Origin of the sequence: Massilia sp. IC2-278 (genome assembly GCF_020708045.1) — a bacterium.
GTDB lineage: Bacteria > Pseudomonadota > Gammaproteobacteria > Burkholderiales > Burkholderiaceae_D > Telluria.
This window is the reverse complement of the sequence record NZ_JAJFES010000003.1, coordinates 227,434-342,776: the sequence shown is the minus strand read 5'-3', so window position 1 is coordinate 342,776 and position 115,343 is coordinate 227,434. Positions and strand designations below refer to the sequence as shown.

90 protein-coding genes, 5 tRNA genes and 1 pseudogene (2 of these 96 only partly in view) are annotated in these 115,343 nt (G+C 66.6%); 52 read left to right on the top strand and 44 right to left on the bottom strand.

Annotated elements, in window-relative coordinates; genetic code table 11:
• From rnc to LK540_RS09165, 13 genes are all read left to right on the top strand, one after another.
• Nucleotides 1-468: the 3' portion of a ribonuclease III gene (rnc, locus tag LK540_RS09225; protein ID WP_229436929.1), read on the top strand. 363 nt of this gene lie to the left of the window's left edge; the window shows 468 of its 831 coding nt (coding positions 364-831); its start codon lies off the left edge, out of view; the stop codon is at nucleotides 466-468.
• Nucleotide 469: 1 nt separating this feature from the next.
• A complete protein-coding gene (gene era, locus LK540_RS09220; RefSeq protein ID WP_229436927.1) occupies nucleotides 470-1,402 on the top strand; it encodes a GTPase Era in 933 nt (310 codons plus the stop codon).
• A gap of 24 nt (nucleotides 1,403-1,426) precedes the next feature.
• The gene (gene recO / locus LK540_RS09215) at nucleotides 1,427-2,344 is read left to right on the top strand and encodes a DNA repair protein RecO (RefSeq protein ID WP_374041345.1); all 918 of its coding nucleotides are present in this window, start codon (nucleotides 1,427-1,429) and stop codon (nucleotides 2,342-2,344) included.
• Nucleotides 2,345-2,356: 12 nt separating this feature from the next.
• The gene (locus LK540_RS09210; protein WP_229436925.1) at nucleotides 2,357-3,127 is read left to right on the top strand and encodes a pyridoxine 5'-phosphate synthase; all 771 of its coding nucleotides are present in this window, start codon (nucleotides 2,357-2,359) and stop codon (nucleotides 3,125-3,127) included.
• A complete protein-coding gene (gene acpS / locus LK540_RS09205; RefSeq protein WP_229436923.1) occupies nucleotides 3,124-3,576 on the top strand; it encodes a holo-ACP synthase in 453 nt (150 codons plus the stop codon). Before LK540_RS09210 ends, acpS begins: the two co-directional genes overlap by 4 nt.
• Before the next feature lie 262 nt (nucleotides 3,577-3,838).
• Nucleotides 3,839-5,731: an excinuclease ABC subunit UvrC gene (gene uvrC, locus LK540_RS09200; protein WP_267498743.1), complete on the top strand. Its 1,893-nt coding sequence runs from the start codon at nucleotides 3,839-3,841 to the stop codon at nucleotides 5,729-5,731.
• 375 nt (nucleotides 5,732-6,106) lie between these two features.
• Complete coding sequence (pgsA, locus tag LK540_RS09195; RefSeq protein WP_229436921.1) at nucleotides 6,107-6,685, top strand: CDP-diacylglycerol--glycerol-3-phosphate 3-phosphatidyltransferase; 579 nt, start codon at nucleotides 6,107-6,109, stop codon at nucleotides 6,683-6,685.
• Between the two features lie 89 nt (nucleotides 6,686-6,774).
• Nucleotides 6,775-6,850: transfer RNA gene (locus LK540_RS09190), tRNA-Gly, on the top strand.
• 88 nt (nucleotides 6,851-6,938) lie between these two features.
• Nucleotides 6,939-7,014, top strand: a tRNA-Gly gene (locus tag LK540_RS09185).
• Nucleotides 7,015-7,063: 49 nt separating this feature from the next.
• Nucleotides 7,064-7,139, top strand: a tRNA-Gly gene (locus LK540_RS09180).
• 30 nt (nucleotides 7,140-7,169) lie between these two features.
• A tRNA-Gly gene (locus LK540_RS09175) sits at nucleotides 7,170-7,245 on the top strand.
• 77 nt (nucleotides 7,246-7,322) lie between these two features.
• A tRNA-Cys gene (locus LK540_RS09170) sits at nucleotides 7,323-7,396 on the top strand.
• Between the two features lie 345 nt (nucleotides 7,397-7,741).
• Nucleotides 7,742-10,573 carry a TonB-dependent receptor gene (locus tag LK540_RS09165; protein WP_229436919.1) on the top strand — a complete coding sequence of 944 codons (2,832 nt, stop codon included), beginning with the start codon at nucleotides 7,742-7,744 and terminating at the stop codon, nucleotides 10,571-10,573.
• A gap of 248 nt (nucleotides 10,574-10,821) precedes the next feature.
• Here the strand turns inward: LK540_RS09165 and LK540_RS09160 are convergent, their stop codons facing one another.
• Together LK540_RS09160 and LK540_RS25330 are read right to left on the bottom strand one after the other, a co-directional pair.
• Nucleotides 10,822-11,388 carry a PEP-CTERM sorting domain-containing protein gene (locus LK540_RS09160; RefSeq protein ID WP_229436917.1) on the bottom strand — a complete coding sequence of 189 codons (567 nt, stop codon included), beginning with the start codon at nucleotides 11,386-11,388 and terminating at the stop codon, nucleotides 10,822-10,824.
• A gap of 27 nt (nucleotides 11,389-11,415) precedes the next feature.
• Nucleotides 11,416-13,758: a family 43 glycosylhydrolase gene (locus tag LK540_RS25330; protein ID WP_307729164.1), complete on the bottom strand. Its 2,343-nt coding sequence runs from the start codon at nucleotides 13,756-13,758 to the stop codon at nucleotides 11,416-11,418.
• A gap of 373 nt (nucleotides 13,759-14,131) precedes the next feature.
• Between LK540_RS25330 and LK540_RS09145 the strand changes: the two genes are divergently transcribed.
• The 18 genes from LK540_RS09145 (at nucleotide 14,132) to LK540_RS09060 (ending at nucleotide 37,001) form a co-directional block, all read left to right on the top strand.
• Nucleotides 14,132-15,493, top strand: a complete 1,362-nt coding sequence (locus tag LK540_RS09145) for an MFS transporter (protein WP_229436915.1) — start codon at nucleotides 14,132-14,134, stop codon at nucleotides 15,491-15,493.
• Nucleotides 15,494-15,504: 11 nt separating this feature from the next.
• A complete protein-coding gene (locus tag LK540_RS09140) occupies nucleotides 15,505-16,503 on the top strand; it encodes a glycoside hydrolase family 43 protein (protein WP_267498731.1) in 999 nt (332 codons plus the stop codon).
• A gap of 8 nt (nucleotides 16,504-16,511) precedes the next feature.
• A complete protein-coding gene (locus LK540_RS09135) occupies nucleotides 16,512-17,582 on the top strand; it encodes an aldose epimerase family protein (protein ID WP_229436913.1) in 1,071 nt (356 codons plus the stop codon).
• Nucleotides 17,579-18,460 (top strand): SMP-30/gluconolactonase/LRE family protein, encoded by an 882-nt coding sequence (locus LK540_RS09130; protein WP_229436912.1) that lies wholly within the window; start codon nucleotides 17,579-17,581, stop codon nucleotides 18,458-18,460. The genes LK540_RS09135 and LK540_RS09130 overlap by 4 nt, the downstream gene beginning before the upstream one ends.
• A gap of 165 nt (nucleotides 18,461-18,625) precedes the next feature.
• Nucleotides 18,626-20,368: an IlvD/Edd family dehydratase gene (locus LK540_RS09125; RefSeq protein ID WP_229436910.1), complete on the top strand. Its 1,743-nt coding sequence runs from the start codon at nucleotides 18,626-18,628 to the stop codon at nucleotides 20,366-20,368.
• 74 nt (nucleotides 20,369-20,442) lie between these two features.
• Entirely contained in the window at nucleotides 20,443-21,435 is a 993-nt protein-coding gene (araD1, locus tag LK540_RS09120) for an AraD1 family protein (RefSeq protein ID WP_229436908.1), read from the top strand.
• Nucleotides 21,432-23,003 carry an aldehyde dehydrogenase (NADP(+)) gene (locus LK540_RS09115; RefSeq protein WP_229436906.1) on the top strand — a complete coding sequence of 524 codons (1,572 nt, stop codon included), beginning with the start codon at nucleotides 21,432-21,434 and terminating at the stop codon, nucleotides 23,001-23,003. Before araD1 ends, LK540_RS09115 begins: the two co-directional genes overlap by 4 nt.
• Nucleotides 23,004-23,037: 34 nt before the next feature.
• Complete coding sequence (locus LK540_RS09110) at nucleotides 23,038-23,829, top strand: SDR family NAD(P)-dependent oxidoreductase (protein ID WP_229436904.1); 792 nt, start codon at nucleotides 23,038-23,040, stop codon at nucleotides 23,827-23,829.
• 131 nt (nucleotides 23,830-23,960) lie between these two features.
• Nucleotides 23,961-25,502 carry an alpha-N-arabinofuranosidase gene (locus tag LK540_RS09105; protein ID WP_374041344.1) on the top strand — a complete coding sequence of 514 codons (1,542 nt, stop codon included), beginning with the start codon at nucleotides 23,961-23,963 and terminating at the stop codon, nucleotides 25,500-25,502.
• 68 nt (nucleotides 25,503-25,570) lie between these two features.
• Nucleotides 25,571-26,602 (top strand): arabinan endo-1,5-alpha-L-arabinosidase, encoded by a 1,032-nt coding sequence (locus LK540_RS09100; protein WP_229436902.1) that lies wholly within the window; start codon nucleotides 25,571-25,573, stop codon nucleotides 26,600-26,602.
• Nucleotides 26,599-28,944, top strand: coding sequence for a glycoside hydrolase family 127 protein (locus LK540_RS09095; RefSeq protein ID WP_229436900.1), 2,346 nt, complete (start codon nucleotides 26,599-26,601; stop codon nucleotides 28,942-28,944). Before LK540_RS09100 ends, LK540_RS09095 begins: the two co-directional genes overlap by 4 nt.
• 148 nt (nucleotides 28,945-29,092) lie before the next feature.
• Nucleotides 29,093-30,055: an ABC transporter substrate-binding protein gene (locus LK540_RS09090; RefSeq protein ID WP_229436899.1), complete on the top strand. Its 963-nt coding sequence runs from the start codon at nucleotides 29,093-29,095 to the stop codon at nucleotides 30,053-30,055.
• A 7-nt stretch (nucleotides 30,056-30,062) separates the two neighbouring features.
• Nucleotides 30,063-31,586 carry a sugar ABC transporter ATP-binding protein gene (locus LK540_RS09085; RefSeq protein ID WP_229436897.1) on the top strand — a complete coding sequence of 508 codons (1,524 nt, stop codon included), beginning with the start codon at nucleotides 30,063-30,065 and terminating at the stop codon, nucleotides 31,584-31,586.
• Nucleotides 31,583-32,647, top strand: a complete 1,065-nt coding sequence (locus LK540_RS09080; RefSeq protein WP_229436895.1) for an ABC transporter permease — start codon at nucleotides 31,583-31,585, stop codon at nucleotides 32,645-32,647. The genes LK540_RS09085 and LK540_RS09080 overlap by 4 nt, the downstream gene beginning before the upstream one ends.
• A complete protein-coding gene (gene yjfF / locus LK540_RS09075; RefSeq protein ID WP_229436893.1) occupies nucleotides 32,644-33,621 on the top strand; it encodes a galactofuranose ABC transporter, permease protein YjfF in 978 nt (325 codons plus the stop codon). The genes LK540_RS09080 and yjfF overlap by 4 nt, the downstream gene beginning before the upstream one ends.
• 29 nt (nucleotides 33,622-33,650) lie before the next feature.
• Nucleotides 33,651-34,610, top strand: a complete 960-nt coding sequence (locus LK540_RS09070) for a glycoside hydrolase family 43 protein (RefSeq protein WP_374041343.1) — start codon at nucleotides 33,651-33,653, stop codon at nucleotides 34,608-34,610.
• 56 nt (nucleotides 34,611-34,666) lie between these two features.
• Complete coding sequence (locus LK540_RS09065) at nucleotides 34,667-35,608, top strand: LysR family transcriptional regulator (protein WP_229436891.1); 942 nt, start codon at nucleotides 34,667-34,669, stop codon at nucleotides 35,606-35,608.
• A 136-nt stretch (nucleotides 35,609-35,744) separates the two neighbouring features.
• Nucleotides 35,745-37,001 (top strand): hypothetical protein, encoded by a 1,257-nt coding sequence (locus tag LK540_RS09060; protein ID WP_229436889.1) that lies wholly within the window; start codon nucleotides 35,745-35,747, stop codon nucleotides 36,999-37,001.
• Between the two features lie 81 nt (nucleotides 37,002-37,082).
• On the opposite strand, the gene LK540_RS09055 is transcribed toward LK540_RS09060, so the two are convergent.
• On the bottom strand, nucleotides 37,083-37,550 hold the full coding sequence (locus LK540_RS09055; RefSeq protein ID WP_229436887.1) for an Lrp/AsnC family transcriptional regulator: 468 nt from the start codon (nucleotides 37,548-37,550) through the stop codon (nucleotides 37,083-37,085).
• Nucleotides 37,551-37,667: 117 nt separating this feature from the next.
• Here LK540_RS09055 and LK540_RS09050 point away from each other — a divergent pair, with 117 nt between their 5' ends.
• Entirely contained in the window at nucleotides 37,668-41,195 is a 3,528-nt protein-coding gene (locus tag LK540_RS09050; protein WP_229436885.1) for an indolepyruvate ferredoxin oxidoreductase family protein, read from the top strand.
• Nucleotides 41,196-41,265: 70 nt separating this feature from the next.
• On the opposite strand, the gene LK540_RS09045 is transcribed toward LK540_RS09050, so the two are convergent.
• From LK540_RS09045 to LK540_RS09030, 4 genes are read right to left on the bottom strand one after another with little or no spacing between them, the layout of a single operon-like run.
• Nucleotides 41,266-42,483, bottom strand: a complete 1,218-nt coding sequence (locus tag LK540_RS09045; RefSeq protein ID WP_229436883.1) for a sterol desaturase family protein — start codon at nucleotides 42,481-42,483, stop codon at nucleotides 41,266-41,268.
• A 49-nt stretch (nucleotides 42,484-42,532) separates the two neighbouring features.
• Entirely contained in the window at nucleotides 42,533-43,819 is a 1,287-nt protein-coding gene (locus LK540_RS09040; protein ID WP_229436881.1) for an adenylosuccinate synthetase, read from the bottom strand.
• A gap of 19 nt (nucleotides 43,820-43,838) precedes the next feature.
• Nucleotides 43,839-44,753: a hypothetical protein gene (locus LK540_RS09035; RefSeq protein ID WP_229436879.1), complete on the bottom strand. Its 915-nt coding sequence runs from the start codon at nucleotides 44,751-44,753 to the stop codon at nucleotides 43,839-43,841.
• A gap of 29 nt (nucleotides 44,754-44,782) precedes the next feature.
• Nucleotides 44,783-45,838 carry a DnaJ domain-containing protein gene (locus LK540_RS09030; RefSeq protein WP_229436877.1) on the bottom strand — a complete coding sequence of 352 codons (1,056 nt, stop codon included), beginning with the start codon at nucleotides 45,836-45,838 and terminating at the stop codon, nucleotides 44,783-44,785.
• 143 nt (nucleotides 45,839-45,981) lie between these two features.
• Between LK540_RS09030 and LK540_RS09025 the strand changes: the two genes are divergently transcribed.
• Nucleotides 45,982-46,650 carry an NUDIX domain-containing protein gene (locus tag LK540_RS09025; protein ID WP_229436875.1) on the top strand — a complete coding sequence of 223 codons (669 nt, stop codon included), beginning with the start codon at nucleotides 45,982-45,984 and terminating at the stop codon, nucleotides 46,648-46,650.
• A gap of 21 nt (nucleotides 46,651-46,671) precedes the next feature.
• Here the strand turns inward: LK540_RS09025 and LK540_RS09020 are convergent, their stop codons facing one another.
• From LK540_RS09020 to LK540_RS09000, 5 genes are all read right to left on the bottom strand, one after another.
• Nucleotides 46,672-48,108 (bottom strand): ABC transporter ATP-binding protein, encoded by a 1,437-nt coding sequence (locus LK540_RS09020; protein WP_229436873.1) that lies wholly within the window; start codon nucleotides 48,106-48,108, stop codon nucleotides 46,672-46,674.
• Entirely contained in the window at nucleotides 48,105-48,938 is an 834-nt protein-coding gene (locus LK540_RS09015; protein ID WP_229436871.1) for an ABC transporter permease, read from the bottom strand. Before LK540_RS09015 ends, LK540_RS09020 begins: the two co-directional genes overlap by 4 nt.
• Nucleotides 48,939-48,946: 8 nt before the next feature.
• Entirely contained in the window at nucleotides 48,947-49,924 is a 978-nt protein-coding gene (locus LK540_RS09010) for an ABC transporter permease (protein ID WP_374041348.1), read from the bottom strand.
• Nucleotides 49,921-51,513, bottom strand: a complete 1,593-nt coding sequence (locus LK540_RS09005) for an ABC transporter substrate-binding protein (RefSeq protein WP_229436867.1) — start codon at nucleotides 51,511-51,513, stop codon at nucleotides 49,921-49,923. The genes LK540_RS09010 and LK540_RS09005 overlap by 4 nt, the downstream gene beginning before the upstream one ends.
• Before the next feature lie 158 nt (nucleotides 51,514-51,671).
• Complete coding sequence (locus LK540_RS09000; protein ID WP_229436865.1) at nucleotides 51,672-54,413, bottom strand: TonB-dependent receptor; 2,742 nt, start codon at nucleotides 54,411-54,413, stop codon at nucleotides 51,672-51,674.
• Between the two features lie 327 nt (nucleotides 54,414-54,740).
• Here LK540_RS09000 and LK540_RS08995 point away from each other — a divergent pair, with 327 nt between their 5' ends.
• The 3 genes and pseudogenes from LK540_RS08995 (at nucleotide 54,741) to LK540_RS08985 (ending at nucleotide 57,254) form a co-directional block, all read left to right on the top strand.
• Nucleotides 54,741-55,007 (top strand): hypothetical protein, encoded by a 267-nt coding sequence (locus LK540_RS08995; protein ID WP_229436863.1) that lies wholly within the window; start codon nucleotides 54,741-54,743, stop codon nucleotides 55,005-55,007.
• Between the two features lie 103 nt (nucleotides 55,008-55,110).
• A pseudogene (locus LK540_RS08990) lies at nucleotides 55,111-56,250 on the top strand (glutathione-independent formaldehyde dehydrogenase).
• A gap of 83 nt (nucleotides 56,251-56,333) precedes the next feature.
• Nucleotides 56,334-57,254 carry a LysR family transcriptional regulator gene (locus LK540_RS08985; RefSeq protein WP_229436861.1) on the top strand — a complete coding sequence of 307 codons (921 nt, stop codon included), beginning with the start codon at nucleotides 56,334-56,336 and terminating at the stop codon, nucleotides 57,252-57,254.
• A gap of 238 nt (nucleotides 57,255-57,492) precedes the next feature.
• Here LK540_RS08985 and LK540_RS08980 read toward each other — a convergent pair whose 3' ends face one another.
• The 11 genes from LK540_RS08980 to LK540_RS08930 form a co-directional block, all read right to left on the bottom strand.
• Entirely contained in the window at nucleotides 57,493-58,944 is a 1,452-nt protein-coding gene (locus tag LK540_RS08980; protein WP_229436859.1) for an aldehyde dehydrogenase family protein, read from the bottom strand.
• Nucleotides 58,945-58,952: 8 nt separating this feature from the next.
• On the bottom strand, nucleotides 58,953-59,759 hold the full coding sequence (locus LK540_RS08975) for an enoyl-CoA hydratase/isomerase family protein (RefSeq protein WP_229436858.1): 807 nt from the start codon (nucleotides 59,757-59,759) through the stop codon (nucleotides 58,953-58,955).
• 16 nt (nucleotides 59,760-59,775) lie between these two features.
• Complete coding sequence (locus LK540_RS08970; RefSeq protein ID WP_229436857.1) at nucleotides 59,776-60,375, bottom strand: UbiX family flavin prenyltransferase; 600 nt, start codon at nucleotides 60,373-60,375, stop codon at nucleotides 59,776-59,778.
• Nucleotides 60,372-61,832, bottom strand: coding sequence for a UbiD family decarboxylase (locus tag LK540_RS08965; protein ID WP_374041342.1), 1,461 nt, complete (start codon nucleotides 61,830-61,832; stop codon nucleotides 60,372-60,374). Before LK540_RS08965 ends, LK540_RS08970 begins: the two co-directional genes overlap by 4 nt.
• Nucleotides 61,829-63,376, bottom strand: coding sequence for an AMP-binding protein (locus LK540_RS08960; RefSeq protein ID WP_229436856.1), 1,548 nt, complete (start codon nucleotides 63,374-63,376; stop codon nucleotides 61,829-61,831). Before LK540_RS08960 ends, LK540_RS08965 begins: the two co-directional genes overlap by 4 nt.
• Before the next feature lie 42 nt (nucleotides 63,377-63,418).
• Entirely contained in the window at nucleotides 63,419-63,997 is a 579-nt protein-coding gene (locus LK540_RS08955; RefSeq protein ID WP_229436855.1) for a (2Fe-2S)-binding protein, read from the bottom strand.
• Nucleotides 63,994-64,812, bottom strand: a complete 819-nt coding sequence (locus tag LK540_RS08950) for a xanthine dehydrogenase family protein subunit M (protein WP_229436854.1) — start codon at nucleotides 64,810-64,812, stop codon at nucleotides 63,994-63,996. Before LK540_RS08950 ends, LK540_RS08955 begins: the two co-directional genes overlap by 4 nt.
• The gene (locus LK540_RS08945; RefSeq protein ID WP_229437132.1) at nucleotides 64,809-67,904 is read right to left on the bottom strand and encodes a molybdopterin cofactor-binding domain-containing protein; all 3,096 of its coding nucleotides are present in this window, start codon (nucleotides 67,902-67,904) and stop codon (nucleotides 64,809-64,811) included. The genes LK540_RS08950 and LK540_RS08945 overlap by 4 nt, the downstream gene beginning before the upstream one ends.
• 174 nt (nucleotides 67,905-68,078) lie before the next feature.
• The gene (locus LK540_RS08940; protein WP_229436853.1) at nucleotides 68,079-69,431 is read right to left on the bottom strand and encodes an MFS transporter; all 1,353 of its coding nucleotides are present in this window, start codon (nucleotides 69,429-69,431) and stop codon (nucleotides 68,079-68,081) included.
• A gap of 87 nt (nucleotides 69,432-69,518) precedes the next feature.
• Entirely contained in the window at nucleotides 69,519-71,261 is a 1,743-nt protein-coding gene (locus LK540_RS08935; protein WP_229436852.1) for a GMC family oxidoreductase N-terminal domain-containing protein, read from the bottom strand.
• Between the two features lie 170 nt (nucleotides 71,262-71,431).
• Nucleotides 71,432-72,229, bottom strand: a complete 798-nt coding sequence (locus LK540_RS08930; protein ID WP_229436850.1) for an alpha/beta fold hydrolase — start codon at nucleotides 72,227-72,229, stop codon at nucleotides 71,432-71,434.
• 199 nt (nucleotides 72,230-72,428) lie between these two features.
• On the opposite strand from LK540_RS08930, the gene LK540_RS08925 reads away from it, so the two are divergent.
• The 9 genes from LK540_RS08925 to LK540_RS08885 all read left to right on the top strand — a co-directional run bounded on the left by LK540_RS08925 (nucleotide 72,429) and on the right by LK540_RS08885 (nucleotide 81,299).
• On the top strand, nucleotides 72,429-73,862 hold the full coding sequence (locus tag LK540_RS08925; RefSeq protein WP_229436849.1) for an efflux transporter outer membrane subunit: 1,434 nt from the start codon (nucleotides 72,429-72,431) through the stop codon (nucleotides 73,860-73,862).
• Nucleotides 73,863-73,882: 20 nt separating this feature from the next.
• Nucleotides 73,883-74,125, top strand: a complete 243-nt coding sequence (locus tag LK540_RS08920; protein WP_229436848.1) for a hypothetical protein — start codon at nucleotides 73,883-73,885, stop codon at nucleotides 74,123-74,125.
• Entirely contained in the window at nucleotides 74,122-75,699 is a 1,578-nt protein-coding gene (locus LK540_RS08915) for an MFS transporter (protein ID WP_229436847.1), read from the top strand. Before LK540_RS08920 ends, LK540_RS08915 begins: the two co-directional genes overlap by 4 nt.
• Before the next feature lie 27 nt (nucleotides 75,700-75,726).
• A complete protein-coding gene (locus LK540_RS08910) occupies nucleotides 75,727-76,761 on the top strand; it encodes an HlyD family secretion protein (protein WP_229436846.1) in 1,035 nt (344 codons plus the stop codon).
• Between the two features lie 23 nt (nucleotides 76,762-76,784).
• Nucleotides 76,785-77,417 (top strand): TetR/AcrR family transcriptional regulator, encoded by a 633-nt coding sequence (locus LK540_RS08905; protein ID WP_229436845.1) that lies wholly within the window; start codon nucleotides 76,785-76,787, stop codon nucleotides 77,415-77,417.
• Between the two features lie 26 nt (nucleotides 77,418-77,443).
• Nucleotides 77,444-77,773 carry a YnfA family protein gene (locus LK540_RS08900; RefSeq protein ID WP_229436844.1) on the top strand — a complete coding sequence of 110 codons (330 nt, stop codon included), beginning with the start codon at nucleotides 77,444-77,446 and terminating at the stop codon, nucleotides 77,771-77,773.
• A gap of 101 nt (nucleotides 77,774-77,874) precedes the next feature.
• A complete protein-coding gene (locus LK540_RS08895; RefSeq protein WP_229436843.1) occupies nucleotides 77,875-78,492 on the top strand; it encodes a PEP-CTERM sorting domain-containing protein in 618 nt (205 codons plus the stop codon).
• 206 nt (nucleotides 78,493-78,698) lie between these two features.
• Entirely contained in the window at nucleotides 78,699-80,813 is a 2,115-nt protein-coding gene (locus LK540_RS08890) for a TonB-dependent receptor domain-containing protein (protein ID WP_229436841.1), read from the top strand.
• 75 nt (nucleotides 80,814-80,888) lie between these two features.
• Nucleotides 80,889-81,299 carry a MerC domain-containing protein gene (locus LK540_RS08885; RefSeq protein ID WP_229436840.1) on the top strand — a complete coding sequence of 137 codons (411 nt, stop codon included), beginning with the start codon at nucleotides 80,889-80,891 and terminating at the stop codon, nucleotides 81,297-81,299.
• Nucleotides 81,300-81,326: 27 nt separating this feature from the next.
• Here the strand turns inward: LK540_RS08885 and LK540_RS08880 are convergent, their stop codons facing one another.
• The 6 genes from LK540_RS08880 to LK540_RS08855 form a co-directional block, all read right to left on the bottom strand.
• A complete protein-coding gene (locus LK540_RS08880; protein ID WP_229436839.1) occupies nucleotides 81,327-81,695 on the bottom strand; it encodes a Fur family transcriptional regulator in 369 nt (122 codons plus the stop codon).
• An 87-nt stretch (nucleotides 81,696-81,782) separates the two neighbouring features.
• The gene (locus LK540_RS08875; protein ID WP_229436838.1) at nucleotides 81,783-83,204 is read right to left on the bottom strand and encodes a hypothetical protein; all 1,422 of its coding nucleotides are present in this window, start codon (nucleotides 83,202-83,204) and stop codon (nucleotides 81,783-81,785) included.
• A 54-nt stretch (nucleotides 83,205-83,258) separates the two neighbouring features.
• Nucleotides 83,259-84,050 carry a transglycosylase SLT domain-containing protein gene (locus tag LK540_RS08870; protein WP_229436837.1) on the bottom strand — a complete coding sequence of 264 codons (792 nt, stop codon included), beginning with the start codon at nucleotides 84,048-84,050 and terminating at the stop codon, nucleotides 83,259-83,261.
• 57 nt (nucleotides 84,051-84,107) lie between these two features.
• Complete coding sequence (locus LK540_RS08865) at nucleotides 84,108-86,234, bottom strand: acyltransferase family protein (protein ID WP_229436836.1); 2,127 nt, start codon at nucleotides 86,232-86,234, stop codon at nucleotides 84,108-84,110.
• A 27-nt stretch (nucleotides 86,235-86,261) separates the two neighbouring features.
• Nucleotides 86,262-87,500, bottom strand: coding sequence for a GDSL-type esterase/lipase family protein (locus LK540_RS08860; RefSeq protein WP_229436835.1), 1,239 nt, complete (start codon nucleotides 87,498-87,500; stop codon nucleotides 86,262-86,264).
• 198 nt (nucleotides 87,501-87,698) lie between these two features.
• Nucleotides 87,699-88,250, bottom strand: a complete 552-nt coding sequence (locus LK540_RS08855; RefSeq protein ID WP_229436834.1) for a hypothetical protein — start codon at nucleotides 88,248-88,250, stop codon at nucleotides 87,699-87,701.
• Nucleotides 88,251-88,332: 82 nt separating this feature from the next.
• Here LK540_RS08855 and LK540_RS08850 point away from each other — a divergent pair, with 82 nt between their 5' ends.
• Nucleotides 88,333-88,683, top strand: a complete 351-nt coding sequence (locus LK540_RS08850) for a winged helix-turn-helix domain-containing protein (protein WP_229436832.1) — start codon at nucleotides 88,333-88,335, stop codon at nucleotides 88,681-88,683.
• 285 nt (nucleotides 88,684-88,968) lie between these two features.
• On the opposite strand, the gene LK540_RS08845 is transcribed toward LK540_RS08850, so the two are convergent.
• Nucleotides 88,969-89,400, bottom strand: a complete 432-nt coding sequence (locus LK540_RS08845; RefSeq protein WP_229436831.1) for a hypothetical protein — start codon at nucleotides 89,398-89,400, stop codon at nucleotides 88,969-88,971.
• Between the two features lie 138 nt (nucleotides 89,401-89,538).
• Nucleotides 89,539-89,934: an energy transducer TonB gene (locus LK540_RS08840; protein WP_229436829.1), complete on the bottom strand. Its 396-nt coding sequence runs from the start codon at nucleotides 89,932-89,934 to the stop codon at nucleotides 89,539-89,541.
• A gap of 418 nt (nucleotides 89,935-90,352) precedes the next feature.
• On the opposite strand from LK540_RS08840, the gene LK540_RS08835 reads away from it, so the two are divergent.
• Together LK540_RS08835 and LK540_RS08830 are read left to right on the top strand one after the other, a co-directional pair.
• Nucleotides 90,353-91,090, top strand: coding sequence for a LemA family protein (locus LK540_RS08835; protein ID WP_229436828.1), 738 nt, complete (start codon nucleotides 90,353-90,355; stop codon nucleotides 91,088-91,090).
• Nucleotides 91,087-92,826 (top strand): MAG1210 family protein, encoded by a 1,740-nt coding sequence (locus tag LK540_RS08830; RefSeq protein WP_229436826.1) that lies wholly within the window; start codon nucleotides 91,087-91,089, stop codon nucleotides 92,824-92,826. The genes LK540_RS08835 and LK540_RS08830 overlap by 4 nt, the downstream gene beginning before the upstream one ends.
• Nucleotides 92,827-92,900: 74 nt before the next feature.
• Here LK540_RS08830 and LK540_RS08825 read toward each other — a convergent pair whose 3' ends face one another.
• The 13 genes from LK540_RS08825 to LK540_RS08765 all read right to left on the bottom strand — a co-directional run bounded on the left by LK540_RS08825 (nucleotide 92,901) and on the right by LK540_RS08765 (nucleotide 111,860).
• Nucleotides 92,901-93,806: a diguanylate cyclase gene (locus tag LK540_RS08825; protein WP_229436824.1), complete on the bottom strand. Its 906-nt coding sequence runs from the start codon at nucleotides 93,804-93,806 to the stop codon at nucleotides 92,901-92,903.
• Nucleotides 93,803-97,288, bottom strand: coding sequence for a hybrid sensor histidine kinase/response regulator (locus LK540_RS08820; protein WP_229436822.1), 3,486 nt, complete (start codon nucleotides 97,286-97,288; stop codon nucleotides 93,803-93,805). Before LK540_RS08820 ends, LK540_RS08825 begins: the two co-directional genes overlap by 4 nt.
• A gap of 2 nt (nucleotides 97,289-97,290) precedes the next feature.
• Nucleotides 97,291-98,679, bottom strand: a complete 1,389-nt coding sequence (locus LK540_RS08815) for an oxygenase MpaB family protein (protein ID WP_229436820.1) — start codon at nucleotides 98,677-98,679, stop codon at nucleotides 97,291-97,293.
• Nucleotides 98,680-98,687: 8 nt separating this feature from the next.
• Nucleotides 98,688-99,554 carry a carotenoid biosynthesis protein gene (locus tag LK540_RS08810; protein WP_229436819.1) on the bottom strand — a complete coding sequence of 289 codons (867 nt, stop codon included), beginning with the start codon at nucleotides 99,552-99,554 and terminating at the stop codon, nucleotides 98,688-98,690.
• A 36-nt stretch (nucleotides 99,555-99,590) separates the two neighbouring features.
• The gene (locus LK540_RS08805; RefSeq protein WP_229436818.1) at nucleotides 99,591-101,831 is read right to left on the bottom strand and encodes a TonB-dependent receptor; all 2,241 of its coding nucleotides are present in this window, start codon (nucleotides 101,829-101,831) and stop codon (nucleotides 99,591-99,593) included.
• A 231-nt stretch (nucleotides 101,832-102,062) separates the two neighbouring features.
• Nucleotides 102,063-102,770, bottom strand: coding sequence for a hypothetical protein (locus LK540_RS08800; protein WP_229436817.1), 708 nt, complete (start codon nucleotides 102,768-102,770; stop codon nucleotides 102,063-102,065).
• Nucleotides 102,771-103,041: 271 nt separating this feature from the next.
• Complete coding sequence (locus tag LK540_RS08795) at nucleotides 103,042-104,685, bottom strand: acetate kinase (RefSeq protein WP_229436816.1); 1,644 nt, start codon at nucleotides 104,683-104,685, stop codon at nucleotides 103,042-103,044.
• Between the two features lie 25 nt (nucleotides 104,686-104,710).
• On the bottom strand, nucleotides 104,711-105,208 hold the full coding sequence (locus tag LK540_RS08790) for a hypothetical protein (RefSeq protein WP_229436815.1): 498 nt from the start codon (nucleotides 105,206-105,208) through the stop codon (nucleotides 104,711-104,713).
• Nucleotides 105,209-105,219: 11 nt separating this feature from the next.
• The gene (locus LK540_RS08785) at nucleotides 105,220-105,906 is read right to left on the bottom strand and encodes a C39 family peptidase (protein WP_229436814.1); all 687 of its coding nucleotides are present in this window, start codon (nucleotides 105,904-105,906) and stop codon (nucleotides 105,220-105,222) included.
• The gene (locus LK540_RS08780; RefSeq protein WP_229436813.1) at nucleotides 105,903-106,349 is read right to left on the bottom strand and encodes a hypothetical protein; all 447 of its coding nucleotides are present in this window, start codon (nucleotides 106,347-106,349) and stop codon (nucleotides 105,903-105,905) included. The genes LK540_RS08785 and LK540_RS08780 overlap by 4 nt, the downstream gene beginning before the upstream one ends.
• Before the next feature lie 97 nt (nucleotides 106,350-106,446).
• Nucleotides 106,447-108,630, bottom strand: coding sequence for a hypothetical protein (locus tag LK540_RS08775; RefSeq protein ID WP_229436812.1), 2,184 nt, complete (start codon nucleotides 108,628-108,630; stop codon nucleotides 106,447-106,449).
• 490 nt (nucleotides 108,631-109,120) lie between these two features.
• Entirely contained in the window at nucleotides 109,121-110,443 is a 1,323-nt protein-coding gene (locus LK540_RS08770; protein WP_267498728.1) for a sigma-54 dependent transcriptional regulator, read from the bottom strand.
• A 181-nt stretch (nucleotides 110,444-110,624) separates the two neighbouring features.
• Entirely contained in the window at nucleotides 110,625-111,860 is a 1,236-nt protein-coding gene (locus LK540_RS08765) for a metal-dependent hydrolase (RefSeq protein WP_229436810.1), read from the bottom strand.
• A 264-nt stretch (nucleotides 111,861-112,124) separates the two neighbouring features.
• On the opposite strand from LK540_RS08765, the gene LK540_RS08760 reads away from it, so the two are divergent.
• The 4 genes from LK540_RS08760 to LK540_RS08745 form a co-directional block, all read left to right on the top strand.
• On the top strand, nucleotides 112,125-112,838 hold the full coding sequence (locus LK540_RS08760) for a hypothetical protein (protein ID WP_229436809.1): 714 nt from the start codon (nucleotides 112,125-112,127) through the stop codon (nucleotides 112,836-112,838).
• 260 nt (nucleotides 112,839-113,098) lie between these two features.
• Nucleotides 113,099-114,553 carry an oxygen-independent coproporphyrinogen III oxidase gene (hemN, locus tag LK540_RS08755; RefSeq protein ID WP_229436808.1) on the top strand — a complete coding sequence of 485 codons (1,455 nt, stop codon included), beginning with the start codon at nucleotides 113,099-113,101 and terminating at the stop codon, nucleotides 114,551-114,553.
• A gap of 4 nt (nucleotides 114,554-114,557) precedes the next feature.
• The gene (locus LK540_RS08750; protein ID WP_229436807.1) at nucleotides 114,558-115,304 is read left to right on the top strand and encodes a sulfite exporter TauE/SafE family protein; all 747 of its coding nucleotides are present in this window, start codon (nucleotides 114,558-114,560) and stop codon (nucleotides 115,302-115,304) included.
• Nucleotides 115,301-115,343, top strand: partial view of a heavy metal translocating P-type ATPase gene (locus LK540_RS08745; protein ID WP_229436806.1) — the 5' end (the start) only. Its footprint extends 2,468 nt past the window's final position; 43 of the gene's 2,511 nt are visible here — the first part of the coding sequence; the start codon lies at nucleotides 115,301-115,303; the stop codon falls past the right edge of the window. Before LK540_RS08750 ends, LK540_RS08745 begins: the two co-directional genes overlap by 4 nt.

Genomic DNA, 115,343 nt, shown 5'->3' with positions numbered 1-115,343 from the left:
CTCGACGCCGGCTTCGAGGCCGCACGCGGCGTGATCCGCGCCTTTTATATTCCCCTGCTCGACACGGTCGACCCGCGCACCCTGGGCAAGGACGCCAAGACCCTGCTGCAGGAATTCCTGCAGAGCCGCAAGATTTCGCTGCCGACCTATAACGTCATCGCCACCCATGGCGCCGCCCACAGCCAGGAATTCGAGATCGAATGCCTGGTGCCGAAACTCGGCATCCAGGTCTTCGGCCGCGGCGGCAGCCGCCGCGCCGGCGAACAGGCTGCCGCCCGCCTGGCGCTCGAAGCGGCCGAACTGGCGCTGCGCAAGACGCCCGCCGCTTCGCGCAAGGCCAAGCCGCGCGTGGCCCAACTGAAGCTGGCCGGCATCGCCACCGTCCAGAGCCATGACACGGACAACAACGCCGGCAACAACGCTGGCGACGGCACTGCCGACGGCGCAAACACCCAACAAGCATCCTGATATGAACACCGACCTCCCACATGACGACGCCGGCAGCAACGACGGCACGCCCGAAAACTTCCGCTGTGGCTACATCGCCATTGTCGGCCGCCCGAACGTCGGCAAGTCGACCCTGATGAACGTGCTGATCGGCGCGAAAGTGTCGATTACCTCGCGCAAGGCGCAAACCACGCGCCACCGCATCACCGGTATCCAGACCCACGACGACGCCCAGTTTATCTACGTCGATACGCCGGGTTTCCAGACGCGTCATGCGAATGCACTGAACAAAACCCTGAACAAGACTGTCTCGAACACGCTGACGGCGTCGGACGTGGTGTTGTTCCTGGTCGAGGCCGGCACTTTCGGTCCGGCCGACCAGCAAGTGCTGGATTTGCTGCCGAAGAACGTGCCGGTGATCCTGGTGATCAACAAGTCGGACCGCATGAAGGACAAGGCCACGCTGATGCCGTTCGCGCAGAAGGTTGCCGCCTTGCGCGACTTCACCGCCATCGTGCCGGTGTCGGCCAAGCTGCGCTTTCAGGTCGACGCGCTGGAGCGCGAAATCCGCTCGCACCTGCCGCAGAATCCGCCGATCTTCGGGCCGGACGACATCACCGACCGCAGCGAGAAATTCCTGGCTGCCGAGATCGTGCGCGAGAAAGTGTTCCGCCTGCTGGGCGATGAATTGCCGTACACCAGCACCGTGGTGATCGAGCAGTTCATCCAGGAAGGCAACCTGCGCCGCATCTTTGCCGCCATCCTGGTCGAGCGCGATACCCATAAATCGATGATCATCGGTAACAAGGGTGCGCGCCTGAAAGAGATCTCGACCCAGTCGCGCCTGGACATGGAGAAGCTGTTCGACGGCCCCGTGTACCTGGAGATCTGGGTCAAGGTCAAATCCGGCTGGGCCGACAACGAAGCCGGCCTGCGCGCCTACGGCTACGAGTAAGCCTTTACGGTTCGCCTCCCACGCATGACGAGCCTCGACAACCACGATCCCGACCACGCTGCAGCGGCGCCCGATGTGCCGGAGGCGCCGGCAGCGTCCCCGGCCCTCAACGACATGCCGGTGGCGGAACTGCGCATCACCGAGATGCAGCCGCCCGTCCTGGGAGTCGCAGAAGCGAGCCCGGCCTATGCGCCGCCCCCGGCCGCACGCCGCAGCCGCACCCCGATCCGCGAAACGCGGGTCAACGGCCAGCCCGCCTTTGTGCTGCACAGCTATCCCTACAAGGAAACCAGCCTCATCGTCGATCTGTTCACGCGCGACCATGGCCGCATCGCGGTCGTGGCCAAGGGCGCGAAGCGGCCGCTGTCGAAGCTGCGCGGGGTGCTGCAGACCTTCCAGCCTTTGTCGGTGTCGTGGAGCGGCAAGTCTGAGCTGCGCACCCTGATCGACGCCGAGTGGGTGGGCGGCATGCTGCCGATCGAGCGCACCGCCTTGCTGTGCGGCTTCTACCTGAACGAACTGCTGGTGAAACTGCTGGCGCGCGACGATGCGCACCGGGCCCTGTTCGACCACTACGTGTCCACCCTCAACGAACTGGCGCACGACGAACCTGCACAAATCGTCTTGCGAAAATTCGAAAGGGCCTTACTTAAGGAAACAGGCGTCGCTGCCAACCTCGGCCGCTCGACCACCACGCGCGAGGCGGTCGACCCCGGCGAGCGCTACGTGGTCGACCCGGAACGCGGTGCGCGCGAAGCCCTGATGTCCGATGTCTGGCCCGTGGTGTCCGGCAAGACCCTGCTGGACATGGAGCGCGAGGATTACGCCGACCCGGTGACGCAGAGCCAGAGCAAGCAGCTGATGCGTTTCCTGCTGGCCCACCATTTGAATGGCGCGCCGCTGAATACCCGGCAGATTTTGATTGACCTGATGCAGTTATAAGAAAAGAACATCATGAGCTTCCTCCAACCCGTCGGCCCCGTCATTGACCTGGGCGTGAACATCGACCACATCGCCACCGTGCGCAATGCGCGCGGCACCGTCTACCCGGACCCGCTGCGCGCCGCGCTGCTGGCCGAACAGGCCGGCGCCGACCTGATCACGCTGCACCTGCGCGAAGACCGCCGCCACATCAAGGATGCCGACGTGCTCGCCATCCGTCCGCAGCTGGCCACGCGCATGAACCTGGAAGCCGCCGTGACCCGCGAGATGATCGATTTCGCCTGCCAGGTGCGTCCGCAAGACGTCTGCCTGGTGCCCGAGCGGCGCGAGGAAGTCACGACCGAGGGCGGGCTGGACGTGATCCGCTATTTCAACGAGGTCGAGGCGGCCGTCAAGCAGCTGAAAGGCGAGGGCATCCGCGTGTCGCTGTTCATCGATGCCGATGCGCAGCAGATCGAAGCCGCCGCGAAGACCGGCGCCACCGTGATCGAGCTGCATACCGGGCGCTATGCGGAGGCCGAAGGCGCCGAAGCGGCGAGCGAGCTGGAGCGCATCAAGGTCGGCGTCGCCGCCGGCGTGAAGCACGGGCTGGTGGTGAATGCCGGCCACGGCCTGCACTACACCAATGTGCAGCCGGTGGCGGCCATCAAGGACATCGCCGAACTGAATATTGGCCACGCCATCGTTGCCCACGCCCTGTTTGCCGGCTGGGAAAACGCAGTGCGCGAGATGAAGGCGATCATGGTCGCGGCCCGCCTCGGCGTATCCCTGGGGGCACAATGATCTACGGCATCGGCACCGACATCGTCCAGATTTCGCGTGTCGAGGCGGCGCTCGCACGCAATGGCGACCGCTTCGCCGAAAAGATCCTCGGACCCCAGGAACTCGAGAAATACCACGCGCGCCGCGCCCGCAGCGAAGTGCGTGGCCTGCGTTTCCTGGCCACGCGCTTCTCGGCCAAGGAAGCGTTTTCAAAGGCCATCGGCCTGGGCATGCGCATGCCCATGACCTGGCGCTCGGCCCAGATGCTGAACGACCCGAGCGGCAAGCCGGTCATCGTGTGCAGCGGCGCCCTGGCCGAATTCATGCAGCAGAATCAACTGAGCGCCCAGGTGACGATCAGCGACGAGGCCGACTACGGCGTCGCCTTCGTGATCGTGACCCGCGACGAGCGAACCCCAACCGAACAGCGAGCAAGCGATACCAGTGACCAAGGAAGTGCCATCCCCTGACCAGCCGGTGACGCCGGCGCATGCGCAGCCAACCGGGCAACCGGCGCAGCAACCCGGTGAGCAGACAACTCAGCAGCCCGGTGAGCAATCGTTCCAGCAGCCCGCCGAACACCAGGTTGCCGAAGCGCCAGTGGCCTACGTGGCGGCGAACGGCGCCGCCTTGCCCGTGCGCCATCCTGTCGAGGACAAGCCGAAACGCACCCGCGCCGCCAAGGCCGACGCCGCGCCGGCCGCACGCCCGCGCCCGGATTCGCGCCAGGCCATGAAGGAAGAGCTGAGCGCCACCCTGAAAGATGACGCCGCCGGCCCCGTGCAACCGAGCGTGAGTGCGCGTGAGCACGTATTGGCAACGGTTGCCAAGCTGCCCGACCTGCCCGGCGTGTACCGCTACTTCGACGCCAACCAGAACGTGCTGTACGTCGGCAAGGCGCGCAACCTCAAGAAGCGCGTGTCGAGCTATTTCCAGAAAAACCTGTCGAGCCCGCGCATCGCGATGATGGTCTCGCAGATCGCCAATCTGGAAACGACGATCACGCACAGCGAAGCCGAAGCCCTGATCCTGGAAAACAACCTGATCAAGGCGCTCAAGCCGCGCTACAACATCCTGTTCCGCGACGACAAATCCTATCCGTACCTGAAGATCACGCACGGCGACTTCCCGCGCATGGCCTACTACCGCGGCACCCTCGATCGCAAGAACCAGTACTTCGGCCCTTTCCCGAGCGCCTGGGCGGTGAAGGAGTCGATGCAGATCCTGCAAAAGGTCTTCATGCTGCGCACCTGCGAGGACAGCGTGTTCACCAACCGTACGCGCCCCTGCCTGCTGCACCAGATCGGCCGTTGCAGCGGGCCCTGCGTGAACCTCATCGACAAGGATGAGTACAAGGTAGACGTCGAGAACGCCGCCAAGTTCCTGCGCGGGCGCCAGAACGAAGTCATGGATGACCTGCAGCAAAAGATGCAGGGCTTCGCCGAAAAGCTGATGTTCGAGCAGGCGGCCGGCGTGCGCAACCAGATCCAGTCGCTCTCGCGCGTGCTGCACCAGCAGAGCATGGAAACGACCGGCGACGCCGATGTCGACGTGATCGCCGTGGTGGTGCAGGGCGGGCGCGCCTGCGTCAACCTGGCGATGGTGCGCGGCGGCCGCCACCTGGGCGACCGCGCCTATTTCCCGACCCAGGTGAACGAGGCGATTGCCGAGCAGTCGATCGAGTGCGAAGTGCTGGCCGCTTTCCTGGTCCAGCACTACACCGGCAGCTTCATTCCGGGCACGCTGATCCTGAACATCGAGTTCGACCAGCCGGAACTGATGGTGGCGCTGACCGAGCAGTGCGGACACCGCATCAACCTGATCTTCCAGCCCCAAGGCCAGCGCCGCCAGTGGCTTGAGCTCGCTCAAAAGGGCGCCGAGATCTCCCTGGCCCGTCTGCTGTCTGAACAAGGGTCGCAGCAATCGCGTACGCGCGCGCTGGCCGAGACCTTGTCGCTGGACGCGGCCGATCTCGAATCCCTGCGCATCGAATGCTTCGACATCAGCCACACGGCAGGCGAGGCGACGCAGGCATCGTGCGTGGTGTTCCACCATCACGCGATGCAGAACGCGGAGTACCGGCGCTACAACATCAACGGTATTACGCCGGGCGACGATTACGCGGCCATGCGCCAGGTGCTGACGCGCCGCTACGAAAAGGTCGCGAGCGGCGACGGCGTCATGCCCGACGTGGTGCTGGTCGACGGCGGCAAGGGCCAGGTGGAAATGGCGCGCCAGGTATTCACCGAGCTCGGGCTGGATATCGGCCTGATCGTCGGCGTGGCGAAAGGGGAGGGGCGCCGCGTGGGGCTGGAAACCCTGATCTTCGCCGATGGCCGCGCGGCCCAGGAGCTGGGCAAGGAATCGGCGGCGCTGATGCTCGTCGCCCTGATCCGCGACGAGGCGCACCGTTTTGCGATTACCGGCATGCGCGCCAAGCGTGCCAAGGCGCGCCAGGCCTCGCGCCTCGAGGAGATTGAAGGTATTGGCGCCAAGCGCCGCCAGCGCCTGCTGGCCCGCTTCGGCGGCCTGCGCGGCGTGATCGACGCGAGCGTGGAAGACCTGTGCCAGGTCGAGGGTATCTCGACGGCGCTGGCGGAAGAGATCTACCGCCAACTGCACTGATTCGGCAGCGTGCCGCCAACGATGAACGACATCGTTGGCGGCAAACCCGTAGGGTGGGGTCATTGATGCCGGGGGCACCATGCCTGATGATTCGTGACCGTTCGCGAAGCTCGTAGGGTGGACTCCCGAGTCCACGCGGTACGGCGGCTGATCATTCGTGACTGTTCGCGTAGCGGCGAGACGCTCGGCAACCCATTCAAACATACGGGTCGCGTTCGGATTCTCGATCGATCACCTGTGGCACCGCGTGGACTCGGGAGTCCACCCTACAAAGGCAAGCCCCGTCCCGTACCGCTGAGCTCACCTAGTCCAATTTGCAATACCCATGTAGACTAGCGGCGCCCCCTTTTTAACGGTAAGCCAGTTCACGCCCTCATGCCTTTCAACATCCCGATTCTCCTGACCTGGTTACGTGTCGCCCTGATTCCCCTCGTTGTCGGCGTTTTCTACCTGCCCGATCACTGGCTCACGCGCCCCGAGCAAAACCTTGCCGCCACGCTCATTTTCATCATCGCCGCCGTCACCGACTGGTTCGACGGCTTCCTGGCGCGCCGCTGGAACGAAACCTCGGCCTTCGGCGCCTTCCTCGATCCGGTCGCCGACAAGCTGATGGTCGCCGGCGCGCTGCTGGTGCTGATCCAGCTCGACCGCGTGAACGCCATCATCGCCTTCATCATCATCGGCCGCGAGATCACCATCTCGGCGCTGCGCGAATGGATGGCCGAAATCGGCGCGCGCAAGTCGGTGGCGGTGAGCTCGATCGGCAAGGTGAAAACGGCCGCGCAGATGGCCGCGATCCCGATGCTGCTGTTCCACGAGCACCTGCTGGGCATCGACATGTACTACTGGGGCCAGGTCTTCCTGTGGATCGCCGGCCTGCTTACCGTGTGGTCGATGTTCTACTATCTGCGCCGTGCGTGGCCGCTGATTAAGGAAAAAAGCGGGAATGAGTAAGATTAATTCTCTGTCATCCTTGACGTACGGATCAGATCATCTATAATGCTTGCCTGTTGCGAACGACATTGCAGCAAACGAAAGACAAAGCGGGAGTAGCTCAGTTGGTAGAGCGCAACCTTGCCAAGGTTGAGGTCGAGAGTTCGAGACTCTTCTCCCGCTCCAAAGTTTGCAAGAAGTCGGATGTAATACGGTAGTAACAAGTTGTCTTGGAAGTTGAAACAATTTCTGCGATAATGCGTGTCTCCAGAATGCGGGAGTAGCTCAGTTGGTAGAGCGCAACCTTGCCAAGGTTGAGGTCGAGAGTTCGAGACTCTTCTCCCGCTCCATTCAGGAATACCGGTAGTAATTTGTAAAGCAGTTGGCAGTACACTCCGTGCGGGAGTAGCTCAGTTGGTAGAGCGCAACCTTGCCAAGGTTGAGGTCGAGAGTTCGAGACTCTTCTCCCGCTCCAGTAAGCGAGTGTCATTAGTAGGGCTCCTATGCGGGAGTAGCTCAGTTGGTAGAGCGCAACCTTGCCAAGGTTGAGGTCGAGAGTTCGAGACTCTTCTCCCGCTCCAGAATTCAGGAAGACAAGCTCTTCCCTTGTTGATGCGGCTCATAACCGTTCGCATCGCTCAAGCGCACTATATCCTCTGGCGAGGTAGCAAAGCGGTTATGCAGCGGCCTGCAAAGCCGTCTAGACGGGTTCGACTCCCGTCCTCGCCTCCACATTACATCCGAACGGGCCTCATTACTGAGGCCCGTTTTGTTTTGTATTTCAGTTTGACCACTCCCACATCGCTTAGACCATCGGCACCGGACCGCACAGGTCAACGCCGCCATGCTGCCGGGACAGAGGTAGCCGGCCCGGCCCTGGGTTTTGTTGCCCGGGACGCTGAGCTGATACCGAAACCGGTATTGGAAACCCAGAAAAAATCATTAGCTCGATCAGTGTTGGATCTCTAACATGATCTACAGCAATGCCAATTTAAAAAGAAAATTTCACATAATTAAAAATACAGGAGACGTATGAAATCGCAAGCATCAGCACGTCCATTAGCCTTGAAGCGGACCGTGACTGCGCTGATGGGCGCAGGTCTGCTCAGCAGCGCCTCGGTGTGGGCGCAGACGACCGCCGAGACGACCGCCGAGACGAAGGAGCCGGGTGACATGCAGACCGTGGTCGTCACCGGCGTCAAGGCATCGCTCATCAAGAGCCTGGCGCTCAAGCGCAACAACGACCAGGTCGTGGAATCGGTCGTTGCCGAAGACATCGGCAAGCTGCCCGATAACAATGTCGTCGAAGCGCTGCAGCGCGTGACGGGGATCCAGGTCACGAACCGCGCCGGCGGCGAGGTCGGCACCTTGTCGATCCGTGGCCTGCCCGACGTCCAGACCACCTGGAACGGCCGGAACATCTTCACCGCGTCCGGCACCCAGGTCGCGCTGCAGGACATCCCCTCGACCCTGGTGCGCCAGATCGACGTCTACAAGACGCGCGATGCCAGCCAGCTGGAAACCGGGATTGCCGGCCAGATCGACGTCAAGTCGCTGCGGCCTTTCGATTTCAAGGGGCCGAAAGTGTCGCTGTCGGCGCGTGAAACCTATCTCGATCCTGCCGAAAAATGGAATCCGCAGCTCAGCGCCATGTTTAGCAACCGCTGGGAAACCGGCATCGGCGAAGTCGGCGCACTGGTCAACCTGGCGGCTGCCCAGACGAAATACCGCAATGAAAGCGTGACGCCGGGCGCCATGGTCCCGTTCACCAGCGCGAACCCGGCCGAAGTTCCGGCAGGTTATATCCCCTTGCAGCGCATCACCGACAACAATATCTGGGCGCCCGGTACCCGTACCGGCCTGCCGACGGCAGCGGGTTCGACGCTGAATTTCAATGGCCAGGCATATCCGTATTACCTGGCGCGCGACGCCGTCTTCCAGAGCGACGTCCAGGGTGAACGCAAGCGTCCTGCCGCCACGGTCGCCTTGCAGTGGAAGCCGAACAGCGATGCGGTCTATACCTTCGAATCGATGTACAACGGTTATCGCGACAAGGCCTTCAATCAGCTGCTGTTCAGCTTTGTCGACTGGTGGGGCGACCTCGGAAGCAACCCTGCAGGGACGATCACGACCTTCCCGGGAACGAACGTCATCAAGAGCCGCACCGTCAATAACGTCTATGGCTTCAACAGCGGCGACTACACCACGTCGAAAACGGATTCCTTCGTGTATGCCCTGAACGGCAAGTGGAATATCGGCAGTCGCCTGAAGCTGGACGGCGATTTGTCTTACCAGACAAGCAAGTTCGACACGCAATTCACCGCCACCCGGATTGATCGCGTCGCACCTTCCATCGACGTCGACTTCAATGACGGCAACGGCGATACGGCGTTCCGTTTCAATAACAATGCCGACCTGGTCGACCCGACCAAGTGGAACGTGGCGGAGTTCTACGATAACGCCAACCGCAACAAGGGCAGCGCCGCGACGGCCAGCCTGTCGGGCGTCTTCGATGCCGCCTGGGGCGCGCTGGAAACGCTCCAGTTCGGTGCGCGCCACGACGTGCGCAAGGCGTCGGAGGCGAACCGGACGCAATCGGCCTTCCTGGGCCGTAACCTCGCCACGCTCGGTCCGGAGTATGCCCACATCAATTCGAACTTCGGCACCGACATCTCGGACGTTCCGCGCTCATGGCTGGAACCGAATGCCTATTATATTCGCGACAATATCGACGACTGGCGCAGGCTCTACAACTCGGTCAACAGCAACTTCCTGACCACGGATCAACTGCGCCTGCAGAAGACCTTCGAGGTCGAGGAAAAGACGAGCAATCTCTACCTGATGGGGAATTTCCAGAGCGAGCTGTTCGGCAATCGCCTGCGCGCGAATGTCGGCGTGCGCTACACCAAGGTCGATACGGACATGACCTTCTACCAGGTCGATGCCACCACCAGGGCGGTCACGCCGTCCGGCGCCAGCAAGTCGACCAGCAAGTTGCTGCCCAGCCTGACGCTGACCTACGATCCGACCAAGGACGTCGTAGTGCGCTTCAACTTCGGTAAGACCCTGCGCCGCCCGAACTTTGGCGACCTGAATCCTGTCCTGCAACTCGCCGACGACGTGTCGCGGGTGGGCTACGGCTCGGGCACCGGCGGCAATCCGGACCTGAAGCCGACGCTCTCCAAGAACTTCGACCTGACAGGGGAGTGGTATTTCCAGAAAGACAGCGCACTCTACGGCACGCTGTTCAAGCGCAAGATCGACGGCCTGGTCGTGCCCCTGCGCCGCAGGGTTCACGTCGACCCGGCGGACGACCCATTCCGCAACTCGACCTCGGGCGGCGACCATACGAACGGCTATGATTACGTCATCAACTCGCCGGTCAACGCTTCCGACGGCACGATCAAAGGCGTCGAGCTCGGCTTGATCTATTTCCCGAAATGGCTGCCGGGGCCACTGGAAGGGTTGGGCGTCCAGGCCAGTTATACCCGACTCAGCTCGTCGCAGAACGTGCCCGAGGCGAATAATGCCGGCGAGATCATCGCCCAGCTCGAAACGCCGTTCTTCGGGGTGTCCGACCGTTCGTATAACGCCACCCTGGCTTACGAAAAGGGTCCGGTCAGCGCGCGCCTGTCGTATGTCTGGCGCTCGGCCTTCCTGGCCGCCAACGAAGCCGCCCTGTTTGCAAATCCGATCGGTATCTGGCGTCAACCGGAAAAGAGCGTGGACATGCAAATCTCGTACAAGGTCAATGACAGGATGTCGGTCGATATCGGCGCCATCAACCTGACGAACGAGATGCAGCGGCAGTACTACCACTTCGGCGAGGCGGGTAACCAGCAGATCACCAACTTCGGCACGGTCCAGGTCGGTCGTTCGGTCTCGGCCGCCTTGCGCTGGAAGATGTAAGTCCTGGGTCGGTCGACCCGTTAGCCGGAAAGGGCGTTGCTCGGTCGATGACCGGCAACGCCCTTTTGTTATTGTCGCTGTCACCGTTTGCTGTGGATGGGTTTGATCAGGGAAGACTGCATGGCCGAGCCGCTATTCCCGCTGGCGCGGTTCGACACAGTAAAGGCCGGTCTGGTCAAAAAAATGGCCCCTCGACGGGGCCATTCCTGTTTCACGATCTCTTTACAGCAAAGCCTAAACCTGCCCGATCACGCTGCCGGAACGGATGCGAGCGGCCTGCGCCTGCGCACCAGCGCCATCCCCGCCAGCGCCGCGCCGAGCAGCGACAGCGAAGCGGGTTCCGGAACGGTGAATTCATCCATGGCCCATTGCGTCCCGCTGCTGTTATAGATCAGCAGGGTATCGATACCTGACCAGCCAAGGCCGATCCACAGCGGGGTGGCGGTGTCGATCACGTACGATGCGGGGCTGGCATACACCAGCACCCCGTCGCGCCAGCCCTCGAAGGCGAGTTCCTGCTCGAGCCAGGCCGAGGTGAAAAACGCGCCGACGAAGTCGAATCCGCCCGCCCTGGAGATCGCGGCGGTGCCGCCGCCGAGGTTGAACGCCGTGTTCGCAAACGAGACCGTGCCCGCGGCATAGCCGCTGCCGGGATAGGCATCGGCGCGGATCGCGCCCAGCCCGCTCCAGTCGAAACCCGCGTAACCATTGGCGATCGGCTCGGTTTCGATGCCCGGCAGGTCATCGAAGCCGATCACGCCGGCGGAGGCGCCCGCCGAGGCAAGCATCAAAAGGGAAAAAACCAGGTTCTTCATGTTCGTATCCTGTAGTCGTAAAGTTGATCAGCGCGCCAGGGCGAGCACGTCGGCGTCGCTCAGGGCCGTGCCATAGATGCGCAGCTCGTCCATGGAGCCCTTGTAAGGCGTATCCCACCAATTCACGCCGAGGGCGAATACGCCGTTCGTGGTGGTGAACACGTTCGGGAAGTTGGCGCCGCTAAAGCGCCTGACCCCATCCACGTAGACATTCACGGCGCCATTGCGGACCGTGACAGCCAGGTGCGACCAGCGGCCCACCGGGATGGTCATGCCCAGTCCCGCGTCATACCAGGCGGTGCCGGACCACAGCATCGAGGCGCCGCCCACGGCGTCGTGCCCCTTCGGCAGCAGGCTGATCCAGGACTCAGGCGTCCTGGCGCCGAAGAAGGTGGTCGTGAACGGCGTCAGCTGCGCGGGCTTGAGCCAGAGGGCAACCGTGTAGTTGTTGCTGGATATCAGCCCGTTCGGCAGGCGGATGCCGCTGGCGCCGTTGAAGACGGCGGCATTGCCCCTGACGCCCGCTTCGAAACCGATGCTGCCGCCCGCGCTGTCGATCCGGCTGCCGACCACCGTGCCCGGCCCGAACAGGCCGCTGCTGTCGAGCAGGCTGCCCTCGAAGGCGTAATGCGCCAGCAGGCCGCCGGCCTTGCGCACCGTGACCGTGAAGGTCTTGATAATGCTGGCCGTGCCCTTGCCGATGCGCGCGGTCAGGGTCACGGTGACGTCATTCGCGGCCGGGGTGACGATACCGGTGTGGCTGACGACCGCGGGGTTGGACGAGGTCCAGGTGATGACGGCGCCGCGCGCTCCCGAGGTCGGCAGGTTCAGGTTGGCGCTCACCGCCGCGGTGTTACCCAGGCTGAGCTCCGCATGGACCGCGTTCACCACCTGCGCATCGGTGCGCGGGACCAGGCGGCTGCCGAACACCGCCACGCCTTCGCGCGAGAGGGCGGAAAACGTCATGGCGTAGTTCTGCGACGTTTCATTCCACTGATTGATAAAAACGCCCTTGAACGGCGATGCGGCGCCCGCCACCGCCAGCTCGACCTGGTTGGCCCCGGCCAGGCGCCAGGTCCCGGTCACCGCCCCGGTGATCCTGCCGTCGGTGCCGAGCGTGATCGCTTGCGATTTCTTGAGCGCGGCCGAGATGTCCTTGCCGTGATTGACGTACAGGTAGTCGCCAACGACAAACTCGCGGCGCACGGCCGCCGCCTTTTCCTTCGCATAGCGGTAGGGCGCGACGACCGGCCAGCCGTCGGCATTCATGAACATCTGGTGCACGCGGACCTCGTGCTGCTCGCCGCGCTCGGGAAAGCGCGCATGGAAGAGCAGGAAGTACTGGCCGGTGGCGGCGTCGTAATAGGCCGAATTGTGGCCGGGTGACACGTAGCCGGTGCCGATGCCGGTGCCCGGTTCGCCCAGCTTGCGCTCGAACAGGAAGTTCCCCATCAGCTTGACGCCGTGCGGTGCGATCGACGCGTCGTCGAACAGCGGCCGGGCCGGATCCGAGCGGACCTCGGCCATGTCCTTGCCCTGGGCGTCCAGGTAAGGGCCGTCCGGGCGGAGCGAGCGCGCCACGCGCATGTTGTAGCCGCCGTTGGCGTCCAGGCCGCCGAAGGAGGTGAACAGGTAGTAGTAGGAGGTCTCCGGGCTGTACAGCACGTAGGCGCCTTCGATGCGGCTGTGGTTGCCGCCCATCAGGCGCTTGCCATAGCCCTGGCCCGCCAGCGGCATGCCATTGCTGGGGTTCATCTGCATGATGAAGATGCCGCCCGAATACGAGCCGTAGACCATCCACAGGCGTCCGGCGTTGTCGGAAAACACATGCGGATCGACCGTGTTCGGATGCCGCATCGCGTCGTAGACCGTGCCGTCGTGGCTGGCCTGGCCCCACATGCCGGAGCGCAGGATGATGCCCTTGTCGACGTACGGACCCTCGACGCGGTCGGCCACCGCGATCCCGAGCGCCGAGCGCGGAGAGTCGCCCTTGCAGGCGTTGTAGTACATGTAGAACCTGCCGTCGGCAAGCTGCTTCACGTCCGCAGCCCACAAGGTGTCCGACTGCGCCCAGCTGAAGGTCTCGGCCAGTTCGGTGAGCACGTTGGCCGAGCCATTCAGGAACAGGGGATTGGTGGCGCTGACGCCGCTGGCGATCTGCTGCCAGTTCATCAGGTCGGTGCTCCTGGCGGCGGCGAGGTGCGAGCCGAACACATACCAGCCGTCGTTCGTCCTGATCACCGATGGATCGTGGACCGAGGCGTTGCGGAAGGTGATCGGGGTGAATCCGGCCTGGGCGGCCGCATTCGGGGAGAGCAGGGACGAGGCCAGGAGCACTCCCAGCCCCCATAGCGCAAGGGTGTCTTTCATTGCATGTCTCCGTGATTATCGTGGTCGTGGCCGGACGCGGGACGGTCCGGCTGAGCCTGTGGCAGGCATGCACAGCGTGATGCGTTTCTTGTGTTTTTTCCAATCACATAAAACCATGGGCCGATATCCGTATCGGCATCGGCATTGGCAATTGCATCGGCGCCGATACGCAAAACGATATTGAATTACCCAAAAAATTGATTGGATTGATCTCGGTCGAGGGCCTATTATCGAATTCAATTGTATTAAAGCAAGCCGTGACACAACGGCAACCATGACAGCGTCACAGGAGACATATGAAACGCACCCCAACCGGCTGCGCTGCGGCCAGCCCTCGCCCATCCGGCGCCGACTCGTCCTGATGGGAGGCGCCATGCGCACACAACACACACAACACCTCTCCACCCTCGAAAAAGCGGGTTTCGGCGCCGGCGACATGGCGCTCAACGTGGTGATCTCGTCGATGATGCTGATCATCACCTTCTTCTACACCGACATCTACGGCATCCGCACCGCCGATCTGGCGGCCCTGTTCGTGGCCGTCAAGGTGATCGGCGCCGTCGCCGACCTGGCGATGGGGCAGGTGACCGATGCCGTCCTCACGCGCTGGGGGCGCTACCGGCCCTGGCTGCTGCTGCTCGCCGTGCCCTACGGCCTGAGCGTCTTCCTGGTCTTCACCACGCCCGACTGGACCTACGACGCCAAGCTGCTCTGGGCCTACTCGACCTACATCCTGATGACGCTGATGACGGCGGGCGTCGGCATCCCCTACATCTCGCTGATCAGCGGCCTGACGTCCAACCCGCAGGAGCGCCTGTCGGCCAACGGCTACCGCCTGTTCTTCGCCAAGATCGGCGCCTTCATGGTGACCATCATCGTTCCGCTGCTGGCCAGCTGGTGGGATGCCGGCAACCCGGCCACCGGCTACCAGGCCGCGATGGCGGTGATGGCCGCGATGGGCGTGCTGCTGTTCCTGCTGTGCTTTTTCACCACCACCGAGCGCGTCATCCACAAGGTCGAGAAGCAGCCGCTGATCGAGCAGGTGCGCGTGTTGATGCAAAACGACCAGTGGCTGATCCTGTGCGCCGTGTGCCTGACCGGCACCATCGGCTACGTGATCCGCGGCTCGGTCGCGATCTACTACGCCAAGTACTACCTCGGCGGCAGCACCGCCACCGTCTCGGCCTTCCTGTCGACCGGGGTGGCGGCGGCGATCCTGGCAATGGTGGTGTCCACCTGGACCACCAAGTTCTACTGCAAGGTCAAGCTGTTCCGCAACTCGCAGATCCTGGTTGCCGTCATCAGCCTGATGATCTACTTCCTGGTGCAGCCGGGCGACTTCGTGCTGGCCTTTGTCCTGTACTTCATCCTGTCCCTGGTGGTGGATTTGCACGCCCCGGTGTTCTGGTCGGCGATCGCCGAAACCATCGACTATGGCCAGGTCAAGACCGGCAAGCGGGTGTCGGGCTTCGCCTTTGGCGGCATCTCGGTCTGCCAGAAGGCCGGCATGGCGATCGCGGGCGGCATGGTCGGCATCCTGCTCGACTACTTCCACTACCAGCCGAACCAGGAGCAGTCGGCGCTGGCGCTGCAGGGCATTGCCCTGATGCTGTCGGTGATCCCCGGCTTCTTCCATTTCCTGATGGGCGTCCTGATGTTCAAGTACCGCATCAGCGACCAGTATTACGACAGCGTCAAGGCCGACATGGCTACCCGCGGCTACGCCGCCGGCTAACGGAGAACACGATGAAGCAAGCAGCAGCAGCAGCAGCAACGGCAGCAGCAACGGCAGCAATCCAGGAAACCGTCCTCGCGCCCCTGATCGAACAGCGCGCCGACCCTTATATCTACAGGCATAACGACGGCTACTATTACTTCACGGCCTCGGTCCCGCAGTACGACCGCATCGAACTGCGCCGCGCGACCAGCATCGCCGGACTGGCCGGCGCGCAGACAATCGACGTCTGGACCAAGCCCGACACCGGACCGTATTGCGAACTGGTGTGGGCGCCGGAAATCCACTTCAACGAGGGCGCCTGGTACATCTACTTCGCCGCAGCCCCGAGCCGCGAAATCAAGGACAAGCTGTTCCAGCACCGCATGTACGCGATCCGCAACCGCAACCCGAACCCGCTCGAAGGGGAGTGGGAATTCATGGGCCAGGTCGACACCGGCATCGACAGCTTCTGCCTGGACGCCACCACCTTCACCCACAAGGGCCGCCTGTACTACCTGTGGGCGCAGAAGGACGCCGCCATCGAGGGCAACTCGAACCTCTACATCGCGCCGATGAAGACGCCGTGGCAGATCGAGGGCAGGCCGGTCATGCTGAGCAAACCCGAATTCGATTGGGAGACGCGCGGCTTCTGGGTCAACGAAGGCCCGTCCGTCGTGCGCCACGGTGGCAAAATCTTCATCAGCTATTCCGCCAGCGCCACCGACGAGAACTACGCGATGGGGCTGCTGTGGGCCGACGAGGATGCCGACCTGCTCGATCCGTCCGCGTGGACCAAGTCGCGCGAGCCGGTGCTGCGCACCTGCTACGAGCACGGTATCTATGGTCCGGGCCACAACAGCTTTACCTATGCCGAAGACGGCGAGACCGTCATGCTGGTGTACCACGCGCGCACCTATACCGAGATCGTCGGCGATCCGCTCTGGAACCCCGACCGCCACACCTTCGTGAAGCCCCTGCGCTGGGACGAGCAGGGCATGCCGGTGTTCGGCCGGCCATCCACCCTGTGAGGACACCGGTGCCCAACCCCATCACGCACGCACCGTTCGGCCGGCTGGCGGACGGCGCCGCCGTCACCTGCTTCACCCTGGGCAATGCCAAGGGCCTGACGGCGAAGATCCTCGATTTCGGCGGCATCGTCACCGAGCTGCACGCGCCCGACCGCGACGGCCGCCCGGGCGACGTGGTGCTGGGGTTCGACACCCTGGATGCCTACGCGGGCGACAGCCCTTATTTCGGCGCCTTGATCGGCCGCTACGGCAACCGCATCGCCGGCAGCCGATTCACGCTGGACGGCCAGGACTACGTGCTGCCCGCGAACGACGGCGGACACCACCTGCATGGCGGGCCTGGCGGCTTCCACAAGGTGCTGTGGCAGGCCAGGGTGGAAGGCGAGAGCCTGGTGCTGGCCTACCGCAGCGCCGACGGCGAACAGGGCTACCCCGGCAACCTCGATGTCGAGGCAAGCTATTCGCTCAACGACGACAACGAGCTGGTGCTGCGCCTGCGCGCCGTCACCGACAAGCCGACCCCGGTCAACCTCACCCAGCACAGCTACTTCAACCTGTGCGGCGAGGGGCATATCCTGGATCACCTGCTGACCATCGACGCCGACGCCTTCGTGCCGGTCGATGCCGGAGCCATCCCGCTGGGGATGCTGTCTCCGGTGACCGGCACGCCCTTCGACTTCCGCACGCCGCGCCCCATCGGCGAGCGCGTCGGCCAGCCGGACAAGCAGCTGCGCCACGGCCGCGGCTACGACCACAATTTCGTGCTCAACAAGCCCGACGGCATGGCGCGGGGGCAGGCCATGCGGCGCGCCGCCCACGTGCTCGACCCCGGCTCGGGGCGGGTGCTGGAGCTGTTCACCACCGAGCCCGGCCTGCAGTTCTATAGCGGCAACTTCCTCGACGGTTCGCTCGCCGGCAAGGGCCGCAGTCATGGCCACCGCAGCGGCTTCTGCCTCGAGCCGCAGCATTTTCCGGATTCGCCGAACCGGCCGCGCTTTCCCAATGTGATCCTGCGCCCGGGCCAGGTGTACGAGTCCGAATCGCGCTGGCGCTTCTCGGTGCAGGGCGCGAACGAATGATGCAAGCCTTCCTCGACAACCGGCACGAACTGGGCGAATGCGTGCTGTGGTGCGAGCGCACCGGGCGCCTGCTGTGGACCGACATCCCCGCCTGCCGATTGTGGGCCTACTCGCCGGCGACCGGCCGCAGCATGCACTGGCCGATGCCGGAGCGGCTCTGCTGCTTTGCCCTGACGGCAAGCGACGACTGCCTGCTGCTGGGCCTGGCCTCGGGCCTGGCCTTCTTCCGTTTTTCCAGCGGGGCGGTGGAACGCATCGCCGACGTCGAGCCGGAGATTCCCTTCACGCGGCTGAACGACGGGCGCTGCGACCGCCAGGGCCGCTTCGTGTTCGGCATGTTCAACCAGGAAGACGGGCCGAAGCGGCCGCTGGGCGGCTTCTACCGCCTGGGCACCGACCTGAGGCTCGAGCGCCTGCCCATCGGGAACGCGGCGATCGCCAACAGCATCTGCTTCAGCCCGGACGGGCGGCGCATGTACTACGCCGACTCGGCCACGCGCGCGATCCATTGCCGCGACTACGGTGCCGATGGCAGCATCGGCGCCGCGCGGGTCTTCGTTGGCGCCGAGGCGGCCCCGGGCGAACCGGACGGCTCCTGCATCGATGCCGACGGCTACCTGTGGAGCACGCGCTGGGGCGCGGGACAGATCATGCGCTTCGCGCCTGACGGCAGCCTTGAGCGCGTACTGGCGCTCGATGCGCCGCAGCCGAGCTGCCCCGCCTTCGGCGGCGCCGGGCTCGACACCCTGTATGCGACCAGCGCCTTCCTCGACATGGACAGCGGCGCGCGCGCACGCGCGCCCTTGTCGGGGGCACTGTTCCGGCAAGCGCTGGATGTGCGCGGGCTGCCGGAATCGCGGTTCCTGGGTGCAGTCTGACCAGCGTTCCGATAACCATTCCGATATCAATATTGCGAAATAATTGATTGGAAAGTTATCTGGCGGGATTCTAGACTTCCCTCATTGCTGAACAACAAGCGCTGCACGACATACCGAGAGGAGGCCCACAGCCTTCCGCAGCGGCCAACGAGACGAGGAGAATGCATGTCCGAGACGAAGAAAAAGACCACGCTGCGCTCGGCGGCGTGGTTCGGGACCCAGGACAAGAACGGCTTCATGTACCGGAGCTGGATGAAGAACCAGGGCATCCCCGACCATGAATTCCAGGGCAAGCCGATCATCGGCATCTGCAACACCTGGTCCGAACTGACCCCTTGCAACGCCCACTTCCGCAAGCTGGCCGAACACGTCAAGCGCGGCATCCTGGAGGCGGGCGGCTTCCCGGTCGAGTTCCCGGTGTTCTCGAACGGCGAATCGAACCTGCGCCCGACCGCCATGCTGACCCGTAACCTGGCGAGCATGGATGTCGAAGAATCCATCCGCGGCAATCCGATGGACGCCGTGGTGCTGCTGGTCGGCTGCGACAAGACCACGCCGGCGCTGCTGATGGGCGCGGCCAGCGTCGACCTGCCGACCATCGTCGTCACCGGCGGCCCCATGCTCAACGGTAAGCTGAACGGCAAGGACATCGGCTCCGGCACTGCCGTCTGGCAGCTGCACGAAGAGGCCAAGGCCGGGAAGATCACGATGCACGACTTCCTGTCCGCCGAGGCCGGCCACTCGCGCTCGGCCGGCACCTGCAACACCATGGGCACCGCCTCCACGATGGCCTGCATGGCCGAGTCGCTGGGCACCTCGCTGCCGCACAATGCCGCGATTCCGGCGGTCGATGCGCGGCGCTACGTGCTAGCCCATATGTCGGGCATCCGCATCGTCGAGATGGTGCACGAAGACCTGCGCCTCTCGAAGATCCTCAAGCGCGAGAACTTCGAGAACGCGATCCGCGTGAACGCCGCCATCGGCGGTTCGACGAATGCCGTGATCCACCTGAAGGCAATCGCCGGCCGCGTCGGCATACCGCTCGAACTCGAAGACTGGACGGCGATCGGCAAGGGCACCCCGACCATCGTCGACCTGCTGCCGTCGGGCCGCTACCTGATGGAAGAGTTCTACTATGCCGGCGGCCTGCCGGGCGTGATCCGCCGCCTGGGCGAGGGCGGCCTGCTGCGCCACAAGGATGCGCTCACCGTCAACGGCAAGACCCTGTGGGACAACTGCCAGGACGCGCCGATCTACAACGACGAGGTGATCCGCCAGCTCGATACCCCGCTGATCGAGGACGGCGGCATCCGCATCCTGCGCGGCAACCTGGCGCCGCGCGGCGCCGTGCTCAAGCCCTCGGCCGCCTCGCCGCACCTGATGCAGCACCGCGGCCGCGCCGTCGTGTTCGAGGACTTCGATCACTACAAGCAGCGCATCAACGACCCCGAGCTGGACGTGGACGCCAACTCCATCCTGGTGATGAAGAACTGCGGCCCGAAAGGCTACCCGGGCATGGCGGAAGTGGGCAACATGGGCCTGCCGCCCAAGCTGCTGGCCCAGGGCATCACCGACATGGTGCGCATCTCGGATGCGCGCATGAGCGGCACCGCCTACGGCACCGTGGTGCTGCACGTGGCGCCGGAAGCGATGGCCGGCGGCCCGCTCGGCATCGTGCGCGACGGCGACTGGATCCAGCTCGACTGCGCCGGCGGCGGCCTGAACATCGAACTGTCGGACGACGAGATCCGCCAGCGCCTGGCCGATCGCGCCGAGAGCAGCAAGCCGGTCCAGCATAGCGGCTACCAGCGGCTCTACCTCGACCACGTGCTGCAGGCCGACGAAGGCTGCGACTTCGACTTCCTGGTCGGCTGCCGCGGTTCGGCGGTGCCCAAGCACTCGCACTGACGCCGCGCTTCTGCCACCTTGCGGCCGCCCTGCGGCCGCCTCATCGCATTCATAACGACATCGGAGACCGGGCCATGCTGCTCGTACAATTCATCACCGAATCCCGGGAGCGCCGCATCGGCATCCTGCACGACAACACCATCCGCGTCGTGGGCGGCTACGCCACGACCCGCGAACTCGCGCGCGCCGCCATCGCCGCCGGCACCGGCCTGGCGCAACTGGCCGACAGCGCCGCCACCAGCGAGCATGTCGACTACGAGGACGTGGCGCGCGCCGGCCGCATCCTGCCCCCGCTCGATCACACGGACCCTGCCCACTGCTACGTCACCGGCACCGGCCTGACCCACCTGGGCAGCGCCGATACCCGCGACACCATGCACAAGAAGATCGGCGGCGACGTCGACACGCTGAGCGACTCGATGAAGATGTTCCGCATGGGCGTCGAAGGCGGCAAGCCGTCCGCGGGCACGGCCGGCGTGCAGCCGGAATGGTTCTACAAGGGCGACGGCTCGATCGTGCGCGCCACCGGCCAGGACATCGAGATGCCCGACTTCGCGCTCGACGGCGGCGAAGAGCCGGAGATCGCGGGCCTGTATCTGATCGGCGACGACGGCCGGCCTTACCGCCTCGGCTACGCCATCGGCAACGAGTTCTCCGACCACGTCACCGAGCGCCAGAACTACCTCTACCTGGCCCACTCGAAACTGCGCAACTGCGGCCTGGGCCCGGCGCTGCTGGTGGGCGAGCTCCCCGGCCACGTGGCGGGCACCTCGCGCATCGTCGGCAAGGAAGGCCAGGTGCGCTGGGAAAAGGCCTTCGTCAGCGGCGAGCAGAACATGTCGCACACCATCGGGAACCTCGAGCACCACCATTTCAAGTACGGCCTGTTCAATCGTCCGGGCGACGTGCACATCCATTTCTTCGGCACCGCCACCCTGAGCTTCGCCGACAGCATCGAGGTCGCGCCCGGCGAGACCTTCGAAGTGGAATCGCCGCAATTCGGCCCGGCCCTGCGCAACTGCCTGGCCGTGCACACGACCGTTTTTGCCAAAGTGGAGGCGCTATGACCATCAGCGGCGAAGCCATCATCGGCGGCGCGCACGAGCGCGGCACCGCGGGATCGTTCAAGGCCTGGGACCCGACCCGGCGCGACTACCTGGAACCCGCCTTCCACATGGTCGACGCGGACCAGATCGACCGCGCCTGCCGGCTGGCGGGCGAGGCCTTCGACGTCTTCCGCGCCACCTCGGACGAAGAGCGCGCACGCTTCCTGGACACCGTGGCCGAACAGATCATGCTGCTGGGAGAAGAGCTGATCGAACGCGCGATGCTGGAGACCGGCCTGCCGCGCCTGCGCCTGGAAGGCGAGCGCGGACGCACCTGCGGCCAGCTGCGCATGTTCGCCGAGCTCCTGCGCGAAGGCTCCTGGCGCGACGCGCGCCTGGACACGCCGCTGCCCGAGCGCACGCCGCCGCGTCCCGACCTGCGTTACCACCTGATCGGCGTCGGCCCGGTGGCGGTGTTCGCCGCGTCGAACTTCCCGCTGGCCTTTTCGGTTGCCGGCGGCGATACCGCATCGAGCTTCGCGGCCGGCTGCCCGGTGGTGCTGAAAGCGCATTCCGCGCACCCGGGCACTTCGGAACTGGTGGCGCGCGCCGTCAGCGCGGCCGTGCGGCAGTGCGAATTGCCGGCCGGCGTGTTCTCGCTCCTGACCGGCACCGGCAGCCGCATCGGCCAGGCGCTGGTCGGCCATCCGGCGATCCAGGCGGTGGGCTTTACCGGCTCGCGCGGCGGCGGCACGGCGCTGATGGCGGTGGCCGCGGCGCGCAGGCAGCCGATTCCCGTGTATGCCGAGATGAGCAGCATCAACCCGCTCGTCCTGATGCCGCACGCGCTGGCGCACCGTGCCGAGGAAATCGGCAAGGGCTTTGCCGCCTCGCTGGTGCTGGGCGTGGGCCAGTTCTGCACCAACCCCGGCCTGGTGCTGGCGATCGACGGTCCCGGCCTGGACACCTTCTGCGCGGCCGCCTCGGCCGCCCTGGGCGCGACCGAAGCGGCGGTGATGCTGAACGAGAATATCGCGCAGAGTTACCGCAAGGGCGTCGACGCCCTGGCCGCCAACGAGGCCGTGGCCACGCTGGCGCGCCTCGAACACGGCGAGGGCAGGGGCGCGGCCGCCCTGTTCCGCGTGAGCGCCGAGGCGTTCCGCGAACGCCAGGAGCTGCACGAGGAAGTGTTCGGCCCGGCCTCGCTGGTGGTGGTGTGCCGCGACGCCGCCGAGCTGCGCGCGGTCGCCGACATGCTCGAAGGCCAGCTCACCGCCACCCTGCAGCTGGACCCGGAAGACCATGCCGACGCCGCCGCCTTGCTGCCGCTGCTGGAACGCAAGGTCGGCCGCATCCTGGCCAACGGCTTTCCGACCGGCGTCGAGGTCTCGACCGCGATGGTCCACGGCGGCCCCTTCCCGGCTACGGCCGACGGGCGCAGCACCTCGGTGGGCACCGGTGCGATCGCACGCTTCCTGCGCCCGGTGTGCTACCAGAACCTGCCCCAGGGCCTGCTGCCGGAAGCGCTGCGCGACGGGAACCCGCGCGGGATCTGGCGCCGCAGGGACGGCGCATTGACCAAAGAGTAGGCGGACATCAGAATAAGAAACGATGGAGACAAAGATGAACAAGTTGGCAGGGCAGCAAATGGCCCGTTATCCCAGCCTGCAGGGCAGGCGGGTATTCGTGACGGGCGGCGGCACCGGCATCGGCGAAGCGATCGTGCGCGCCTTCGTGGAGCAGGGCGCGGTGGTGGCTTTCGTCGACATCGCGCAGGAAGCGAGCGAGAAGCTGTGCGCGGCACTGGCGGACGTTGACGCGCCTGGCCGGACCGCACCCGTGTTCCGCTACTGCGACATCACCGATATCCCCGCGCTGCAGCGCACGATGGCCGAACTGGCCGAACAGCTGGGCGACTTCGAGGTGCTGGTGAATAATGCGGCCAACGACCAGCGCCACGACATCGACAAGGTCTCGCTCGACTACTGGAACGAGCGCATCGCCATCAACCAGCGCCCCATGTTCTTCACCGCGCAGGCGGTCCTGCCGGGCATGAAGAAGATGGGCGGCGGCTCGATCATCAATTTCTCTTCGATGTCCTGGCACGCCAAGGGTGCCGGCTATCCGGTCTACGCCACCACCAAGGCGGCCGTGATCGGCCTCACGCGCAGCCTGGCGCGCGACCTCGGCCCCTTCGGCGTGCGCGTCAACACCGTCACCCCGGGCTGGGTCATGACCCAGCGCCAGATCGACCTCTGGGTCGACGAGGCTGCCGAGATCGAAATCAAGAAGGCCCAGTGCCTGCCCGGCAAGCTGATGCCCGACGATATCGCCGCCATGGTGCTCTTCCTCGGCGCCGACGACAGCAGGATGTGCACGGCGCAGGACTTCGTCGTCGACGCCGGCTGGACGTAAGCGCCGGCGGCCCGGCGCGGCCCGCGACGACCCCGCCACGGCCCCACCACGATCCCAGGTTCCCTCGTTCCGGCCCGCGCCGGTACGACAGGCACTTTCACGCATACCGCCACAATAACAGGAGACCCCCAGTGAAAGCATTGAAACCCGCCATCCTCGCCCTGAGCATCCTGGCCGCACCGGCCTTTGCCCAGGTGAGCGTCAGCATCGATACCACCAGGCCGGGCCCGGTCATCAACAAGAACGTGTACGGTCAGTTCGCCGAGCACCTCGGCACCGGCATCTACGAAGGCCTGTGGGTCGGCCCCGATTCGCGCATCCCGAACACGCGCGGCTGGCGCAAGGACGTGGTCGGCGCGCTGAAGGAACTGAAGGTGCCGCTGGTGCGCTGGCCGGGCGGCTGCTTCGCCGACGAATACCACTGGCGCGACGGCATCGGCGCGCGCAACAAGCGCCCGGTGAAGGTCAACACCCACTGGGGCGGCGTGGCCGAGGACAACGCGGTCGGCACCCACGAGTTCTTCGACCTGGTCGAGATCCTCGGCACCGAGGCCTACGTCAACGGCAACCTCGGCTCCGGCACCCCGCAGGAGATGGCCGAGTGGCTCGAATACATGACCTCGGACACCAAGTCGACCCTGGCCGAGCAGCGCCGCAAGAACGGCCGCAAGGAGCCGTACAAGGTGGCCTACTTCGGCATCGGCAACGAAGCCTGGGGCTGCGGCGGCAACATGAAGCCGGAATACTACGCCCACCTGTACAACCATTACGCCACCTTCCTCAAGACCCCGCCGAACGCGCGTCCGAAAATGATCGCCAGCGGCGGCAATGACGACGACACCCGCTGGACCGAAGTGCTGAGCAAGGAAGCCGCCCGGGGCACCGACGGCATCAGCTTCCACTTCTACACGCTGCCCACCGGCGTCTGGGAAAAGAAGGGCGCCGCCACCGGCTTCCCGGAAGCAGAATGGTTCTCGACCATGCAGCAGACCCTGCGCATGGATGGCCACATCCGCCGCAACGTCGCCATCCTCGACAAGAACGATCCGGACAAGAAGCTCGGCTTCTACGTGGACGAATGGGGCACCTGGTACGACGTCGAGCCGGGCACCAATCCGGGCTTCCTGTTCCAGCGTAATACCCTGCGCGACGCGGTGGTGGCGGCGCTGAACTTCAACATCTTCCACAGCCATGCCGACCGCGTGCGCATGACGATGATCGCGCAGATGGTCAACGTGCTGCAGGCGATGATCATCACCGACAAGGAGAAGATGCTGCTGACGCCGACCTACCACGCCTACAAGATGTACATCCCGTTCCAGGATGCGACCTCGCTGCCGACGGCCGTCAACAACGACGTGGCCTACTCGAGCGGCAACAAGAGCGTCCCGGGCATCAGCGCATCGAGCGCGCGCGGCAAGGACGGCAAGGTCTACGTCGCCCTGGTGAACACCAATCCGCAGCAGGCCAGCGACGTCAGCATCGACCTGCAGGGCCAGGCGGTTTCGGGCGTCACCGGGCAGGTGCTCACGGCCGAGGCGATGGATGCGCACAACACCTTCGACAAGCCGCAGGCCATCAAGCCGGCGCCATATAGCGCCAAGGCGGTGGACGGCAAGCTGACGCTGAAGGTGCCGGCCAAGTCGGTGATCGTCGTCGCGGTCGACGCGTAACACGGTGCCTTTCGCAGGTGGGCGGCAAGCCGCCTACCTGCAGATCGCGCCTATCCAGGAGTGTCGCAATGTCCTTACTCTCCCGCCTGTCCGCCTGCGCGCTGGCCGCCGCGCTGGCTACCTGCGCCGCGGCGCTGCCCGCCTTCGCCGCCCAGGTCGAAGTCCACGACCCCGTCATGGCCAAGGAGGGCAGCAAGTACTACCTCTTCAGCACCGGCCCCGGCATCACCTTCTACAGTTCGAGCGACATGCGGTCGTGGAAGCCCGAGGGCCGCGTGTTCGCCGGCGCACCCGGCTGGGCCAAGCGGGCGGCGCCGACCTTCAACGACCATATCTGGGCGCCGGACATCCAGCACCACAATGGAAAGTATTACCTGTACTACTCGGTGTCCGGCTTCGGCAAGAACACCTCCGGCATCGGCGTGACCACCAACACCACGCTCGACCCGCGCTCCCCAAGCTACAAATGGGAAGACCAGGGCATGGTCCTGCAGTCGATCCCCGGCCGCGACCTGTGGAATGCGATCGACTCGCACGTGATCGACGACGAACAGGGCACGCCGTGGATGTCCTTCGGCTCGTTCTGGTCCGGCCTGAAGCTCGTCAAGCTCGACGCCAGCCGCACCAGGCTGGCCGAACCGCAGGAGTGGCACACCATCGCGCGCCGCGAGCGCCCGGCCTTCGAAGCCGACAGCGAAGCGGGGCCCGCGCAAATCGAAGCCCCCTTCATCTTCAGGAAGAACGGCTGGTACTACCTGTTCGCCTCCTGGGACCTGTGCTGCAAGGGCAAGGACAGTACCTACAAGGTCGTGATGGGCCGCGCAAAGGCTGTCACCGGCCCCTATCTCGACCGCCAGGGCGTGGACATGGCCAAGGGCGGCGGCTCGCTCGTGATCGGAGGCGACCGCGACTGGAAGGGCCTCGGCCACAACAGCGCCTATACCTTCGAGGGCAGGGACTACATGGTGCTGCACGCCTACGAGAGCGCCGACCGCTACAAGCAGAAGCTGAAGGTGCTGGACATGAAGTGGGATGCCGACGGCTGGCCGATCGTCGACGCGGCGGATCTCAACCGTTACCAGAGCGTCCAGCTGCCATGAAGCGCAGGCTGGCCGCCCTGGCGCTGTTCGTGTCCTCGGCCTGGGCCCAGGCGGCCGAGCTCTTCCCCCTGGCCGACGTGCGTTTGATGCCCGGCCCCTTCCTCGACGCCCAGACCACCGACCTGAACTACATGATGGCGATGGAGCCGGACCGGCTGCTGGCGCCATTCCTGCGCGAAGCCGGCCTGGCGCCGCGCCAGCCGGGCTACGGCAACTGGGAAGCGACGGGGCTGGACGGGCACATGGGCGGTCACTACCTGTCCGCGCTCGCGCTGATGTATGCCGCGACCGGCGACGCCGAAGTGCTGCGCCGCCTGAACCATTTCGTGGCGGAGCTCAAGCGCGCGCAGGAAGCGAACGGCGATGGCTACCTGGGCGGCATCCCCGGCGGACGCCAGGCCTGGCGCGACGTCGCCGCCGGCAAGCTGGAGGCCGACAACTTCTCGGTCAACGGCAAGTGGGTCCCGTGGTACAACCTGCACAAGGTGTATGCGGGCCTGCGCGACGCCCACCGCCATGCCGGTAATGCCGATGCACGCGCCATGCTGGTCGCGCTGTCCGACTGGGCGCTGCGCCTGAGCAGCCACCTGAGCGAGGAGCAGATGCAGCAGATGCTGCGCGCCGAGCATGGCGGCATGAACGAGATCTTCGCCGACGTGGCGCAGATGACGGGCGAGCGCAAGTACCTCGACCTGGCGCTGCGCTTCTCGCACCAGGCAGTCCTGCAGCCGCTGGCGCAGGGGCAGGACAAGCTGACCGGCCTGCACGCCAACACCCAGATCCCGAAGGTGATCGGCTTCAAGCGCATAGCCGACATGACCGGACGCCAGGACCTGGACCAGGCCGCGGCCTTCTTCTGGCAGACCGTGGTCGAGCGCCGCTCGGTGGCCATCGGCGGCAACAGCGTCAAGGAGCACTTCCACGACACCCAGGACTTCGGCCCGATGATCGGCGAGGTCGAGGGGCCGGAGACCTGCAACACCTACAACATGCTCAAGCTCACGAGCATGCTGTTCCAGACGGAGCAGAAGGGCCGCTACGGCGACTACTACGAGCGCGCACTGTACAACCACATCCTGTCCTCGCAGCGCCCGGGCGGCGGCTTCGTCTACTTCACGCCGGTGCGGCCGAACCACTACCGGGTGTACTCGCAGGTGGACAAGGGCATGTGGTGCTGCGTGGGCTCGGGCATCGAGAGCCACGCCAAGTACGGGGAATTCATCTACGCACACGAGGACGACGCGCTGTTCGTGAACCTGTTCATTCCCTCGACGCTGCACTGGCGTGAGAAGGGAGTACAGATTACTCAATCGACGCGCTTCCCGGACGAGGGCAGCACGCGCCTGACGGTCGATGCGCCGGGCAGCTTTACCATGAAGATCCGCTATCCGGACTGGGTCGCGGCCGGCAAGATGGTGGTGAAGGTCAACGGCAGGGCGCTCAAGCTCGACGCCGCGCCGGGCGGCTACGTGAGCGTGGCGCGGGCGTGGAAGAAGGGCGACCGGGTCGACGTGCAGCTGCCGATGACGACGCGCCTGGAGCAGATGTCGGACAAGTCGAACTACTACGCGGTGCTGCACGGCCCCATCGTGCTGGCCGCCAAAACCCGCCTGTTCGGCGACGAGCAGTTGAACTTCCTCGCCGACGAGTCGCGCATGGGCCATATCGCGGGCGGGCCGGTGTGCCCGCTCGAGGCGGCGCCGATGCTGGTCAGCGATTCGCTTGCGTTCCTGCGCCGCTTCAAGCCGGTGAAGGGCAAGTCGCTGACCTTCACAGCGCCGGGGCTGGTGCATGGCGCGGCGGGCAGCGCGACCGAGTTCATTCCCTTCTTCCGCCTGCACGAGTCGCGCTACACGATGTACTGGCAGCACGCGACGCCGGCCAATTTCGAACGCATGCGGGCGGAAAACGCGGCGCGTGAAGCGGAGCGGCTGGCGCTGGATGCGCGCACCATCGACCAGGTGGCGCCGGGCGAGCAACAGCCGGAGTCGGATCACTTCTTCAAGGGCGAGGGCATCGATGCGGGCGTGAACGGCGGGCGGCACTGGCGCCATGCGACGAAGTGGTTCAGCTACGAGCTGAAGGATCCGAAGGGAGAGGCGCAGCTGCTGCGGCTGACCTTTGCGCAGGCCGATGCGGGGCGGCGTTTCGATATCGAGGTGAATGGCGTGCCGGTGGCGGAAGTGGCGCTCGCCAGCGATGGCGGCCCGGAGTTCTACAGTATCGACTACCCGCTGCCGGCGTCCATCCTGCAGGCGAAGCCGCACACGCTGTCGGTGCGCTTCGTGGCCAAGCCGGGATCGGTGGCAGGTGGATTGTACGGTCTACGCCTGCTGCGCTAAACGCACGCTGCCCATGCATTGGGCGGCAGGCGGTCGTGATCAGTGGCAGTCCGATATCGCTTCCGATATCGGTTTCCACTAAAAAATGATTGGATGAGCATCAGACTTTGTCTTACGATTAATTAATAACAATACCGGAGACAAGGTAATGACCCTCACCCGCAGAACCCTCCTGGGTAGCGCCGCCGCTTACGCAATCGCTTTCGCGATGCCAGTCCACGCCCAGAAACCCCTCACCATCGGCTTCTCCCAGGTCGGCGCCGAATCCGAATGGCGCACTGCCAACACCGCCTCGATCAAGAGCGCCGCCAAGCAGGCCAGCGTCAACCTGAAGTTCGCCGACGCCCAGCAGCGCCAGGAAAACCAGGTCAAGGCCATCCGCTCCTTCATCGCCCAGCGCGTCGACGTGATCGCCTTCTCGCCGGTCGTCGAATCCGGCTGGGACACGGTGCTGCGCGAAGCGAAGGCGGCCAAGATCCCGGTCATCCTGACCGACCGCGCGGTCAAGGTCAGCGACCCGTCGCTGTACGTGAGCTTCATCGGTTCCGACTTCGTGGAAGAGGGCCGCCGCGCCGCGCGCTGGCTGAGCGAGCACCAGAAGAAGAACCCGGACCGCAGCTACAACATCGTCGAACTGCAGGGCACGGTCGGCTCGGCGCCGGCGATCGACCGCAAGGCGGGCTTCGCGGAAGTTATCGCCGGTAACCCGAAGCTGAAGATCATCCGCTCCCAGACCGGCGACTTCACCCGCGCCAAGGGCAAGGAGGTGATGGAAGCCTTCCTGAAGTCCGAAGGCAAGAACATCAACGTGCTCTACGCGCACAACGACGACATGGCCATCGGCGCGATCCAGGCCATCGAGGAAGCGGGCCTGAAGCCGGGCAAGGACATCCTGGTGGTGTCGATCGACGGCGTGCGCGGCGCATTCGAAGCCATGTTGCAGGGTAAGCTCAACGTCACCGTGGAGTGCAACCCGCTGCTCGGACCGCAGCTGATCCAGACCGCGCAGGCAGTCAAGGCGGGCAAGCCGGTGCCTAAGCGCATTACCGTGAACGAGGGCGTATTCCCAGCTGAAGTCGCGGCCAAGGAATTCCCGAACCGCAAATATTGAGGCGGCCATGCTCGCCTCGACCACCGTGGCGCCGGTCCTGGAAGTGACCGGCATCCACAAGCAATTCCCGGGCGTGAAGGCGCTGCTCGATGCAGGCCTGCGCCTGTTCCCCGGCGAAGTCCATACGCTGATGGGCCAGAACGGCGCCGGCAAGTCGACCCTCATCAAGGTCCTCACCGGCGTCTACCAGCCCGAGCGCGGCAGCATCGTGCTTTCAGGCCGCGCGATCGCGCCCACTTCCACCCAGGACGCGCAGGAACTCGGCATCAGCACGGTCTACCAGGAGGTGAACCTGTGCCCGAACCTGTCCGTCGCCGAAAACATCTTCATCGGCCGCTACCCGCGCCGCTTCGGCATGATCGACTGGCGCGGCATGCGCCGCCAGGCCGCTGAACTGTTGAAGCGCCTGCAGATCGACGTCGACGTCGGCAAGCCGCTATCGCACTATCCGCTCGCCATCCAGCAGATGGTGGCGATCGCGCGCGCCCTGAACATCTCGAGCAAGGTGCTGATCCTCGACGAGCCCACCTCCAGCCTGGACGAGAACGAAGTCCAGCTGCTGTTCTCGGTGCTGCGTGGCTTGCGCGAGCAGGGCATGGCGATCCTGTTCGTCACCCACTTCCTCGACCAGACCTACGCCATCTCGGACCGCATCACCGTGATGCGCAACGGCGAGCGCGAAGGCGAATACCTGTGCAGCGAGCTGTCGCGCCTGGCCCTGGTCAACAAGATGATCGGGGCGCCGGCCGATGCGCAGGCGGACACGGGCAGCGCCTGCGCCGAGGCGGGTACGCAGGGCGAAACCTTCCTGCGCACGAAGGCACTGGCGCGCAAGGGCGTGCTGAACCCGGTCGACCTCGAGATCCGCAAGGGCGAGCTACTCGGCCTGGCCGGCCTGCTCGGGTCCGGCCGCACCGAGACGGCGCGCCTGCTGTTCGGCGCGGACAAGGCCGACGGCGGCGCCATCGAGATCGGCGGCCGCGGCCGCGTGTTCTCCACCCCGCGCGATGCGATTGCGGAGGGCATCGGCTTCTGCTCGGAAGACCGCAAGCACGAGGGCGCGATCCTGGCCCTGTCGGTGCGCGAGAACCTGATCCTGGCGCTGCAGGCGCGCCAGGGGCTGCTGCGCGCGATTCCGATGCGGCGCCAGCAGGAGCTCGCAGCCCATTACGTGAAACAGCTGGGGATCAAGACGGCGAGCATCGAGACGCCGATCGGCCTCCTGTCCGGTGGCAACCAGCAAAAGGTCTTGCTGGCGCGCTGGCTGGCAACCGAGCCGAAGCTGATGATCCTCGACGAACCCACGCGCGGCATCGACGTGCGCGCCAAGCAGGAAATCATGGACTACGTTACCACCCTGTGCCGCAAGGGCATGGCTATCCTGTTCATCTCGTCCGAACTGCCCGAGGTACTGCGCGTGAGCGACCGCGTGGTCGTCATGCGCGACCGCAAGGCCTGCGGCGAGTACGGCCGCGGTGAGCTCGACGACAGCAGCGTGCTGCACGTGATCGCCGGGGAGGGCTGCGCATGAACGCCGCCGTCAAGGACGCAGTCCTCCAGAGCGCCGGGCCGGCCGGGCCGACCGTCTTCCAGCATCCCCTGTTCCGCCCCCTGGCGGCGCTGGCCCTGCTGCTGCTAGTCGACTTCCTCCTGATTCCCGGCTTCTTCCGCCTCGAAGTCAAGGACGGCCACCTGTACGGCAGCCTGGTCGACATCGTCAACCGCGCCGCGCCGCTGATGTTGGCGGCGATCGGCATGACCCTCGTGATTGCCACGCGCGGCATCGACATCTCGGTCGGCGCGGTGGTGGCCCTGTCGGGGACGGTGGCCGCCATGCTCATCGGCGGCACCATGGTGATCAACGACGGCGTGCCCGAGTACGTGGCGAAAACGCCGATGGCGCTGGCGCTGCTGGCCGCCCTCGGCGTCGCGCTGCTGTGCGGGCTGTGGAACGGCGCGCTGGTCGCCGGCCTGGGCCTGCAGCCGATCGTTGCCACCCTGATCCTGATGGTGGCCGGGCGCGGCCTGGCCCAGTTGCTCACCGACGGCCAGATCGTCACCGTCTACTACCAGCCCTTCTTCTTCCTGGGCAGCGGCTATCTGCTCGGCCTGCCGTTCGCGCTGTTCGTGGTGGTGGCGGTGTTCGCGGTGACCAGCCTGCTGCTGCGCCACACGGCGCTCGGCCTGTTCATCCAGGCGGTCGGGGTGAATCCTGTCGCGGCGCGCCTGGCCGGCATCCGCACCGCGGCCCTGGTCGTCTTCGTCTACGTGTTCAGCGCGGCCTGCGCCGGCATGGCGGGACTGATGATCAGCTCCAACGTGAAGAGCGCGGACGCCAACAACGCCGGCCTGCTGCTGGAACTGGACGCCATCCTGGCGGTCACGCTGGGCGGCACCTCGCTCGCCGGCGGCAAGTTCTCGCTGGTGGGCAGCATCATCGGGGCGCTGATCATCCAGACCCTCACCTATACCATCTACTCGCTGGGCGTGCCGCCCGAGGTCAACATGGTCGTCAAGGCAATCGTGGTCTTCCTGGTCTGCATCTCGCAGTCCGACCGCTTCAAGAGCCTGGGAAAGAGGAGGGCGGCATGAACGCATTCAACAAGCACCTGACTTCCGCGCCCTGGTTCACCTCGGCGGCCACCGTGGTCCTGCTGGCGGCCATGCTGCTGGCCGGAGGCCAGGCCTACGACGGCTTCCTGTCGCTGCAGGTGATGCTGAATCTCCTGATCGACAACGCCTTCCTACTGGTGCTGGCCATCGGCATGGGCTTCGTCATTCTTTCCGGCGGCATCGACCTCTCGGTGGGCGCGGTGCTGGCGCTGGCGACCATGGTCGCGGCCTGGCTGCTGCAGGTGGCGCAGTGGCCGCCGGCTGCCGTGATCGCGGCGGTGCTGCTGGGCGGCGCGGCCTTTGGCGGCAGCATGGGCGCCATCATCCATGTATTCCGCCTCCAGCCTTTCATCGTCACCCTGGCCGGCATGTTCCTGGCGCGCGGCCTGTGCTACCTGATCAGCGTCGAGTCGATCACCATCACCGACCCGCTGTTCGTCGCCATGTCGCAGACCCAGCTGCCCTTCCTCGGCGGCTTCCTGTCGCCCGGCGCCCTGGTCGCGATCGGCATGCTCTTGCTGGCGGTGTGGGTGGCGCACTATTCGGCTTTCGGACGCGCGGTCTACGCCATCGGCGGCAACGAGGGGTCGGCCGCGATGATGGGCCTGGCCGTGGGGCGCACCAAGGTCCTGGTCTACGCATTCAGCGGCTTTTGCGCGGCGCTCGGCGGCCTGCTGTTTTCGTTCTACATGCTGTCGGGGTATGGGCTGCATGCGCAGGGCACCGAACTCGATGCCATCGCGGCCGTCGTTATCGGCGGCACGCTGCTCACCGGCGGCTATGGCTATGTGCTGGGGGCGCTGTCGGGCGTGCTGGTGCTCGGCACCATCCAGACCCTGATCGCCTTCGACGGCACCCTGAGTTCCTGGTGGACCAGGATCGTGATCGGCGCCCTGTTGTTCGTGTTCTGCGTGGTGCAGCGCCTGATGGGTTTCCGTCAGAAGCAAAGCTGATAAATACAAGCGAAATATAAGGAGACGTGATGAACAAGATGTCCGTACTGGTGGCCGGACTGGCTGCCGCATTGGCAGCACCTTCGGCCCTGGCCGCCAACCCCATCGTGAAGGAGATCTTCACGGCCGACCCGGCCGCCCTGGTCGACAACGGCCGCGTCTACGTCTACGTCGGCAAGGACGAAGCGCCGGTCGGCGGCAAGGAGTACGTGATGAACGAGTGGCGCGTCTACTCCAGCTGCGACATGAAGAAGTGGGTCGACCATGGCTCGCCGCTGCGCTACAGCACCTTCAAGTGGGCCGGCCGCGACGCCTGGGCCTCGGACATCGTCAAACGGAACGGCAAGTATTACTTCTATTCGACTGTGGACCACGCCGCGCTCAAGAGCAAGGCGATCGGCGTGGCCGTTTCAAGCAGCCCGACCGGGCCCTTCGTCGACGCGCGCGGCACCGCGCTGGTCACCAACGACATGACCAAGGAAACCCCGATTCCCTGGGACGACATCGATCCGGCCGTCTTCATCGACGACGACGGCCAGGCCTATCTGTACTGGGGCAACACGGTGCTGAAGTACGCCAGGCTCAAGCCGAACATGATCGAGCTCGACGGTCCGATCCATACCGTGGGCCTGGACTCCTTTACCGAAGCGGCCTACCTGCACAAGCACAAGGGCACCTACTACCTCTCGTACTCGCGCAAGTTCCCGGAAGAGACCGTGGTCATGAGCGGCCCGACGGCGACCGGCCCCTGGACCTTCGGCGGCGTGATCATGGAGAAGAACAGCAATGTGAACACGATCCACCAGGCCATCGTCGAGTTCAACGGCAAGTCCTATATCTTCTACCACAACGGCAAGCTGCCGACAGGCGGCGAATTCCGCCGCTCGGTCGCCGTGGAGGAGCTGCACTACGGCCCCGACGGGACGATCCTGCCGGTGGCGCAGACGGCGCAAGGCCCGGCCGCCAATCCCGCGCCTGGCTGCCAGTGATAGCTACCGCCCAGCTTTTCCTATCGAAGTGATATCGATACTGATATTATTTTCCGATGGATACAACAAACCCGAACTGGTTCCTGAAGGCGCGCCTCAAGACGCGCCAGCTGCTGCTCCTGATTGCGCTGGACGACTACCGCAACATCCACCGGGCGGCCGAGGAACTCCACATGACGCAGCCGGCGGCGTCCAAGCAGATCAAGGACCTGGAAGAGATGCTGGACGTGCGCCTGTTCGAGCGCCTGCCGCGCGGGATGGAGCCGACCATCTACGGCGAGACCATGATCCGCCATGCGCGCATGGCGCTCACCAGCCTGGCATTGGCGCACGACGACCTGGTGGCCCTGAAGGCCGGCCTGTCCGGGCAGGTGGAGGTGGGCGTCATCATGTCGCCCGCGATGGCGCTGTTGCCGCGCGCGATCGCACGCATCAAGGAGCAGGCGCCGCTGCTGCGGATCGGCGTGCACCTCGAGCCCAGTAACGTTTTGCTCGACAAGCTGCAGCGCGGGACGCTCGACTTCATGATCGGCCGCATCCTGGAAAAGGAAGATTCGAGCGGCCTGGTGTACGAGGAGCTGACCGAGGAACCGGCCTGCGCCGTGGTGCGCCCCGGCCACGCGCTGCTCGAAGCGAAGGACCTGCGCCTGGAGGACATCGCCGACCGGCCCTGGATTTTGCCGCCGCCCGGCAGCATCCTGCGCCACCGCTTCGACATGATGTTCCGCCGCGCCGGGCTGCAGCCGCCGGCGAACGTGGTCGATACCACCGCGCTGCTGCTCGTCACCACGCTGCTGCAGCAGACCGATTCGCTGCACGTGATGCCGCTGGAGGTGGCGCAGTATTATGCGTCGCTGAACGTGATGCGCGTGCTGCCGATCGAACTGCCCTGCAAGATGGACGCCTTCGGCATCATCCGGCAACAGGACCACCTGCTGTCGCCGGGCGCCGAGCTGCTGCTGCGGCAGGTCAGGCTGGCGGCTTCCGAGATCTACTGAGGCGGCGCCGGGCCCGCGCCGGCCCGGCATTGCTGGCGTTGCCAAACTCCGCGATAATCCGGGCTTGCGCCCATTCCGGACGCCAACCGTTACCCTTCATCGCGCCGATCGCATGCCTGGCCGGCGCCCCATACCGATGACAAATCCGTTTCGCACACTGACCTCCACGTCCACCGCCTTCCTGGCGCCGCTGCTCCTGAGCGCCTGCGCCCATACCGCCGGCCCGGCCTCGACGGCAGCGCCGATGCCGCCCGCGCAGATCGGCGTCGCCTCGTTCAACCTGGCCTGGGCCGGTTCGCAGCAGGATTTCGACCACCATGCCGCCGTCTGCACGGCCGTGAACTGGTGCGATACCCGCCCGAAGCGCGAAAAGGGCCAGTCGCGCCCGACGGAGGAAGCGGTGCAGGCGGCGCGCCAGTGCGTGGCCGACACCGAGCGCCTGGCCGGCGGCCCGGAGAAAGCCGGGATGCTGGTGCCGTGTAACGCCTACCTGGCCCGCGACAACGCCACGCCGCCTACCAGCGCCGACTACGCCGCCAAGCTGGCCGGCCTGCAAACCACGATCGCCAACCTGATCGAGAAGCAGGGCGTGAAAGTGATCGCTTTCCAGGAAGTGCGTTCGGCCGAGGTGATCAAGACCCTGCTCGGCAAGCATGCCGACCGCTTCGGCACCTGCGACGCGCCGCACGACGGTTTCCAGACCACGGCATTCGCCTGGGACAAGAGCATGGGCGAGACCGGCGCCAAGTGCAGCGTGAACGAAGACCTGGCGGTGAGCGACAACCCGGGCGCCAAGGATGCGCGCAAGGTGCGTCCGGGCCTGACGCTGGAACTGGAGTGGGCCGGGCGCCGCGTCAGCTTCCTGAACGTGCACTTGAAATCGAGCTGCGCCAACATCGTGCCGACCCCGATCTATCAGGCGCGCCTGCTCGACGATCCGAATCCCGCCTGCCAGGTGCTGAACCGCCAGGTCGCGCCGATCGAGCGCTGGCTCGACAGCGTGGCCCAGCGCAGCCCCGACTTCGTGCTGCTGGGCGACTTCAACCGCCGCATCGACGAGGAAGCCGCCGCGAATATCCCGGCGGAGAAGGTGCGCGTCGACGGCAGCAATCCGGCCGGCGTGCCGCCCCAGGATGCCAACGGCAAGGTCGCCACGCGCTACCTGTGGCAGGAACTGAACGACGGCAGCCGCTCGCTCAAGCAGGTGCCGCTGACCGGCATCGAAGAGGGTTGCCGCGGCTTCACCGGCCTTGACCACATCGTGCTGAGCGGTGCACTGGCCGCGCGCCAGGCGCCGGATATCGGTTCGCGCAAGACGGCCGTCGTGCAGGCGCCGGGCCAGCGCATCGACACCAGCGACCATTGCCCACGCAGCGTGACCCTGAACCTGTAATGGGCGCCGGGACCGGTCTCCTGTCCCAACGTTAGGAATCATCGCCGGCTTCCATGCCGGCGATTTTCTTTTCTGCCTCGACTACAGCGGCAGCGTCGTCTCGTACTTCACCTCGCGCAGCGCCACGCTGGTATTCACCTGCGCCACCCCGTTCAGCTTGACCAGCACGTTGTGCAGGAAGTCGTGGTAGGCGTCCATGTCGGCCACCACCACCTTCACCATGTAGTCCGAGCTGCCGGTCGTTTCATAGCATTCCACCACTTCCGGCCGCAGCCGCATCGCTTCCTCGAACTGTTCCACCACGCCTTCGGCATGGCGCGCCAGCGATACGTGCAGCAGGCACACCACCGCCAACCCCAGCTTGCGTCGGTCGAGCAGGGCGGTGTAGCGCAGGATGTAGCCGTTCTCCTCGAGTTCCTTCTGGCGCCGCCAGCAGGGGCTGGCCGACATGCCGATCTTTTCCGCCAGCTCGTTCGACGACACCCGGCCATTCTTCTGTAGTTCCGCAAGGATCTTGATCGACGCATGGTCGAGCGGTGTGTTTTTCATTTTTTGCCCCTGTTTCAGAAAGATTCTTGCCAGTTTAATCGTCTTGGCTAAAGAAATAGAAAAAATCTTTCTCCCCGTGCGGCATATCCTGTCTGCTTACAAAAGCATAACGAGACAATGAATTCCATGACCACCCCGCCAGCCCTGCTGGCCGACCCCGACTACGCCCTCGACGACAACCTGCGCCGCGAAAGCGGCCGCGTCTTCCTCACCGGCACGCAGGCCCTGGTGCGCCTGCTGTGCATGCAAAAAGTGGTCGACGAACGCCAGGGCCTGAACACGGCCGGTTTCGTCAGCGGCTACCGCGGCTCGCCGCTGGGCGCGGTCGACCAGGAACTCTGGCGCGCGAAAGACCTGCTGCAAGCACGCAGCATCGACTTCCTGCCGGCGATAAACGAAGAACTCGGCGCCACCGCCGTGATGGGGTCGCAGCAGGTCGAAGCCGACCCGACGCGCAAGGTCGACGGCGTATTCGGCATGTGGTACGGCAAGGGCCCGGGCGTGGACCGCGCCGGCGACGCCCTGAAGCACGGCCACGTCTACGGTTCGTCGCCGCACGGCGGCGTGCTGGTGATCCTGGGCGACGACCACGGCTGCGTGTCCTCGTCGATGCCGCACCAGAGCGAGCAGGCACTGATCGCCTGGAGCATGCCGGTCATCAATCCGGCCAACATCCAGGAATACCTGGAATTCGGCCTGTACGGCTGGGCCCTGTCGCGCTTCTCGGGCGCCTGGTGCGGTTTCAAGGCGATTTCCGAAACCGTGGAAGGCGGCGCCGTGGTCGAGCTGCCGGCGATGCCGTCCTTCGCCACGCCGCAGGATTACGTCGCCCCGGCCGATGGCCTGCACAACCGCTGGCCCGATTTGCCGGGCCTGGCGCTGGAAGTGCGTCTTGATGCCAAGCTCGAAGCCGTGCAGGCCTTTGCCCGCGCCAACTCGATCGACCGCCTAGTCGTGGCCGCGCCGCAAGCGCGCATCGGCATCATCAGCGCCGGCAAGGCTTATCTCGACCTGGTCGAAGCGCTCGAACGCCTGGGCCTGCCGCTGGCTCGCCTGGAAGAACTCGGCGTGCGCGTGTACAAACCCGGCCTGACCTTCCCGCTGGAGCGTACCCGCCTGGCCGCCTTTGCCGCCGGCCTCGAGGAAATCCTGGTGGTGGAAGAAAAGGGCCCGGTGATCGAGCAGCAGGTGAAAAACCTGTTCTACAACCTGCCCACGCAAAGCCGTCCCGCCGTGGTCGGCAAGGCCGGCCGCGACGGCAGCCCGCTGCTGTCGGCGCTGGGCGAGCTGCGTCCTTCGCGCATCGCGCCGGCCCTGGTGCACTGGCTGGCGCCGCGCTTCCCCGAACTCGACCTGGGACGCCTGCTGCCCGACTTCTGCGCCGCCGCGCTGCCCTCGAACAGCGCCGACGGCGTCAAGCGCACGCCATACTTCTGCTCGGGTTGCCCGCACAACACCTCGACCCGCGTGCCCGAAGGCAGCCGCGCCTATGCCGGCATCGGCTGCCACTTCATGGCCACCTGGATGAAGCGCGACACCAATTACCTGTCGCAGATGGGCGGCGAGGGCGTCAGCTGGGTCGCGTCCTCGCGCTTCGTGGACGAGCCGCACGTGTTCCAGAACCTGGGCGACGGCACCTTCTACCATTCGGGCTCGCTGGCAATCCGCCAGGCCGTGGCCGCGCGCACCAACATCACCTACAAGATCCTGTACAACGACGCGGTCGCCATGACCGGCGGCCAGCCGGTGGACGGCACCCTGTCCGTGCCGCAGATCGTGCAGCAGGTGGTGAGCGAAGGTGCTCGGAAAACCGTGGTCGTCACCGACCAGCCTGAGAACTATGCGCAGGTGAAGCTGCCCGACGGCGTGACCGTGCATCACCGCGAAGAGCTCGATGCGATCCAGCGCGAGCTGCGCGCCATTCCGGGCGTGACGGTGCTGGTCTACGACCAGACCTGCGCCGCCGAAAAGCGCCGCCGCCGCAAGAAGAACAAGCCGGGCAAGACCGTCTTCCCGGACCCGGCGCGCCGCATGGTGATCAATCCGGCCGTGTGCGAAGGCTGCGGCGACTGTGGCGTGCAGTCGAACTGCCTGTCGATCCTGCCGCTCGAAACCGAATTCGGCCGCAAGCGCCAGATCGAGCAATCGTCCTGCAACAAGGATTACTCCTGCGTCGAGGGCTTTTGCCCGAGCTTCGTCTCGGTGCTGGGCGGCGCCTTGCGCAAGCCGGCCGTCAGCACGCTGTCGCTGGCCGACCTCGAACAGGCCCTGGCGGCCTACCCGCAACCGGCGCCGGCGGCGCTGGCCAAACCCTTCGAAATCCTGGTCGCGGGCGTGGGCGGCACCGGCATCGTCACCGTCGGCGCGCTGATCACCATGGCGGCCCACCTGGAAGGCAAGGGCGCCTCGACCCTGGACTTCATGGGCTTCGCGCAAAAGGGCGGGGCGGTGCTGTCGCACGTGCGCGTGGCGTCGTCGCCGGCGCGCCTGAACCAGGTGCGCATCGATTTGCGCCAGGCCGACGCCGTCTTCGCCTGCGACCTGGTGGTCGCGGCCATGCCCGACAGCTTGTCGGTAATGCGCGCCGGGCACACGAAGGTGGTTGCCAACGACCGCGAAATCCCCACCGCCGACTTCACGCGCGAGCGCGATGCCTCGATCAACAAGGAAGGGCTGCTGGAAAAGCTGGGCCTGGCCGCCGGCATGGAAAACCTGGTGCGCCTCGACGCGCACGAAACGGCGGCGCGCTTCCTGGGCGACCCGATCGGCGGCAACATCCTCCTGATGGGCTATGCCTGGCAGGCGGGGCTGGTGCCGGTCGGCCTGCCGGCGCTGCTGCGCGCGATCGAACTGAACGGCGTTGCCATCGACATGAACAAGCGCGCCTTCATGCTGGGCCGCCTGGCCGCGGCCGATGCGGCGGCACTCGGACGCCTGGACCGCAGCGAGCGCAAGGTGATCCAGTTCAGCGCGCCGAAGCCGCTGGCGGACACGGTTGCCGTGCGCACGGACTTCCTGACCGCGTACCAGGATGCGGCCTATGCCAAGCGCTATGCGGACGCCATCGCCGCCGTCGAGCGCCGCGAAGCGGAAATCGACCCCACCGGCTCGCGCAAGCTGAGCAAGCTGGTGGCGCGCAACCTGTTCAAGGTGATGGCCTACAAGGACGAATACGAAGTGGCGCGCCTGCACGCCGACCCGGCCTTCCGTGCCCAGATCGCCGCCCAGTTCGAGGGCGACTACAAGCTCGCCTTCCACCTGGCGCCGCCGATGCTGGCGCGCCGCAAGCCGGGTTCCGATGTGCCGGCCAAGATGCGCCTGGGCGGCTGGATGATGCCGGTATTCGGCATGCTGGCCAAATTCAAGTCCCTGCGCGGCGGGCCGCTCGACGTGTTCGGCTATACCGAGGAGCGCAAGCGCGAACGGGCGCTGCGCGAACGCTATCTGGCTTTCGTGGAGACGCTGGCGGCGAGCCTGAGCCTTGGCAACCGCGAGGCCGCGCTGAAGCTGGCGCAATTGCCGGACGGGGTGCGCGGCTACGGCCACATCAAGCTGGCGGCAATGGACAAGCTGGACGCCGAATGGCCGAAGCTGATGGCCATCTACCGTGGCGAGCAGGTGATCGAGCTGAAACGGCGCGCCTGAAGCGCCTCCCGTTCAAACGATAGCCGCCATCGCGCTGCAGCGATGGCGGCTATCTCTGGGGCCGCCCCCGTCAGTTGGCCGTTTCGGCCGCTTTCTTGCGCCGCTTGCGGAAGGGGTAGGCCTGCTGGCTCAGGTAACCCTCCGGGATCTTGCTGCCCACGACCCCATAAGTTGCCGGGAATTGCTGGTCGGTCTTCACCGCCGTGCCGAACAGGTAATCGATGAACGCGAAGTGGGCCGCGTAATTCTTGTCGATGGCGACCTGTTCGCTGCTGTGGTGCCAATGATGGAAATCCGGCGTCACGATCAGGTATTTCAGCGGTCCCCATGGAATATGCACGTTCGCATGGTTGAACACGGCCTGGAAGCCGACGATCACGATGTACATGTCGACCACGCTCTTGTCGAAGCCGAGCAGGAACAGCGGCGTGAGAACGGCGATGCGGGTCACAATAATTTCCAGCATGTGCAGGCGCGAGCCGGCCAGCCAGTCCAGGGTATTCACGCTGTGGTGCACGGAGTGGACTTTCCACAGCCAGGGGACTTCGTGGTAGGCCCGGTGCACGGCGTACTCGGCCAGGTCGGCCACCAGCAGGCAGAGCAGCAGCTGGGGCAGGAAGTGGATCGAGCTGATGAATTGCTGCAGCCCTTCCTCGCCAACCACGATGAGCTGGGCACGGTGCACGAAGAAGTTCACGATCAACAGCATTAGCCCGACCAGCAAATGGTTCACGCCAAAGTGAATCAGGTCGGTTTGCCATTCCTTGCGGAAGATCGGCTGGTTCCTGTACAGCGGGAACAGCTTTTCGAGGATGACGAACACGGTGGTCGAGCCGAGCAGGTCGAGGATCAGCCAGTCGAAGCCGAGATACGGCGTGTGGTCCGGAAAATCGCCCACCGGCACCTTTGCGCCGCCCAGGGCAATTGTCACCAGCACGAACGCAAAAGCGAGCACATTCACGTTGCGGCGCCGGTTGAAGACGATATTGAAAAGCGACAGCATGCCCGACACCAGCAGCCCCGAGAACAGCAGGGCGCGGCACCAGTCGACGTTATAGGCCCGGCGCAGCTCGGGCGTGGTCAGGTATTCCGGGAACAAGAAGGCGAGCACGCCCAGGAAACTCAGGAAGCCCAGGCACAGGGCCAGGGCCGTGGTGATCGTGCCCTGGCCTGGCGTCAGCTCGCCGTCGGCGCTCAACAAATCGGTGGCGTCGTCGACGATCTCGCCGACACGGGGCAGCAGCGCGGCGGACGCGTTCTGCGATGGGGAAGGGTCCTGGTTTGGCATGGCTGTCGATGAAGAGTTCGGTCTGCAGCGCAGGCTACCGCAGTTTCTTTTAAAAAACTAGACTCTCAGGAACATCTTTGTTGTGAGTCGAAGTTGTTATGGATGAGACAAAAGCCGTATCGCGTGCCGACGCTCGCACCGTTGCCCGGCTTGGCCCCCATGCCGTGTACAGCACGCCCGCATCGAGGCGCCGCGCCAGGTGCGCCGCCAGCGCGTCCGGCGCCGCGCTCCGCAACCGTCCGTCCTCCACAAACGATACCGCCGGCCCCACCTGGTCCAGGCAGCTAACCGCCAGGTTCAGCGTCGCGCGCACGCCAGGGCAGGCCAGGGCGTCGGCGAAATCGGCGCGGATGGTTTGCACCAGCAGGTCGAGGTCGAGGTGGGCGAAGCGCAACGTGCCCTGGAACTCGTTCGCCACATTGGTCGGGTCCTCGATCCCGGCATGGGGCTTGCCCGGCAGTTCCCCGGCCAGCGGGCCGGCGCCGTGGCGCGTGAGGTAGGCGCGGGTGACGTAGGTGATATCGAGTGTCCCGATTCCCGCTTCACCCGCGACCTCCAGCGCATTCCGGATGCCCGTATGCGAGCGCGTCACGTAGGGAAAGGCGCCGCGCTCCTGGTCGAGCAGCAAGCCCTGCGCGCCTTCGAACACGACCTGCTTGTACGCATTCAGCACTTCGGGCCGCGCACAGCGTGTCGCACGGCGGAACTGCATCGCCGCGTGTACATAGCCCTGCAGCGCCTCGTCGCTGGCGAGCCACTCGGCATCCTGCGCGTCGAGGGCGGCAATGCCGAGCGCGGCAAGGCGGCGCGGCACATAGTCGGCGCGGATCGCCGCCAGCCGGTTCAGCAGGTAGGCGGAACCCTGGCGCAGGTCGCCCACGCTCAACGCAAACGCGGGGTCGAGGTTGCGTTCGATCGTCTCGCCGAAGCCCATGCCGCAACTGCCGTGGCGGCCAGCGCCACGGTGCCGTTCGACGACCTGATTGAGCAGGATGTCGTACAGCGTGGAGACCGGCGCCCGCTCGTCGACGAACACCGGCGGCAGCGCCACGCCGGCAGCCGTCAGCGCGTGCGCCTCTTTTAGGAACAGCGAGGGATGGCAGACGAAGTGGCGCGACAGGAAAGTCGCCGCGCCGGCCAGGGTGCCGCTGCCGAAGTGGGAGAACACATGCCGCAGGCCGTCCGGCGTGGTAACGGTGTGGCCGGCCTGGGCGCCGCCGTTGAAGCGCACCACGATGCCGTCCTTGCCAGCGGGCGCGATGTGATAATCGGTCATCAGACCCTTGCCTTCGTCGCCGTAGTTGGCGCCGATGACGGCCTTGGCGGTGTACCGCATGGTGTCTCCCCCGATCGGATCAGAAACGCACCAGTTCGCGCAGTGCCCCCATGCGCGTGGCGGGCAGGGAGCCCAGCGCATGCGCTACCACCACCGAGGTATCGCCCGACCAGCTGTTCGCCACCGTGTCGCGGTCGCGGCCTTCGTTGACTTCCATCGCCGACACCACCACTTCCGCCAGCCGGCGGTAATCCTTCAGTCGCAGCACGCGCTGGCCGAGCAGCGCCTTCCACTTCTTCAGCACCCGCGGCAGGTAGCTTTGCGCATAACTGCCTTCCTCGACCACGACATGGAAGACGTGGTACATGCGCGAGACCATGGTCAGCAGCTCGGCCATCGACAGATTGCGCTGCAGTGTGTCGCCGAAGATTGCTCGGGCATGCTTGGCCAGCAGTTCCTCGGGCGGTTCCTCGTCGCCGACGGTGAACAGATAGCCCTTGCGGCCGCGTTTCTCGAAGCAGTCGATCTGCGTGTGCTGGGCCGCGAAGTACCAGGGCAGGTGATAGCCTTCGTGGCTGTTGCCGCCGCCGCCTTTCTCGAGCCAGATCATCTTCAGCTGGTCGGCGATGCGGATGTCGGCTTCGAACTGCGTAATCTGCAGCGGCGCGTCGTCGTGGTACGAATCGCCGATGCCGCAGGCCAGGATGTGCGGGTCCGACACCGGTTTGCGCTTCAGGATTTCCTCGACCAGGGTGCCGAGACCTTCGCGCGCCATGGCGTCGGCGATCATGCCCATCGAACCGGTGACGTCGAGCCCGATGATGATCGCGTTCGAATCCGGATTCACCAGCGAGTCGCGCGATTCGCGCACCACGCCGTACGGATTGAGTTTCGGATGCATGCCCGACGACGTGAAGATGTCCTCGGTGCGTTTGCCGACGGTTGCCTTTGCGGTGCGCTTCCAGTCGTCTTCGTCCCAACGTGCTCCACCCATGATGTTCTCCTTGATTGTCAACTGCGGTTCTACCGCGGGTCAACTGCGTAGATGTCGCTTTGCGTGAGGGGCAGTTCGGCGAAGCGACGTGCGCCGAAGCTGTCATGCAGGACCTGGGTGCGCCAGGTCCGGTATTCGTCGATCGGGCTGCTTGACGCGGGCAGGCGCAGCCAGTCGATCATGGCCTGCGGTGCGGCGCCGTCGCGTTCCAGGCGGCTGCCGCCGATGTCGCCCAGCAGTGCGCGGCCGATGGCGCGCACCAGTTCCAGGTCGGTGCGGATGTCGGCGCGCTTCCTGTCCAGCAGGCCATGCGGCGCCCATTCGATGGTGCTGGCCGGCGCCGCGGTCATGCGCTCGCCGAGCCGCGCCGCATACCACCAGCCGCCCAGCACAGCCACGCTGTGATCCGGCGGCGACAGAAAGCAGGTGTCAAGCGAGAGGGCGTTGTGCGCGATGCCGGCATGCTGGAAGTAGCAGCACAGGTTGAGCAGCGAGCTGACCACCCAGGCCACGTGACGCGGATCGAGGCGCCCGCCAAGGTGCTCGAGCACGTCGCGCAGCAGGAGCAGGTCGGGCGTCTTGCGCATCACGATCACCCAGGCGTCGGCGGTGCGGAAGGCGCCGGCGAAAGGGCAGGCGGGCAGGTGCGGCGCGATCTGTTGCCGCATCCTGTCGTCGGCGTAGTCCAGGTTCCTGATCGTGCGCTCGGCGGCTTCCACCAGGTCGGCGTGCGCGAGATCGATGGCAAAGGCGGCCACCGTGCCGGCGACATACATCGCGCCGAGTTCGAAGCGGTGGCAGCGCAGGTAGTTGATCTCGTAGTGCTTGCCGTCGACCGCGGCCAACTGCAGGACGCCGCCGCCGCGCGCCTCCAGCCTTTCCGCGCTTTTCTCGTAGAGGCATTTGATGTGCTGGAAGACCCGGTGCGCGCCGGCTTCGCTGTTGCGGTCCGGATGCCACTTCATGGCCAGTAGGCGGAAGGCCTTCTTGATGTCGTCGGCGCTGCCGCCGAACAGGCGCTCCGGACTGTGTTCGGGAATGGCCAGCAGGCTTGCTGCGGACAGGTTCGAGAGATCGTTGACCATGCGTTTTCCTCCGTCGATAGAAGGGATAGTAGCATGTTTATCGTAAAACGCAACTAACAACTAACATGCCCACCATTCATTCTTCATTGCAACAATGACGAGGTATCGTATGATCTTCACGTTTATCGCAGCTGACAATCATCATGAAACGATACGAAGATCCGCTGGCCCTGGTCGATGTCACGCTCTTTACCATCCGTGAAGGGCGGCTGTCGCTGCTGCTGGCCACGCGCAAGAATCGGGACGAGCCATATTTCGGCGCCCTGGCGCTGCCCGGCGGCGTCATCCACACCGACGAGGACGAGAACGCGCAGGACGCCGCCAGCCGCGTCGTGCGCACCAAGCTCGGTTTCGATCCGCCCTACATGGAGCAGCTCTACACCTTCTCGGGCCGGCTGCGCGATCCGCGCCGCTGGTCGCTGTCGGTGGCGTATTACTCGCTGGTGCCGGAAAGCGTGCTGGAACAGACGCAGGTCGAGGGACTGGAGTTCGTGCCGGCCGATCGCATTCCCGACCTGCCGTTCGACCACAACGAAATCGCCGCCATGGCGATTCGCCGCCTGCGCAGCAAGTCGACCTATTCGTCCTTGCTGACTTTCCTGCTGCCGTCGGAATTCACGATCCCCGAACTGCACGCGGTATACGAGCAGGTGACCGGCTCGGCCACCAACATCGCGGCTTTCCGCAAGAAGGTGCTGGACGAGGACATGATCGAAGCGACCGGCGAGCGCCGCAAGGGCGGTCAGCACCGCGCGCCCGACCTGTACCGGCGCAAGGGGAACGGATTGCAGGAGCTGAAGCGGACGATCTAGTCCGCTTCCGGGAGGCGCGGCTTAGCCGAGCGCAATGCGGCGGCTGGCCACGCGCGCCACGATGTCGGCGTCGTGCGTCACCAGCAGCAGGGCGCAGCCGCTCGCGCGCACCTGCTCCAGCAGCAGCGCGAACACCTCTTGCTGGGTCACCGGGTCCAGGCGCGAGGTCGGTTCGTCGGCGAAGATCAGCGCCGGTTTCATCAAGAGCACGCGCGCCAGCGCGATGCGCTGCAGTTCGCCGCCCGACACCTGGTGCGGCAGGCGGTCGAGCAGGGCCGGCGTCAGACGCATGCGTTGCAAGAGCGTTTCCAGCTCGGCCCAGTCGAGGCGGTGCAGGTTGACCAGGTCGCGTAGCGACTGGCGCAGGGTGATCCGCGGCGCAAAGGCGGCGCCCGGGTCTTGCTGGATTTTCTGGAAGGCGGTCGGCGCCAGGCCGGGTGCGCGCGTCACGCGGCCCGCGCCTGGTTCCAGCAGGCCGAGCACGATGTTGCCGAAGGTGGTTTTCCCCGATCCGCTGGGGCCGCTGACCGCGACGATTTCGCCGGGCGCGATGGCGGCGTCGATGCCGGAGAACAGGGTCTGCTGGCCGTAGGCCTTGGCGACACCCTCGATGCGCACCAGGGCGCCGGCGCCGGCGCCGGCCGGCCGGGGCGCCGGCCAGCACGCCGGATCGGCCGCCAGCAGGCGCTTCGTGTAGTCCTGTTGCGGCGCCGCCAGCACGGCCGCCGCTTCGCCCTGCTCGATCACTTCGCCCTTCAGCATCACGCCCAGCTGCCCGCCCAGCGCCCGCGCCAGCCAGACGTCGTGGGTGATGCACAGCAGGCTCATGCCCTCACGTTGGGCCGCGCGCAGCAGTTCCAGCACCTCGCCGCGGCGGTCGGCATCGAGTCCCTTGGTCGGTTCGTCGATGATCATCAGCGGCGCGCCGGCCGCGTGCGTGGCGAGGAAGGCGACGCGCTGCGCCATGCCGCCCGAAATCATGAACGGGTACTTGTGCGCGGCGTCGCCCAGGCCGAGCGATGCCAGCGCACGGTCGGCGCGCGCCTTTCCCTCCGCGAAGCGCGCCCGCCATCCGCCGCGCGCGGCGGCCGGGGCCCCGACCAGGGCGTAGGTCTCGGCCACCTGGGCCCGCACCGGCATGGTCGGGTCGAGCGCGAGCCAAGGTTCCTGCGGCAGCAGAGCCAGGCGCCGGCCCCAGAGCGCATGGCGGCTGCGCGCATCGGCGGCGTCGTTCGCGTCACCGGCAATCGCCACGCGGCCCGTACAGCGCAGCGAGGACGGCAGATTGCCCATGATCGCCTGCGCCAGCAGCGACTTGCCGGAGCCGCTTTCGCCCAGCAGCGTCAGCACGCCGCCGGGCGGGATCGCGAACGACACGCCGCGCACCAGCGCCTGCTCGCCGTGCAGCACGGCCAGGTTCTCGACCGCCAGGGCCGGCGTCACGCCCGGTGCATTCATGCCGTCTCCTTTTCCGGCGACAGCAGCAACAGCCCGAGCAGCGTCAGGAACAGGGTCAGCACCGGCGCGCCAACCAGCCAGGGCGCTTCGCCGTAATAGGGCAGCAGCTCGATCATCATCACGCCCAGTTCCGGCGTCGGCGGCTGCAGGCCGACGCCGACGAAACCGAGGGCCGACATGGCCAGTACCGCGCCGGCAAAGCCGAAGCGCATCAGCGTGAACAGGCGCGGCAGCAGTTCCGGCAGCAGGTGGCGGCGCACGATGTGCAGCGGGCCGAAGCCGAGCAGGCGCGCCGCCTCCACGTGCGGGCTGGCCATCAGGATGCGCGTGGCGGCGCGCACCACGCGGAAGTATTCGACCCACAGCGCCAGCGAGATGCCGACGTACAGCGGCCAGAAGCCGCCCGGCGCAAAGGCGGCGAGCAGCAGCACCAGCAGCAGGCCGGGCAGGGCCAGCACCGCATCGGCAATTGCCGCCAGCACGCGTTCGGGCCAGCCGCCGCGCCAGGCCGCGAGCAGCCCGATTAGCGTGCCGGGAATCGCCGCCGACAGCACGCTGACCAGGGCCAGCGCCAGCGACAATTGCGCCGCATGGGCCAGCCGCGCCAGCGCGCTGCGTCCGAGCTGGTCGAAGCCCAGCGGGTGCGCCAGGCTAGGCGCTTCCAGATAACGATCGAGCTGCTGGGCGGCCGGGTCGATGCCGACCAGCCAGGGGCCGAGCAGGGCAAAGGCGCCGATGGCCGCCAGCAGTACGATGCCTGCCAGCTGTGCGCGGCCCAGGCGGCGCTGCGGCGCGGTGTCGATGAAGTCGTCGGAAGAAAGCGAATGCATGTTTACGGTTACGGCCGGCGGCGCGGGTCGATGAAGGCACAGGCCGCGTCGACCAGTGCGTTGAAGAGGACGAACATCAGGCCGAGCACCAGCGCGGTGCCCTGGATCATCGGCACGTCGCGCCCGAAGATGGCGTGCACCAGCGCGTGGCCGATGCCGGGCCAGGCGAAGATGGTCTCGACTAGCACTACGCCTTCGACCAGGTACACCAGCTGCACGCCGAGGTAGGCCACCACCGGCGCGGCCACGTTGCGCAGGCCGTGGCGCAGCAGCGCCTGGCGCAGGCTCAGGCCCTTGGTCAGGGCAAAGGCGAAGTACGCCGAGCCGCGCACCCCGACCATCGCGTCGCGCGCCACGCGGCAGGAAACGGCGGCCATGCCCAACGCGAGGGTGAGCGCCGGCAGCATGATGCTGCCATGGTCGTCGTGCCCGGCGGCCGGCAGCACGCCCAGCTTCACCGAGAACAGCAGCACCAGCACCAGGCCAAGCAAAAAGGAAGGCAGGGCGCGCAGCACGGTCGACACGGCAAGCGTAAAACGGTCGAGGAAGCCGCCCGGCTTCAGGCCGGCCAGCACGCCGAGCGTCGGGCCGATCAGCAGCGACAGCGCCATCGCCAGCAGCGACAGGTTCAGCGTCGGTCCCAGCTGCCAGGCGATCTCCATCGCCACCGGCTGCGCCGTCACCTGCGATACGCCGAGGTCGAACTGTAGCAGGCGGCCCCACCATTCGACGAGGGCCGCCGGCCAGGGCCGGTCCAGGCCCAGCTCCAGGCGCACCGCCTCGGCGGCGGCCGTGGTCACCATGTCGTAGCCATAGCGGCCGGCCGCGATGCGGTAGGCCATGTCGCCCGGCAGCATGCGCGTCATGAAGAAGCACAGGGTACCGACCAGCAGCGCCACCAGCATGGCCTGCAGCAGGCGGTGCGCCAGCGCGGGCGCGAGGGCGGACGAAATACGGCGCCATGCCTGTGTCCGGAAGATTGTCATGTCCATTGCAGTTGCGAGATCCTGTAGCTGCGCTCGAAGGGGTCGATGCTGACGCCGGCGATGCGGCGGCTGGCCGCGCACACTTGCCGGTACCACACCACGGGGATCACCGGCAGCTCGGCCTGCAGCACGGCCGCCACCCGGGCGCGCGCCGCGGCGTCCTGCACCGGGTCGGCCTGGGTTGCCGCCGCCAGGCGCGCCAGCGCGCTTGGGACCTCGGTGTTGCGCCAGCCCATGGCGCCCCAGTCGCCGCCATCGGGGCCGAAGTCCTGCAGCAGGGTGGCCACCGGGTCCGGCAAATTGCCGAAGTTGCGCGCCACCAGGCCCATCTGCAAACCGCCGCTGCGGTGGCCGGCCGGGATGTCGCTGGAGTTGCCGATGACGACGCGCACGGCGATGCCGATCTGGCGCATCTCTTCCTGCAGCGCGGCGGCGATCAGCGGCAGTTCGGGACGGTCGACGAAGGTGGTCAGGCTCAGCGCGAGGCGCTGGCCCTTTCGGTAGCGGATGCCGTCCGGCCCGGGCAGCCAGCCGGCGTCGGCCAGCAGGCGCCGCGCCGCGGCCGGGTCGGTGCGCAGCGGCGCCAGCGCCGGGTCGTGCCAGCCGCGCATCGACGGCGGGAACAGCTGCGATGCGCCGAGATCGGCATCGCGCAGCAGGGCGCGCGCGATGCCTTCGCGCTCGACGCAGAGCGAGATGGCGCGCCGCACGCGCACGTCGGCCAGCAGGGGATGGCCGCTGTTGAGCTTCAGGAAGGTGGTACGCGGCAGCATCTGCGTGACGAGTAGCGCTTTCGGGCTGGTGCGCAGCGCGCGGATGCTGGGCGGGTCGAGCGAGAACGCCAGTTCGGCCTGGCCGCTTTGCACCAGCAGGGTCCGCGTTTCGGCGCGCGCCACGCTGATGTAGCGGGCGCGCCGCACCTGGCCCGGCACTGCCAGCCCACCGTAGCCGTCGAAGCGCTCGACGTCGAACTGCTGCGGCATCGAGATCGAGACGATCTTGAACGGCCCGCTGCCGACGATGCGCACCACGTTGCCTTTGGCGTCGAACGAAGCCGGCGCCAAAATCTGCACCGAGAAGTGCGTGAGCAGGTAGGGCAGCGGCGCGAACGGCCGGTTCAGCGCGATCACGATGTCGCCGCCGTCGGCGGAGATGGCGCGGATGTCGGCCAGGCGCAGCACGCCGGGCCTGGCATGGGCGCGGCGCAGGCACATCAGCACGTTTTCTGGCGTGATCTCGCTGCCGTCGTGGAAGCGGCGGTTGCCGCGCAGGCGGAAGCGCCAGCTCAAGCCGTCATTCGACACCTGCCACGAGGTGGCCAGGCGCGGCTGCAGGCGCCCACGTTGACTCACGTCGAGCAGGGTTTCCACCACCTCCATGCGCTGGAACATGTAGCCGGCGCGCGAGGGGTCGAGCCCGGTCATCTCCCAGGGGCCGACCACGGTCAGCACGTCCTTGCCGGCGGCCGTGAACGCGTGCGCGTGCGGGCCGGCGCGGTCGTCGGCCCCGGCGCGCCAGGGCAGGAGCGAGGCCGCCGTGGCCGCCAGCACACTGCGGCGCCGGCGGGATGGGTCGCTTGATCGGCTCATGTCAGGAGAAAGGTGTAAGGACGCCTGGCCACCAGGGCTGCGGCGAAAGGCCGTGATTATAACGGCAGGCCACCGGTCCACTGCCGTGGCGGCAGGATCGGGAAGACCAAAAAAAACCGGCGCCACAGCGGGCGCCGGTCTGGTCAAGGACCGCCGGATCAGCGGAAGGTGTAGTTCACGCTGGCGTAGAAGCGGCGTCCACGCGGATCGGTGTAGCTCGGATCGTAGCCCGACAGGAAGTAATAGGCCTGGTTCGAGTAGGGCGGGGCGCGGTTGAACAGGTTCTGCACGCCGACGCGCAGCTTCAGCTTCGGATCGAATTCATAGGCGCCGGAGAGGTCCCACAGCGAATACGACTTCACGCGGTTGGCCGCCACCACGCTGCCGTCGTCGATGTTGATCGCCGTGTTCTGGTCTTCGTAGCCGCTCGACCAGGTGTTCTGCAAATTGGCCGAGAACGGGCCCTGGTCCCAGTCCAGGCTCAGGGTATGGCGCCAGCGCTGGACCACGCCGTCGGTGACGAAGCGGTTCAGGTTGCTCACGTAAGGATCGCCCGGCGCATTCTGGATTTTCGAAGACAGCACATAGGTGCCGTTCAGGCGCCCGCCGAAGTGGCCGTAGGGCGTGTTCACGCCGCGCACCGTGACAGCCAGGTCGAGGCCGCGCGCCAGCTGGGCGCCGCGGTTTTCCTTGCGCAGCTCGATGTAGTCGATCAGGCCGTCCTCGTCGCGGTAGACCAGGTCGCCGTATTTCGCCAGGTTACCCAGGATGATGTCGTCGCCGATCTCGCTGATCAAGTCGGTGCGCTTGATGTTCCAGTAGTCGAGCGAGGCGTTCACATGGCTGCCCAGGGCGGCCACCGCGCCCAGCGAGAACTGGCGGCTGCGCTCGGGCTTCAGGTTCTCGTTGCTGTAGCGGCGCGTGTCCCAGTTGTCGGCGCAGTCCGAGTAGTTGTTGTCGACCGTCGCGCAGTAGACCGGATCGGGCAGGGTGGCGGTGGCGCTGTAGACCGTCGGGCGGTGCAGCTCGGTCATGGTCGGCGCGCGGAAGCCGCGGCCGGCCGAGGCGCGCAGCAGCATGCCGGCCTGCGGGCGGTAAGAGAGGCCGATCTTCGGGCTGGCCGCGCCGCCGACCTGCTCGTAATGGTCGTAGCGTGCCGACAGCTGGGCTTCCCACTGCTTCGCAAACGGCACCAGCACTTCGCCGTACAGCGCCGCCACCTTGCGGCTGTCGCTGGTGGCGCGTCCGCCTTCGGGGGCGGCGTCGTTGTTGATGTTGTCGCTCAGGAGCAGCTCGGACGGCGTGAAGCGGTTGCGTTCACGGCGCGCTTCGCCGCCGACCGCCACGGCCAAATCGCCGCCGTCCATCTTCGACACCGCGCGCGAGAACTTGAAGTCGACCGAGTCGAGCGTGCCGCGCGCGCGGCGCACCACGTCGTTCACCTGGATGCTGTCGATCAGGGCGCGGCCCTCGGCGCTGGATGGGCCGAACGGGTTGATGCGGCCGTCGTAGATCCCTTCCAGCAGCTCGTTGTACAGCACGTAGCCGTGGGTATCCTTGTCCTTGACCGTGTTGACGCTGTGGTTGAAGGCGGCGTCGTAGTCCCAGCCGCCCAGGGTGCCGGTGATGCCAGCGACAACACGCACGCCTTCGCTGGTCAGTTCGCTGGTGCGCTGGCCGGCCTCGTTCAGGCGCATGCGCAGTTCGAGTTCGCCCGGGTAATCGTCGTCGAGTTCATCGAGGCCGGTGCCGGCCAGTTGCGGCACGCGGCTGTAGTCGATGTAGCCGGTCACGCGCGCGGCCGAGCCGGTGTACCAGGTCTTGGCGCGGCTCAGCGCCACCTCGGCATAGGCCTGGTGGCCGCCGCCCAGCTTCACCACGCCGCGGCTGAGCAGGCTGGCCTTTTCCGACTTCGGATACAGCTCGGTGTCGCCCATGTAGTTATAGGTGCAGGCATCCACGCCGCCGGTGCCGGCCGGCAGGTAGACGTTCGCCGGCGGGTCGCAGGCCGGCACCGACAGATTGATCAGCCGGTTCGTGATCGGCTGGCCGTTGATGGTAAAGCCGAGCTCCTGCAGGCGGTCGCGCTGCAACGAGGTCAGGCGGATGTTCGCCGGGCTGGTGTAACCCGACAGCAGGTGGCCGAGACGTTCTTCGACGCGCAGGTTCGGAATGAAGGAACGCTGCGAGGTGTTCAGGGCGTTCGTGCGCTGGAAGTCGGCCACCGCGAACACGTTGTAGCCGTCGGCGTCGAGCGCGCCGGTGCCGGCGCTGATGCTCAGGGTGCGCTTGCCGGCGCCGCCTTCGTCGGTCTTGCCGACGTAGCCGCCGATTTCCAGCCCCTGGTAATCCTTGCGGGTGATGAAGTTGATGACGCCGCCGATGGCGTCGGTGCCGTACAGCGCCGAGGCGCCGTCGAGCAGCACTTCGACGCGTTCCAGGGCGGCGGCCGGGATGTTGTTCAAATCGACGCCGCTGTCGTCGCCGGGCGAGGCGAAGTTGGCCATGCGGCGGCCATTCAGCAGCACCAGGGTCGACGAGGTGCCGATGCCGCGCAGGTTGGCGCTGTTGAAGCCGCGCTGGTCGCCGCCGACGTTGATGCTGGCACCGTCGGTCAGGCCATTCACGTTGGCGGACACGCGGCCCAGCAGTTCGGCGGCGGTGGTGATGCCGGTCTTCTCGATCTCTTCGCGCGAGATCACCTGCACCGGCAGCGCGGTCTCGGATTCGACGCGGCGGATGGCGGAACCGGTGACTTCGACGCGCGGCATGTCGCGCGTTTCAGTTGCGGTCACATCCTGGGCGAATGCCGGGGCAGTCAGCGTACTGCCCAGGGTCCAGGCGCCGGTGAGCAGCAGGCCGCGCACGGCGCGTGCACCTGCCTTGAGATTTGTTTTCATTGTTTTTCCTTAGTAAAACTTGGGCTCATCCGCGATATTAAATCTGGCGCCAGCGGCACAGGTAAAAATTGAAGGTTTGGAAAGAAGTGTGGTAAGGATGATACGCAGCGCGCCGAGGAGGCACGCTGGAGAATTTGACAGACGCCTGGGGAGATGATCTCGCGCGGCTTCCTGCACCTTGCCGCGGCCGGGCTGTCCTGCTAAGCTTGCCGGTTCCCCTTTTCAGCCGCGCAGCCGCTCCGCTGCCGCGCATACATTTCCCCGCATGCCCGGGCACGCCGCTTCCGGCGCCCACCGCATTGCCGGGTTCGCTACAAGATCGTCGATATGAGTACCCGCCGCAACCCACCTGGCTTCAGGGACATCGCCGTCCTGACCCTGCGCATCTGGCGCGAAGCCGCCGCCTTTTTCCTCAGCATCGAGCTGGCGCTGATGCTGCTCGTCGCCGCCACCACCGTGGCCGGCGTCTGGCTTGCCGTCCTGCACGATGCAGGCAGTTTGCTTGCCTTTGGCTTCGTCATCGCCTACGTTGCCGCCCGTATCATCCTGCATGCCAAGCGCATCCTTTCCTGGCCATTCATCCGCGACTGTTAGGTAACCAACAGTCCCATCCCCTTCCTGGGTGCAGACTGGCCCGTCTTTTTGCGGATCAGCCCGCAAAGAGTCCTTGAAGCCAATCCCCCAGGAAAGGAAATACATGAAAGCGCTCGTTTATAACGGTCCCTGCGACGTGCAGGTGAAGGACATGCCCGACGCCCGGATCGAAAAGCCGACAGACGTGCTGGTGCGCATCACCACCACCAACATCTGCGGTTCGGATCTGCACATGTAGGAAGGCCGCACCAGCATGGAAACCGGCCGCATCCTCGGCCACGAGAACATGGGCGAAGTGATCGAGGTCGGCAACGCCGTCGACCGCGTGAAGGTGGGCGACATCGTCTGCCTGCCATTCAACATCGGTTGCGGCTTTTGCGAAAATTGCGAACGCGGCCTGTCCGGCTTTTGCCTGACGGCGAACCCGGGCACCGCCGGAGCGGCCTACGGCTTTGCGGGCATGGGCCCTTACAGCGGCGGCCAGGCCGAGCTGCTGCGCGTGCCCTACGGCGACTACAATTGCCTGGTGCTGCCGCCGGATGCGAAGGAAAAGGAAAACGATTACGTGATGCTGTCGGATATCTTCCCGACCGGCTATCACGCGACCGAACTGGCCGGCGTCAAGCCAGGCGAATCGGTGGTCATCTATGGCGCCGGCCCGGTCGGCCTGATGGCGGCCATGTCGGCCAACATCAAGGGTGCGAGCCAGGTATTCGTGGTCGATACCCACAAGGACCGGCTGGCGCTGGCCGAGAAGCTGGGCGCGATCCCGATCGACGATACCGAAGGCGGTGGCGTGCAGCAGATCCTCGACATGACCGACGGCAAGGGCGCCGATTGCGGCTGCGAATGCGTGGGCTACCAGTGCTGCGACAAGCACGGCAAGGAAGTGCCGAACCTGACCATGAACAACCTGGTGCAGACCGTCAAGGCGACCGGCGGCATCGGCGTGGTGGGCGTGTTCCTGCCGCAGGACCCGGGCGCGCACGACGAATTGGCGAAGGAGGGCAAGCTGGCTTTCGACTTCGGCAATTTCTGGTTCAAGGGTCAGCGCATCGGCACCGGCCAGGCCAACGTCAAGCACTACAACCGCCATCTCGCCAAGCTGATCCATGCGGGCAAGGCGAAACCGTCGAGCATCATTTCGCACGAATTGTCGCTGGACGAAGCGCCGAAGGCCTACGAGCAGTTCGACAAGCGCGCCGATGGCTGGACCAAGGTCGTGCTGAAGCCGGGTAAATAAGCCAGGCGCAGGGCGGGCCGGAGGATCGCTGAAGGCTTCGCCATCGGGTAAGATGGAGCGTCGCTCATCTTGCCCGTCCCTGCATGGAATTCCGCCAGATTCACTACTTCATCTCCCTGTACGAAGAGGGCACCGTCACGCGCGCCGCGCACCGGCTGAACATCGTGCAGCCGGCCCTGAGCATGCAGATCAGTAAGCTCGAGGAGCACTTCGGCCAGAAGCTGTTCGAGCGCACCAAGCAGGGCATGGTGCCGACCGCCGCCGCGCGCCAGATGTACCGCCTGTTCCTGCCGATCATGCGCGATTTTTCGAACGCGCAGGCGCAGATGCTGAGCAGCGAGGGCGAGATCCGCGGCCACGTGAACATCGGCATGATCGCCTCGATCACCGAGGGCGTGTTGGTCGATACCCTGAGCGATTTTTCGAACAAGTATCCGGAAGTGGGCGTGACGGTGAGCGACGGCTATACCAGCACGCTGACCGACTGGGTGGCCGGAGGGCGCCTGGACGCGGCCATCGTCAACAAGCCGCGCCGGCCGCTGGCGCTGGACGTCGAGCACATCATCGATGAGGAGATGGTGTTGATTACGGGGCCGGGGTTCGCGGCCAGCCTGCCGGCGAATCTCACGTTGCGCCAGCTGCCGTCGCTCGGGCTGGACCTGGTGCTGCCGAGTCGTGGGCACGGCCTGCGCAGTAACATCGACAGCTTTGCCGAGAGCGAGAACATCGAGCTGGTGCCGAAGTTCGAGATCGATTCGCTGGTGGCTACCGTCAACCTGGTCGAGCGTAATCAGGTGGCGACCATTGTGCCGCGCGTGGCGGTGCACCGGCAGTTGGCGAGTGGGGCGCTGCGGGCGTATCCGATCGTGTCGCCACGGCTGGTGCGGCGGGTGGTGAGCGTGTCGCATCCAAGGCGGCCCTTGAATCCGGCGACGAAACTGTTTATCTCGATGCTGGCGGCGAATATGCGCTTGCGCGCGCCGGGTGAGCGGCCAGAGGCGTAACACGTACGGTGGGCACTCCGTGCCCACGCGGTTACGTGCTTTACCTTGCACTACGTGCGTTGAATTGTCGCCCAATAGCGCCGAGCCGAGCCACGTAAAGCAGATCCGTGGCCGTTACATAGGGTGCGAGCGATGCCTCGCTGCTGCGGACTACGGAAGCGTGCGTACCGCGTGGGCACGGAGTGCCCACCCTACGTTTGGCGGCGCGGTCCACTCAAAAGGCTGCGCCGTGCGGGCCTTACACCAACCCGGCGTTGCGGAAAATGTGCTTGGTCTCGAGGAAGTCCGCCAGGCCCTCGTAGCCATGCAGGCGCCCAATCCCGCTGCGCCGGTAGCCACCGGTCTCCGCCTCCGCAAACAAGCGGTTATGGTCATTGATCCACACCGTCCCATTGCGCAGCGCCCGCGCCAGGCGCATGCCGCGGTCGCCGTCCGCCGTCCACACGCTGGCCGACAGCCCGAACAAGGTATTGTTGGCACGCGCCACCGCTTCCTTCTCGTCCTCGAATTTTTCGAGCACCACGAACGGCCCGAAGATCTCGTCCTGGGTGAAGAACGCATTCGCATCCGCATGCGCCACCAGCGTCGGCGTCAGGAAGTGCCCGTTCGCCAGCTTGCCCGCACCGCGTCCGCCGCGCAGCACGACCTCGTCGCACATGCCCAGCGCGCGCTCGACGTCGTTCGACACCCGATCCAGCGACTCGCCGTCGATCAGCGGCCCCATGCCCGCGCCCGGCGTATCCCCAGGCGCCACCACGATCGCTTCCAGCGCCGCCTTCAAGGCCCGCTTCATCTCGTCATAGCGCGACGCATGCACCAGCACCCGCCGCGCGGCCGTGCACTGTTGACCGGAGATGATGGTGGCGGCCGTCGCCAGCCGTTGCGCCACCTTGCCGATGTCCGCATCCGGAAACACCAGGCAGCTCGATTTGCCGCCCAGTTCCAGCGACAGCTTCTTCATGGTCGGTGCGGCGGCCGCCATGATGCGCTGGCCGGTCAGGTTCGAACCGGTGAAGCTGAGCACATCGACGTCGTTCGATGCCACCAGCTCCTGCGCCACCTCGCTGCCGTGTTCCAACACCAGGTTCAGCACCCCGCGCGGCAGCGATTCGACTGCCGCCAGTTCGCGCAGCACCTGGGTCGTGATCTGCGCCGTCTGGTGCGCCGGCTTGATGACCACGGTGCAGCCGGCGGCCAGGGCCGGCGCCAGCGAGCGGATCAACAGCACGATGGGCGCATTCCACGGAATGATCAGGCCCGCCACGCCGGCCGCCTCGCGCAGGGTGGCGGAATACGCCCCCGGCTCGACTTCCATGAAGTGCCCCGGCATATGGCGCGTCAGGCCCGCGTAGTAGCGGATTTCGGAAATCGCAGCGGCCATCTCGCCGCGCGACTGCGCCAGCACCTTGCCGTTTTCCTGGGTCAGCAGGGCTGCCAGTTCGGCGCGCCGCTCCAGGCGGTCGGCCCAGGCAAGCAGCACCATCTGGCGCAGGCGTGCATCGTGCGACCACAGCGAGGTTTCGAACGCCTGGCGCGCCGCGGCGATGGCGGCTCGTGCTTCGGCCACGCCACTGGCGGCATAGCTGCCGATGACGCTGCCGTCGGCGGGGTTGCGGCTCTCGCCGCTGGCCCCGCCGGCCGCGCCTTGCCACTGGCCGTCGATGTAGTTGAGAGCGTTAAGCAGGCCCATGGTGTGGATCAGCTGCCGTTGAAGACGGGCGGACGCTTGGCGTGGAAGGCCTCGACGCCTTCGCGGAAGTCGTTCGACGAACGCAGGCGGCTGTAGCAGTGGCCTTCCAGTTCGATCGCCACCGACAGCGGCGAATCCTCGGTGTCGTTCAGCAGCTTCTTGGCCGTGCGCTGGGCCAGCGGCGAGAAGAAGCGCAGTTCGTCGACCAGGCGGTCGGTGGCCGCTTCCAGCTCGGCGTCCGGCACGATCTCAGTGGCCACGCCCCAGTCGTAGGCTTGCTGGCCGGGGATGCGGCGCGAGCGCATCACGATGTCCTTGGTGCGCGTGATGCCGACCATCTTCTGCAGGCGCGCCGAGCCGCCCGAACCCGGGATCTGGCCGAGCTTCTGTTCCGGCAGCGCGTAGAAGGTGGTGTCGGTGACGATGCGGAAATCGCAGGCCAGCGAAATCTCGAAGCCGACGCCGAAGCAGAAACCGCGGTTCGCCGCGATGACAGGCTTGCTGCAGCGAGTCGGCGCCGCGATGTTCCAGGCCAGCTTCGACACGTGTTCCGGGCTCGCTTCCAGGAAGCCGCGGATGTCGCCGCCGCTGGAGAAGTGCTGGCCCTCGGCGCGCAGCACGATCACGCGCACGCGCTCGTCGGCGTCGAGCGCCTCGAACACCAGGCGCAGCTGCTCACGCTGGGGCATCGTGATGATGTTGAACTGGCCGTTCGAGAGCACGATGTCGGCGCGCTGGCGCTCGGCGTCGATCTCGACGCGGAAGTTGACGAGGTCTGCGAGCAGGGTCTGGGCTGGGTGGTTCAGTTGGGTCATGCTGTTCTCCTGAGTGTTATTGATGTTCGCTGTTGCCCGCCTGGTTCATCCCTTCCCAACGCCGCACCAGGCCATCGTGGGGAAGGTCGAACAGGTCGAGCAGGCGTCCGACGGTATGGTTGACCATGTCGTCGAGCGAATCGGGTCGGGTATAAAAGGCAGGCACCGGCGGGAAGATGATCCCGCCCATTTCGGTCACGCTCGTCATGTTGCGCAGGTGGGCCAGGTTTAGCGGCGTTTCGCGCGCCACCAGCACCAGGCGCCGGCGTTCCTTGAGCATCACGTCGGCGGCACGCGCCACCAGGTTGTCGGCCAGGCCGTGGGCGATGCTGGCCAGGGTCTTCATCGAGCAGGGCGCCACCACCATGCCGGCGCTGCAGAAAGAGCCGCTGGCAATCGTCGCGCCGATGTCCTTCACGTTGTGCACCACATCGGCGAGGGCCTCGATGTCGCTCTTGCGCATGTCGAGTTCCTGCTGCGCCGTCATCACGCCCGAGGAGGACATCACCAGGTGCGATTCGCAGGCGCCGGACTCGCGCAGCGCCTGCAGCAGGCGCACGCCGTAGATGGCGCCGCTGGCGCCGGTGATGGCGACAACCAGGCGCGGCTTGTTCATGGACGCACCTTGGCTTCGTGCCAGTCCACCGTGGCGCCGCGCACGATTTCCTGGTCGAGGTCGATCTGCAGCTCACCCGGGATGCGCACCTTGGTAAACACGTGGCCGCGGAATGCCACCGGTTTGGTGGCGTCCAGTCCCATCTTGGCGCTGATACCCTGCAGGTGGGGCGGCGCGACTTCGTCTTCCCCATAATCGTGGCCGACGGTGGTCGAGGGGTCGAGCGCCGAGCCTTGCGCGCCGCTGATGACGATCAAATCGCGGTCGGCCTGAAAGCGCGTGGCCACGGCCCATTCCACCTGCTGCGGATCGTGCACGTCGACGTCGTCGTCGACCACGGTCACCTGCTTGATGTCGTAGTGCGCACCGAAAGCGCCGAGGATCACGTTGCGCGGCTCGCCTTCGCGCAGCTTGCGGAACTTGACGAACAAGTGATACCGGCCGACGCCGCCGACCGACAAATGCACGTCGAGCACGCCGGGGAAGCTGCGCTGCAAGTGGGCCAGCATGGTCGCTTCGCGCGGGATGGAACCGAGCAGCAGGTGCTCCATTTCGGCCGGCACGATGGTGTGGTAGATCGGATTGCTGCGATGGGTAACGGCGGTGACCTCGATGACTTCACGGTTCTCCTTCGCGCTGTAATACTTGGGGAATTCGCCGAACGGGCCTTCCGGTTCGCGTACCTTGGGCAGCAGCTTGCCCTCGATGACGATCTCCGCGTTGGCCGGCACGCGCACCTCGCTGCCCAGGCATTTCGCCACCGGTAGCGGCGCGCCGTGCAGGGCGCCGGCGATTTCCAGTTCGTCGTGGTCGATCGGGGTGATCGCCTGCGAAGCCAGCAGGGTCAAGGGATCAGCGCCGATCACCACCGCCACGTCGAGCGCCTGGTTCTCGGCCTCGGCCGCTTTATAGAATGCCAGCAGGTGGCGCGGCAGCATCAGGATCGCCATGCGGTCCTTGCCGTGCACCTGGATGCGATTGATCGACACGTTCTGGATGCCGGTCACCGGATTGCGCGCGATGACCAAGCCGGCCGTGATGTAGGGGCCGTTATCGTGCTCGCTGTGGGTGGGAATGGGCAGCAGGGCGTGCAGGTCGATCTCCTTGTTCACCACCACCTGCTGGCAGGGCGCTGAACCCGCTTCGACTTCGCGCCAGGACAGGGGATGGTCCGCCGCATGGCGGAAGGCCGCCAGCAGGCCGGCCTGCTCCACGCCCATCGCTTCGGCAATCCAGGAGCGGCGCGAGATGAAGCCGGAGACGACCGGAATCGGGTGGCCGTCGGGTTGCGGGAAATAGGCGGCCTGGCTGCCGTCGAGGCGCTTGGCGATGGCCGCAAGGCGGTGCTTCAGCGGCACGCCTTCGCGCAGTACGGCCAGGCGGCCGGTGCTTTCCAGGTGGGCCAGCCATTCGCGCAGGTCGCGGGCCTTGGCCGGGATGTCGAGTTTCTTCATCATGCGATTCCCTTGTCTGCGCCCGGCAGGCTCTCGTACTCGCCCGCCACCAGCTTGCGGCGCAGGATCTTCCCGACCGGCGACTTCGGAATCTCGCGCACGAACACGTATTCGCGTGGACGTTTGAAGTTCAGCAGGTCCGAGGTGCGGCAGTGTTCGTTCAGCGCTTCGGGCGTGATGTCGCCGCGCGTCTTCACAAAGGCAACCACCTTCTGGCCCCAGCGCTCGTCCTGCAGGCCGGCCACTGCCACTTCGTCCACGGCAGGGTGCAGCGAGAGTACCGATTCGATGTCGACCGGCGAGATGTTTTCGCCGCCGCTGATGATCATGTCGTCCATGCGGCCGGTGACGAACAGGTCGCCGTCCTGGTCGATGTAGCCGGTGTCGCCGGTGAAGTACCAGCCGCCACGGATCGACTTCGCGTTCGCGTCGTCGCGGTTCCAATAGGCCTCGAAGGCTTCGTCGCCTTCCAGGTCGCAGATGATCTGGCCTTCCTCGCCCACTGCCACCGTTCCTTCCGGCGAACTTGCGGTGAGCGGCACCACGCGGATGCGGGTGTTGATGCCGGCGCGTCCGGCGCTGCCGGCCTTGCGCGTGGCGTCCTGGTCGATGGTGAAGGTGTAGACCTCGGACGAGCCGTAGTGATTCACGAACAGCTCCGGGTGGAAGGTGTCGGTCAGGCGCTTGAGCAAACCGTCCTGCATCGGCGCGCCGGCGAAGCCAAGCTTGGTCACCGAGGAGATGTCGGCACCGTGCTTTTCGCGCCAGGCCAGCATGTCGTGGTACAGCGTCGGCACCAGGTACAGGCAGGTGATGCGGTCCTGTTCGATCGAGCGGAAGGCGGCGGCGCAGTCGAACTTCGGCACGCAGACGAACAGGCCGTCGACCAGGGCCATGGCCAGCAGCGAGCGCACGCCCATGGTGTGATACAGCGGCATCACGCCCAGGGTGCGTTCGCCGCGCTTGTACAGGTTCTGGGCCACGTGGCCGAGGGCGGCGGCGCGTTCGGCGCGGTGGCGGCGCGGCACGCCTTTCGGCTTGCCGGTGGTGCCCGAGGTGTAGAGCATCAGCGAGATGTCGTCGGCCCTGCCTTGCAGGATCGGCGTTTGCGGCGCATCCGCCAGCAAATCGGCGAAGGTCGTGGCAGCGCTGTCGGTCACCGCGCCGACCGTGATGCGCGGCAGTGCCATCGCAGCCGGACTGCCCTTGACGGCTTCCTCGCTGATCGGTTCATAGGCCACGGCGCGTGCGCCGGCGTCGACTGCGCAGTATTCCACTTCCTCGGGCTTGGCGCGCCAGTTGAGAGGCGTCGCGATCACGCCCAGGAATTGGCAAGCCCAGTGCAGGGTCGCCATCTCGATGCGGTTCTGCAGCACCACTAGCAGGTGGTCGCCGCGTCCCAGTCCGAGCTTGGTGAGGCCGGCGGCGGCGCACTGGATGCGCTCGTACCACTGGGCATACGTCAGGCGCTGCGCGCCGTCGACCACCGCCAGCGCATGCGGGCTGCGTTCCACGCTTTGCAGGAATGTGCGTCCAAGATCCAGCACGATGTTCTCCTCCTATTGTTGTCGTTTGTCTGTCGCCGTGGTTCAGGCGTTTACCAGGCGCGCCTGTTCGGCGGGGCCGGTTGCGGCATGGCCGGCGGTGTCGGGTGCGAGCGCGGCGCCATGCGGCCGGCCGAGGCGTTCGGCGGCGGTCTCCAGGACCGCCTTCACGATGTTGGTGTAGCCGGTGCAGCGGCACAGGTGGCCGGACAGCATCTCGCGCACTTCGCTCTCGCTCGGGTCCGGATTGCGTTGCAGGTAGTCGGTGCAGGACATCAGGATGCCGGCCGTGCAGAAGCCACATTGCAGCGCGTGGTTGCGGCGGAAGGCTTGCTGCAAGTCGGACAGGCCCTCGATGTCCTTGTTCAAGCCCTCGACGGTATCGACCTGGCAGCCTTCGGCCTGCACGGCCAGCGTCATGCAGGAGCGGCCGGCCACGCCGTCGATGTTCACTGTGCAGGCGCCGCAGACGCCATGCTCGCAGCCGACGTGGGTGCCGGTGGCGCCCAGTTCGTGGCGCAGGAAGTCCGACAGCAGGGTGCGCGATTCGCAGGTGCCGCTGCGCTGCTGGCCGTTCAGTACCAGCTTGATGCGCACGACATCGTCTTTACGGTAAGTCTTCATGGGATTGCCTTGTCGATTGCGGCGCGGCCCAGGTGGCGCACCAGTTGACGCCGGAACTTGGCCGAGGCGTGGTGATCGTCTTTTGCGCCGAGCTCCCAGGCGAAGTCGTTGATGGCGGCATCGAGGTCGGCGCCATCCAGGCGTGGCCAGGCGCGCACGATCGGGCGATCCGAGACGCCGCCCACGGCCAGGCGGATGCCGTCCGGCTTCACCACTGCGGCGACGGCGCACACAGCAAAGTCGCCATGGCGGCCCGAGAACTCGTCGAAGGCATAGCGCACGCCGCTTTGGGCCAGCGGGTAGCGCACTTCTTCCACCAGTTCGTCCTGGGCGCGCGCCGTCATCAGCATGCCCTGGAAGAAGTCGGCGGCCGCCACCACGCGCTTTCCACGGCGGCTGCGCAGCACGACTTCGCCTCCCAATGCCAGCAAGGCCAGCGGCAGTTCGGCGCTCGGGTCGGCATGGGCCACCGAGCCGCAGACGGTGCCACGGTTGCGGATCTGGAAGTGCGAGATGTGGGGGAAGGCCTGGGCCAGCAGCGGCACTTCCTGTTTCAGGGTAGGGCGCCACTCGACGCTGCCTTGCGTGGCGGCGGCGCCGATCGCCAGGTGCTTGCCGTCCGTGCGCACATAGTTCAGGTCCGGCACGCGCGAGATGTCGATCAGGACGCTGGGTTGCGCGAGGCGCAGGTTCAGCACCGCCATCAGCGACTGGCCGCCGGCCAGGATGCGCGCATCGTCGCCAGCTTCGGCCAGCAGGGACACCGCTTCCTCGGCGCTGTCGGGACGGGCGTAATCGAAAGCTTGTGGTTTCATCGTTGACCTCCAAACAGGGCCAGCAGGCGTTGCCAGAGGCTGGGCTTCCGTGCCGGCGCGGGTGCAGCGCCTTCCGGTGCGGCGGGGCCGCCGGCTTCGCGCCCGAGTTGTTCGAACAGCTGGTTCAGCACGATCTTGGCCGCGCCTTCGAGCATGCGGCTGCCCACCGCCGCGACCTTGCCCGACACCTGCGCGGCGTAGTCGTAGCGCAGCAGGGTGCCGCTGCCCGCAGCTTCCAGCGTCACCAGCCCGCTGCCGCTGGCGCTGCCGACCGACGACAAGCCGGTGCCGGCCAGGCGCAGGCTGCGCGGCGGATCGAGTTCGGACAGGGCCACCTCGGCGGCGTATCTCGCCTTGATCATGCCCACGCCCACCGTGACGTCGGCGCGGTAGCGGTGCTCGCCGACCGGCTCCAGCGCGTTGCAGCCGGGGATGACCTTGGCCAGCGCCACCGGGTCGAGCAGCACGCGGAACACGGCTTCGGGCGAGGCATCGAGTTTCACCTCGCCGCGCGCGGCCAGCGACTTGCCGCCCTTGGCCGGCTTGGCTGCCGCGCTGTCCGCTGCGTTGGCGCCGGCCGGCGAGTCGGCGGCGATTGGCGCATAGTCCGGCGCGGCCGGCGCCACCTTGGCCGACGGCGAGGGCGGCGGTTCGTCGCCGCCGATCAGGTCCATCACCTTCGACGGCGTCAGCGGCAGCAGAATGTCCTTCACGCCCAGCGCGTCGGCCACGGCATTGCCGATGCATGCCGGGGTGCTCATGTTGTTGCCTTCGCCCAGGCCCTTGGCGCCCAGCGGCGTGAAGGGCGAGGGCGTTTCCATGTGCAGGATGCGTGGCTCGGGTACTTCGCAGGTGGTCGGCACCAGGTAGTCGGCAAAAGTGCCGGATTGGAAGCTGCCGTCCTCGCCGTAGCGGAATTCCTCCATCAGCGCCGCGCCCAGCCCCTGCGCAAAGGCGCCGCGGATCTGGCCGTCGGCCAGGGCAGGATTCAGGATCTTGCCGGCGTCGTGGGTGGTCACGTAGTCGTCGATGCGCACGCGGCCCGTGTGGCGGTCGACTTCCACGCCGCAGACGTCGAAGGCAAAGCCATAGGCGGCCGAGGTGTTCACGCGGTCCTGTTCGTCCGGGGCGCCGAGCTGGGGCGCGGTCCAGAAGGCGGTTTCGCGCAGGCCCGGTTCGACGCCTGCCGGCAGCAGGGCCGGCGCCCAGTGCGGGCTGGCCGCCATGCGCAGGAAGGGCAGCGACTTGGCCGGGTCGGCCTTCGCGAATACCTTGCCGCCTTCGAACACGATGTCGGCCGCGTCTGCGCCCAACTGGGGGGCGGCGATGGCGGCCAGCTTGTCGCGCAATTTGACTGCCGCCAGGTGCACGGTGCCGGCCACGGCGCCGGCGAAGCGGCTCGAGTAGTTGCCGGCGGCGACAGACCAGGCATCCTTTTGCGTATCGAATTCCACGTTCACGGCCACGCCGTCGGGCACGATGCCGAACACGTCGGCCACCACCTGGGCGCAGACGGTGCGGTGGCCCTGGCCGGCCGGGGCCGAGGCGATGGTCACGTTCACGCCGCCGAGCGGATCGATGGCGACGCTGGCCGAGGCGATGGCACCGTTCTTCGGGCCGGCCTTGGCACGCGCTTCCTTCGGCAGCACGGTGGTGATGTAGCCCATGTTCGAGATCGAGGGCTCGACGATGGCGGCAAAGCCGATGCCGTACAGGCGGCCTTCGGCGCGGGCTCGATCCCGGCGTGCATACAGTTCGGCCAGGCGGCCTTCGCCCTGCACCAGTTCCAGCGCGCCCTGGTAGTTGCCCGAGTCGATCAGGGCGCCGGCCGCGGCGTGATACGGAAAGGCATTGGCCGGGATGAAATTGCGGCGGTACAGGTCGACCGGATCGAGCTGCAGTTCCACGGCGATGCGCTGCATCAGGCGTTCCAGCGCAAAATAGACCTGCGGGCCGCCGAAGCCGCGCACGAGGCCGGCCGGGGTCTTGTTCGTCAGCACCACGCGGTTGCGCACCAGGAGGTTCGGGATCGCATAGGCGCCGGTCAGGCAGCCGTGCATGCGGTAGAAGGTGGCCGGTTCCGGCGCGCGCAGGTAGCCGCCGCAATCGTCGAACTGGTCGTATTCCAGTGCCGTGATGCGGCCGTCGGCTTCGACGGCGGCGCGGATGGTCGACAGGCGGTTGGTGGCCGAGGTCAGGCCGGCCAGGTGTTCGAGCCGGTCTTCGACCCATTTGACGGGCGCGCCCGCCTTGCGCGAGGCAAGGCACATCAGCACCACGTACTGGAACACCGCGTGCTTGACACCGAAGCTGCCGCCGGAATCGCGGAACGTGCGGTGGCGCAGCTTGTGGCCCGGCACGCGCAGCGCCAGCGCCATCACGGTATGCAGCGAGAACGGGCCCATGAAGTTCGAGGCGACGTCGTAGCCTTCTTCTTCCGACTGCCAGTCGGCGACCACCACCGCGCCTTCGATCGGGGTGCAGGAATTACGCGGGTAGCGCACCGTGAGTTCGACCGTATGCGGCGCGCTCTCGAAGGCGGCTTCCGGTTCGCCGTAGCGGAAATGACGGTCGCTGACCACGTTGCTGCCCACGCCTTCGTGCAGGATGGGAGCGTCCGGCAGGATGGCGTCGTCGATGCTGGTGACCGGGTCGAGCTGGGTGTAGTCGACCACCACCATGTCGGCCGCGTCTTCGGCCAGGTAGCGGGTATCGGCCACCACCACCGCCACCGGCTCGCCGACGTAGCGCACGCGGTCCACGGCCAGCGCCCACATCTCCATCGGCGCCTTGACGCCGACGACAAAAGGTTTCGACCAGTCGCGGATATCGGCGCCGGTGAGCACGGCGCGCACGCCCGGTGCGGCTGCGGCGCGGGCGGTGTCGATTCTGTTCACGGTGGCGTGCGCATGCGGGGAACGCACCACCACGGCCTGCAGGGTGCCTGGCTTGACGCCGACGTCGTCGCCATACTGGCCGTGGCCGGTGAGCAGCGATGCATCTTCGATGCGCTGCATCGGGCGGCCGGTGTAGGGCTGCGTTCCGGGCTGGGCTGACTGCTGTTCCTGCCCGGGGCGAGGGGGGAGCTTCATTTCCATGCGTTGCTGTCTCCTACTGCTTTCTTGTTGAAATCAGTATAGGGATGACTATGCATCACGACAAATAATGTTTAATGAAGTTATCCATCATTTGTAGTGATGAATGGCGTGCAAGCGTTAACGAAAAAACCGGGGCATGCCCCGGTTCGTATGCAGCTCGGCCAGCCGTCAGCGCTGCGCCGACTCTTCGTCCAGCTTGCCGATGGTCTCTGGCACGATCAGCGCGCCGATCAGGAAGATCACGCTGATCCCGCCCAGGAACAGGGCCAGCGACATCGGCACGTCGGTCGGCATCGGCGAGGCCAGCGACACGAAGGTCGGCAGCACGCCGCCAATCGCAAAACCGATGTTCCACGAGAGACCGGTGCCGGTGGCGCGGATCGTGGTCGGGAAGCGCTCGTTCAGGAAGATCAGGATCGGCGCATAGCCCATGCTGCCCAGCATGGAGAAGACGATCACGAAGAAGCCCAGGGTCACGGCGTCGGTCACGCCCGGCATCAGCAGGGCAATCGCCGGCAGCAGGATCAGGCGCAGTATGCCTACCCACACGAAGGTCTTCTTGCGGCCGATGAAGGTGCTCAGGTGGCCGGTGGCGATCGAGGCGACGATCACGCCGATACTGGCCAGCATGAGGATGAAGCCGGCGGTGTCGGCCGGGGTGCCGTTCACGACTTTCAGGTAGGTCGGCAGGAAGCCCGAGGTCAGGTAGTAACCGGCGCCGCCGCCGATGGTCAGCAGCAGGTTCACCAGCAGGATGTTGCGGTACTGGCCGGTGAACAGGGTGCGCACCGGATTGGCCATCGGGGCTGCGGCGGCCTTGCTGCGCGCCTTGGCTTCCTGCAGCTTCTTGAACATCGGCGATTCTTCGAGCTTACCGAAGATGGTGATGCCCAGCACCGCGCTGATGATCCCGGTGAAGAACATGCAGCGCCAGCCCCATTCCTCGAACTGCTCGCCGGGGAAGGCGGCCGACAGCGCGTAGTAGGCGATCGAGGCGAACAGCGCGCCCAGGCCGGCGCCGCCGCCGCCGATCAGGCCCGATACGGCGCCACGCCAGCGCGGCGCCACCGATTCGGTGCCGATGGTGTGGGTCGCCGCGACCACGCCGCCGACGAACACGCCCTGGATCAGGCGCAGCAGGATGAACAGGATCGGCGCCGCGACGCCGATGGTGGCGACCGTCGGCAGCAGGCCGAAGGCGGCGGTCGAGACACCGACGCCGATCATCGAGGCGATCATCGCGGCCTTGCGGCCCTTGCGGTCGGCATACGACCCGAACAGGGCTGAACCGAGGGGACGCATCAGCAGGGTCACGCCGAACGAGGCGTACACCGCCGCCAGCGACAGCATGGCGTGCTCGGACGGGAAGAACAGCTTGCCGATGATCGGCGCCACGAACAGCAGGATGAAGAGGTCGTAGAGGTCGAGCGACCAGCCGATGCACGAGGCGATCACCGCCCTGAGCGTGTGGCGGTTGTTCTCCCGCTCGGATACCACGGTTTGATTGGTGAGCACAGCCATGTTTGTCTCCTGGGTATGTGTGGCCACGGCGCCAGCGACGCCGTGGATAGTGCGGTTACTTCATTTCGGCACAGGCGCGACTTGTCGTCAGTCGCTATCGGCCAGTGCCGCCCGGTGTTCCCGGCGCTGCGTGCGCCGTCCTGCGAGGATGGCGTCGGCGATTTTCTCGGCCATCATGATCGTCGGGATGTTGGTGTTCGCCGACGGCAAGCGCGGCATCAGCGAGGCATCCACCACGCGCAGGTTGTGCACGCCATGCACGCGGCCCTGGCTGTCGGTGACGGCCTCGCGGTCGTTCGATGGGCCCATGCGGCAGGTGCCGCTGGCGTGCCAGACGCCGAACACGCTCTTGCGGATAAAGGCGTGCAGCGCAGCCTCGTCGGCCAGCAGGGCGTTCATGCGCTGGCCGCCGGTGACGAAGCGCTCGATCAGCCATTGGCGCAGCGGCGCCGGCACGTCGAGGGCGCCGCCGAGCACGCGCGTCAGCAGGGCGTTGCCGGGGCTGTGGCGGCTCAGCGCCTTGACGCGCGCACTGAAGGTGGCGGGGAAGAAGTCGCCGGCATGCTTGTGCAGTTCGCTGCCCTGGATGACGTCGGCCAGGCGCCGGACGCCGATGGCCATGCGCTGCAGGTCGCGCTCGTCGGACAGGAGGTTGAGTTCGACGTCGGGCGCCGCCAGCGGGTCGTTCGAGGCCAGGCGCACCTGGCCGCGCGAGTACGGCCGGTTACACCACAGGAAGAACAGGCCGAGGCGGTTGCCGAGCGCATGCCAGGCGGCGCGCGTGGCGCTCGACAGGTACATGTCGGAACCGTCGCAATCGGGCAGGTTGGAGGAGAAGCGTGCGGCCGCCATGCTGGCGCGGCGGCGGCTCAGGGGCATGCGGAATTCGGGCGCCAGGAAATGGCAGAAGGTCAGGGCCGGGTGGTCCTGCAGGTTGCGTCCGACGCCGGGCAGGTCGGCCACGACGCGGATGCCGAGGTTGGTGAGGTCGGCGGCGTCGCCGATCCCGGCTTGCAGCAGCAGGGCAGGGGACTGCAGCGCGCCGGCCGACAGGATCACCTCATTCGCGTCATGGCGCACGCGGGTGCCGGCGCCGTCGATCACGGTCACGCCGCGCGCGGCGCCGTTCTCGAGAACGACGCGTTCGACGCGCATGCCGGCCAGGATGCTCAGGTTCGGGCGGGCGCGGGTGGCGGCATCGAGGTAGCCGACGGCGGTGGAAACCCGCTGGTCGTCGACGTTCGAAAAGGCAGCGGGGAACAGGCCGTCGCCGAATTCGCCATTCTGGTCTTGCAGGTAAGGCAGGCCGGTGCGCTTCAAGCCATCGGCAAACACGTGGCAGAAGCGCGGCCACGCGTCCGGACCGATGCGGCGGATCGGCACCGGGCCGCTGTTGCCGTGCAGGGAAGAGTCGCCGAAATCGAGGTCGCGTTCCAGCTTGCGGAACCAGGGCAGCACCTCGTTCCAGCTCCAGCCGGCGGCGCCACCGTCGGCCCAGGCATCGTAGTCGCGCGGCAGGCCGCGGTTGGCCGCCTGCACGTTGATGCTGGAGCCGCCGCCCATCACGCGGCCCTGTTCGTACACTTTCAGCGGGGAGGCGGGAGTGGCCCTGGCCTTGAGTTCGGGCCAGATGAAGCGGTCGCCGCAGAACAGCGGCATCGGATAGCTGTCGAGGATTTCGGCCGGCACCTGGCCGGGCAGGGTATCGAGCCCGGCTTCGATCAGGGCCACGCGCACGCCGGGATCGGCGGACAGCCGGTTGGCCAGCACACAGCCTGCCGAACCGCCGCCGACGATGAGGTAGTCGTATCGTTCCTGCGCCGTCTCCACGTGCGTCTCCTTAAGTCTGCCGCAGGGTCTCGACGGTCAAGCGCATCGGGCCGCTGCTTTTATGACTAAAGGGTAACGCAGGACGGTCATCTATTCTAATAATGTTTGTTTATGCGTAATATCAGAAAAACTGATGGTCGGCCCGTGGCCGAAACCATCGTTCGGCCCCCTCAGGCGTGACCCAGGATGAAGCGTCCCGCCGCGTCGATGACGCGCTGCACCTGGTCGCGATGCGGCGAATGGCCGCAGTCCGGCAGCACCAGCAGCTCGGCCTGGGGCGCCAGGCGTTGGATGCCTTCCACCTGTTCCAGCGTGCCATATTCGTCGCCTTCGCCCTGGATGGCCAGCAGCGGCGCCGTGATCCGTGCCACCTCGCCGCGGATGTCCCAGCTGCGGAAGGCCGGGTCGAGCCAGGCATCGTTCCAGCCCCAGAAGGCCGAGTCGACGTCGAGGTGATGGCGCGCCAGCCGCTCGCGCAGCGGGCCATGCAGGTAGGCCTCGCGCGCCTGGCCGATGGAAGCCACGCCGATGTCCTCGACCAGGATGTGCGGCGCCATCACGACCACGCCGCTGACCGGAAAGCGCGCCGCGTGCAGCAGGGCGATCGAGGCGCCGTCGCTGTGGCCGAAGAGCCAGGGGCGTTCGACGCCGAGTTGCGCCAGCAGGGCCGGCAACACTTCCCAGGCCTGTTGGTGCATGAAATCGTGCGGCAGCGGTTCGTCGAGTGGACGCGCCGTCGAGCGGCCGTAGCCATAACGCGAAAACACCAGCCCGCGCAGGCCGTGGGCCTGGCAGAACCGTTCCGGAAAGTCACGCCAGAGCGAGACCGAGCCCAGGCCCTCGTGCAGGAAGACGACGGTCGGATGGTCCGAGGCGGCGGCGCCGGCCCAGGTGTATTCGTGGCGCACGGTGCGGCCGTGCCAGGCGATATCGGCAAACAGGAGGGGTGAAGCGGCGTTGGAAGGCATCGGGTGCGGGCTGGTATCTATATAGACGGCGCCAGGCGCAATGGTCGCGGCGGGCCGGAAATTCTAGCATGGCAGAAATTTTATCGAGTTCGGTACCGTACGCATCGAAGCCGGCCAAAAATCGCATACCTTGCGCAATTCGGATACCGTTCGGTATAATTGCCGACCCGCGTTACCGTCTCTCGAAGATTTCCCTCCCATGTCCCTTTCATTTCCCCTGCGCGCAGGCGTGCTGGCTTGCCTGTTTGCCCTGAGCGCCTGCACGCTCGGTCCCGATTTCCATCGGCCGGAGTCCGCGCCTGCCGTCGCCTCGTTCGCCACCGCCGGCGCCGCTGTGAGCAGCCATACCGTCGAACAGGCGCTCGACGCGTCCTGGTGGAAGCTGTTCCAGGACCCGCTGCTGGTCGAACTTGAACGCGAGGCGATCGATGCCAACCTCGATCTGCAGGCTGCCGCCGCGCGCGTGGCGCAAAGCCGCGCCGCCTTGCAGGTGAGCGGCGCCGCGCTGCTGCCAAGCGTGGACGCGGGTGCGTCCTACGCCCGCCAGCGCGCCAGCGGCAAGGGCACGAATGCCCTCAGCGGCGCCACCGACCAGCACGCGTTCAATCTGTCGCAGGCCGGTGTCGATGCCAGCTGGGAGCTCGATTTGTGGGGGCGGGCGCGGCGCCTGCAGGAGTCCAGCGCCGCCCAGCTGGAAGCGGCCGGCTTCGACGCCGCCGCCATGCGCGTCTCGCTGACCGCCGAAGTGGCGCGCGTCTACCTGGAACTGCGCGGCGTGCAGAACGACCTGCGCGTGGCCCGTTCGAACAGCGAGATCGCCGCGAAAAGCCTGCACGTGGCCGAGCGCCGCCGCAGCCAGGGCGTGGCCACCGCGTTCGACACCTCGGTCGCGCGCGCCCAGCTGGCCAGCTTCGAAGCGGCGATTCCCGAACTCGAAGCGCGCGCCGACGCCCTGAGCAATGCGCTGGCGCTGCTGCTGGCCAAACCGCCGCGCGCGCTCGACGCCCAACTGGGCGAAGCCGCCGAGCTGCCCGGCCTGCCGGCCCGGGTGCCGGTCGGCTTGCCGTCCGAGCTGGCCCATCGCCGTCCCGACATCCTGGGCGCGGAAAGCCGCCTGCATGCGGCCACCGCGCAGATCGGCGCCGCCCAGGCCGACTTTTACCCGCGCATCAGCCTCACCGGCAGCCTGGGCGCGCAAGCCTTGTCGTTCTCGGACCTGGGCTGGGGCGCGCGCCAGTTCGCCATCGGCCCGAGCCTGCACCTGCCGGTCTTCGAGGGCGGGCGCCTGAAGGGCGAGCTCGCACTCACGGAAGCGCGCCAGCAGGAAGCGGCGATCGCCTACCGGCAGACCGTATTAAAAGCCTGGCACGAAGTCGACAACGCCTTGTCGAGCTACCGCCGCGTGCAACAGCGCGCCGCGCAGCTCGACGTGGCCGTGCTGGAAAACCGCCGCGCCCTGACCCACGCCGAGCGCCGCTATGCGCAGGGCGCGGCCGACTACCTCACCGTGCTGGTCACCCAGCAGCGCCTGCTCGACAGCGAAAACGCCGCCTCGCGCGGCCGTACCGACACCGCGCTGGCGATGGTGGCGCTGTACAAGGCGCTGGGCGGCGGCTGGGAAGCGGCGCAATGAGGCACGACTGGACCGCTTCCATGGAGACCGACCTGCCGCTGTGGGTGCGCGATCTCGACGACGATACCTACGGCGTGCACCACCGCCGCCTGTGCGTATGGGCCGACGAATTCGACGGCAGCTGGCACTGGGAAATCCAGACCTGGGACGCCGACGGCGTGGCCGGGCAGGGCGTTGCCGGCAGCCGCGACGAAGCCATGGCGCTGGCCGATGCCGCCGCACGCGCCTTGACCAGTGCACAAGACGAGGCAGACCCGCGATGACGGGACATGCACTTCCCGGCGTGCCGGCCGCTCCAGCACCGGCTCCGGGCAAACCCGCAGCGGCGCCGGTCGTTCATCCGTTCGGCCCGCGCCTGCTCACCGGCGTGCTCGGCGTGTTTGTCGCCGCCATGATGTCGGGCCTGAACAGCCGCATCGGCGGCCTGGCGCTGGCCGACATCCGCACTGCCTTCGGCATGGGTGTCGACGACGGCAGCTGGATCAACAGCCTGTACGCCGCCTTCGAGCTCGCTGCGATGCCGTTCTCGGCCTGGTTCGCGGTCACGTTTTCCTTCCGCCGCTATCACCTGGCGGTGGTGGCGACTTTTGCGCTGCTCGGCATCCTGACGCCGCTGGCGCCAAACGTCGACGTCCTGCTGGTGCTGCGCTGCCTGCAAGGCCTGTTCGGCGGCCTCCTGATTCCGGTGCTGATGGCGGCGGCGCTGCGCTTCTTCCCGCTGCCGCTGCGCCTGTACGGCCTGGCCCTGTATGCAATGACCGCGACCTTTGCGCCGAACGTGGCCACCTGGCTGTCCGGCACCTGGACCGACGGCCTGCACGTCTGGCAGCTGCTGTTCTGGCAAACGATTCCGCTGGCGCTGTTCGCGCTGGGCGCCGTGGCCTGGGGCATTCCGCAAGACCCGGTGCGCCTGGAGCGCTTCAAACAGGTCGACTGGATGGGGCTGGTCACCGGCTTCATTGGCCTGGTCATGCTCGGCATCGGCCTGACCCAGGGCGAGCGCCTCGACTGGTTCAACAGCCCGCTGGTGTGCTGGCTGTTCGGCGCCGGCGGTGGGCTACTCGCCATTTTCCTGCTGTGCGAATGGTTCCACCCCATGCCATTCATCAAGCTGCAGCTGCTGCACCGCCGCAACCTGGGCCTGGGCTTCGCCATCTTCGTCGGCCTGCTGGTGGTGCTGCTTTCCGGCTCGCTGCTGCCGGCGAATTACCTCGGCCACGCCTGGCATTTCCGCACGCCGCAGCTGGCCGTGATCGGCCTGGAAGTCGGCCTGCCGCAGTTCGTGCTGGGGCCGGCCGTGTCCTGGCTGCTGTACAAGAAGTGGGTCGATGCGCGCCATGTGTTCGCTGCCGGCCTGGTGCTGATCGCGCTGTCCTGTTTCGCCGGTGCACGCGTCACGCCCAACTGGATGGCCGACCAGTTCGTATTGGCCCAGGCCTTGCAGGCCTTCGGCCAGCCGATGGCGGTGATCGCGCTGCTGTTCCTGGCCACCAGTGTGGTGCAGCCGATGGAAGGGCCGCAGGTCTCGGGCATCGTGAACGCCCTGCGCGTGCTTGGCACCTTGATCGGCAGCGCCGTGGTTGGCCGCCTGCTGGCGGTGCGCGAAGCGATGCACGCGAACGTGCTGCTCGATGGCGCCGCGAATGCGCGCCGCCTGGCCGGCGCGCTGGAACCCGCGCAGCTGGGCGAGGTGGCGCAGCGTGTCTCGCACCAGGCCTTCGTGCTGGCCATCGGCGACAGCTACCTCGTGCTCGGGGTGCTGGCGCTGGCGCTGGTGCCCTTCGTGCTCATGCTCCAGTACATCGCGCCGCCGGCCCTGCCTCCCAAACAACATTAAATACAAACAGCATCATCAAGGATCAGCATGTCCCTCCCGAACACCGCAAAAATCACCGTCGCCGTCCTGCTCGCCGCCGTCCTGGCCGGCAGTGCCTATTCCTATAGTTATGGCGAAGGCCACGGCGCGCGCCAGAGCACCGACGACGCCTATGTCACCGCCGACTTCACCCTGGTCGCGCCGAAGGTGGCCGGCAACGTGCTCGAGGTCCTGGTCGAAGACCACCAGGACGTGAAGAAGGGCCAGCTGCTGGCCCGGATCGACGACCGCGACTATGTCGTGGCCATCGACATGGCAAAGGCCGACCTGGCCCAGGCCGAGGCCGACCTGGCGCGCCTGCGCGCCACTGCCGCCCAGCAGGGCAGCGCCATCGAGCGCGCCGGCGCCGCCGTGGCGGCCGACCAGGCGGCATTGACATTCGCCCGTGCCAACGAGGCGCGTTACCGCGATTTGTCGTCGGACGGTTCGGCCACGCTGCAGGACCGCCAGCAGGCCGAGTCCCAGGCCCAGGCCGCGGCGGCCCGGCACAAGGCCGATACCGCCGCGCTGGCCGGCGCGCGACAGCAGACCGCCATCCTGCGCGCACAGGTGGAGCAGGGCGAAGCGCAGGTGGCGCGCAGCAAAGCGGCATTGGCGGCGGCCGAACTGCACCTGTCGTACACCAGGATCGTCGCGCCGATCGACGGCGTGGTCGGCCAGCGCAGCGTGCGCGTCGGCGCCTATTCCCAGGTTGGCGCCGCGATGCTGGCCATCGTGCCGCTGCAGTCGGCGTATGTGGAAGCGAACTTCCGCGAGACCCAGCTGGCGCGCATGCGCGTCGGCCAGCGCGTCGACATCGCGGTAGACATGCTGCCCGGGACCACGCTGCATGGCCACGTGGCCAGCCTGGCGCCGGCCAGCAGTGTTTCCTTTTCTCCGATTGCACCGGATAATGCGACCGGCAATTTCACGAAAGTGGTGCAGCGCCTGCCGGTGAAGATCGTCATCGATCCGGGCCAGGACGCCGCGCGCCTGCTGAAGGTGGGCATGTCGGTAACGCCGACCGTGGCGCTGGAAGGCTGAGCGCTAGCCAAGACAAAGAGACCATGAACCCATCCGACGCCATCAAGGAAGCTCCCATGCCCAGCCGGCCGGCCCGCTTGACGCGCGAGCAGAGCCGCGCCCAGACCCGCGAGCGCCTGCTGGCCTCGGCCGCCGTCGTGTTCTCACGCGAAGGGTTTGCCGGCGCCTCGGTCGACCGCATCGCCGAGGAAGCCGGCTATTCGAAGGGCGCGCTGTACTCGAACTTCTCATCAAAGGACGAACTGTTCTTCGAGCTGTTCGACTACTACGCCGGCGGCCAGGCCGATGAACTGTGCCGGCGCCTGGATGCGGTCGACGAAGCCGAGGAAGCCATCGCCACCGTCTGCACCTGGGCCAACGGCCTGCAGCACGAGCCGGACCTGCGCATGCTGGTGCTCGACCTGACGCGCCTGGTGCGCAACCATACGGTTTTGTTCGAGCGCCACACGCGCCTGTTCGACGAGCAGTGGAAGGCGGTCGGCAGCCGGCTTGCCAAGATTTTCCCGGACGGCCGCTCGCCGGTCGCGCCGCTGGTGCTGGGTGCGCTGGTGATGGAACTCACCTACGGCAATGCGATGCAGCTGCACGCCGAATTGCGGGCCGGCGACCTGATCGGCCTGGCCCTGCGCGCGCTGCGCGATGCCCACCGCGCCTGAATCCACAAACGACCCGATTGGCCCCCATGCTCCTGAAAACCGCCTTGCTGTTCGTCGCCACCGCGCTCGCCGAAATCGTCGGCTGCTTCCTGCCCTACCTGTGGCTGCGCAAGGGCGGTTCCATCCTGCTGCTGGTGCCGGCGGCGGCCAGCCTGGCGCTGTTCGTCTGGCTGCTGACCCTGCATCCGGTGGCGAGCGGGCGCGTGTATGCGGCCTATGGCGGGGTGTACGTGGCCACGGCGCTGGTGTGGCTGCGCTTCGTCGACGGCGTGCAATTGTCGCGCCTGGACTGGCTGGGCGCGGCCGTCGCCCTGGCCGGCATGGCCATCATCGTTTCCGGTTGGACACGTCAATGATGATTTTGAGCAACGTATCTTTCTGTACACACATAATTTGTATGCATGATTCGGAACTGTTAAGGTCGTGCCTTGATCATTTTTAGCCTCAACACTGTTCTATGCGTACAAAAATTGCACTCGCCGCGGCGACCCTCATCTTCGCTGGTTCGGCCCACGCCAGCCTCCTGATCAACGGCGGCGCCGAGACCGGCGACCTGACCGGCTGGACTGTCGGCGGCAATTCAAAGCCGCGCATCGACGACGGCAGCTTCGACCTGGGCATCGACCCGCATAGCGGCAACTACATGTTCCTGGGCGGCCGCGGCAGCTACGGTTCGCTGACCCAGAACGTGTTGCTGGGCGGCGCCGCGGCCAATCGCCGCGCGTCGGTGTCGTTCTGGCAGCAGGGCCTGGACCAGGATACGCCGAGCGACAACGGCTACATTTCGCTGACCTGGCGCGGTGCGGATGGCAACGTCCTCGGCAGCGTCGCCACCCCCACGCTCGACTCGCACTATGGCGCCTGGCAGCAGTACCAGGGCTGGTTCGACGTGCCAGCCTCGGCCTTCTCGGTCGACTACACGATGAACTTCAACCGCAACGTCGGCTTGGACCTCGACAACTTCTTCGACGACAACATGCTCGACGTCTTCAAGGTGCCGGAACCGGGCACGCTGGCGCTGAGCCTGCTCGGCGTGGCTGCCATCGCCTCGGCGCGCCGCCGCCGCAGCCGCTGATCGATCGCTCCCGGCAAGGCGCCGGGCGCGTCCTGCTAACGGCGGCCTGGTGCCGCCGTTTTCCATTCCGGCACAGCATTCCCGCACAGGCGCGCACACAAAAACACAGCTGCCTCTTCTATTGATAGTGAATTCTCATTATAATTAATGCCAAGCCGCTCCCGGCATCAACAGGAACTCACCGTCACCGGATAAGGAAACGCCCCATGCACGTCCTCGCCTGCCAACGCACGCCTCTCACGCTCGCCATCCTGCTCGCCTTTGGCGCCTCCGCCGCGCATGCCCAGACCGCGCCTGCCGCGGAATCCTCGCGCCTGGCGGGCGATCCGGACAGCATTCCGACCGTGGTCATCTCGGCCAGCGCCCTGGGCCTGCTGAGCGACGACATGGTCACCCCGGTGACCTCGCTCGGCGGCGGCGAACTGGTGCGCGCCCGCGAATCGACGCTGGGCGAAACCCTGGCCGGCCAGCCGGGCATCACCTCCAGCCACTTCGGCGCCGGCGCCAGCCGTCCGGTGATCCGCGGCATGGACGGCCCGCGCGTGAAAATCCTGTCCGACGGCGCCGAAATCCAGGACGCCTCGACCATCAGCCCCGACCACGCCGTGGCCTTCGAGCCGGTGCTGGCCGAGCGCATCGAAGTGCTGCGCGGCCCGTCGGCGCTGGCCTATGGCGGCGGGGCGGTGGGTGGCGTGGTGAACATCCTCGACCGCAAGATCCCGACCGCGATGCCGGACAAGCCGCTCGAAGGTTCGGTCGAGCTGCGCGCCAACTCGGTGGCGCAGGAAAAAACCACCGCCTTCGAATTCACCGGCGGTTCGGGCAACCTGGCCGTTCACGCCGAGGGCGTGCTGCGCGACGCCGACGCCTACAAGGTCGGCAGCGGCTGGGAAGGCGGCGGCCGCGTGGCCGGCAGCTACAAGGAAACCGAGACGGGCAGTGTCGGTCTGTCCTGGATCGGCGAACGCGGCTTCATCGGCGCCGCCTACACCAAGGAGCGCAACGAATACGGCATCCCGGGCCACAACCACGCCTCCGAGTCCTGCCATCCGCACGGCGACCACCTGCATTGCGGCAGCCATGACGAGCACGAGCACGAGGGCGAGGAAGGCCACGACGACCACGACCATGAGCACGAGCACGAACATGGCGCGGAGGACGTGCCGGTCGTGAAGCTCGACAGCGAGCGCTGGGACATCCGCGGCGAGTACCGCGAGCCGCTGGCCGGCTTCAGCAAGCTGCGCCTGCGCGCCTCGATCACCGACTACCGGCACGACGAGCTGGAAGACGGCATCGTGGCCACCAGCTTCAAGAACAAGGCCCACGACGGCCGCCTCGAACTCGAACACAAGCCGCTGGGTGGCTGGCGCGGCGTGCTCGGCCTGCAGACCGGCAAGCGCGACTTCGCCGCATCGGGCGAGGAAGCCTATGTGCCGTCCACCGTCACGAAAAAGCACGCGGTGTTCCTGACGGAGGAATACAAGCTGGGCGACTGGCGCTTCGAAGCGGCGGCGCGCCACGAGTGGCAGGACATCGATGTGGACTCGGCCACCCAGCGCGACACCAGCGCCCGCGGCACCTCGGCGGCATTGGGCGCGGTCTGGAAGTTCAGCCCCGAGTATTCGCTGCGCGCCTCGGTATCGCGCAGCCACCGCCTGCCGACCGCCGAGGAGCTGTATGCCGACGGCGCCCACCTGGCCACCAGCACCTGGGAGCTCGGCAACGAGAACCTGACCAAGGAGACGTCGAACAACGTCGACCTCACGCTGCGCAAGTACGCCGGCGCGACCACCTTCTCGCTGAGCGCCTTCCACAACCGCGTGAACAACTATATCTACGCGAACACGCTCGACAACCACGATGGTTTCCAGCTGATCGAGTACGCCCAGCGCGACGCCACCTTCACCGGCCTGGAAGGCGAGGTGCGGCGCAAGCTCGGCGCCAACCTCGACGCCAGCCTGTTCGGCGACATGGTGCGCGCCCGCTTCGAGGACGGCGCCAACCGCAACCTGCCGCGCATCGCGCCTTACCGCGTCGGCGCCAAGCTCGACGCCAGCTGGCAGCGCTGGCACGGCCTGGTCGAGTTCGTGCACGTCGGCAGCCAGGACGACGTGGCGCAATTCGAAAGCGCGACCGGCGGCTACAACATGCTGAACCTGGGGACGCACTACACCACCCGCATCGGCGGCGTACCGGCCCAGCTCTACGCCCGCATCAACAATGCGACGAACGAACTGGCCTTCAGCCACACCTCGTTCATCAAGAACGCGGCGCCGCTGGCCGGCCGCAACCTGACGGCGGGGCTGCGCCTGATCTTTTAAGCCATCGAGCAGGCATATGCCTGCCGGCCCGGCGCATCCGTGTGGGTGCGCCGGGCATGTTTTTTGGAATAGCGAATGAAGAAACTGATCAAACTCGGCGACTACGCCGGCATCGCCGCCTCGGCCCTGTGCCTGGTCCATTGCGTGGCCGGGCCGCTGCTGGTGCTGGCCTTTCCGGTGCTCGGGCTGGGCAGCCAGCACCATGCCTTCCACGACTTGCTGCTGGCGGCGGTGACGGTGCCGGTGCTGCTGGCCTTATTGCCGGGCTACCTGGCGCACCGCGATCCCTTCGTGCTGCCGGTCGGGCTGGCGGGACTGGCGTGCTTCCTGGCGGCGGTGTTCTTCGTCGGGCCGCGCTACGGCCAGGGTGCGGAGACGGCGCTGGCGATCATCAGCAGCGTGCTGCTGGTGTCGGCGCACCTGCGCAATCATCGGGGATGCAAGCGCTGTGTTGCGGCTGGGGCTGACGGGAAGGCTGCGCACTGATCGTCCCGGCAGCCGATGCCTGACGCCTCAGCGGCAAGCACTGCACAAGCCATACAAGGTCAACTCGTGCGACTCCAGCACGAAGCCTTGCGGCGTCAGCTTCTTCATGTCGCCAGGACAGGCATGCACCTCATACACCTTGTCGCAGGCGCGGCAGTGGAAGTGGTGGTGGTGTTCGTGCCCGGCGATCTCGTAGCGGTCGCCGCCGCCGGGCAGCGACACGGCGGCGATGTCGCCGGCTTCCAGCATCGCCTTGATGTTGCGGTAGATGGTGGCCATGCCGATGCCGGGCACGGCGCCTTGCGCGTGCTCCAGGAGTTCCTGCGGTGACAGCGGACGGCCGGCGGCGGCCATCACTTCCTGGATGGCCTTGCGCTGACGCGTATTTCTTTCCATGTAATCGATCCTTCAATGGCCGGGGCGGCACGGGCAATCCGGTATTATCGCGCGAATTGGACTGTATTGCTCCTGCGGCCCGCAGCTTTATTCCTCCGCGGCCGGCAGCGGCGCCCAGCCCATGTCCTTGAAGAACTCCTGCGCCAGGCGCTGGTAGCCCGGCACCGTGAAGTGGATCAGGTCCTTGGCCATCAGCGCCGGCGACTGGCGCGCCCACTCGTAGGCCTTGCCCTGGCCGCCCATCGCGTCCTGCATGCTCCAGGCGCTGCAGCCGGCGGCCTGGGCCACCTCGGCCTGCACCCGGTTGATGTCGACATGGATGCGCGCATACTGCAGCAGGTCGATCTGTGCCGCCTTTTTCCTGCGCGCCTGCGCTTCGCGTTCCTTGCGCGTCTTCGCCTTGCGGATGTTCGCCGAGCGCGGCACCAGCACGCCGCGGTCGCCCGGCCCGACCAGCACGCAGGCGGCCGACGGGAACACGGCCTTCATGTTGGCCACGGAGTCGGCCAGGCTCTTGCGGTAGGCCGCCAGGTCGAAGGGCTTCACGTTGCCCTCGTTGGTGCCGAATTCCAGGATCACCAGCTGGTACTGGTCCTTGGCGAACCAGCTGGCCAGGTAGTCCTGGTTGGTCGCCTTCCAGCCGGCCACGGTGGCGCCGGGATAGCCGAAGACATCCATGCCGAAGGGTGCCGGCGCCTGCGGCAGCAGTTCCAGGCCATGGAAGCGCAAGCGCCCGTCGAGCAGGCGCAGCTTGACCTGGGATATCGGCAGGTCCGCCATCAGTTCCAGCGCGGCCGGGCCGGCGGCGCCTGCCAGCGATACTTCCTGCTCGGCGCCGCCGTCGACGCTGATGCCGACCGTCAGCGGCGCATCGAGCTGCTGGTAGAGGATGCGCACGCGCTCGTAGCCGGGCGACTGCGCCGTCTTGCGCAGGTCCCAGGCCAGGGTGGCGCCGGGCTCCCCGGCGAACATGTTGCTCAGGCCGGGGCCGGGCGCCGCCGCGCTCTCGCCGCCCACGTAGTTCGGTTCGTATTTCCACTGCGCGCTCACGCAGGAGCGCAGCAGCGGCAGGCGCACGCCGGCGCGGTTCATGTTGGCCGGGATGAGGGTATTGGTTACGCCGCCCGGCGCCTTCAATTGGCGCAGCAGCTCCTCGGTGAAGAAGTTCGCGGCCAGGTGGCTGTCGCCCCAGATGCCGATGCGGTAGGGACCCGGTCCCGGGCGCGAAGACGGGGCCGGAGGCCGGGCCGCGACCGGCCCGGAGGCCATGGTCACGTCGGCGTTCGGCGACATGCTCAGCACCGTCTCGAGGGTCGGCACTTCGAGCGGATCGGGGTTGGCCGCCGCCGGCCGGCGCGCCACCGGCGCCGCCTTTTCGCATTCGAGCGGCGCCGGGTCGGGCCGGGCCTGGACCAGCAACTGGCGGATGGCCGGGGACGCCGGCTGGGCGGCGGCCAGGGACGGCAGCGCGGCGGCCGCGAACAACATCAGGGACAAGGGTCTGCGCATGCGCTCTCCATAGCGCCGCCGCGGCGGCAAAATACCATCAATCAAACGCGCAGATCAGTCGACCGGCACCTGCCTGCCGGCGGCCACCGCGTTCAGGCGGCGCTGCTCGGCGCGCACCTTGTCGATGTAGGCGCCGCTCGAGGCGCCGCCGCCGAAGTAGAAGCGCAGCGCCTCGTCTTCCGACCCGCCCTTCAGTTTCACGCAGTCGTGCAGGATCTCGGCGCCCACCTTCAGGCTGACGATGGGATCGATGAAGCTCGACTTGCCGCCGAATTTCTCGTAGCGCTTGGCGTGGATCACCGGCATCACCTGCATCAGCCCCTGGGCCCCGGCTTCGCTCTGGATGTAGGGGTGGAAGTTCGATTCGATCGCCATCACCGCGATGATCAGGTTGGGTGACAGTTTATACGTCTTCGACAGCTTGTCGGCCTCGACGATCAGGATCTCGAGCATGGCCGGCGACACCCGGTACTTGGCGCCGAGCCACTGGGCCATTGCGGCCTGGGACTTGCTGGCCTTGACCGGTTTCGGCACGGCCGGCGCCGCGGGGGCCGCGGGCGGCTGCGCGCGCGCGGCCGTGGCGGGTGCCGGTGCGGCGGAGGCCGGCGCAGGCGCCGCTGCCGCCGTGGGTGCCGGGGCCAGGCTGGGTGAGGATGCGGCAGGCGCGGCCGGCTGCGCCGTGGCGCTGTCTTGCGCCGCGACCTGGGCGGCCGGCTGCGTCGCTGCCTGCCCGCGGCCCAGCCACTGGCCCAGGCGTTCCGGATGGACGAACGCATACACGACAATCGCCACGGCGAGGATGCCGAGCACCCGCACCAGGGTTAACACACTACGTAAAGCCCTCATGGGTCTCCTTTTCCGGGCTGTCGACCGGCCTGCCGCAAGGGGCAGGGCGGACGGCCCTCAATCGCCTGGCTGCGCCTCGCCCGGTATGGGCGAGGGGTGGGCCAGGTGGTTCGCTGCCGCTTCTTCCGCTTTCGCGGCGTGGTCCGCCGCATGTTCGGGCGGCTGCCTGAAGCCTTTGTCGCCGGCCTCGTGGGCGGCGGGCGCTTCGGCGGCGGGGGCCGTGGGCGCCGCTGCCGCTTCCTTCGGTGTCTCCTGCGGCGCTTCCTTGTGCAGGGGCGCCGCCGGGCTGTGCGCCGCGGCGTCCGGCGCTGCCGGTTTGCTGGCGGACGGCGCCGGTTCCTTGCTTTTAGCCAACATTGTATCCTGTTCGCTCGCCGGCATGATAACCGTTCCGCCGGTTGCCTCCTTGATTTGGGCTGTCAGGGCCCGGATGCCCTTCACCGTCAGGTGGGTATTGTCCTTGCCGAAGAAGGCCGGCCGCGCCGCCGACAGCGCGTCCCAGTCGATCACGCGCACGTTCGGGAAATCGGCCGGCATGCGCGCGATGATCTCGTTGTTCGGCTTCATCCAGGGCTTCGGCACGTGCACGTTCACCAGCAGCACGTGCTCGCGGTCGGCCAGCTCGGCCAGCAGGGCGCGGTACTGGCTTTCGGTGATGTAGCCGTTGGTCCCGAGGTGCACCAGCACCGTCTGCGCCTTGCCGCCGGCCGCGCGCCAGGCCTGGATCACCTTCAGGCCCTGGCTGGCCTGGCGTCCGACGGCGGCGTCGATGCGGATGCCGGGAATGACCTTTTCCAGGTGGGCCTGGGCGCCTTTCAGGACCGAGTCGCCGATCGCGAACAGATCGTCGCCGCCGGAGATGCGCTCGTTCGAGGCCAGTTCCTCGTCGCTGATGGTGGGCGCGGCGGCGCTGTCCGGCGCCGCGGGCACGACCGCCGCCTGCACCGGGCTTTCCTGTGCGGCGGGCGCGGCGGCCACGAGCGGCTCCGGGCGGATGCCGTACAGCGCGGTGCCGGCGAACAGCGCCAGCACCGCGCCGCTGTAGCTGACCACCAGGGTCTTCATCTGGCGCGCGTCCAGGCCGCGGGTATCGAACTTCTTCATCGGCTCTTCGGTGCAGCGGTACAGCAGCTCGGCCAGCACGGCCACGGCGGCCAGCCCGCCCGCCAGCACCGCCGGCTCGGAAAAATCGGTCCAGCCGTGCAGGCGCATCCAGCAAAACACCAGCCAGTGCACCAGGTAGAGCGAATACGAGCGCACCCCCAGCCACTGCATGACGCGGGTCCGGAACAGCCGCGACAGCAGGAAGCCGCGGTCGCCCATCGCGGTGTAGGCCACCACGCAGGTCAGCAGCGGCACCAGCAGGAAGGCGCCCTCGTAGGTCCATGGGTGGTCGTTGTTCATGGCCTGCATCATCCAGCCCAGCAGGCCCAGCGCGGCCAGGGCGGCGATGCGCCAGCCCCAGCGCGCCAGGACGCTACGCGCGGCCGCGCGCCACGGATTCCAGAAGCCGGCCAGCGCGGCGCCGGCGAACAGGCCCATGGCGTGGGTGTCGGAGCCGAGGTAGAGCCGGTTGCGCAAGGCGCTGTCGATGTCGGGCTCGAACTGCCAGGCCATCCAGGCGGTGCTGGCCAGCGCCAGCAGCAGGGCCAGCGCGCCGGTCGCCTTTTCGCCGTAGCGCTTCAGGGCCAGCCAGGCCAGCGCCGGCCACAGGAAGTAGAACTGCTCCTCGACCGCCAGCGACCACAAATGCTTGAGCACCAGCGGCGTGGTGTCGAAATAGCCCTGCGCATGAAAGATCTGCCACCAGTTCGACACATAGGCCAGCGCCGCCGGCACGTCCGAGCGGAAGTGGTCGAAGGCCTCGTCGGCGGTGGGCACCGTAAAGGCGGCCAGCACGATCAGGCCCAGCACCGGGGGCATCAGGCGCTTGAGCCTGCGGAAATAAAAGGTCGCGAAACGGAAGTCGCCCTGGCGCCGGACTTCATCGAGCAGCTTCGCCGTGATGATGAAGCCGGAAATCATGAAGAAGATGTCGACCCCGAAGAAGCCGGCGCTGAGCAGGCCGGAGACTTCGCAGTGGAACAGGATCACGGACACCACGGCCAGCGCGCGCAGGCCATCGAGTTCGGCAAAACGGTGTTCTTCTTGTAATGCGCCGGGATGTGTCTTGGAGTGAGACATGGAAGCGTTCGGTTGTCGGTTCGGTTGTCAGTGTTTGTCGGTCAGCATCGCTTCGCCGAAGAGGCGGCCGCTCAGCCCGTAGCCTTTTGCCGTCAGGTGGGTCTGGTCCTTCTGCATCTGCGGCGGCTGCATGCCGGCCCAGCGCGCGGCGGCGCCCGGCCCGCCCATGGCCGCCTGCCAGTCCCAGAAGCCGCAGCCCAGCTCTTCGGCGGCCTGCTTCTGGGCTGCCGCGATCTGGCGGTGCACGTTCGCATAGCGCAGCGCGGCGGCCCCCGCGGCGCCGGGCACGCCACGGTCCGGCGGCCCGACCAGCATGCAGCGCGCATGCGGATACAGCTTGCGCATGCGTCCCAGGTTGCTGCGCAGGTAGGCCAGGTAGTCGCTGCGCGAGAAGCGCGGGGCGGCGCCTTCGTTGGTGCCGTACTGGACCAGCACCAGCTGGTAGTCATCTGGCGTGCCGAACAGGTTCTCGTCGGCGTAGGCCCAGCTGCGCAGCATGCCGCCCGGGACGCTGAAGCTGTCGAGGACCACGCGCGGCGCCTGCGCGTACTTGGGCGCGAAGCCGTGCACGGTCACCTGGCCCGACACCAGGCGGATGCGGACCGCCGCCATCGGCGCGTCGGGCACGATCCGCAGGCGGGTGGCGCTGCTGCGGCTGAGCGGCACCAGCTGTTCGGCGCCACCGTCGACCGCCACGCCCAGCAGCAGCGAGCCATCGGGCCGCGCCTTTTCGAACACGATCGCCAGCTCCTTCACGCGCGCGGCGCTCGAGGGCGAGCGGAAGTCGAGCAGGATGCTGTCGCCCGGCGTGGCCGAGCGCATGCTGACGAAACCCTTGCCGTACCAGCTGGGCTGCCTGCCCTTGCCCGGGTTTTCCTTGTGCGCGTAGCCGGTCTGCCAGCCGCTGGTGGCGCAGGCCGATTTCAGCGGCAGGCGCAGCCCCGGCACCTGGACCCCGGCCTGAATGAAGGATGGCTGGACGGCGGCGCGGGCAATGCCGGCCGCGTCCAGGGCGGCGTCGATGAAGTCGGGCGCCGAGGTCAGGCTGTCGCCCCAGAGGGCGATGCGCAGAGGGGAAGGCTGCGCAGGGGAAGCTTGCTGCGCAGGGGAAGGCGAGGGCGCCGGCCCGGCGCCGGTATGCCAGGTGAAGCCGGCGTCGGCGCGCAGCACCGGGCGCAGCGCGGCGCCTTGCCAGCCGCAGTCCGGCGCCGCCAGCGCGGCCTGGCCGGCAAGCAGGCCGAGGCCGAGGGCCGCGCAGCGGAGCATAGGTATCGGGAATGACTGCATGGGGTGTCGGTAAGGCGAAAAACCTGTCTCTTGTTACGCCAACAGGCCACGCACCCGGGATGGGCGGCGTGGCCTGTTTGGAATCGCTAGTTTAATGACTGGAGGAATCATTTAGCGTGGTATTTTCATGATTGGCTGCAAATATTTTCAGTCCGCAGGGCGATCCGACGGCATCGCTCAACCGGCCTTGCGCCGTGGCGCCAGCAGGTGCAGGGCCAGCTTCGCGCCATACAGCACGACGATGGTGCCGCAGAAGTCGCCGGTGGCCATTGCCACGAAGCTGGCGAGCAGGCCGCTCTTGTGCTCGGCCAGGCCGAACCAGAGGTGGTGCAGCAGCGGGCTGGCGATCGAATACACCAGGGCGCAGCACAGCAGGCGCGCCGGCGTCAGGTTGGCCAGCGAAGCCTGCAGGCCGAAGCGGCGGCGCATCACGAGGTAGACTAGGTAGGGCGCCACGGCGCCGAGAAAGCCGCCGGCCACCGAACGCAGCGGATCGTCGGGAAAGAAGATGAATGCGCAGGCCGCCCAGCCGACCAGGAACAGGCCGACGGCGCCGGCTTCGGCGAACAGCAGGGTGGCAAGCAGGCGCACGCCGGCCGGCAGGTAGAGCCAGTTGATGCCCGGTGCGAATTCGAGGCGAAGGAAGAAGAGTTCGTTCACGGCCAGCGCTGCGGCGAACATCGCGATGGTGGCGCCGGCCATCAGCGCGTGCAGTTGAAGCTGTTTCATACCCTAGTGCAGTAAAATAGTCTGGCCGAACCAGGCCGCCATTGTTCATGCGCCGGCCGGCAGCATCCGCCACCGCCAACCGATGAAGAAAACCCGCCCCGCCGACATCTATCTGCGTTTCCTCCAGCTGACCGAAGCCCTGCGCGGCTTGCCGTCGCTGCCCGAGCTCGACCCGCTCGAGGAGCGCATCCTGGCGCTGATCGCACGCGCCGGCCAGACCGACCAGCGCCTGAGCGTGCGCGACGTCATGGGCGCCACCGAACTCGGCGCCCCGGCCACCGTGCACAACCGGCTCAAGTCGATGCGGGAAAAGGGCTGGATCATGCTGGCCGATACCGAGGACACGCGCCGCAAGCGCATCGAACTGACCCAGGCCGCACTGCTGCACTTCGACCGCCTGTCCCAATGCATGCTGCGCGCCACCGAAGGCTAGGCGGACGGCATAGTACCATCTAGAAATAGTCGAAAACTATCCAATAGTCACAAGCCGGGGTCAAGTCTGACATCCGGACACGGGCTCGAGGATTTCTACATCGAGGCGTCGGTATAACTGGCTAGTGGCGTAAATATCGATGCCCGATAGCCATTCAGTGGAGGCTGACATAAGACGCGGATGTCAGGAATAACCTGGAATAGACTAGTTGCCTCGGCTCAGGTTTCTGATTTCGAAACCGAGGTATCCCATGCCCCCCTATCGCTTTACCGCGGGTTTGCTTGCTTACCGTTTCGGATTGATTGCGGTAACTTTTCCATCCGAGAACTCAACTTGAATGCCAGGGCAGGGGACGTCACTGTCAGCACAAGCATATGTTGCCTGTTTGCTGATTACTAGGCCGTCCGAATTCTTCGTAATGCCGATTTCCTTACGGTTGAGGCCATATGCTGCGAATGCGAGGCATTCTGGATCGCCAGGGCGAACATCAGCCTTCGATGCTCGTGATGCTTGCTCAGGAGATAACTTTCCAAGTGCAACGAGTCGGTCTAGATTTTGCTGAACCGGCATGCCTTTTGCGATTCGATACATGCCGCATTCACGATATGCTGCTTCGTTTGTATCGTTATTCCATCCACTTTGATACGCACTCTGTTTAAGGGACGAACAGGCTGTCAACGCAACGATGCTGATTGCAATAAATGTAATTTTATTCATTTTGATTCCATTGAGTTGTCAACATCGTTGAGCACGGACGGCTCAGGCAGTTTCGAAAAAAAATGTATTGCGTTGCAGCCGTCAGCTCGGCGTGTACGCCCATCTCTCAGTCGATTATGGTCATTGCCCTACCTCGGATTATTCCAAGCTCCAGACATACTGGACTGGTTGCCAGGATCGGAACGGTTTCCCATTTTCCCGCGCCGGCACGAACCGGCATTTGGCAAGGGCGGTCCTGGCGGCTTCGTCGAGATTGACGTTGCCGCTCGATTTCGTGACCCGGGTGTCGAGTACCCGGCCGTCGACGTCGATCAGGAACGAGATCGCCGAGGTGCCGCTTATGCCTGCCTTGGCTTCTGCCGCCGGATACTCGGGCTTGCGGCAAAGAGGCAGCGGCGGCGCCTTGTCCACGCTGTCGGCCATATTGTCGGACTGTCCCGCCGGAGTGCTGGGCTCGGTTGTTTGCGCCTTGCCGGTCAGGGCCAGTGCCGCCAGGGCTGCGGCCAGCAGCCACTTGCCGGCTCGGTCGTGCATGCTGTTCTCCAAGCGTGGAATCGAGAACAGCATTATCCCATGCCGGACCGGCACCAAAATACGCGCAAACTATCCGAATGCCGGCATTTACGGAATGACTGGCGCGCGCATCAGCGCGCGGCGGTCAATCGCAATGCGTACGTATTACAACGGTCTTGTCCGCTGATTGCGCCACCCGCCGAAGAAACACCGTCAAAACACTCCCATTATTTCAAGTCTTCATCGGAGACCAATCCGATCCAATCGATGTGGCATATCGTCTTCATCGCACTTGATTGCTTTTAGTTTTGCGAGATATCATGACAACAAAAAGTGACTAAAAGCAATCTCATCGGATTGCCTATCGCCGGACCGTGCCAGACACGGCAGCGAAATAAGTCGCCACCACCAAAGAACCAAAACAAAGGGATGTTCAAGCATGGCAAACGAGTTGGATGAAGTAAGCGGCCCGGTCGACGCGGGCGGACGCGATGTCAATGTCATCAGCAGGCAGATTCCGGTCCAGATCGGCACCGGTTCGCTGATTTTTGAAATCGCTTTATGGACGGTCATTCCGATCATCGGCCTCGTGGCGCTGTTGACCGATGCATTGCCGCGGCCATACAGCCTGGGCCTGCTGGTATTGGGCGCCTTGCCGGGCCTGATTTTCCAGTTCATGAAGGTCTTTGCGCTGGCCTACCTGCGCAAGCTGCAGCAGAAAATCCAGGCCGATGCATCGCAGATCGACAATTACCTGGAACAGCGCGTCGTCATCCTGAACAACGTGGTCGGCCTGGTCGCAAAAGCCATCGATCTCGACAAGGATGTGATGAAATCGGTCGCGGCTTACCGCAGCGGGCACAACGCCGATGCCGCACGTAACGAGGCTTCCCAGAAAATCGACGGCATGTTTTCGCGCATTAGCCTGGCTGTCGAGGCGTATCCGGACCTGAAAGCGCAAGCCGTCATTGCCGATGCCATGCGCCAGAACAGTTATCTGCAAAAGGAAGTAACCGCCGCGCGCACGCTGTATAACGATACCGTCGGCATGTGGAACCAGGATATCTTTGCCTGGCCAACCAAGCAGATCGTTGCGGCGCGGGCAGGTTATACGACCCGCATTCCATTCACGGCCTCTGCCGAAACCAAGGCCGCTGCACGGGGTGTCTTCTTTTGATTGCCGACGTCCACGAGCCGCTGGAGCAGTATTCCTCGCATTTCAGGTCTGCCCACCTTGAAAACACGTCGGACTTTTTCGAGGACCTCGTGCGCCGCTCCGGCGTCGACGAGAATGCGAATATCCAGACGGTACAGGAACTGCGCGAGCTCGAGAAACAGGCGGCCGGCGCGGGTTCGGCCAACAAGTGGTGGCGCATCCTGCGCGGCGTCACCATCGCGGCCGCGGTGCTGCTGGCGCTGTATATCGTCGCCAAGTACGCCTGGCCGTGGATTGTGCTGCCGGCAATCGCGCTTGCCGCTGCGCTGCACCTGCTCAACCGCACCATCAACGACTCCGACACGCGGCTGAAAGGCCTGCGCGACGCCTGCGAAGCGAAGCGCACCGAGGCCTGGAGCCAGATGGCGCCGCTGAATCGCCTGTTCGACTGGGATATCGTGGCCAAGCTGATGGAAAAAACGGTGCCGCGCATCGCCTTCGACCCGTATTTCAGCAACGGCCGCATGGACGAGCTGCGCAGCAGCTTTGGCTGGCACGGCAATCTCGGCGACGACCATTCCATCGTGTTTTCGCACAGCGGCGTATTGAACGGCAATCCGTTCATCCTTGCGCGCACCCTGTCGCACTGGATGGGCAGCAAGACCTACCACGGTTCGCTCCAGATCAGCTGGACGGAGCAGTACCGCGATTCGCAAGGCAAATGGCAGTCGCGCACCCGTTTCGAAACGCTGCGCGCATCGGTCGAGCGCCCATTCCCCGAATACGAAAACCGCACGTTCATCGTCTACGGCAATGAAGCGGCGCCGGACCTCATATTCAGCCGCAACCCGTCGAAACTCTCGAAGCTGGAAGACGGCATGTTCGACAAATGGCGCAAGAACCGCGCCATCAAGAAGCTGGAAGCGAAATCGCGCGATGTCGGCGAAGGCAATACATTTACAGTGATGTCGAACCGCGAATTCGACGCCTTGTTCGATGCCACCGACCGCAACCACGAAGTCCAGTTCCGGCTATTGTTCACGCCCCTGGCGCAACAGGAAATGCTCAAGCTCCTGAAGGACAGCGAAACGGGCTTCGGCGACACCTTCGTGTTCGAGAAAACGCACATGATCAACGTCGTCGAAGCGGGGCACATGCGCAGTACCGACATCAGCGGCGATCCCGCCAGCTTCTATGCCTACGAACTGGCCCACGCGCGCAGCTTCTTCAACAGCTACCACAACGCATTCTTTAAATCGTTCTATTTCGGGATGGCGCCATTGCTCGCCATTCCGCTGTACCAGCAGCATCGGCCGCATTCCGATATCTACAAGGACACGTATTCGCACAAGCCCTGTTTCTGGGAGCACGAGGCGATCGCCAATTACCACGGCGAAGCGGCGTTCAACCATCCCGAATGCGTGACGCGCAGCATCCTGAAGACGTCCACGGAAAGCGAGGCCGACGGATCGCAGGCGGTGCGCGTGACCGCCAGCGGCTTCAAGAGCGTCGGGCGAACCACCTACATTTCGGTCTGGGGCGGCGATGGCCGCACCCACCAGGTGCCCGTGCATTGGGACGAGTATTTCGAGGTCAGCAACAGCGCCAGGGTGCTGGTCAAGGAAACGGCTGCGCCGGGCGCTGCTCCGACCGAGCGCACGGAAGCCGCCTTACCGCCAGCCTTTGCACAGCACGGCGTGCATGCCGGGCAGGCGGTCCTGCGCCGCGCGATTTTCTCGGCGATCTTGCCGGGCTAGCGTTCCGGAATACGGTCTACAGCCGGGCTCGTGTCCGAATGTCAGACCCGAATGTCAGACCCGCCTCCGGCTGTTCAGCCGCGCCACACCACCCGGTTGCGGCCGGCCTGCTTGGCCTTGTACAGGTGGGCGTCGGCGGCTTCGAACAGTGCCGCCGCCGGTTCGCCGCTGTCGGGCAGGAAGGTGGCGCCGCCGATGCTGACCGTGAGCCAGGCGGCGGCGCTGGAGCCGGCGTGGGCGATGCCGGCCAGCGCGACCGCCTCGCGGATCGCGTTCGCCACGTGGCCGGCCTGGCTGGCGTCGGTGTCGGGCATCAGCAGCACCAGTTCCTCGCCGCCGTAGCGCGCCGCCAGGTCGGCCGGGCGGCGCATCTGGGCGGCGGCGGCGCGCGCCACGGCGCGCAGGGCGCGGTCGCCGGCCGGGTGGCCGTACAGATCGTTGAACTGCTTGAAGCAGTCGATGTCGAGCAGGGCCAGCGACAGCTGCTCGCCGGTGCGGCGCGCGCGCTGCCATTCCACTGCATACACTTCGTCGAAGCGGCGCCGGTTGGCCAATTCCGTCAGGCCGTCGACGTTGGCCAGGTGTTCCAGCATGCGGCGCTGGCGCACCAGCTGCAGGTGCAGGGCCACGCGCGCCAGCACCACGGTGGCGTTGAAGGGCTTGGTGATGTAGTCCGAAGCGCCCATCTTGAGGCCGGCGGCTTCGTCTTCCGGCCGATCCAGGCCGGAAATGAAGATCACCGACACGTGTGCCGTGGCCGGCGTGGCGCGCAGGCGGCGCAGCACGTCGTAGCCGCTCATGTCCGGCATCATCACGTCGAGCAGCACCAGGTCGGGCACGTGGCGCGTGGCGCGTTCCAGCGCCTGGGCGCCGTTCTTCGCCAGCAGCACCGTGTATTCCGGCTGCAGCAGTTCGCACAGGACGTCGCGGTTGACGGCGTCGTCGTCGGCGATCAACACCTTTTGCGGCACGGCGTTCATGCCGGCTCCCCGAGGTCGACCCCGAGCTGCTGCGCCACCCGGGCCAGCGGGTCGAGCGCGGCCGCGTATTCGAGGTCGTCGACCGCCGCCGCCAGGGCCGCCAGCGCCGCGCCCAGTTCGGCCGCCTGGGCCGCGCCCGGCAGCAGGGCCTGCAGCTCGGCCGCCGCGCCCTGGGCGCGGGCGTCGTCTTCGCGCAGGTAGCCGCCGAGGCGCCGCACCAGGCCCGGCAGGGCGGACAGCGTGCCGGCACCCATGCCCGCACCTGCACCGTCCTGGGCTGCGCCGTGCGGGCTGAGCAAGCCCTCGAAGCCCTCCAGCACCGCCACCAGGGCCGCGGCCAGGCCAGGCACCAGCGCCGCCGGCGCCGCCGTGTCGCCGGCGCGCAGGCCGGTTTCCAGCTGGCCGGCCGCGTGCGCCACCGCGTGCGCGCCGACGTACGAGGCGCTCGACTTCAGGTTGTGCGACAACTGCTGCAGCACGCCCAGGTCGCCGCCGGCCAGGGCGTCGAGAAGCTGGCGCGGTGCGCTGCGGTATTCCTGCACGAAGCTGCGCACCCGTTTCAGCAGGCGTGCCTGCTGGCCGTTCACGCCGGCCAGGGCCGCGTCCCAGTCGACGCCGGCCAGCGCCTGCAGGCGCAGCGGCGCGCCCGGGGCGGCGCCATCGGCCGGCGCCAGCGGCGCGGTCCGCCCGGCCAGGCGCGACCCGTCGATCCAGGTCAGCAGGGCACGGAACAGCTGCTCGGGGTCGATCGGCTTGGTGATGTGGTCATTCATGCCGGCCGCCAGGCTCTTCTCGCGGTCGCCGGCCATGGCGTGCGCGGTCATGGCCACGATCGGCAGCGCACGCAGGCCCTCGATGGCGCGGATGCGGCGCGTCGCCGTCAGGCCGTCCATCTCGCGCATCTGGATATCCATCAGCACCAGGTCGTAGTCCTGGCGTTGCACCATCTCCAGTGCTTCGAGGCCGTGCACGGCAACGTCCACCTGCACCGGCGCCGCGGCCAGGAAGTCGAGCGCCACTTCGCGGTTGTTGGTGTTGTCCTCGACCAGCAGGATGCGCGCGCCGCGCAGCCGCGCCAGTTCGCGCGTGCCGGTGTCGATGCGCGCCGGGGCCTGGGGCGCCGATTCCGGACTCAGGGCCTGCAGCAGGCTGTGGTAGAGCAGGGCCGGGCCGATCGGCTTGGTGAGGAAGCCGTGCAGCGGCAGCGCGCCTTCCTGCTGCTGCACCGTCTCGCGCGTGCAGACGCTGACCATCAGGATCGCCGGCGGCGCCGCCAGGTCGGCCTGGGCATGGATGCGGCGGATGGTCTCGACGCCGTCCCAGCCCGGCATCAGGTAGTCCATCAGCACGATCTGGTAGGGGGCGCCGCGCTCGCTCGCATCGCGCAGCAGGGCCAGCGAACGTTCTCCCGAATCGACCGCATGCGCCGCCACGCCGAGCGAATCGAGCATCTCGACCAGGGCTTCGCGCGCGGTCTCGCAGTCGTCCACCACTAGCACGCGCACGTCGTGCAGCGGTGCGGCCGGTGCGGCAATGGAGACCGCGTCGGCGCCGGCGCCGGCATCCAGTTTCACGGTGAAGCGGAAGCAGCTGCCCACGCCCGGGGTGCTGGTGACGCCGATGGCGCCGCCCATCAGCTCGACCAGCTGCTTGGAGATGGTGAGACCGAGGCCGGTGCCGCCGTACTTGCGGGTGATCGAGCCGTCGGCCTGGCTGAAGGACTGGAACAGGTGGGCCAGCTGGTCCTCGTTCATGCCGATGCCGGTGTCGCTGACGGTAAACGCCAGCGTCACGCCCTCAGGCCCGCGCGCTTCCAGCTCCACCGCCACCACGATCTCGCCGCGCTCGGTGAACTTCACCGCGTTGTTGGTGAGGTTGATCAGGATCTGGCCCAGGCGCAGCGGGTCGCCCACCAGGCGCGCCGGGACCCCGCGCCCGACCCGGAACACGAGTTCCACGCGGCGCGCGTCGGTCTTCACCGCGGTCAGGCTGGACAGGTGTTCCAGCAATTCGTTCAGGTCGAACGGCACGCGCTCGAGCGTCATCTTGCCGGCCTCGATCTTTGAAAAGTCGAGGATGTCGTTGATGATGCCGAGCAGGTGCTCGCCGGCGCCGAGGATCTTGCCGAGGTAGTTGCGCAGCTTCGGATCGGGATCGGTCTTCAGGGCCAGGCGGCTCATGCCGATGATCGCGTTCATCGGGGTGCGGATTTCGTGGCTCATGTTGGCCAGGAAGTCCGACTTCATGCGCGTGGCCGCTTCGGCGCGCAGCATGGCGTTCTGGATCGCCTTGGTGCGCAGGCCGAGGATGCGCATGAAGACCAGCATGTCGATCGCATTCCCGAACTGCAGTGCGTGCATGGTCCAGAAGGTGGCGGGCAGGGCGCCGTTGATCACCAGGCTCAGCACCAGCGAACTGGTGAAGCTGATCGACCAGCCGACCAGGAAGTACACGCCGACCAGGTCGCCGCGGCGCGCGCGCATGAAGGCGCCCGGCATCCCGAGCAGCATCGGCATGATGCCGAGGGTGCTGACGATGGCCACCAGCCCGTCGACGCTGATGATGCCGGCGGCATACGCCAGGGCCGCGACCACGCACAGGACGGCGCCGGTCTTCATCAGGCGGCTGAAGGTGCGGTCCATGCCGGGGCGCGCCAGTGCCTGTTCCACGAACAGGTAGGCGCCGCAGGACGACATCAGCGCGAATAGGCCGCCGGCGTGGATGTTGGTCCAGGCATTGCTGCCCCAGACGTACTGGCTGCCCAGGCCCGCGAATTCGGCCGAGAACAGCGCGGTCCCGGTGATCATCAGCGCGAACTTGGCGAACAGCGGCTCGCGCAGGTTGACCCATTGCGCCAGGCCGTACAGCACCAGGCACAGGGCCAGGCCGGCCAGCAGGCCTTGCAGCATCTGCTCGCCGAGGGCGTTGTGGTGGTAGACCGAAGCCTGCGACAGGCGGATCGGCAGGATCTTCGGGCCGGTGTTCTCGATCCGCAGGTAGATGTCGTGCCGCTTGCCGGGCGCCAGGTCGAGGATCAATGCCGGCGTGCGCGGGCTGCGCGCCGCGCCGTTCACCGGCTGCAGGTTGCCGGCCAGGCCGTGCTGGCGCACGTGGCCGTCGACGACCACGAACATCTCCACGCGGTTCAGCACCGCGTAGTCGATATCCAGGATCCAGCGTCCGGTGCTGTGCGCGGGCACCGACGCCGGGATGCGCAGCCACAGCACGCCGCGGTGCATGCCCATGGTGGCGTAGGCCGTCTGCGGCGGCGCGAACCGGGCGCCGGCAGCCAGGACCTCGCCGATGTCGAGCGTGCCGTCCGCGTCGTCCAGCGTGGTGACGGCGGGCCAGGCTTCGACGGCGCCGGTACGGTCGTCGAGGGACAGCGGCGCGCTTGCCCGCGCCGCCGGCGCCAGCAGCATGGCCAGCAGCAGGAGTGCGCATGCCGCGCGCAGGAAGGACCAGCCGGGCAGTGGGCGCATGATCATCCTTGTTTGCGGGAAGTGGAAGAGGTGTCCGGGCGCAGGCGCAGTTCCAGCCGGTTCATCCAGGCCGGCGCCTTCGGGTCGTGGTGCCAGGCCTGCACCGCCTGGGCGACGCCGTTCAGCAGGACCTCGGGCAGTTTCAGGGGCCGGGTCTGGTCCATCAGCAGCTTCACCGTCAGGCGGTAGCCGAGCACGCGCGACACCAGGCGCGAGATCGAGAATCCCGGCACGACGCGGCGCACCAGCCAGTCGATGCCGCGCACCGCGCCCATGCACAGCGCGAACAATGCGCGCGAGACGAGCGACACCCGCCCGTCGAGGCCGAGTTCGCGCGCATTCGTGCGCCCGCACAGGTAGCGCGTGAGCAGGGTCGGGAAGGGTTTCAGGAGGCGCAGCGGAATCTCGTCCTGCATCGCCCGCATCAGCGCGTTCGCCAGCGCCGGGCGCGGGTCGGGCGCGCCGTAGGGCAGGGCGCCGCCGTTCGCGGCGTCGCGTCCGCGCGCCTGCAGCCGTGCGAACAGCCGTTCGGCGGCGGCCATGTCGCGCACCAGCAGCGGCTCCCCGATGCCGAGCAGGTGGCCGACCACGTTCCAGCCGTGCAGGTAGGCGCCTTCCTCGGCCGCCGTCAGGCCCAGGCCGAGGCGGCGCAGGCTGCGCAGGAAGACGTAGTGAAAGGTCAGCAGGGTATAGGCCAGTTCTTCCTGGTTGATCGGCAGGCCGTGTTGCGGCACGTTCCAGCCGCGCGCATACAGGGCGCGGTGCAGGCCGGGGCCTTTGGGCGCCAGCTCCGCCAGGGTGGCGCCGGTCTCGCCGCCGGCCATCACCGCGGCCGGATTGCCGCGCATGATCAAGTGGCGGATGGTGGCGTGGATCAGACGCACCTTCAGCACCTGGGCGACGCCGCCGCCGTCGGGGGCGGTGAGGCCGCCGCGCAGCATCACCGGGAAGATCATGGCGGCGGTCGAGCGCACGCGGTAATCGGTGTGCTGCTCCAGTTGGCCGGCCGTGTGCAGTACGCTCGCCAGGTCGACCGGCACGTAGCACTCGGGCAGGCTGGCGCAGAACAGCAGGGTGCAGGACAGCATGCTCATCTCGACGAACACCGCCTCCGCCGCGCCGATGCGCGCCGGGTCGGCCCAGTCGGGCAGCACGCGCGCGGCGTGCACGAACTCCTCCAGCGCGGCGGCAATGTGCGCGGGTGTGGCCGGGCTGGCGCGCCAGCCGTCCAGCACGCCGTTGGTGGTCCAGGCGGCGATCTCGCGGTTGACGACCGCGATCGCCTCGTAGCGCCCCTCGCCATCGAGGCCGGCGAGGATGCGCGCAATCGTGTCGTCGGCCGGCGGGTCGGCGCGGTAGCGCGGATCGGCGCTGGCGACCGGATCGTGCATGGTCCCCATCATGCCTCCCGTGCGACGGCGGCCATGCGGGCGGCGGCCACCACCGGGCTGGCCGCGGCGTCGGGCACGGCGGCGATGCGCGGGGCCTGCCAGCGGCTCCAGCCGCACAGGGCGGCCAGCAGCGGGATGCCCATTGCGAACAGGGCGATGGTGCGGGTTTCGACCGGGGTGCCGAGGCAGGCCTGGAACAGCATGTTGCCGCCGTAGATGGCGAGCGGCACGACGGTGTGGGCACGCGAGACGCTGGCGGCGGCCACCGGCGGACGGCGGCGCAGCGTGAGGCGGAACAGGAAGATGATGACGAAGGAGACCGCCATCCAGCCGACGAAGCCCTGCAGGGTCTCGCCGAACCACCAGCCGTCGGTCTTGTGCATGATCCAGGCCTTGAGCGTGAAGACCATGTACGGGTCGGCGCCGAGGTCGTAGGCGGTGACGATCATCGCGGCCAGGAAGGACTGGACGATGCTCTGGCCGACAGGCGCAGCACCGTCGGTCGGGGTCTGCCAGACCATCAGGTTGGCGATCACGTAGGCGATGTAGGTCAGGGCGAACCACATCAGCGGGATCACCATCGGCACGTCGCCGACGCGCCAGCCCAGCACTTCGGTATAGGTGTAGTGGCCGAAGAACCAGCCGTAGGTCGACCCCATCTGCTCGGCGAACCAGCCGAGGCTGACCGCGATCAGCACGAAATGCAGCGCCGCGCGCGCGCCCAGCAGGTGGATCGCGCTGGCCCAGCAGCAGGCGAACATCGCCAGCGAGCCGACGATCAGCATGCGCGTGGTCTCGTTCAGGCCGCGCGTGAGCAGCACGGCGAGGAACAGGGCAAGCAGGATGAAGGTGATGCGGGGGAGATGGCGCTGCATGGTCGTTCCTCGTCTTGGCTGGTCAGGTTGTTGTTATCAGAAGCGATAATCCATGCGCAGTGAAACGGTGCGCGGCTCGCTCGGCACGGTCATGCCGAAGCTGTCGATGTTCACCGGCTCGACCTTGTCCTGCAGGTTGCGCACGCGCAGCAGCAGGCTCCAGGGAGCGCCCAGCGGCTGGTAGCCCAGGCTGAGGTCGGTCTCGGTACGGCCCGGGATGCGGTAGCGCAGCAGCTTGCTCGGGATGCCGATGGTGTAGTCGCGCGAGGTGCGCGAGAACACGCCCGCCGTCACGGTGCCGCCGCCGATGCCGAAGCCCTGCTCGTAGCCCAGGGTCAGGGTCGCGCTCGGGGCGCGGTCGAGCTTGTAGCCGGCCCAGGAATGCAGGCCGTCCGGCGTGTAGTCGACGTAGTGGGCGTCGGTGAAGGCCAGGGCGGAGCTGAAGCGGGCGCTGGCCACGGGCTTCACCGCCGCCTCGATTTCCAGACCCTTCACGCTGGCCACGCCGGCATTCCGGGTCACGTAGCGCGGCACGCCATTTTCCATCTCCACGCCCGACAGCTGCAGATTGCCGTAGTCGTAGCGGTAGGCGGCCAGGTTCAGGCTGGCGCGGTTGGCCCAGAAGCGGCTCTTGAAGCCCAGCTCGACCGACTTCAGGGTTTCCGGGCGATACACCAGGGCCGATTCCGCCACCGGCGCCGGGCAGGCGACGCCGAGCGCGCCCGAATCGGCCAGGCAGCCGTCGTTGAAGCCGCCGGATTTGTAGCCGGTGGCCAGCACGCCGTACACCAGGGTGGACGGGTTCAGGTCGGCGTCGATGCCCAGGCGCCAGGTGGTCTTGCTCGTTTCCAGGTGGGCCGCATTCGGCAGCGCCAAGTCGGTGGCGGGGTTGAAGACCGGGCCGAACTGCAGGTTGGTGGCGCCGACGCGCGACTTGTCGTCCTGCGTGTAGCGGGCGCCGGCCGTCAGGCGCAGTGTGTCCAGTACGCGCCAGGTGGCCTGCCCGAACACGGCGCGGCTCTTCGAGACCACCGGGCCGGTCGGGAACACGTAGTACGGGGGCAGGCCGATCGGCTCCAGGTCGCGGAAGGTGGCGAGCTGGGTCATGTCTTCGCGGAACCAGTAGACGCCGGCCTGGGCCGAGACGCGGCCGGTGTCTTTCGTGGCGATGCGCAGTTCGTGCGAATCCTGGTCGTAGGCGCCGTCGAAAAACTGGCGCACGCCGAGCGCGAAGCCGGGCACGATGCGGTAGTAATAGTTGACCAGGAAATCGTGGTCGAACTGGCGCCGCGAACCCAGGTAGTGCAGGGTGGCCGGACCCAGGTTCCAGGTCAGCTCGGCCGCCAGGCCCTGCGCATCGCGCCGGCTGTGGCCCTGCTCGGGCACCGCGTTCGGCGGCACGAAGGAATTCGTCAGGCGCTCGGTCGTGGAGGCGCCGCGCCAGGCCGGGTTGCCGGTCTCGATGCCCGAGTAGAAATTCGTGTCGGGGACGATGACGTCGTTGTTGTCGTGCTGGACCGTGCGGTCGTAGCGCAGCAGCAGCGAGGCGTCGGCGTTGAAGTCGAATTTGGCCGACAGGCGCGCCGAGCGGTCGTCGCGGTCCAGGCCGAGTTCGTGCGGCGTGCCCTGGGCATTGCGCAGCAGGCTGTCGCGGCGCTTCACGGACACCGCCGCGCGCAGCGCCAGCGCATCGTTCACCGGCACGTTGAGCATGCCGTCGGCCTTGCGCGCACCAAAGGTGCCGAGCTCCGCGCCGACCGCGCCTTCGAGCGTCTTGCCCGGTGCGTTCGAGATCACGTTGACGACGCCGGCCGTGGTGTTGCGGCCGTACAGGGTGCCCTGCGGGCCGCGCAGGACTTCGACGCGGTCGACGTCGAGGAAGTCGCCGTTCTGGCTGTGCGGACGGGCGATATACACGCCGTCGAGCATGAAGGCGGCCGAGGGCTCGCCCTTGTCGGTGGCGTCGGCATTGCTGACGCCGCGGATGGTGATGCGCAGGCCGTCGGCGGCGCCGTTCAGGTACACGCCGGGCAAACGCGCGGCGAGGTCGGACGGGCGGTCGAGGCCGGCTTTAGCGAGCTGGGCGCCGCTGATGACGGACATGGCGACAGGCGTCTTCGATTCCGGCGCGACAAGGCGCTGCGCGGTGACGAGGACTTCCTGGATCTGGCCGTCGGCGACGGCGGAGGTTTCTTGCGCAGCCGCGCCGAACGGGAGCAAACCCGATACGGCGGCAGCCAGCAGCGTAAGGTTCGAACGAACCTGACGGTTGGACATGCATTCCCCTAGTTTTTTGGATCGAATCTTGTTGCGCGCAGTGCAGGGCACCGGCGTCAGCGGCCTGTGTTTTATGCAACACTTATAAACGGCGATGCTGAAGTCTTGCAGTCTAGCAGTACATGCAACGAGGAAACAGCCCCTCGTCTCTTAATTGTCTGGAAACGAGGGCTGGGCGCGACAGTCGATGTCTGACTGGCAATGAACGATGCCAGGATGACAGCACCCTGTCTAGACAAGCGAATAGCGGGCGCGGTAGGGGCGAAAGCCGAGCCGGCGCTTGAAGTCGCGCAGGCCGGGCAGGGCGCCGAGGTAGCTGTCGTACATGAACCAGGCCACCCGGCGCTCCTCGATCAGCTCGCAGATGATGTGCGCCAGCAGCAGGTACATGGCGCCGTCGCCGTTCTTGTAGCCCATCAATTGGTCGGTGGCCGAGAAATTGCCGAAGCGGGCCACGTTGCAGTACGCCGCCAGCCGGCCGCCGGCGTCGAATGCGCCGTAGCAGGCGCAATGCGGCTGCTCGGGATACGGGCGCATGTGCCGGTAGGCGCCGTCCATCGGGCGGCCCTGGCGCTGGTCGCAGGAGGTATGGATGGCGTGGATCTCGTCGAGGTGGGCGTTGCGGTCGATGCGGCGCAGCCGGTAACCGCGCGCCAGCGCCTTGCGGCTTTGCGGGCCGGCGTGGCCGTGCTGGCGCACGGTGTCGAGGTAGGAAGCGGCATTCCCGAAGCCGGCGATGTCGACCAGGGCGATCCCCATCGCCTTGTTGCGGAACACCTTGTAGCGCGGGTGGGGGCGGGTGAAGTTGGCGTAGGCCGCCAGGATCGCCGGCGGGTTCAGGTGGCGCTCGAAGCACAGCTGCGCCAGCGGCAGTCCGGCCAGCTCGACGGCCAGGCTCGCGTGTTCGATCAGCTTGACGACTGTTGCAGGGGTTTGCATGGGCGGCTCTCGACCATCGATGCAGGAAGGATGCTGTCGAGTCTAGCGCCGCCGGAGGCGCCCTGGATGGGCAAGCTCGGGTGCGCCATGTAAAACCGTGTAAATACGCGATGCCAGTGTCATTTCCAACACAGATTGGCCGCAAACGATCTTTACAGGTGAGTGCTCCATCGCCGTGGTGGCGACACCTAAAAAAACGGCGCAAGCGTTGCCGCCCGCGCCGTTCGCCGACACCCGTACCGCCACACACGGCCGGGTCAGAACGCGTTGATCAGAACGACATCGGCACGCGCACCATCAGGGTCACGTCCGGCGTATCGCGCGTCACGCCGGCGCCGACCGCCACGCTCAGGGTTTTCTTGTCGGTCAGGCGGTAGGAGTAGCCGACCAGCAGGGTGCCGAGCTGCATGCGCACCGAACCCGGCACGGCGCGGCCGTTCTGCTTGGTGCGGCCGACGGAGTTGTGGTCGTAGCCGAGGCTGAACGAGGCCTTGTCGTTGAGCGCCAGGCCCATGCCGAAGTTGAAGCCGAACACGCCGCCCGGCGCGACTTCGCCCAGCGGTTCCTTGACGCCGTTCAGCACGGTGCGCTCGATGTTGTCGCGCTTGAAGTTGTGCAGGTAGCTGAAGCTGCCGAAGAAGACCGCCGGGTCCGACGGGAACAGCCAGGTCAGGCTCGGCTGCAGCGAATAGAAGCCGGAGCCGGTCGGCAGTTCCAGCGGCAGGCCGCTGCCGGTGACGTTCTCGCCGATGCAGCGCGTGGCGCAATCGGTGACGACTTCGAACGGGTCCTTGCCGGTGCGCGACTTGAAGCGCAGGCCGCCGATGAAGAAGGGCTTGTCGACGCCGCCGTCGTTGAGCTGATAGCGCGCCGCCAGTTCGATGTCGCCCAGGTCCTTGCCGCTGGTCTGGAAGGCGCGCTCGACCGAGGTGCCGGTGAACACTTCGCGGCTGACGGTGGCGTCCGAACGGTAGACGTAGGGCAGCTTGGCCTCGACCTCGAAGCGGTTGGTCAGGCCGCGGCGCAGGGTGACGCTGGCGGTGGTGGTGTTGCGTTTCACTTCGCGCACGTCGATCAGGCCGATCAGCAGGGCCGGGATCACGGTGTAGCCGACCAGGGCCACGCGGCTGCTCGACGAGTAGCCGTACTGGACGGCCGGCTCGAACACGTACTTGCCGCGCGGGGTCAGCACGCCGGGCTGCTCGAAGATCGGCGCCACCTCGGCGCTGCGGGCCTGGGCGGCCGGTGCGCGGCCGACGGCGGCCGTGTTGACGCCGGCAGCCGGGGCGCTGGCCGGGCCGCCGACCGGGGCTGCCGGCGCGGCAGGCTGCGGGACCGCCGGCCGCTGGGCGGTCGGCTGCTGCGTGGTCGCCTGTTGATTCGTGGGCACGTTCTGCGGGTTCAGCGGTGCATTCTGCTGGGCGTTGCGTTGCTGCTGCTGTTGCTGGCGCTGCTGTGCCTGTTGCGCCTGCTGCTGTTGTTGCTGTTGCTGCTGTTGCAGCATTTGTTGTTGCTGGGGCTGCTGCTGCGGCGGCTGGGCCAGCTGGGCCTGGGCATTCTGCTGGGCGGCGGTCTGGTCGCCGCCGGTCCCGCGCAGCATGTCGAGTTCCGAGGCCGTGGCCGGCAGCCCGGCCGCGAGTGCGCCCGGCGCCAGGTCGATGACGGGTTCGGCAGGCTGGCCGGCCTGGCGCGCGCTGCGCACGCCGCGCTCGAGCTCGTCGATGCGCGCGCGCTGGGCGTCGAGCTGCTGGCGCATGGCCTTGAGTTGTTCGACCAGCAGGTCGACGGACTGCGCGCCGGCCTGCGCGGCGGGCTGGACGGGGGGCTGCAAAGCGGACTGCGCCAGTGCCGAAGAAGCGCCGAAGGCTGCGCTCACGACGAGCGCGCCGACACAAAGTGCCGGAAATTTGTGCATTACTTGCTCCATGTTTGAAACACCATCAGCGGGGTGCGATGGCTGTTGACAAAGCATTATTCAATCCTTCGGCAAAATTGAGCGCACGTAACATTCCAGCGGTGTTCGCCGTCGCGTTCAGCGTGGTCTGGGCATTGATGGTCTGGTCGTTCAGCGAGTTCTGGATGATGGTGCCGCCCAGCAGCGAAGCATAGGCGTCGCCGCGCACGGCGCTGACCGCGCCGTTCTGGATCAGGCGCAATTGGCCCAGCGCTTCGGTCGACACCAGGCCATTACCGCCGGCCAGTTTGCCGATGTCGCCCAGCTGGATTTCGCTGCGTTCGACGACGTTGCCGTTGATGCTGACCATGCGCTCGATGCCGAGCGTGACGAGCAGGCCGTCGGCCACCAGGAAGCCGCCGCGCGCATCTTCCAGGCGGCTGCTGTCGACTGCGTTCTCCGCGGTGAACAGGTCCATCGGATCGGCCAGCGCCGGCGCCGCTGCAGGCAGCAGCAGGAGAGACAGGACGAAGGGAAGCCGCATGGTGTTGTTCCTCAAAAATCGCCGGGACCGAATTTCGGCAGGCTGTAGGTGGTGTCGATGACGGGGCCGATGCCGTTGCCCAGCGGCGCGCGCGGCGCGACCCGCCAGTCGGCGGCCTGGTTGAACGCCGGCTTGTTGGGGCCCTGGTGGATCACGAACAGGATGCGGTTCGACCACATCTCCTCGAAGCGCTCGCGCGGGATGGTGCGCGTGCCGCGCGAGGGGTCGCCCAGCAGGATGCGGCCGTCCTCGGCGCCCTTGACCACGACGAAATGGTGGTAGCCCTTGTCGGAAATGAGCACGATGGCGGGCAGTTTTGCTTCGATCAGTTTGTCGAGCGGCAGCTGGAAGCCGTCGGCGGTGTAGCCGCGGCTTTTCAGGAAGCGCTGCATGTCGAGCAGCGAGAAGCCTTCGCGGCGGATCTTTTCCTGGTCGCCGCTCAGGAACATGTATTTGAAGGCGTCCTGCTCGGAGGTCGGGACGCCGTAGTGGTGGGTCAGCAGCGTGGCCAGCGCGGCCGAGCCGCAGCTGAAGTCGTACTGCTGGCGCAGGGTAGCCTGGAAGCGCAGGTCCTTCATGCTTTTTACCGGCATGCCGACGCGCATGCCGCTCGGCAGGGACATCTCGGCCGCGCCCGCGGCCGTCGAACCGAGCATCAGGCCCAGGGCCAGGCCGGAAAGGATGGTACGAGCATTCATTGGAACTGCAGGTTGATGACGGTGGCGTTCTGGATCAGGACGTTGGCACCGCTGTTCTGGATCACGACGGGAATGCCCGACATGTTGGCAAAGGAGCCGGCATCGATCGTGTTCGATCCGGTATTCACGTTGACGGCGTTGTTGTTGGCGACGTCGCCGTTGAGTTTGGTGTCGTTCAAGACGGTATCGGCCTTGCCGCGCTCGTGGTCGAGGCGTTCGAGGTCGACGGTGGCCACGGTTTCGCCGCCGATGGTCGGCGTTTCGCGCAGGTCGGCCGGCACGCTGGCCAGTGACTGCGACAGCTGCTCCAGGTCGGGCAGGCTTCCCAGGTCGCGGGCGTCGAGCAGGGCAGGTTCGGCGGCCAGCGCAGGAGCGGCCAGGGCGGCTGCCACAACAAAGGCGCAGGCACGGCGCATGCTGCCAATTGCAAAAATCGTTTTCATCGCTTCTCCTGATCCTTGAAAACTGCCGCGCCGGGGAGGGCGCGGCAGTCTGTCGCCAGGACACCGGGATGCTTTCCGGTGTCAGCTCATTTCCAGCTTACGGGCCGACGGCCAGGTTCGACTGGACGTTGACGCTTTGCTGGATCAGCGAGGAGAAGCCGTTGTTCTGGCTGATCACCATCACGCCTGCAGCCGACTGGCCGACGCTCGACATGGCGTTCGACATGTCGAAGCTGCCTGCGTTGACGGCCACGGTGCCGCCGTTGCCGGCCGTTGCCGAGCCGCCGTTGCCGCCGGTAGCGGTGCCTGCGGTGTTGGCGCCGCTTGCGCCGCCCATGCCGCCGGTGCCTGCACCGCCGGTGCCGCCTGCGCCGCCGTTACCGGCAGTTGCCGCGCCCGAGGTCGAGGTGCCGCCGGTAGCCGAACCGGTGGTGGCCGAGCCGCCGGCTTCGCCGGAACCCGCGGTGTTCGAGGCCAGGCCGGTGCTGCCGCCCGAGCCGCCCGCGCCGCCTGCTGCGCCGCTGCCTGCGGTCGAGCTGCCGCCCGAACCCGCGCCGCCCGCACCGCCGGCGCCGCTGGTGCCGGTGCCTGCTGCGCCGCCGGTGCTCGACAGGGCTGCGCCCGCGCCGCCGGTGCCGCCGGTGGCGGTGCCGCCAGCTGCGCCCGAGCCGCTCGAGGTCGAAGCGGTAGCGCCCGCACCTGCGGTGCCGCCGTTGCCGCCGGCCGCGCCCGCGCCGCCTGCGCCGCCCGTGCCGGTGCCGGCCGAAGCGGTGTTCGAGGCGCCGGTGTTGGTGCCGCCGGTGCCGGTCGACGAACCGCCGTCGGCCGAGCCGCTGGCGCCGCCGGTGCTGTCAGGGGTGCCCGAGCCCGAGCCGCTCGACGCCATGTTGCCGCCGTTCGAAGCGCCGGCACCCGAGGTGTCGCCGTTGGCCGATGCGTCGCCGATCATGACCGAGCCGCCGGCCGCGCCGCTGCCGCCCAGTGCGCCTTCGGCGCCGTTGCCGCCGTTGCCGCCCGTTGCCGCGCCGGCTTCGCCGCCTGCGCCGCCGGCGCCTGCCAGTGCGCTGCCCACGCCGCCGCCGTTGCCGCCGTTGCCGGTCGTGCCCGAGCCGCCTGCGCCGCCGGTGCCGGCGCCGCTGGCGCCAGCCGCGCCGCCGTTGCCGCCAGCGACGTTACCGTTGTTGCCGCCCGCGCCGCCGAAGCCGCCTGCGCCGCCAGCCGCACCCGAGCCGCTCGTTGCCGAGCCGGTGGTGCCGCCGTTGCCGCCTGCGCCGCCGGTGGCGCCGCCAGCCATCGCGTCGGCATTGCCGGCGCTGCCCGTGACGGCGTTGCCGCCGGTCGAGCCCGAAGCTGCCTGGCCGCCCGAGCCGGTGGCGCCGTTGCCGCCGTCGCCGCTGGCATTGCCGCCCCATGCACCGGCGCCTGCGCCGCCGCTGGCGTTGGCGCCGTTTGCGCTGCCTGCGTTGGTGGCGACGTTACCGATGTTCTGGATGTTGTTGCCCGAGACCGTGCCGCTCAGCGAGCTGGTGGCGGTGGCGCTCGAGGTGTTGAACGAGTTGTCGACGCTCGAGGTTGCCATGCCGCCGTTGTTGGCGGAAGCGGCGCCCAGGCCCGAGGCGGTCGACGAACCGCTGCTGCGGTTCTGGCCCGAGCTGTTGCGGGTCGAGGAGTCGTTGTTCGAGCCCGAGCTGTCGGCCGTGTTGGTGTTGGTCGACGAGTTGTTGCCCTGGTTCGAATTGTCGCGCGACGAGTTGTCGTTGCCCTGGTTCGAGTTGTCGGCGCTGTTGTTCGTGGTCTGGGTGTTCGACGCGGTCGAGTTGTCGTTGCCCTGGTTCGAACGGTCGGTCGTGGTCGAGGTGTTGGTGGTCTGGGTGTTCGACGCGGTCGAATTGTCGTTGCCCTGGTTCGAGTTGTCGGCCGTGTTGGTGGTCGTGTTGGTCGCGGTGTTGGTCGACGAGTTGTTACCCTGGTTCGAGCTGTCCGAGGTGCTGGTCGACGTGTTGGTCGTGGTGTTCGTCGCGGTGTTGGTCGACGAGTTGTTGCCCTGGTTCGAGCTGTCGGAAGTGTTGGTCGAGGTGTTCGTCGACGAGTTGTTGCCCTGGTTCGAGTTGTCGCGGCTCGAGCTATCGGTCCAGGTCGAGGTGCCGCCGTCGTTGGCGTTCAGTCCGCTACCGTCCTGCGAGACGTTGGTCGAGGAGTTGGTGGATGGGTCCGTCGTCTGGGCTTGAGCATTCAGGCCGAAAGCGAGCGACAGGGCGGTAACGAGCAAGGTCTTGTTCATGCTTAAATTCCCCTAGGGTGTGTGGTTGAGTTCCGACTGGCAGTCGTACCAGTACCCTCGCTTACGCAAGATCAATGCCAGCTGGGTTGTTATATGCTTAAGTTATTGAAATTCCAGCATAAGTCCACTAGGAAACGTCCATATTGCGTATAAGCATTGTTGTTAGGAATTTAATGCAGCATGGGTGTACCGGAAGTGGGACAGTTATGTATCTTTTTGTCGAGTTAGCAGTGGACACTCCTGCGACAGAGTGTTCACCCATGCTGCATAGAAACTGTGACAGTTCGCTCCGACGGCGACCCTTCATGCATTCCTACGCCGATGTTGGAGGCAGGCTGGCAAGCAGGCGGGATACGGCTGGGCACGCACTAGAGCGGTGCCGAAGGGGGAATGGGAAGGCGGGGGTAGGACCAAAAAACGAATGCCGGCAAGGGCCGGCATTCAGATAAGAAACAACGTTTCAGCGCCCGGGCGGGCGCTACGGACGGGTTCAGGGCCGCATATTGTGCTTGGCCAGCAGCCGGTACATCGTGGTCCGCGAGATGCCGAGGTCGCGCGCGGCGCGGCTCACGTTCTGGCCGCTGCGGTCGAGGCAGGCGCGGATCGCCAGGCGCTCCGAGCTGCAGCGCGCATCGTCGAGCACGGCTTCGATGGGCGGCGAAGGCATTGCCAGGTCGAGGTCGTCGGGTTCGATCCACTTGCCGTCAGCCATCACCATGGCGCGCCGCACGCGGTTGATCAGTTCGCGCACGTTGCCCGGCCAGTGATGGGCCGCGATCGCGCTCAGGGCGCGGCTGCTGAAGCCCTTCAGGCCAGGCGCCTTGTCGGCCGCATGCTGGTGGAAGAAGTGCTCGGCCAGTTCCACCAGGTCGTCGCGCCGTTCGCGCAGCGGCGGTACCGTGACCGGCAGCACCGAGAGTCGGTAATACAGGTCTTCGCGGAAGTCGCCACGCGCCACCGCCTGCTGCAGATTCACGTGCGAGGCCGAGATCACGCGCACGTCCACCGGGATGGCGCGCGTGGCGCCGAGCCGGATGATGGTTTTCTCCTGCAGGAAGCGCAGGAAATTGGCCTGCAAATCCTTCGGCAGGTCGCCGATCTCGTCCAGGAACAGGGTGCCGCCGTTGGCCGATTCGATCAGGCCGACCTTGTCGCGCGCCGCGCCGGTAAACGCGCCGCGCTCGTAGCCGAACAGTTCCGAGTGGATCAGGTTGGGCGCGATCGCCCCGCAATTGATCGGCACCAGCGGGCCGGTGCTGCGCAGCGACTGGCGGTGGATGGCCTGGGCCGTGAGTTCCTTGCCGCTGCCGCTTTCGCCCCAGATCAGCACCGGCGCCTCGACCTTGGCCACGCGCTCGACCTGGCCGCGCAGGCGCTGCATGGCGTCGCAGCTGCCGATCAGGCTCGATGCCGAACTCGCAGGGCGGGGGCGCGGGCGGCGCAGCTGGGCATGCCCGTGCACGTGGCCGAGCGTGTAGGCCAGGCGCTGCAGATCGACCGGGGCCGTATGGTAGTCGCACAGGTAGTCGGCCACCAGGTCGCGGCAGGCGGGCGCGGCCAGGGTTTCGGCGCGGAACACGCCGACCCACTGCACCGCGCTGTGCTGGCGCAGGAAACGGTCGATCTCCAGGTGCGGTTTCGATCCGATCACGTGCATCAGCAGGCCGACGAGATACGCTTCCTGGCGCAGTTCGGACCTGGCTTCGTCCAGGCTGCCGACGCTGCGGATGACCCAGTCGGGCATCGCTTCGCGCAGCATGGCGGCTGCATCAGGGCTGTCAGGGGCAATGCAAAGCAATCGTTTCGGCGTCATCCATTCTCCTGAAATCCGGTCCGCCGGCCCCGCGACGATGCGGGCGCCGACACATGCAATTTTGACATCGGCATGTTCCAGATCCAAGCATACCGCATTCACCTAGTTGTACTGGTGACAATTGAAATATGCGTGCTGCGTTAGCAACTCGACAATATAAGAGCTTGACCGGCGCCGTTTTCTATAGCAGTCCGAGCAGATCGGCGCGCGGATAGCCCCAGCGCGGCAGCGGCGACGGGCAGGGCAGGCCGGCCTGTGCCTGCTTCTCATAAGGCAGGGTCGAGAAGTTATGGCTGCCGTGCGGGCCGTAGCGCACGTCGGTGGCATGGCCGTCGGCCAGCGAAGGCGTGCGCGCGAAGCGCAGCCAGGCGTCGACGCGGCAGTCGGCGGCCCGCAGCGCCCGCAGGCGCGCGCGCGAGCCGCTTTCTTCCCAGGCCCAGGCCAGGCCGCCGGCCGTCTGGCCCCCGTCCCTGGCCACGTATTCGCCATGGATCTTGAACGGGCAGGCCGCCACCGGCGTGACGCCGGGCGCCAGGCTCAGCACGCCGCGCCGGACCCGGTAGCTGTCACCTTGGCCCGACACGCTCACCACCGTCCAGCACAGCGGATTGGCGGGAAACGCCGACAGGGCGGTGTCGAAGATGCGCACCGAGGGATCGCCGCGGCGCAGGCTGGCCGCCACCTGCTCGCGCGCCAGGCCGGCGCTGTAACCCTGCACCAGCACGAAGCCGAGCACGGTCGCCACGCCCGCCACCAGCGCCGTGCGCTCGCTGCGGCGCCGCGTCAGCACCAGGGCCAGCAGCCAGATGGCGGCCAGGCCGGCAAGCGAACCCCATTGCAGGAAGCCGGCCAGCGTGAACAGCAGCGGTACAACCAGCAGCAGCGCCAGGAAAGTCCGGCGCAGCCAGGGCCGCGCCACGTGCGCCGCCAGCGGCGTGCCCAGCGCCAACCAGAATACCGGCTCGACGATGAAGATCATGTCGCCATAGAACCAGCGCGGATCGAAGGGCGCGAAGGGGTGCACGCCATACACGTTCATCGCGTCCATGCCCAGGTGCAGCAGCAGGCCGAGCACGGTGGTCGCGGCCAAGCCGAGCCGCGCCGCCCCGTTCGTGCGCAGCAGATGGCGCGCCGCCGGCCACAGCAGCCAGATCGCGGCCAGCATCAGCAGCGCCTGGGGCAGGGCGTAGAGCAGCGTGTGCGTGTGGCCGCGGTGGTGCAGCAGGTAGCCCAGCGGTTCCGGCGCCAGCCCGGTCAAGACCAGGTCGAGGTCGGGGAAGTTGCTGGCCACTGCGGCGCTGACCAGCAGCAGGCGGCGCCGGGTGCTGGCGCGCTGCGGATCGGCATCAAAGGGCAGCAGGCGGTGAGTCAGTTCGCCGAGCGCGAGGCCGGCCAGGGAGTGGGTCAGATTGTCCATTAGGCAATATTAGCACCCTGTTCCGTTTGCGCAGAAGACGGCATGTGGCGCAGGGTAGAAGCAGTTGCGATCCGTACTGCAACGGTCCAGGCAAGGCTGAGGTATTGCAGGTAAATCTGCGCAAGGTCAATAAAGCAGAAGGTGCGAGAACTCGTCAGAGGCGATCCTGCTCTTAGTTGTTAAGTGTCGCCACACTTGCCTGCAGATGATGCGCTGCCGCACTGCGCAGAGAACACTCATCGGGGCGGCTTGCTGGAGGATATCGTGACTATTTCCGAGCTTTGCTCACGCATGATCAAGCGTGCCGGACTGGCTGTACATATCGTCACCTTGCCGGTAGCACGCCTTCACTTTTATCGACGTATTCACCCCGAACATATTGGACAAATTCACGCTGCATTCACAAAGCCCCACGCACGATTTAAATTTATCGGAAATAAAACGCTGGGAATCGCTTTGATTAACCTTGGTCGTTTTTTAGGGAGGAACTCGAATTATCTTGAAACCGTCAAGCGTGATGGTCATGCTGGCCCACAAAGCAAGAAAGCAGCGTCACGGGGATACCAGTTTCGGCGAATTGATCGCAATCAGCACGTCGACGAAATTCATGCGATACATACCTCATCTCTCGAACGTCAGGGACGTCCCATGGACGCACATTATCTTGTCAAGGAAGAATCATTCGACGATGACAGCCATTATGAATGTTACGGCACCTTTGATTCTGAAGGGCGGCTTGCGGCTTATTGCTGCATGGGTCGATATGGGAACTTTGCGGCAACCGACAAACTGATGGGATACAAGAATCAGGATGGTGCGATGTACTTGCTGTTGCTAAAAATTATTTGCCAGCTGATTGACGAACGCCGTCTGGAATATTTTATGTATGACACTTATCTGGGCGCTAAACCAGGGCTACAAGATTTCAAGCGGCGGCTGGGATTTCGCCCATATCGCGCGATATATACATTAACCTGAGGCATGAACAAGACGTCGTACACAATTCCCCAGTGTCAGCAGCGCAGTAGCGTACGCAAAGCAGTATCCGCTCATCGCAGAGGGTGCCGGGCAAGGCGAAGTAAGAGTCTTGCATCCTGGCTCGTAAGCATCATTGTTCTCGCAACATCGCAAGCCTCTTATTTTTGATGTAAGTCAAGGATTTCACTGCTGCACATCAATAGACTCCATTCATCAAGCTGAGCCGCACCCCGCGGCCGGCAGGCAGCAGGAGTTTCCACATGCTTCACCAGCACATCCCGGTCAGCGCGCTGCGCCGCGCGGCCATTCCCGTCGCCAGGACCGTCGACTTCGACCCCGAACTGATCGGGCGTCTCGGCAAGAACGGCCCGCGCTATACGTCCTACCCGACCGCCGACCGCTTCGGCGAAGGCTTCGCCTACCGCGACTATCTGCACGCCGTGGCCTCGGTGCGCACCCGCGGCGGCGCGCGCCCGCTCTCGCTCTACCTGCACATCCCGTTCTGCGACACGGTCTGCTACTACTGCGCCTGCAACAAGATCGTCACCAGGAACCGCGAAAAGGCCGCCACCTACCTTGGCTACCTGAAGCGCGAGATCGCGATGCAGGCCGCGCTCTTCGCCGGCATCAACGAAGTCGAGCAGCTGCACTTCGGCGGCGGCACGCCGACTTACCTGAGCGACGAGCAGATGGGCGAACTGATGGCCCACCTGCGCCGCAGCTTCCGCTTCGCGCCCGACGAGGTCGGCGAGTATTCGATCGAAGTCGACCCGCGCACGGTTTCGAAGGAGCGCGTGCACGGCCTGCGCCGCCAGGGCTTCAACCGCATCAGCCTGGGCGTGCAGGACTTCCATCCGGCGGTGCAGAAGGCCGTCAACCGCGTCCAGCCCGAAAGCGACACGCGCGCCATCATCGCCGCCGCGTGCGAGGCCGGCTTCCGTTCGATCAGCATCGATTTGATCTACGGCCTGCCGAAGCAGAACCTGGCGACCATGACCGCCACCATCGAAAAGGTGATCGCCGCCAGCCCGGACCGCATCTCGATCTACCACTATGCCCACCTGCCGCACGTGTTCAAGCCGCAGCGGCGCATCCTCGAAGCCGACATGCCGTCGTCCACCGAAAAGCTGGCCATGCTGGCCCTGTGCATCGAGCGCCTGACCGGGGCCGGCTACGTTTACATCGGCATGGACCACTTCGCGAAACCCGGCGACGACCTCGCCATCGCCCAGCGCCAGGGCCGCCTGCACCGCAACTTCCAGGGGTACTCGACCCATGCCGACACCGACCTGATTTCCTGCGGCGTGTCGGCCATCAGCGCGGTCGGCGCCACCTACAGCCAGAACGCCAAGACCCTCGAGGACTATTACGAGGCGCTCGACAACAACGAGCTACCGGTGGTGCGCGGCATCGCGCTCGGCATGGACGACCTGGTGCGCCGCACCGTCATCGGCAAGCTGATGTGCCAGTTCGAGCTGTCGATTTCCGCCATCGAGCTGGCCTTCCCGATCGCCTTCGGCCAGTATTTTGCAGACGAACTGGTGGCCCTGCGCCAGCTCGAATACGACGGCCTGGTGAGCATCGAGGGCGACTGGATCTCGGTGACGGCGCGCGGGCGCCTGCTGATCCGCAACGTCTGCATGGTGTTCGACCGCTACCTGGCCGCGCCGTCTGCGGTGCAGCCGGCCGTGCCACGCTACTCGCGGACCGTATAAGCGGATGAGCCTGAGCCTGTTCCCGGTGTTCGTGGTGGGGCTGCTCGGCAGCGTCCACTGCGGTGCCATGTGCGGCGGGATCGTCGGTGCATTGTCCTTGACGCCGACACGTACGCGCGCGGGCGCGGCGGTGATTGCGCTGCGCCCGGCCGTCGCCGACCGCGCCAGCCTGCACGTCGCCGCCTACAATGCCGGGCGCATCGCCAGCTACATGACGGCCGGCGCGCTGGCCGGCGGCGTGGGCCAAGGGGCTGCCGCGTTGACAGCTTTGCCGCAGCTGCAGGCCGGCGCCTACTGGCTGGCGAACGCGATGCTGGTCGCGCTCGGCCTGCACCTGATGAACGCCTGGAGCGGCATCGCCCACATCGAACGGGCGGGGCAGCTGGTGTGGCGCCGCGTGCGTCCGCAGTTGGCCCGCATCGGCCCGCCCGACACCCCTGGGCGCATGTTCGCGGCCGGCGCGCTGTGGGGCTGGCTACCCTGCGCCATGGTCTACAGCGTGCTGGTCACGGCGATGCTGAGCGGCTCGGTCGTCTCCGGCGCGCTGACCATGCTTGCCTTCGGCCTGGGCACGCTGCCGATGATGCTGGCGCTCGGCCTGCTTGGCGCCCGCCTGCGCGGCTGGCTGCGCCTGCCGGCGGTGCGCATCGGCTGCGGCGCGCTGGTGCTGGGCTTCGGCGTGACCGGCCTGCTGCGCGCGGCGGGCGGGTTGCCGCCCAGCTGGCTGCACCTCGTGTGCCTTGCACCATGAGGGACCGTGGCGAGGGCAGGGCAGTGGAAGACGATGCCG

What these genes read in the sequence shown, in the direction of transcription:
- LK540_RS08835 (WP_229436828.1), top strand. Translation starts at nt 90,353, where the DNA reads ATGGCAAACGAGTTGGATGAAGTAAGCGGCCCGGTCGACGCGGGCGGA.
- LK540_RS08750 (WP_229436807.1), top strand. Translation starts at nt 114,558, where the DNA reads ATGAGCCTGAGCCTGTTCCCGGTGTTCGTGGTGGGGCTGCTCGGCAGC.
- LK540_RS09080 (WP_229436895.1), top strand. Translation starts at nt 31,583, where the DNA reads ATGAACGCCGCCGTCAAGGACGCAGTCCTCCAGAGCGCCGGGCCGGCC.
- LK540_RS09030 (WP_229436877.1), bottom strand. Translation starts at nt 45,838, where the DNA reads ATGGTCAACGATCTCTCGAACCTGTCCGCAGCAAGCCTGCTGGCCATT.
- recO (WP_374041345.1), top strand. Translation starts at nt 1,427, where the DNA reads ATGACGAGCCTCGACAACCACGATCCCGACCACGCTGCAGCGGCGCCC.
- LK540_RS08800 (WP_229436817.1), bottom strand. Translation starts at nt 102,770, where the DNA reads ATGCAAACCCCTGCAACAGTCGTCAAGCTGATCGAACACGCGAGCCTG.
- araD1 (WP_229436908.1), top strand. Translation starts at nt 20,443, where the DNA reads ATGCTGCTCGTACAATTCATCACCGAATCCCGGGAGCGCCGCATCGGC.
- LK540_RS08860 (WP_229436835.1), bottom strand. Translation starts at nt 87,500, where the DNA reads ATGCTCCGCTGCGCGGCCCTCGGCCTCGGCCTGCTTGCCGGCCAGGCC.
- pgsA (WP_229436921.1), top strand. Translation starts at nt 6,107, where the DNA reads ATGCCTTTCAACATCCCGATTCTCCTGACCTGGTTACGTGTCGCCCTG.
- LK540_RS08845 (WP_229436831.1), bottom strand. Translation starts at nt 89,400, where the DNA reads ATGAATAAAATTACATTTATTGCAATCAGCATCGTTGCGTTGACAGCC.
- LK540_RS09110 (WP_229436904.1), top strand. Translation starts at nt 23,038, where the DNA reads ATGAACAAGTTGGCAGGGCAGCAAATGGCCCGTTATCCCAGCCTGCAG.
- LK540_RS09210 (WP_229436925.1), top strand. Translation starts at nt 2,357, where the DNA reads ATGAGCTTCCTCCAACCCGTCGGCCCCGTCATTGACCTGGGCGTGAAC.
- LK540_RS08850 (WP_229436832.1), top strand. Translation starts at nt 88,333, where the DNA reads ATGAAGAAAACCCGCCCCGCCGACATCTATCTGCGTTTCCTCCAGCTG.
- LK540_RS09060 (WP_229436889.1), top strand. Translation starts at nt 35,745, where the DNA reads ATGACAAATCCGTTTCGCACACTGACCTCCACGTCCACCGCCTTCCTG.
- LK540_RS09140 (WP_267498731.1), top strand. Translation starts at nt 15,505, where the DNA reads ATGAAGCAAGCAGCAGCAGCAGCAGCAACGGCAGCAGCAACGGCAGCA.
- LK540_RS08945 (WP_229437132.1), bottom strand. Translation starts at nt 67,904, where the DNA reads ATGAAGCTCCCCCCTCGCCCCGGGCAGGAACAGCAGTCAGCCCAGCCC.
- LK540_RS08970 (WP_229436857.1), bottom strand. Translation starts at nt 60,375, where the DNA reads ATGAACAAGCCGCGCCTGGTTGTCGCCATCACCGGCGCCAGCGGCGCC.
- LK540_RS08900 (WP_229436844.1), top strand. Translation starts at nt 77,444, where the DNA reads ATGCTCCTGAAAACCGCCTTGCTGTTCGTCGCCACCGCGCTCGCCGAA.
- LK540_RS08885 (WP_229436840.1), top strand. Translation starts at nt 80,889, where the DNA reads ATGAAGAAACTGATCAAACTCGGCGACTACGCCGGCATCGCCGCCTCG.
- LK540_RS09130 (WP_229436912.1), top strand. Translation starts at nt 17,579, where the DNA reads ATGATGCAAGCCTTCCTCGACAACCGGCACGAACTGGGCGAATGCGTG.
- LK540_RS09065 (WP_229436891.1), top strand. Translation starts at nt 34,667, where the DNA reads ATGGATACAACAAACCCGAACTGGTTCCTGAAGGCGCGCCTCAAGACG.
- LK540_RS08855 (WP_229436834.1), bottom strand. Translation starts at nt 88,250, where the DNA reads ATGAAACAGCTTCAACTGCACGCGCTGATGGCCGGCGCCACCATCGCG.
- LK540_RS08810 (WP_229436819.1), bottom strand. Translation starts at nt 99,554, where the DNA reads ATGCAGCGCCATCTCCCCCGCATCACCTTCATCCTGCTTGCCCTGTTC.
- LK540_RS09115 (WP_229436906.1), top strand. Translation starts at nt 21,432, where the DNA reads ATGACCATCAGCGGCGAAGCCATCATCGGCGGCGCGCACGAGCGCGGC.
- LK540_RS08910 (WP_229436846.1), top strand. Translation starts at nt 75,727, where the DNA reads ATGTCCCTCCCGAACACCGCAAAAATCACCGTCGCCGTCCTGCTCGCC.
- LK540_RS08940 (WP_229436853.1), bottom strand. Translation starts at nt 69,431, where the DNA reads ATGGCTGTGCTCACCAATCAAACCGTGGTATCCGAGCGGGAGAACAAC.
- LK540_RS08985 (WP_229436861.1), top strand. Translation starts at nt 56,334, where the DNA reads ATGGAATTCCGCCAGATTCACTACTTCATCTCCCTGTACGAAGAGGGC.
- LK540_RS09025 (WP_229436875.1), top strand. Translation starts at nt 45,982, where the DNA reads ATGAAACGATACGAAGATCCGCTGGCCCTGGTCGATGTCACGCTCTTT.
- LK540_RS08930 (WP_229436850.1), bottom strand. Translation starts at nt 72,229, where the DNA reads ATGCCTTCCAACGCCGCTTCACCCCTCCTGTTTGCCGATATCGCCTGG.
- LK540_RS09090 (WP_229436899.1), top strand. Translation starts at nt 29,093, where the DNA reads ATGACCCTCACCCGCAGAACCCTCCTGGGTAGCGCCGCCGCTTACGCA.
- acpS (WP_229436923.1), top strand. Translation starts at nt 3,124, where the DNA reads ATGATCTACGGCATCGGCACCGACATCGTCCAGATTTCGCGTGTCGAG.
- LK540_RS09070 (WP_374041343.1), top strand. Translation starts at nt 33,651, where the DNA reads ATGAACAAGATGTCCGTACTGGTGGCCGGACTGGCTGCCGCATTGGCA.
- LK540_RS09045 (WP_229436883.1), bottom strand. Translation starts at nt 42,483, where the DNA reads ATGCCAAACCAGGACCCTTCCCCATCGCAGAACGCGTCCGCCGCGCTG.
- LK540_RS09015 (WP_229436871.1), bottom strand. Translation starts at nt 48,938, where the DNA reads ATGCATTCGCTTTCTTCCGACGACTTCATCGACACCGCGCCGCAGCGC.
- LK540_RS09020 (WP_229436873.1), bottom strand. Translation starts at nt 48,108, where the DNA reads ATGAATGCACCGGGCGTGACGCCGGCCCTGGCGGTCGAGAACCTGGCC.
- LK540_RS09000 (WP_229436865.1), bottom strand. Translation starts at nt 54,413, where the DNA reads ATGAAAACAAATCTCAAGGCAGGTGCACGCGCCGTGCGCGGCCTGCTG.
- LK540_RS08905 (WP_229436845.1), top strand. Translation starts at nt 76,785, where the DNA reads ATGAACCCATCCGACGCCATCAAGGAAGCTCCCATGCCCAGCCGGCCG.
- LK540_RS08870 (WP_229436837.1), bottom strand. Translation starts at nt 84,050, where the DNA reads ATGAGGGCTTTACGTAGTGTGTTAACCCTGGTGCGGGTGCTCGGCATC.
- LK540_RS09055 (WP_229436887.1), bottom strand. Translation starts at nt 37,550, where the DNA reads ATGAAAAACACACCGCTCGACCATGCGTCGATCAAGATCCTTGCGGAA.
- LK540_RS08965 (WP_374041342.1), bottom strand. Translation starts at nt 61,832, where the DNA reads ATGATGAAGAAACTCGACATCCCGGCCAAGGCCCGCGACCTGCGCGAA.
- LK540_RS09160 (WP_229436917.1), bottom strand. Translation starts at nt 11,388, where the DNA reads ATGAAGAACCTGGTTTTTTCCCTTTTGATGCTTGCCTCGGCGGGCGCC.
- LK540_RS09095 (WP_229436900.1), top strand. Translation starts at nt 26,599, where the DNA reads ATGAAGCGCAGGCTGGCCGCCCTGGCGCTGTTCGTGTCCTCGGCCTGG.
- LK540_RS09125 (WP_229436910.1), top strand. Translation starts at nt 18,626, where the DNA reads ATGTCCGAGACGAAGAAAAAGACCACGCTGCGCTCGGCGGCGTGGTTC.
- LK540_RS08950 (WP_229436854.1), bottom strand. Translation starts at nt 64,812, where the DNA reads ATGAAACCACAAGCTTTCGATTACGCCCGTCCCGACAGCGCCGAGGAA.
- LK540_RS08825 (WP_229436824.1), bottom strand. Translation starts at nt 93,806, where the DNA reads ATGAACGCCGTGCCGCAAAAGGTGTTGATCGCCGACGACGACGCCGTC.
- era (WP_229436927.1), top strand. Translation starts at nt 470, where the DNA reads ATGAACACCGACCTCCCACATGACGACGCCGGCAGCAACGACGGCACG.
- LK540_RS08785 (WP_229436814.1), bottom strand. Translation starts at nt 105,906, where the DNA reads ATGAATGCTCGTACCATCCTTTCCGGCCTGGCCCTGGGCCTGATGCTC.
- hemN (WP_229436808.1), top strand. Translation starts at nt 113,099, where the DNA reads ATGCTTCACCAGCACATCCCGGTCAGCGCGCTGCGCCGCGCGGCCATT.
- LK540_RS08915 (WP_229436847.1), top strand. Translation starts at nt 74,122, where the DNA reads ATGACGGGACATGCACTTCCCGGCGTGCCGGCCGCTCCAGCACCGGCT.
- LK540_RS25330 (WP_307729164.1), bottom strand. Translation starts at nt 13,758, where the DNA reads ATGAAAGACACCCTTGCGCTATGGGGGCTGGGAGTGCTCCTGGCCTCG.
- LK540_RS08780 (WP_229436813.1), bottom strand. Translation starts at nt 106,349, where the DNA reads ATGAAAACGATTTTTGCAATTGGCAGCATGCGCCGTGCCTGCGCCTTT.
- yjfF (WP_229436893.1), top strand. Translation starts at nt 32,644, where the DNA reads ATGAACGCATTCAACAAGCACCTGACTTCCGCGCCCTGGTTCACCTCG.
- LK540_RS09100 (WP_229436902.1), top strand. Translation starts at nt 25,571, where the DNA reads ATGTCCTTACTCTCCCGCCTGTCCGCCTGCGCGCTGGCCGCCGCGCTG.
- LK540_RS08815 (WP_229436820.1), bottom strand. Translation starts at nt 98,679, where the DNA reads ATGCACGATCCGGTCGCCAGCGCCGATCCGCGCTACCGCGCCGACCCG.
- LK540_RS09035 (WP_229436879.1), bottom strand. Translation starts at nt 44,753, where the DNA reads ATGGGTGGAGCACGTTGGGACGAAGACGACTGGAAGCGCACCGCAAAG.
- LK540_RS08880 (WP_229436839.1), bottom strand. Translation starts at nt 81,695, where the DNA reads ATGGAAAGAAATACGCGTCAGCGCAAGGCCATCCAGGAAGTGATGGCC.
- LK540_RS08925 (WP_229436849.1), top strand. Translation starts at nt 72,429, where the DNA reads ATGTCCCTTTCATTTCCCCTGCGCGCAGGCGTGCTGGCTTGCCTGTTT.
- LK540_RS09050 (WP_229436885.1), top strand. Translation starts at nt 37,668, where the DNA reads ATGAATTCCATGACCACCCCGCCAGCCCTGCTGGCCGACCCCGACTAC.
- LK540_RS09085 (WP_229436897.1), top strand. Translation starts at nt 30,063, where the DNA reads ATGCTCGCCTCGACCACCGTGGCGCCGGTCCTGGAAGTGACCGGCATC.
- LK540_RS08805 (WP_229436818.1), bottom strand. Translation starts at nt 101,831, where the DNA reads ATGTCCAACCGTCAGGTTCGTTCGAACCTTACGCTGCTGGCTGCCGCC.
- LK540_RS09005 (WP_229436867.1), bottom strand. Translation starts at nt 51,513, where the DNA reads ATGAGCCGATCAAGCGACCCATCCCGCCGGCGCCGCAGTGTGCTGGCG.
- LK540_RS08820 (WP_229436822.1), bottom strand. Translation starts at nt 97,288, where the DNA reads ATGCGCCCACTGCCCGGCTGGTCCTTCCTGCGCGCGGCATGCGCACTC.
- LK540_RS08980 (WP_229436859.1), bottom strand. Translation starts at nt 58,944, where the DNA reads ATGGGCCTGCTTAACGCTCTCAACTACATCGACGGCCAGTGGCAAGGC.
- LK540_RS08795 (WP_229436816.1), bottom strand. Translation starts at nt 104,685, where the DNA reads ATGCACAAATTTCCGGCACTTTGTGTCGGCGCGCTCGTCGTGAGCGCA.
- LK540_RS08955 (WP_229436855.1), bottom strand. Translation starts at nt 63,997, where the DNA reads ATGAAGACTTACCGTAAAGACGATGTCGTGCGCATCAAGCTGGTACTG.
- LK540_RS08765 (WP_229436810.1), bottom strand. Translation starts at nt 111,860, where the DNA reads ATGGACAATCTGACCCACTCCCTGGCCGGCCTCGCGCTCGGCGAACTG.
- LK540_RS08895 (WP_229436843.1), top strand. Translation starts at nt 77,875, where the DNA reads ATGCGTACAAAAATTGCACTCGCCGCGGCGACCCTCATCTTCGCTGGT.
- LK540_RS08890 (WP_229436841.1), top strand. Translation starts at nt 78,699, where the DNA reads ATGCACGTCCTCGCCTGCCAACGCACGCCTCTCACGCTCGCCATCCTG.
- LK540_RS08865 (WP_229436836.1), bottom strand. Translation starts at nt 86,234, where the DNA reads ATGTCTCACTCCAAGACACATCCCGGCGCATTACAAGAAGAACACCGT.
- uvrC (WP_267498743.1), top strand. Translation starts at nt 3,839, where the DNA reads ATGAAGGAAGAGCTGAGCGCCACCCTGAAAGATGACGCCGCCGGCCCC.
- LK540_RS08770 (WP_267498728.1), bottom strand. Translation starts at nt 110,443, where the DNA reads ATGACGCCGAAACGATTGCTTTGCATTGCCCCTGACAGCCCTGATGCA.
- LK540_RS08875 (WP_229436838.1), bottom strand. Translation starts at nt 83,204, where the DNA reads ATGCGCAGACCCTTGTCCCTGATGTTGTTCGCGGCCGCCGCGCTGCCG.
- LK540_RS09040 (WP_229436881.1), bottom strand. Translation starts at nt 43,819, where the DNA reads ATGCGGTACACCGCCAAGGCCGTCATCGGCGCCAACTACGGCGACGAA.
- LK540_RS08920 (WP_229436848.1), top strand. Translation starts at nt 73,883, where the DNA reads ATGGAGACCGACCTGCCGCTGTGGGTGCGCGATCTCGACGACGATACC.
- LK540_RS09010 (WP_374041348.1), bottom strand. Translation starts at nt 49,924, where the DNA reads ATGACAATCTTCCGGACACAGGCATGGCGCCGTATTTCGTCCGCCCTC.
- LK540_RS08840 (WP_229436829.1), bottom strand. Translation starts at nt 89,934, where the DNA reads ATGCACGACCGAGCCGGCAAGTGGCTGCTGGCCGCAGCCCTGGCGGCA.
- LK540_RS08790 (WP_229436815.1), bottom strand. Translation starts at nt 105,208, where the DNA reads ATGCGGCTTCCCTTCGTCCTGTCTCTCCTGCTGCTGCCTGCAGCGGCG.
- LK540_RS08995 (WP_229436863.1), top strand. Translation starts at nt 54,741, where the DNA reads ATGAGTACCCGCCGCAACCCACCTGGCTTCAGGGACATCGCCGTCCTG.
- LK540_RS08775 (WP_229436812.1), bottom strand. Translation starts at nt 108,630, where the DNA reads ATGAACAAGACCTTGCTCGTTACCGCCCTGTCGCTCGCTTTCGGCCTG.
- LK540_RS08975 (WP_229436858.1), bottom strand. Translation starts at nt 59,759, where the DNA reads ATGACCCAACTGAACCACCCAGCCCAGACCCTGCTCGCAGACCTCGTC.
- LK540_RS09145 (WP_229436915.1), top strand. Translation starts at nt 14,132, where the DNA reads ATGCGCACACAACACACACAACACCTCTCCACCCTCGAAAAAGCGGGT.